This window comes from Streptomyces sp. NPDC092045 (assembly GCF_044756005.1).
GTDB lineage: Bacteria > Actinomycetota > Actinomycetes > Streptomycetales > Streptomycetaceae > Streptomyces.
On record NZ_JBIVSC010000001.1, the window covers coordinates 55,555 to 170,897 of the forward strand.

Genomic DNA, 115,343 nt, shown 5'->3' on the forward strand with positions numbered 1-115,343 from the left:
GCCAATTCATGACCATGACTGATCCGATCGCGGACATGCTGACTCGTCTGCGTAACGCGAACTCGGCATACCACGACACCGTGACGATGCCGCACAGCAAGATCAAGTCTCACATCGCGGAAATCCTCCAGCAGGAGGGCTTCATCACGGGCTGGAAGGTCGAGGACGCCGAGGTCGGCAAGAACCTCGTCCTCGAGCTCAAGTTCGGTCCGAACCGTGAGCGCTCCATCGCGGGCATCAAGCGGATCTCGAAGCCCGGTCTCCGGGTTTACGCGAAGTCCACCAACCTGCCGAAGGTCCTCGGCGGCCTGGGCGTGGCGATCATCTCCACGTCCCACGGTCTCCTGACCGGCCAGCAGGCAGGCAAGAAGGGCGTAGGTGGGGAAGTCCTCGCCTACGTCTGGTAGTCGGGAACGGAGGAATAGCTAATGTCGCGTATTGGCAAGCTGCCTATCCAGGTTCCCGCCGGCGTGGACGTCACCATCGATGGCCGCACGGTCACGGTCAAGGGTTCCAAGGGCACCCTGAGCCACACCGTCGCCGCGCCGATCGAGATCGTTAAGGGCGAGGATGGCGTGCTCAACGTCAACCGTCCGAACGACGAGCGTCAGAACAAGGCCCTCCACGGCCTGTCCCGCACGCTGGTGGCCAACATGATCACCGGTGTGACCCAGGGTTACGTCAAGGCGCTCGAGATCAGCGGTGTCGGTTACCGCGTCGCCGCGAAGGGCTCCAACCTGGAGTTCCAGCTCGGTTACAGCCACCCGATCCTGGTCGAGGCGCCCGAGGGCATCTCGTTCAAGGTCGAGTCGCCGACCAAGTTCTCGGTCGAGGGCATCGACAAGCAGAAGGTCGGCGAGGTCGCCGCCAACATCCGCAAGCTGCGCAAGCCCGACCCGTACAAGGCCAAGGGCGTCAAGTACGCGGGCGAGGTCATCCGCCGCAAGGTCGGAAAGGCTGGTAAGTAAAGCCATGGCATACGGTGTGAAGATCGCCAAGGGCGACGCTTACAAGGGCGCCGCCAAGAAGCGCCGCCACATCCGCATCCGCAAGAACGTGTCGGGTACGGCGGAGCGTCCGCGCCTCGTCGTGACGCGTTCCAACCGCGGCATCACCGCTCAGGTCATCGACGACCTCAAGGGTCACACCCTTGCGTCGGCGTCGACCCTGGACGCGTCGATCCGCGGCGGCGAGGGCGACAAGTCCGCGAAGGCCAAGCAGGTCGGTTCCCTGGTCGCCGAGCGCGCCAAGGCCGCCGGCGTCGAGGCCGTCGTGTTCGACCGTGGTGGCAACAGGTACGCCGGGCGCATTGCCGCTCTGGCTGACGCCGCCCGCGAAGCCGGGCTGAAGTTCTAAGCCCCGGTTCCGGGACTAACGGACGTAACAGAGAGAGGTAAATCCAATGGCTGGACCCCAGCGCCGCGGAAGCGGTGCCGGTGGCGGCGAGCGGCGGGACCGGAAGGGCCGCGACGGTGGCGCTGCCGCCGAGAAGACCGCGTACGTTGAGCGCGTCGTCGCGATCAACCGCGTCGCCAAGGTTGTCAAGGGTGGTCGTCGCTTCAGCTTCACCGCGCTGGTCGTGGTGGGCGACGGTGACGGCACCGTAGGTGTCGGTTACGGCAAGGCCAAGGAAGTTCCCGCGGCCATCGCCAAGGGCGTCGAGGAAGCCAAGAAGAACTTCTTCAAGGTTCCCCGCATCCAGGGCACCATCCCTCACCCGATCCAGGGCGAGAAGGCCGCGGGCGTCGTCCTGCTCAAGCCGGCTTCCCCCGGTACCGGTGTGATCGCCGGTGGCCCGGTGCGCGCCGTGCTCGAGTGCGCCGGCGTTCACGACATCCTGTCGAAGTCGCTCGGCTCCGACAACGCGATCAACATCGTGCACGCGACCGTGGAGGCCCTCAAGGGCCTGCAGCGTCCCGAGGAGATCGCGGCCCGCCGCGGTCTGCCCCTCGAGGACGTCGCTCCCGCGGCCCTGCTCCGTGCGCGTGCCGGGGCGGGTGCGTAATGGCTCGCCTCAAGGTCACGCAGACGAAGTCGTACATCGGCAGCAAGCAGAACCACCGCGACACCCTGCGCTCGCTCGGCCTCAAGAAGGTCAACGACGTGGTTGTCAAGGAGGACCGCCCCGAGTTCCGCGGCATGGTGCACACCGTCCGCCACCTCGTGACGGTCGAGGAGGTTGACTGACATGGCGGAGAACAACCCGCTGAAGGCCCACAACCTCCGTCCCGCCCCCGGCGCCAAGACCGCGAAGACCCGTGTCGGTCGTGGTGAGGCGTCGAAGGGTAAGACGGCCGGTCGTGGTACGAAGGGCACGAAGGCCCGCTACCAGGTTCCGGAGCGCTTCGAGGGTGGGCAGATGCCCCTCCACATGCGTCTCCCGAAGCTGAAGGGCTTCAAGAACCCCTTCCGCACCGAGTACCAGGTCGTGAACCTGGACAAGCTGACCGCGCTCTACCCGCAGGGTGGCGAGGTCACGGTGGCCGATCTGGTCGCCAAGGGTGCGGTTCGCAAGAACCAGCTCGTCAAGGTCCTGGGCCAGGGCGAGGTCTCCGTGGCGCTGCAGGTGACGGTCGACGCCGTCTCCGGCTCCGCCAAGGAGAAGATCGCCGCCGCCGGCGGCACGGTCACCGAGCTCGTCTGAGCTCCGGTTCGACAGCACTGAGCCCGGCCGGCTCCCTTCGGGGAGCCGGCCGGGCCTCTTTGTGCGCGCGGAGGCGGGGCGACCGCCCGGAAGGGGGCGCCCCGGGGCGGCGCGCCGACGTGCCCGGCGTTTCCGCGGGAAACGCCCGTGGAGCGGTCGCCGGCCCGTTCCGGCCTGCTCCGGTTCGTTCCGGCGCGTTCCCGTACGGGCGGTGCGGACCCGTCCGGTGGGGCCGGGAACTGCTCGAACGTTCTTCCGAGGGAGCGGGGGCCGCGTCCGCGCGGCCCCCGGCAGGGACGGACACCCCACCGAAGCCGATGCCGGACACCCGGGGCGCCGCCCGTGACCGGTACCGGGCCGACGTGTCTCGAGACGTTTCCTGCTGACTGTGGGGCCGGGTATGGTAGCCGCTGTTAGCTTCCCCGGCAGTCTGCGCTTCTCGCGTGCGGCTGCCGTGTTCTGTACTCGCTCCCACACAAACCGTCACCCTCACGCGCGTAACGCGGGGGTCGCAGGAGGCACCGTGCTCACCGCGTTCGCCCGGGCGTTCAAGACGCCCGACCTGCGCAAGAAGCTGCTCTTCACGCTCGCCATCATCGTGCTGTACCGGCTCGGGGCGCACATCCCCGTCCCCGGCGTCAGCTACGAGGCCGTCCAGCAGTGTGTCAAGCAGGCCAGCGAGGGCAACAACAGCCTCTTCGGCCTGGTCAACATGTTCAGTGGCGGGGCTCTGCTGCAGATCACCATCTTCGCGCTCGGCATCATGCCGTACATCACGGCGAGCATCATCCTGCAGCTGCTGACCGTCGTGATCCCGCGTCTTGAGGCCCTCAAGAAGGAGGGTCAGTCCGGTACCGCCAAGATCACGCAGTACACCCGGTACCTGACGATCGCCCTCGCCGTCCTCCAGGGCACCGGTCTCGTCGCGACCGCCAAGAGCGGCGCGCTCTTCAGCGGCTGCGTCGTCGCCGACCAGGTCGTGCCCGACCAGTCGATCTTCACCATCGCCACCATGGTCATCACGATGACCGCCGGCACGGCCGCCGTCATGTGGCTCGGTGAGCTGATCACCGACCGCGGCATCGGCAACGGCATGTCGATCCTGATGTTCATCTCGATCGCCGCCGGCTTCCCGGGCGCCCTCTGGGCCATCAAGGAGAGCGGCACCCTGGCCGACGGCTGGATCGAGTTCGGCGTCGTCATCCTCATCGGCTTCGTGATGGTGGGCCTGGTGGTCTTCGTCGAGCAGGCCCAGCGGCGCATCCCGGTCCAGTACGCGAAGCGCATGATCGGCCGGCGCTCCTACGGCGGTACGTCCACGTACATCCCGCTGAAGGTGAACCAGGCGGGTGTGATTCCCGTCATCTTCGCGTCGTCGCTGCTCTACATCCCGGCGCTCGTGGCGCAGTTCTCGAGTTCCACCTCCGGCTGGAAGACCTGGATCGAAGCCCACTTCGTCAAGGGTGACCACCCGTACTACATCGCCACCTACTTCCTCCTGATCGTGTTCTTCGCCTTCTTCTACGTGGCGATCTCGTTCAACCCCGAGGAAGTCGCCGACAACATGAAGAAGTATGGTGGCTTCATCCCGGGTATCCGGGCCGGTCGACCTACTGCCGAGTACCTGAGCTACGTGCTCAACAGGATCACTTGGCCGGGCTCGCTGTACTTGGGTCTGATCGCTCTCGTGCCGACGACGGCGTTGGCAGGCTTCGGCGGCGCCAATGCCAACTTCCCCTTCGGCGGGACGAGCATCCTGATCATCGTGGGTGTGGGGCTGGAGACCGTGAAGCAGATCGAGAGCCAGCTCCAGCAGCGCAATTACGAAGGGTTCCTCCGCTGATGCGAATCGTCCTCGTCGGACCGCCCGGTGCGGGCAAGGGCACGCAGGCCGCGTTCCTTGCCAAGAACCTGGACATCCCGCACATCTCCACGGGTGATCTGTTCCGCGCCAACATCTCTCAGGGCACGGAGCTGGGCCTCAAGGCCAAGGCGTTCATGGACGCCGGTGACCTGGTGCCCGACGAGGTGACCATCGGGATGGCCAAGGACCGCATGGAGCAGCCGGACGCCGTCAACGGCTTCCTGCTCGACGGGTTCCCCCGGAACGTCGCTCAGGCCGAGGCGCTGGACGCCGTCCTGAAGGCCGAGGGCATGGAGCTCGACGCGGTCCTGGACCTGGAGGTCCCCGAGGACGAGGTCGTGAAGCGGATCGCGGGCCGCCGCATCTGCCGCAAGGACAGCGCGCACGTCTTCCACCTGACGTACAACGCGCCGAAGACCGAGGGCGTCTGCGACGTCTGCGGCGGCGAGCTCTACCAGCGCGACGACGACTCCGAGGAGACCGTCCGCCGGCGCCTGGAGGTCTACCACACGCAGACCGAGCCGATCATCGACTACTACCGGGCGCAGAACCTGGTCGTGACGATCTCCGCGCTCGGCAAGGTGGACGAGGTCACCGCCAAGGCGATGGACGCGCTCAAGAAGTAACCCCGGTTCGTTCGACACGGCCGCGGTGCCCCTCGGGGGCGCCGCGGCCGTATCGTTGTTCCGTCCCCCTTTTACCCAGTGGAAAGGCCCCGGCCACGATGGTGCAGATCAAGACCCCCGAGCAGATCGCGAAGATGCGCGAGGCGGGGCTGGTCGTCGCCGCCATCCACGCGGCGACCCGCGAGGCGGCCGTGCCGGGCGCCACGACCCGGGACCTGGACGAGGTCGCGCGCAAGGTCATCGCCGACCACGGGGCGAAGTCGAACTTCCTCGGGTACGGCGGCTTCCCCGCGACGATCTGCACCTCGGTGAACGAGGTCGTCGTCCACGGCATCCCCGACGACAAGACCGTCCTCAAGGACGGCGACATCATCTCGATCGACTGCGGCGCGATCGTGGACGGCTGGCACGGGGACGCGGCCTACACGGCCTTCGTGGGCACCGGCCACGCGCCCGAGCTCGTCGAGCTCTCCCGGGTGACCGAGGAGTCGATGTGGGCCGGCATCGCGGCCATGAAGACCGGCAACCGCCTGGTCGACGTCTCCAGGGCGATCGAGACCTACATCAAGCGGCAGCCGCGGCCGGCGGTCGGCGACCACAGCCTCGGCCGGTACGGGATCATCGAGGACTACGGCGGCCACGGCATCGGCACCGAGATGCACATGGACCCGCACCTCCTGAACTACGTCTCCCGCAAGCGCGGCAAGGGCCCGAAGCTGGTCCCCGGCCTCTGCCTGGCGATCGAGCCGATGGTCTCCCTGGGCACCCCCCGCACGGATGTCCTGAAGGACGACTGGACGGTCATCACCACGGACGGCACCTGGTCCTCCCACTGGGAGCACAGCGTGGCCGTGACGGAGGAGGGCCCGCTGGTCCTGACGGCGGTCGACGGCGGCAGGGCGAAGCTGGCGGAGCTGGGCGTCACGGCGGCGCCGGACCCGCTGGCGTAGGGGAACGCCCCCACGACCGCGCCGGATCCGTCGGCGTGGTTCCGCAAGGTACGCATTTTCTACGGTGCGGCGGCTTGCGTAAGGATCATTTCGGGTGGGCAGACTTCCCGATTCGTCTTTTGCTTGCGCCTGACGTAGACTGATGCGTCGGCTCTCGTGTATCCGTGTGTCCGCACGCGGCGGCGAAAGTCGATCAAGGTAGCCGATTCGAAAGGCGAAGCGTGGCCAAGAAGCAAGGTGCCATCGAGATCGAGGGCACCGTGATCGAGTCCCTCCCGAACGCCATGTTCAAGGTGGAGCTCCAGAACGGTCACAAGGTCCTCGCGCACATCTCCGGCAAGATGCGGATGCACTACATCCGAATCCTCCCGGACGACCGGGTCGTCGTGGAGCTCTCTCCGTACGACCTGACGCGTGGCCGGATCGTCTACCGCTACAAGTAGATCTTGCCCGCACCCCGCCTCCGCGCGCGGGTGGTGGCACTGACCCGGAGAACCTCACATCCCATGAAGGTCAAGCCGAGCGTCAAGAAGATCTGCGACAAGTGCAAGGTGATCCGCCGTCACGGCCGGGTCATGGTCATCTGCGACAACCTGCGCCACAAGCAGCGCCAGGGCTGACGCACGCCGACCGACCTGCATCTCGCAGTTCTTCGCGCGACGCATAGCAACACGTACATACGCAGAGCCCGTCCGACCGTGTCCCACGGTTGACGGCACCTCCGGCGGGGGCCGGGGACCCGACCTGTACCTCATACGGCAGCCGGGAACGGCTCTGCAGCAGACCCCCGAGAACACAGGAGCCATTGAATGGCACGCGTTTCCGGTGTTGACATCCCGCGCGAAAAGCGTGTGGTGGTCGCACTCACCTACGTCTTCGGCATCGGGCGCACCCGGTCCGAGGAGATTCTCGCCGCGACCGGCGTGAACCCGTCCACCCGTGTCCGCGACCTCGCCGAGGAAGACCTCGTCAAGATCCGCGAGTACGTGGACGCCAACCTCCGTACCGAGGGTGACCTCCGCCGTGAGATCGCCGCCGACATCCGCCGCAAGGTCGAGATCGGCTGCTACCAGGGCCTCCGCCACCGTCGTGGCCTGCCCGTCCGCGGTCAGCGCACCAGCACGAACGCCCGTACCCGCAAGGGCCCGCGTCGCGCCATCGCCGGCAAGAAGAAGCCGGGCAAGAAGTAGTCCTCAGCGGACGCTTGACCAAGCGGTCTTCGCTGTAGGACCGACCACCTCCCGTAGGAGTTATAGATGCCCCCCAAGGGTCGTCAGGGCGCTGCCAAGAAGGTGCGCCGCAAGGAAAAGAAGAACGTCGCTCACGGCCACGCGCACATCAAGAGCACGTTCAACAACACGATCGTCTCGATCACGGACCCCTCGGGCAACGTGATCTCCTGGGCCTCCGCCGGCCACGTCGGCTTCAAGGGCTCGCGCAAGTCCACCCCCTTCGCCGCGCAGATGGCCGCCGAGTCGGCCGCCCGCCGCGCGCAGGAGCACGGCATGCGCAAGGTCGACGTCTTCGTCAAGGGTCCCGGCTCCGGCCGTGAGACCGCGATCCGCTCCCTCCAGGCCACCGGCCTCGAGGTCGGCTCGATCCAGGACGTCACCCCCACGCCGCACAACGGCTGCCGTCCCCCCAAGCGCCGCCGCGTCTGACGCACGGCCTGCTTGTTCAGGACCTCGGGCGGTACGGCTCTTCGGGGCCGTGCCGCCCGTACCCTTGCAGTACGAGTCGGACGTCAAATAGTGGGCGTCCACGACTGAAGGACACAACATGCTTATCGCTCAGCGTCCGTCGCTGACCGAAGAGGTCGTCGACGAGTTCCGCTCCCGGTTCGTGATCGAGCCGCTGGAGCCGGGCTTCGGCTACACCCTCGGCAACTCCCTCCGCCGTACCCTCCTCTCCTCGATCCCGGGTGCCGCCGTCACGAGCATCCGCATCGACGGGGTCCTGCACGAGTTCACCACCGTGCCGGGCGTCAAGGAGGACGTCACCGACCTCATCCTGAACATCAAGCAGCTGGTCGTCTCCTCGGAGCACGACGAGCCGGTCGTGATGTACCTGCGCAAGCAGGGCCCGGGTCTGGTCACCGCCGCCGACATCGCGCCCCCGGCCGGTGTCGAGGTGCACAACCCCGACCTCGTCCTGGCGACCCTGAACGCCAAGGGCAAGCTGGAGATGGAGCTGACCGTCGAGCGCGGTCGCGGCTACGTCTCCGCCGTGCAGAACAAGCAGGTCGGCCAGGAGATCGGCCGCATCCCGGTCGACTCCATCTACTCGCCGGTCCTCAAGGTCACGTACAAGGTCGAGGCGACCCGTGTCGAGCAGCGCACCGACTTCGACAAGCTGATCGTCGACGTCGAGACCAAGCAGGCCATGCGCCCGCGCGACGCCATGGCGTCCGCCGGCAAGACCCTGGTCGAGCTGTTCGGTCTGGCGCGCGAGCTCAACATCGACGCCGAGGGCATCGACATGGGCCCGTCCCCCACGGACGCCGCCCTGGCCGCCGACCTGGCGCTGCCGATCGAGGAGCTGGAGCTCACCGTCCGCTCCTACAACTGCCTCAAGCGCGAGGGCATCCACTCCGTGGGCGAGCTCGTGGCGCGCTCCGAGGCGGACCTGCTCGACATCCGCAACTTCGGTGCGAAGTCGATCGACGAGGTCAAGGCGAAGCTGGCCGGCATGGGCCTGGCCCTCAAGGACAGCCCGCCCGGATTCGACCCGACCGCCGCGGCGGATGCGTTCGGCGCGGACGACGACGCGGATGCGGGCTTCGTCGAGACCGAGCAGTACTGAGAACTCGGGCCTCAGGGTCCGTACCCGGGTGCGGGAGCGCTGTGCTTGATCGCGCGGTTCCCCGCGCCCCTTCCGGGTGCCCCTTCGGGGCTGCCCGGATCTCCGACGGGTGACCGCCCGCTCGGACACTGACACCGGTACCTCATACGGCCGGTGCAGATCACAAGGAGAAACACCATGCCGCGTCCCGCGAAGGGTGCCCGCCTCGGCGGTTCCGCCGCGCACGAGAAGCTGCTCCTCGCCAACCTGGCGAAGTCGCTCTTCGAGCACGGCCGCATCACCACGACCGAGGCCAAGGCCCGCCGCCTGCGTCCGGTCGCCGAGCGCCTGATCACCAAGGCGAAGAAGGGCGACATCCACAACCGTCGCCTGGTGCTGCAGACGATCACCGACAAGGGCATCGTCCACACCCTCTTCACCGAGATCGCCCCGCGTTACTCGGAGCGCCCGGGTGGCTACACCCGCATCACCAAGATCGGCAACCGTCGTGGCGACAACGCCCCGATGGCCGTGATCGAGCTGGTCGAGGGCGAGATCGCCAAGAAGGCGACCGTCGCCGAGGCCGAGGCCGCCACCAAGCGCGCCGTCAAGGAGGCCGACGAGGCCCCCAAGGCCGAGGAGACCAAGGCCGACGAGGCTCCGGCGGAGGAGTCGAAGGACGCGTAAGCGTCTTTCCGGCTGTTTCGCGTGCGGGCCCGCACCCCTCGTGGGTGCGGGCCCGCACCCCTCGTGGGTGCGGGCCCGTTCCCGTGTGTATGGAGAGGAACCCCGCGTGAGCGACGACGTGCAGGACGGTTTCGTACGGGTCCGGCTGGACCTTTCGTACGACGGCAAGGACTTCTCCGGCTGGGCCAAGCAGGCCCACGGGCGGCGGACCGTCCAGGGGGACATCGAGGACGCCCTGCGGACCGTGACCCGGTCCGAGGAGACGTACGAGCTGACCGTCGCCGGACGGACCGACGCCGGCGTGCACGCGCGCGGCCAGGTCGCCCACGTCGACCTGCCCGTGGAGCTGTGGGCGGAGCACCGCGACAAGCTGCTGAGGCGGCTCGCCGGACGCCTCGCGCACGACGTGCGGGTCTGGTCCCTGACCGAGGCCCCCAGCGGCTTCAACGCCCGCTTCTCCGCGGTCTGGCGCCGCTACGCCTACCGCGTCACCGACGACCCCGGCGGGGTCGACCCGCTGCTGCGCGGGCACGTGCTCTGGCACGACTGGGCCCTCGACGTGGACGCCATGAACGAGGCCGCCGCCGCGCTCGTCGGCGAGCACGACTTCGCCGCGTACTGCAAGCGGCGCGAGGGCGCCACCACCATCCGCACCCTCCAGGAGCTGCGCTGGGAGCGGCGGCCCGACGGCGTCCTCGAAGCGACCGTCAAGGCGGACGCCTTCTGCCACAACATGGTCCGCTCGCTCGTCGGCGCGCTGCTCTTCGTCGGCGACGGGCACCGGCCGGTGGACTGGCCGGGCGAGGTGCTCGCGGCCGGCGTCCGGGACTCGGCCGTGCACGTCGTGCGCCCGCACGGCCTCACCCTCGAAGAGGTCGGCTACCCGGCCGACGAACTGCTCGCCGCCCGCAACCGGGAGGCGCGCAACAAGCGGTCACTGCCCGGGAGCGCCGGCTGCTGCTGAGGCCTGGGACCTGCCGCGGGCGTAGATCTGGTTGAAGGCGAAGGTGCCCAGGTCGTCGCTGCTCACGAAGACGCCCTTGTCGGCCGTGGTGACCTTCTTGCCGTTGGCGAAGCCGGCCTGGGTGAAGTACGCGTACCGGCCGATCGCGTTCGACCGGCGCAGGCAGACCGTGGCGCGGCAGAAGTCGCCCACGCCCGCGCCGACCAGGGGCGCGATGCCGCCGGTGGCCCGCTCCTTCGCCCTGAGGGCCGCGGCCTCGGAGGGGAGGACGGCGACGCCGACGGTGACCGCCACGCCGTCCCGCACGTAGGTGGCGCGGAGGACCTTCTGGCAGCCGTTGTCTTTCAGGACGGCGCCGAGGCCGCCCCGGGTGACGGCCGCGCAGTTCGTCGTGGCGGAGGTCGCGCCCTTCTTGTACGGGCGGCCGCTCATGGTCAGCTTCGTGCCCGGGAAGAGGCCCTCGGCGGTGAGCGGGGCCTTGTCCTTCTTCGGGTCCGAGATGTAGTCCTTCGGGTTCGGCGGGGGCGGCGGCGCCACCGAGGAGAAGGTCGGCTCGGGGGAGGGCGCCTCGGTGGGGGAGACCGCGCCGGTGGGGGCCCCGCCGCCGTTCTTCGCGGTGTCGTCCTTCTTGCCGGTGGCCACCACGGCGGTGGCGACGATCGCGCCGACGAGCAGGGTGGCCAGGACGCCGCCAGCGGCCATCAGCCGGCGCCTGCGGCGGTTGCGGGAGGCCGAGGCGTCGGCCAGGGCGCCCCAGTCGGGGGTGGAACCGCCGCCCTGGGCACCGGGGAAGGGGTCGGGGGCCGGTGCGCCCGGGAAGGGGGCCGGAGCGCCGCCCCGGGGGTCGGAACCGGAGTACGGGCCGGGGGCGCCGCCCTGAGGGCCGGGGTATCCGTAGCCGCCCGCCCCCTGCCCGTACCCCTGCCCGCCGGGCTGCTGCCCGTACCCCCGGCCCCGGCCCTGCTCTCCCCGGCCGCCGGGCTGCCCGTACCCCTGCTGCCCCTGCTGCTGCGGCTCCTGCGGCCACTGCGGTCCCCCAAAGCTCATGCCGCGCATCCTAAACCGGTTGGGTCCGGGCGACGCGGGCGGTGACAATGCACCTCATGGGACACGTCGAGGCCGCACATCTGGAGTACTACCTTCCCGACGGGAGGGTCCTGCTCGGGGACGCCTCCTTCCGGGTCGGGGAGGGGGCCGTCGTCGCCCTCGTCGGGGCCAACGGCGCCGGAAAGACCACGCTGCTCCGGATGATCTCCGGGGAGCTCAAGCCGCACGGCGGCTCCGTCACCGTCAGCGGCGGCCTCGGCGTGATGCCGCAGTTCGTCGGCTCCGTGCGGGACGGCTCGACCGTCCGCGACCTGCTGGTCTCGGTCGCGCAGCCCCGGATCCGCGAGGCCGCGAGGGCGGTCGACGAGGCCGAGCACCTGATCATGACCGTCGACGACGAGGCCGCTCAGATGCGGTACGCGCAGGCGCTCTCCGACTGGGCCGAGGTGCAGGGGTACGAGGCGGAGACCGTCTGGGACATCTGCACCACGGCCGCGCTCGGCGTCCCGTACGAGAAGGCGCAGTTCCGGGAGGCCCGGACGCTCTCCGGCGGCGAGCAGAAGCGCCTCGTGCTGGAAGCGCTGCTGCGCGGCCCCGACGAGGTGCTGCTCCTGGACGAGCCGGACAACTACCTCGACGTGCCCGGCAAGCGGTGGCTGGAGGAGCGGCTGCGGGAGACCCGCAAGACCGTGCTCTTCATCTCCCACGACCGGGAACTGCTGTCCCGGGCCGCGCAGAAGATCGTCGCGGTCGAGCCCGGACCGGCCGGTTCGGACGTGTGGGTGCACGGCGGCGGCTTCGACACCTTCCACGAGGCGCGGCGGGAGCGGTTCGCCCGCTTCGAGGAGCTGAAGCGGCGCTGGGAGGAGAAGCACGCCCAGCTCAAGAAGCTCGTGGTGAACCTGCGGCAGGCGGCGGCGGTCAGCCACGAGATGGCCTCGCGGTACGCGGCGGCGCAGACCCGGCTGCGGAAGTTCGAGGAGGCCGGGCCGCCGCCGGAGCCGCCGCGCGAGCAGGACATCCGGATGCGGCTGCGCGGCGGACGGACCGGGGTGCGGGCCGTGACCTGCGAGAACCTCGAACTGACCGGGCTGATGAAGCCCTTCTCCCTGGAGGTCTTCTACGGGGAGCGGGTCGCCGTCCTCGGCTCGAACGGCTCCGGCAAGTCGCACTTCCTGCGGCTGCTCGCGGGGGACGGGTCGGTCGCGCACACCGGGACGTGGAAGCTGGGCGCCCGGGTCGTGCCCGGCCACTTCGCGCAGACCCACGCCCACCCGGAGCTGGCCGGGCGCCCGCTCGTCGACATCCTGTGGACCGAGCACTCCAAGGACCGGGGCGGGGCGATGTCCGTGCTGCGCCGGTACGAGCTGGAGCGCCAGGGCGACCAGCCCTTCGACAAGCTCTCGGGCGGCCAGCAGGCGCGCTTCCAGATCCTGCTGCTCGAACTGGCGGGGACGACCGCGCTGCTGCTCGACGAGCCGACGGACAACCTGGACCTGGAGTCGGCCGAGGCGCTCCAGGACGGCCTGGAGTCGTACGAGGGGACGGTGATGGCCGTCACGCACGACCGCTGGTTCGCGAAGAGCTTCGACCGGTACCTGGTCTTCGGCTCGGACGGGGTCGTGCGGGAGACGAGCGAGCCGGTGTGGGACGAGCGGCGGGTGGAGCGGGAGCGGTAGGGGAGCGCCGGGCGTGGTGGGGTCGGTGCGGCCGTGTCGGGCATGGCGGGGCCGCACTGGGCGTGGTGGGGCCGTGCCGGGCGTGGTGGAGTCGCGCCGGGCACGGCGGGGCCGCGCGTTTTGACCCGTCCGGGGTGGCGCGGGTACTGTTGCGGTTTGTTATGCGCAGTGGCTTCGTCGTTCTCACGCGAAGGGCCCCGCGCAGGTTCCCTGGAGCAGTTACCAGTGGCTCGCATACGGGCGGTGTCCCGGCAGTGCAGGCCCCAGCTGCATGATCGCTTCAGGTGTGTCTGGACTCCATCCACTGAAGAAGCGAAGGCTACGAAGTGCGTACGTACAGCCCCAAGCCCGGCGATGTCACTCGCCAGTGGCACATCATCGACGCGCAGGACATCGTCCTGGGCCGTCTGGCGACCACGGCCGCGAACCTCCTGCGAGGCAAGCACAAGCCGGTGTACGCCCCCCACATGGACATGGGCGACTTCGTCATCATCATCAACGCCGACAAGGTCCACCTGTCCGGCAACAAGAAGACCCAGAAGCTGGCGTACCGCCACTCCGGCTTCCCGGGCGGTCTGCGCTCCGTCCGCTACGACGAGCTGCTGGACAAGAACCCCGAGAAGGCCGTCGAGAAGGCCATCAAGGGCATGATCCCCAAGAACACCCTGGGCCGTCAGATGCTCTCGAAGCTGAAGGTCTACGCGGGCGAGAACCACCCGCACGCTGCTCAGCAGCCGGTCCCGTTCGAGATCACCCAGGTCGCGCAGTAGTTCCGGCCACACCCCCTAAGAACGAAAGAAATCTGAGGAGCATCGTGGCCGAGACCACCCCCGAGACCCCCGTCGACGAGTTCGAGGGCGTCGAGGAGTACACCACCGAGACCGAGCTCGTCGAGGGTGAGTACACCTCCGAGTCGCTCGCGTCCCGCTTCGGCGACCCGCAGCCGGCCGCCGGCCTGGGCCGTCGCAAGAACGCCATCGCCCGCGTCCGGATCGTTCCGGGCACCGGCAAGTGGAAGATCAACGGTCGCACCCTTGAGGACTACTTCCCCAACAAGGTGCACCAGCAGGAAGTCAACGAGCCCTTCAAGGTGCTCGAGCTCGACAACCGCTACGACGTCATCGCCCGCATCGCGGGTGGCGGTGTCTCCGGTCAGGCCGGCGCCCTGCGCCTCGGCGTGGCCCGTGCGCTGAACGAGGCGGACGTCGAGAACAACCGCCCGGCGCTGAAGAAGGCCGGCTTCCTCTCCCGCGACGACCGTGCGGTCGAGCGCAAGAAGGCCGGTCTCAAGAAGGCCCGTAAGGCCCCGCAGTACAGCAAGCGTTAATCGCCTGCTCGGTCTGCTTTCCGTACGCCCCGGCGGCACTGCCCGTGCCGTCGGGGCGTACGGTTTTTCGTACTCTCCTTTCATGAGCCTCTCTTTCATGGGCGCCCGGGCACGTATTTTCGGAGGACAGCAGTGGGACGACTCTTCGGCACGGACGGCGTACGCGGCGTCGCCAACGCGGACCTGACGGCGGAGCTGGCGCTCGGCCTGTCCGTCGCGGCGGCGCACGTGCTCGCCGAGGCGGGCACCTTCGAAGGGCATCGGCCCACCGCCGTGGTCGGGCGCGACCCGCGCGCGTCCGGAGAGTTCCTGGAGGCCGCCGTGGTGGCCGGCCTCGCCAGCGCCGGGGTCGACGTGCTGCGCGTCGGCGTCCTGCCCACCCCGGCCGTGGCCCACCTCACCGGCGTCCTCGGCGCCGACCTCGGCGTGATGCTCTCCGCGAGCCACAACGCCATGCCCGACAACGGCATCAAGTTCTTCGCGCGCGGCGGCCACAAGCTCGCCGACGAACTGGAGGACAGGATCGAAGCCGTGTACGAGGAGCACCGCACGGGCGCCCCCTGGGACCGCCCGACCGGTGCCGGCGTCGGCCGCGTCCGCGACTACGACGAGGGCTTCGACACGTACGTCGCCCACCTCATCGCGGTCCTCCCCAACCGCCTCGACGGCCTGAAGGTCGTCCTGGACGAGGCCCACGGCGCCGCCTCCCGCGTCTCGCCCGAGGCCTTCGCCCGGGCCGGCGCCGAGGTCGTCACCATCGGCGCCCGGCCGGACGGCCTCAACATCAACGAGGGCTGCGGCTCCACCCACCTCGGCCTGCTCCGGGCGGCCGTCGTCGAGCACGGCGCCGACCTGGGCATCGCGCACGACGGCGACGCCGACCGCTGCCTCGCCGTGGACGCGGCGGGCAACGAGGTCGACGGCGACCAGATCCTCGCCGTGCTCGCCCTCGCCATGCGCGAGGCCGGCACCCTGCGCGGCGACACGGTCGTCGCGACCGTCATGTCCAACCTGGGCTTCAAGCTGGCCATGGAGCGCGAGGGCCTGAGCCTGGTCCAGACGGCGGTCGGCGACCGCTACGTCCTGGAGTCCATGAAAGAGCACGGCTACGCGCTCGGCGGCGAGCAGTCGGGCCACGTCATCGTGCTCGACCACGCCACCACCGGCGACGGCACCCTCACCGGCCTCATGCTGGCCGCCCGGGTCGCCGCCACCGGCAAGACGCTCGCGGACCTCGCCGGCGTGATGGAGCGGCTGCCGCAGATCCTCATCAACGTGAAGGACGTCGACAAGTCGCGCGTGGCCACCTCCGCCGACCTGGCCGCCGCCGTCACCGAGGCGGAGCGCGAGCTCGGCTCCACCGGCCGGGTGCTCCTCCGCTCCTCGGGCACCGAGCCGCTGGTCCGCGTCATGGTCGAGGCCGCCGACATCGAGCAGGCCCGGTCGGTCGCGCAGCGCCTCGCGGACGTCGTGAAGTCCGTTCTGGGCTAGCCTTTCTGAGGCACCGTCATGCGGGAACGGCCCCGTCGCACCGGACTCCGGTACGGCGGGGCCGTCTCCGTGCGCCGAGGGGGACCCCGTACGGGAAGATCCGCACGGGCGGGCGGGCTCCCGTACGGGCGGGCCCTGTCCGGGCGGGCGGGCCCCCGTACGGCTCCCTCAGCGGCGCTTCCGCGACGGGCGGCGCCAGCGGCCGCGCTGGGTGTCCCACAGGGCCCGCTGCGCGTACAGCGTCGCCGTACCGGCCAGGACGATGCCGAAGAGGTTGAGCCCGAGCTGCTCGACCGAGCCCCACATCTGGCCCAGGTCGCCGTAGGCGAGCGCCACCGCCGCGTTCGCGCCCGCCGGGACCGTCGTCACCGAGATCGCCACGCCCACCAGGGCCCCCGACTTCGCGGAGGTCAGGGAGAGGGTGCCGGCCGCTCCCGCGAGCAGCGCCACGACGAAGGAGAACGGGTCGGGCTGCCAGACGAAGCGGGTGTTGGGGCGTTCCGCCTCCAGCTGGGCCCGGCTGAACAGGTCGAGCGCGTCCATCGCCAGGCTGAACAGCGTGGTGGCGGCGATGGCCACCGCGAAGCCCACGAAGAGCGCGATCAGCGAGCGCGCGGCCAGCCTCGGGGCGCGTCGCACGGCCGCCGTGCAGATCCCGGCGAGCGGGCCGAACTCCGGACCGACCGCCATCGCGCCCACGATCAGGATCGCGTTGTCCAGGACGACGCCGCAGGCCGCGATCATCGTGGCCAGGACCATGAACGCGCAGTACGTGACCGAGAGCGTCGACTCCTCGTGCGTCGCCTCGGTGAGCTCCTCCCAGAGCACCGCGTCGGCGGCCTCGCCGGGCGCCTCCCGCTCGGCCGCGTCGGCCCGCTCGGACAGCGACAGGTCGATGTTCTGGACGGCGATCGAACCGTCCTCGGCGATCCCGAGGCCGCGCAGCTCGCGCAGGAGCTCGTCGCCCGCCTCGCGGGCCACGTCGCACAGCACGACGTCCCCGGCCGGGTCGCGGGCCGCGCCCGGCAGGACCACCAGATGGGCGGTCCCGACGGTCGACTCGATCAGGTCGGCCGCGGCCCGGGTGCGGTCGGAGGGGACGATCATCCGCAGATGCAGCATGCGCAGAGCCTACGGATCCCGGTGGCGGTTCAGAGCTTGCGGAGGCTCAGCTTCTGCACCTTGTGGTCGGGGCCCTTGCGGACCACGAGGGTGGCCCGGCCGCGGGTGGGCGCCACGTTCTCCAGGAGGTTCACCTTGTTGATGGTCCGCCACATGGTGCGGGCGTAGTCGAAGGCCTCCTCCTCGGAGACCTGGGTGTAGCGCCGGAAGTACGAGGAGGGGTCCTGGAACGCGGTGTCGCGCAGCTTGCGGAAGCGGTTCAGGTACCAGCGCTCGATGTCCTCCGCCCGCGCGTCCACGTACACCGAGAAGTCGAAGTAGTCGGCGAGGCCGACGCGGGTCCGGCCGTCCTTGCCGGGCAGGGCCGGCTGGAGGACGTTCAGGCCCTCCACGATCAGGATGTCCGGGCGGCGCACGACGAGCCGCTCGTCGGGCACCCGGTCGTAGATCAGGTGCGAGTAGACCGGGGCGGTGACCTCGTCCTTGCCCGCCTTGATGTCCGCGACGAACCGGGTCAGGGCCCGGCGGTCGTACGACTCGGGGAAGCCCTTCCGGGACATCAGGCCGCGCGCCTTCAGCTCCTCCATCGGGTAGAGGAAGGCGTCCGTGGTCACCAGCTCCACGCGCGGGTGCTCCGGCCAGCGGGCGAGCAGGGCCTGGAGGAGGCGGGAGACGGTGGACTTGCCGACGGCGACCGAACCGGCGACCCCTATGACGAAGGGGGTGCCGCGCTGCTCGGCGCTCTCGCCGAGGAAGGTGTTCAGGGCGCCGCGCAGACCGCTGGTGGCCTGCACGTACAGGTTGAGCAGGCGGGACAGCGGCAGGTAGACGTCCCGCACCTCGTCGAGGTCGATGACGTCCCCGAACCCGCGGAGCCGCTCGACCTCCTCGGCGGTGAGGGGCAGCGGCGTCTTGTCGCGCAGGGCGCTCCACTCGGCCCGGGTGAGGTCGACGTACGGGGTCGCCTCGGACGGACGGCGGTGTCCGTTTCCGTGGCGGGGGCCCTGGGGCCCGTCCCCGGGAGCGTCCCCGTTGGCGCTTCGTGGCGGCGAAGTGATCACACCGCCATTGTCGGGGGTCGGGGGCGGGTGTGGGTGGTGGGGTCGGTCACGCGGGAAAGGGGTTGGTGGGGGCCGTCCCCCTGGGCGATCATGCGGGGGCCGCGTGGACTCCGGACCGCACGCGGGGGGAGCCGCCCCGGGGCGGCACGAAGAGAAGCAGAGAGCCACCACGCATGCGTACCTCCATTCGCACCGTCGCCGTTGCCGCGACCACCGTCTCGCTCGCCCTGCTCGGCACCGCCTGCAGCGGCGACGGGGCCGGCGACTCCGGCAGGGGCCCGGCGTCGCCGAGCGCCTCCGCGACGTCGGGGGCGCCCGCGAAGGCGCTGTCCGCCGCCGAGCTGGAGAAGCTGATCGTCGAGCAGGCCGACCTGCCCGGCCACCAGGTGCAGAAGGCCAAGGCCTCCGACCTGGTGAAGCCCGGGGACGTCTCGACCGACCAGGCCCCTTGCAAGCCGCTCGCCGATGCCATGTCGTTCCTCTCGGCCGGCGACCCGGCCGCGTCCGTCCAGCGCAGGGTCATCGAGGTGCCCTCGAAGACGGGCTCCCCGGAGGACGCCCTGGGGGCGCTCGCCGCGCCGGTGACGAACGTGACGCTCGGCTCGTACGAGGGACAGGGCGCGCAGGAGGCCTTCGTCTCCCTGAAGGCGGCCGGGACGGATTGCGCGGGCGGCTTCGGGGTCACCGGCCAGGGCGAGAAGGCGAAGGTCACCGGGGTGGCGCCGGAGACCCTCGCCGCGGGCGACGAGTCGCTGGCCTGGACGGTGACCTCGGACGTGGACGGCAAGCCGTTCGTCACCAAGCTGGTCGTGTTCCGCAAGGGCGGCACGCTGGTCTCGTTCTCCACGATCAGCCTCGGCGGCACGGTGAGGGAGCTGCCGCGGAAGGTCGTGGAGGCGCAGGCGGCCAAGTTGAGCTGATTCGAAGGCTCCGCCGCCTCGCACTCTGATCCTTTTACAAGGGTGACCTTCACCCTGTGGCTGTTCTGTCGGCATTCGGCGGCGATTAATTAACTGTAAGACCCTCCCCTCAAGTCGTGGAGAGGGAAATGCGTAGGATGCGTGCCCCCCGTCGCCGGGGGGCACGCATCCTCGTTTTATTTCATTGAGAAGAATCTGCTTCGCTTTTTTCGAATTCGCGAACTAGATTCTGTGCGGCCGATGCCACCTGGGTGTCGGAAGAGTACTTCAGGGATTCAATCATCGCTCTTCCTGAGAGTACTGCCTTTCTTGAATCTTGTTCCCACTGGATTTTGTGGTAGAAGTTCGGTCGATATTTTTTTGCGGCCCCAGAGGCCGCTTCGGACCACTGCCGAGAAGAGAATATGGAGTGGAGAAGCTCGATAATCTCTGCTCGATGCTGACAGCTTTCCCAGCCTGCTAGCTCCAAAAGGAAGGGAACTGTTCTGTGTGTCGCCTCGGATACCACGAAACCCAGCTCGCAGACTCTGTCTGCGATTTCCTCAAGGGCGGCCTGGCCATTCTCTTTATCTGACCAGGCCACCCGCGAAAGAAGGTTGGGGAGCTCAACCGCGGATCCTTTGGAGTCTGAAATTTCCCCCCAGCGTACGGTGGGAATATCTTTGAGTGGACGTCCCATCAGCTTCCCGGGTAGAGGTCTGCTATTTGAAGCCTTGCCATGACGGCTTGGCATTGGGGGCAGGCGGGAAGAAGCTCTCGGTAGCGAAGATGGCTGAATGGCTTTCTCAGCATCGCGATGCTACTGCTGCCGCGAACAATATCTCCGGCCTCCATTGCTTGTGCGATGCATCCGATTTCGGCGCATCCGCCATGATGCCCTGTCTGGTCGAGCACTCGACGGAGCGGCAGAGGAAGGCTCCTTCGAGCTTCTCCGATCCTACGGGTGCTGACGTCGAAGTAGGCGCCGCCGGAAGGAGTCAGCAGAACGCTCGCAGCGCCTTCGTTCTTCCCAGGAGACAGCCTGGCCAAGTCCGTATAGGCCCGAAGGTCGTTGACGGCGTCTCCGCTCGGACCACAGTCCGAATTGTGAACCAGGACCGGAGCCGACCCCGCCAGCACGTAGTACGTGTGGAAGTCCGCCACCGTCAGGTTGCGGACGCTCGCCGGCTGGGTCCAGGCCTGGACCGCCGTCACCTGGACGTGGGTGCCGGCGCTCGTGCGGAGCCACTGGCCCGGCTTCAGGTCCTTGGCGTCGACCCACGAGCGGAGGGACGGGACCCAGAAGGGGTGGCCGTCCGTGGCCGTGATCGGGGCCGTCGCGGTGCCCTCGGCGCCGTCCGTGTCGACCGTGACGCGGACCAGGTGCTTCTCGCCCTCGCCGACGATCGTCGCGGCGACGTCCTTCGCGGCCGTCTCACCGGTCTTCTCGTCCGTGGAGAGGACCTTGTCGCCCGGCTTCAGGTCCTTGATCGCCTTCGTGGTGCCGTCGGCGAGGAGGACCTTCGTGTCGGGGGCGAAGCTGTTCCTGATGGGGCAGGTGGCGCCTGTGTCGCCGCCGCCCCCGTCGGCTCTCTTGGCCGCGTCCGCCGCCGCCTCGTCGGCCTTCTTCGCCGCCGCCTTCGCCGCGTCCGCTTCCTTCTTCCAGTCCGCCATGTCCTCGGCGTACTTGGCCATGGCAGCGGCCTCGTCGTCCGCCCGCCTCAGGAGACCGGTGGCCCAGCGGACCTCGTCGCTCCAGCGGTCGTACATCTTCCAGGCGGTCTTGAGCGCCTTCAGGACGCGTTTCGCCTTGCTCGCGAAGGGCATGGCCGCGTCCAGCGCGAGCGCCCCGCAGGCCCAGACGTCGCCGCCGAGGCAGGCCTTGATGTCGTTGAAGCCGCTGATGTCCTTGGCGACCTCCAGCGCGATCTCCAGGATGATGTCCGCCTTGGACTTCTTCCGGATGTTCGTCGCCTTCTTGACGTCCTCCTCGCTGACGGTGGTCGTCGGCTTGGTCGGCGGCGGGGGCACGTAGCCAGGGGCGTCGTTGCCGTCACGGCCGCCGCCACTGCCGACCTGCGCGGGCTTCTTGCCTTCGGTCTGGACCTTCCTCGTGCACTTCTCGTCGATGCAGAACGCCTCGCCCGAGGGGTCCGCGAACGTGACCGGGCTGTTGTTCCCGTACGTGTACGGGTTCATCGTCTGCGACTCGGCGAAGTCCATCTTCGGGTCGACCGAGATGAAGCGGCCCAGCGTCGGGTCGTACTCGCGGGCACCCAGATGGGTGAGGCCCGTGGAGGCGTCCTTCGTGCCGCCCAGGTAGCCCTTGTCGTCCGGCCACATCGACGGGGCCGTGCCGCGCTCCTCGCCGAACGGCGTGAGCTTGCGGCGCGTCACCGCCTTCGTCGCCGCGTCGACCGAGGTCGTCGCGGTGCCGTTGCGGTCGGCGAGCAGGTACGACTTCTTGATCGTGCCGCCCTCGGCGACCTTGACCATGACCGGGCCGGCGGGGTGGGCGTAGTACCGGGTCGTCTTGGCGACGTTGCCGTCGGTGCCGAGCTGGAGCTCGGTGCCGGGCAGGTACAGGGTCGTGCCGCTCGGGTCCCGCTTGATGAGGCGGTTGCCGCCCGCGTCGTAGACGAAGGAGGTCTCCTTGGTTCCGGCGGTCGCCTTCTCCAGGTGCCCCTCCAGGTCCCACTTGAGGATCTGGGTGTCGCCCTGCACGGTCCGCGAGGTGGTGTTGCCCACCTCGTCGTAGCCGAACAGCTCGTGCCGCTCGCCCTGCGGACCCTTCGTGGTGACCTCGGTGAGCCTGCTCCTGGTGGGCAGGCCGGTCGCGTAGGAGTAGGTGCGCCTGACGTCCTTCGCGGTGTTCCCGAGCGGGTCGTGCTTCGTCTCGCTGAGACGGTTGCCGGCCGCGTCGAAGGTGTAGGAGTGCCAGTACGCGTCCGGACCGCCGACCTTCGGCGCCGATTCGGGGCCGGAAGCGCCCGGCCTGAGGGCGCACGCGTCGCTCGCCGTCCAGGCGTCCGTCATCCGGCGCAGGTGGTCGTAGGCGAAGCACTGGACGTCGGTGGTGGCCGGCGTCGGGCTGTCGCCGGTCGTCTCCGTGATCCGCTTGATGTTGCCGACGGCGTCGTAGTCGGTGACGACGTCGTTGAGCGTGACCGTGTCGACGGAGCCGGTCTCCTGGTGGTTCGTCGTACGGGTCACCCGACGGGTCTGCTCGTCGAACGTGTTGCTGGTGATCAGCGCCTTGCCCGCCGAGTCGACCCGGGTGCGCACCACGTCGCCGAGCGAGGTGTACTGGGTCTCCGCGACGAAGGTCTGACCCGCGACCGCCATCGTGTTGAGGGAGTCCAGCGTGTTGTAGCCGAGCGAGACGCGCTCCGAGGGGAGCCCGCCCACCGCCGGGTGGGTCGTGGTCTGCGGCAGGCCGGTCCGCGACGAGTACGTGCTGGAGTACGCGTACGTGCCGGCCAGCTTCCCCTCGTTCGCGGGGATCGTCACCGTGGTGCCCTTGGGGCGGTACTCGGTGTCGTACGCGGTGACGGCCTGCGTGTAGGCGTTGCCGCCGACGTAGCGGGTCGACGAGGCCGGGAGGCCCAGGGCGCCCGGGACCGTGTCGTACGTCTGCGACGTCAGCTTCGGACCGTCGAGCGAGCCCTCGTGCGTGGCCGTGGTGCGGCCCAGCGCGTCGTACGCCATCGCGATCGTGCGCGTGCGCCCGTCCGTCAGCGTGAGGACGCGGTCGCCCTTGTCGTACTCGACGCTGCTGGTGCCCTTGTCGGGGTCGGTGGTCGTCTTGACGCGGCCGCGGAGGTCGTAGGTCTGCGACCACTCGTTGCCGGCCTGGTCGACGACCTTGTCCAGCTGGCCCTTGCGGGTGTACGCGTAGGTGATCTTGTCGTAGGCGCCGGACGGGCCGTCGCCCTTGAACTGCCGCAGTTCGGTCTTCCGGCCGAAGGCGTCGAGGAGCGCCATGGTCGGCGTGTCCCCGGCCGGCGGGTCGACCGCCGTCCAGTCGCCGCCGTACGTCGTCGTCGTCCGCCAGGTCTCGACGCCCTTGGACCGGGCGATGGTGTCGGTCGGCCGTCCGACGCCGTCGTACTTGGTCACCGTGGACGACGGGACGGAGTTGTCCGTCGGCGGGAACATCGTGGCGACGGGGCCGCTGGCGCTGTTGTAGTAGCCGGCGTTCTCCTTCCAGACCCGGCCGAGGCTGTCGTAGAAGGTGTCCGTGACGACCCGGCCGCCGTTCAGCGCCGGGTTCTGGGTCTGCCGCAGGCGCAGCGCGCCGTCGTAGAAGTCGTAGCCGACCCGGTAGGTGCCGTCCTCCATGAGGCGCTTGTTGGTGATGACGACCGGGGCGTTCTGGCCGACGGTGTAGTCGAACTCCGCGTCCGGCGTCGTGGTGGACGGGTTGCGGTCGGGCGACCAGACCTTCTTCAGCCGGCCGAGGGCGTCGTACTCCATGGCGGTCCTGCGCCCGTTGGCGTCGGTCTGCGCGAGCGGCAGACCGCGGCCGGGATCGGACTCGACGGTAGCCGTGTGGCCGAGGGCGTTCGTGGTGACGACCTTGGTCACGACCGAGCCGGAGGCCGGCGTGTAGGCCGTCGTGGTGGTCTTGCCGTAGACGTCGGTCGCGGAGGTGATGCGGCCGTGGGCGTCGAAGGTGGACGTGCCCGAGAGGGTGTACTGCGGCTTGCCGCCGGCGTAGCCGGAGAGCGACTCGGACTTCTCCACGTTGCCGACCGCGTCGTAGCCGACCTTGGCGTCGGAGATGACGTCGGCGGGCCGCTCGACCGCGGCGTCGCACGCCTTGGCGACGGTCTCGACCCTGGTCTGCTGGGACTTGAACCACTTCGCGGTGTCGTCGAGGTACTCGAACCGCGTGCACTGGTCGTCGTTCGCCGTCGAGGTGTCGCCCTTGGTCCAGGTCCAGGCGGTCCGGCCCTCGCCGTCGTACCCGTGCTCGACGGAGGTGCGCCGCTCGCCGCGGTCGCCCGACAGGACCGTGCGGGAGGTGGTCGACTTCAGGCCCTGGTGCCAGGCCTCCAGGGGAGAGGCGCCGGTCGCCGACCGGTCGCGCGCGGCCACGGGGCCGTGGAGCCAGGGGGTGTTGATCGTCGCCGAGTGCAGCGCGCCGTTCACACCGTCGTAGTACTGGGTCTCCCGCACCTGGCCGGCGAGCATCCGGTGGTCGTCGACGCTGTTGCCCTCGGAGTCCGTGACCTGGACCGAACGGCGGGTGCCGTCGGCCTTGAGGTCGCCGTCGAGGCCCCGGTAGTAGAGGGTGTCCGTCCGGGTGCGCACGTCGGGGTCGACGCCGAGGAGGGTGCGGACCTTGGCGTAGCCGCGGTACACCGACCACGTGCGGGCGGGCTTGTTGGTCAGCTCGCTCGCGTCGTCGTAGGCCCAGCCGGGCGAGCCGATGTACTCGTAGTTGACCTCGCGGGTCGGCGAGGTGCCGTTCTTGTCCTCGTCCCGGACCTGGTCGACGCGGTGCTTGTGGAACCAGTCGGTGGAGTAGAGCTTCTTCAGGCCCGTCGGATCGGTCGGGTCGTTGGTCTCGTTGACGACGGGGAAGCAGCGCAGGGTGTTGCTGTCCGGTGCGGACGGCAGCTTGACGGAGCCCGGGACGCTGGAGCACTCCGTGGGCGCGTACTTCACCAGGGTGCGCGCGCCGGTCTCCGTCTGGATCTGCGTGACGCGCCAGCGCAGGTGGGGCGGATTGCCGTCGGTGTCGTTGTCGACGCGGTTGGGCAGCTGGACGCCGGTGAAGGTCACGGCGGGCAGATCGATCGCCGTGCCGTTCTTGCCGGTGCGCTTGATGCTCTTCAGCCAGAGCGGGTACTCGCCGTTGACGGCGCCGTCGCCCGTGGACTCGAAGCTGTGGTCCAGGGTCCAGGTGTCGACGGGGGTGAGCGTCCCGTTCTTGAGGACCTTGGTGGTGACGCTCTTCAGCAGCTTGCGGGTGAAGAAGGCGGGCGAGTACCGGTCCTTGCAGGTCTCGCCGGAGGCGCAGAGCTGGTCGGCGGGCACGTCCGGCCAGTTCTTCGCGATGTCGTAGGACGCCGTGGAGGTGAGCTTGGACTCCGCGCAGTCGAAGGACGACGTGACGACGCAGCGCTCGCTGGTCTCGTACGCCACCTCGGCGGGCGCGGTGGCGAACAGGTCGTCCGAGCGCAGGCCGTAGGCGGCACGGGTCAGCACGCCGGCGCGGTCGTACGCGCGGGCCGTGGAGGTGCCGGTGGTGGTGACGTTGGAGCCGTAGTGGTTGCGCTCCTTGGCGTACCAGTAGGTCAGGGCGTTGCCGCGCGGGTCGACGACGTAGTCGAGGTTCCAGCGGTAGGTCTGGTCACAGACCGAGGCCGCGTAGGTGGCCGCGTTGCAGGGCTCTCCCTTGTGGTTGCCGTAGACCGGGACGTTGAGGGCCGAGTTGGTCTCGGGCCTGCCGCTCGCCCAGCCGGGCAGACGGTTGAGGCCGAAGTGGAACTTGACGCCCTCGGAGTTGGTGACGATCCAGTACTCGCCCTCCTTGTCGCCGTTCGTGGCACCCGTCTCCAGTTCGACCTTGGAGCCGTCCTGGTTGGCGGGGTACCACTTGCCGTCGGCGTCGTTGAGGACGAGCGAGGTGGAGGAGCCGTTGAGGGAGAGGGTGACCATCGGCGGGCCGTGACAGAGGTCGCCCGTCGGGTGGGTCGTGGGGTTGTTGAACCCGCTGTCCTTCTTGCGGTCCTCGGCGCACGCCACGTAGGTGCGCTCGACGAAGCTGGAACCGGTGTCCCAGCCTTCGCCGGCCCAGGAAGGCTGCTGCGAGGTCGCGACGGTGCGGCCGTCGACACTGCCCGAGTTGTAGCCGAGGGAGAGCGAGGGGCCGGGGCCGCCGAGGGACGACGGGATCTCCATCGGATAGGTCCAGGAGAAGTCGCCCGTGGAGCTGCCGGCCGACCACGAACCCGTCGGGCTCAGGGAGGTCGCCCTGTACGTGCCCTTGGGTCCGGAGGCGGCCGCGGTCGCGGCGAGGACGACGGCCCCGGAGCCCGCCGCGGCGGGTGCGGCGACGGTGCCCGTCAGCCTGCCCGACGCGGTGTCGTTGACCGTCGGTACGGGGGTCGAGGCCTGGCACGCGGGCTTCTGCGGCGTCGTCAGGGCGCACGCGGGCAGCGCGCTGAAGCGCAGGCGCGAACCCCAGTCGCCGCCGTAGGCGTGGGCGAAGGAGCCGTAGTCCAGCTCGACGGAGACCGGACTGGCCCCCTTGCCCGTGTCGGTACGCCGGACGGAGAGCAGCAGGCCGCGCACGCCCGCCTTGTCGGCGGCTTCCCGGCCGTGGACGGAGACCCGCGCCGTGACGGCGGGCGCGTCGGCCGCCGGAGCCGCGGATCCCCTGGCGACGGCCGCGTTGCCGGCCGCGAGCCGTACCGGCAGGCCGCCCGCTCGGACCGAGGGGCCGACGGATGCGGCCCTGCCCGGACCGGCGGCGGCCCGGAGCGCGGTGTGGGCCTTCTGGTCCGCCGCGGGCCTGGGCACGGTGACCTCGGCCGTCGCCGGAGCGGGCCACGTCACGGGCGGTGCGGCCTTGAGCGCCGCCGGTGTGCTCTGGTCCCGAGGCGTGGCCGCGCGCTTGAAGACCCGCGGTGCCGCCGGGACGTCCGTGACCTGCTGGACACCCGGGAGTCCCTTCGCCTCCGCGGCCTGGGCGGCCACGGGGGAGAGAGACGCCCCCGAGGCGAGCAGGGCCAGGGAGAGCGCGGAAATCCCGTATTGCCAGGTGCGTGATGTATGTCTGGAAAGTTTTTTCGCATGCCGAAGTGGCACGTCGATCCCCACCCCTAATTTGTTGATCTCGCGACGGGGCAGGCTAAGTGCCGCCGAGGAGGGGGAACAAGGGACTATCTGTGTGCCACCTGTGCGTGTGCTGTGGGCATAGGGGGCGTAAAGGATGCAATGCCGATCATTTTGTCGACAAGTTTCCTCTGAATATGTCAGGTCCGACGTGATGTTGTCGCTTCGTCTCCAAGGCGCCTGCTACAAAGCAGCCTGAACGATTCCGTTCGATTCCTGAGAAGCGCGCAAGGGGGACTTCCCCGCCTGAAGCGGGGCAGGGCCGCGCGGTTCCGGGCGTACGGAATTCACCATCGAAATGGGGACGGAACCCACTCCATGACAGTGTTCAGGTCAAGAACGTCCGACCCCGGGGGGGTCATGAGAAGAGGGCTTTCGGCATTCGTCGTCGCGACGATGTCCGCGGGGCTCCTCTCCGTCGCACCGCCCGGGCACACCGCCCCGGAGGCGCTCCCGGGCGACGCGCCCGCCGCCACCCGGGGGGAGCGCGAGAGCAGGGCGACGGCGCAGGCGCTCCAGCAGGCCAAGCGCACCGGCGAGCCCGTCGAGATCGTCTCCCGGCGCACGGAGACCGACGAGGTGTACGTCAACCCGGACGGCACGGCCCGCGTCGACCGGTCGATCCTCCCGGTCCGCGTCCGCCAGGGCGGCCGGCTCGTCGACATCGACCCCGCGCTGGCCCCGGACTCCCGCGGCCGCATCGCCCCCAAGGCGTCGGCCATGGCCGTCTCCTTCTCGGGCGGTGGCGACGACGTCTTCGCCACCATGTTCCGCGAGGGACGGACCGTCAGCCTCACCTGGCCGCACGGCAAGCTGCCCAGGCCCACGGTGAAGGGCCGGACCGCCACGTACGCGAACGTGCTGCCCGGCGTCGACCTCACCGCCACCGCGGACGACGTGTCCTTCTCGCACGCCCTGGTCGTCAAGACGCCCGCGGCGGCGAAGAACCCGGCCGTCCGCTCCGTCGAGTTCGGCCTGAAGACCCGGGGACTCACGCTCGCCCAGGGGGCCACCGGGGAGATCCTCGCCAAGACCCCCGCGCGCACCTCCCTCTTCGTCGCCCCGCGGCCCGAGATGTGGGACTCGGCGGGCTCCGAGACCGCCACCCGCGTCGACCCGAAGACGCCCAAGGGCGCCCTTCCGGCCGCGCGGACCCTCCAGGACACCCTGGACGGCGCCACCGAGGGCAGCCGTCAGGCGAAGCTCGGCGTGAAGCTGGAGGCCGGAAAGCTCACCCTGACCCCGGACGCCGAGCTCCTCGACGACTCCAAGACCGTGTACCCGGTGGTCATCGACCCGAAGTGGGCGCCCGACGCCTGGAAGAACGCCTGGTCGATCGCCTACAAGCACACCGGTTACCCGGGCAGCGAGAACACCGTCTACTACAACGGCGGGACCATCTCGGACTTCGCGCGCGTCGGCTACGCCAACGACACGACGAGGGGCGGCACCACCCGCGCCAACACGTACTTCAACATCCCCGTCGGGACCCTCGGCGGCAAGCAGATCATCAAGTCGACGCTGCGCATCAAGCAGACGCACGCCGGTTCCTGGTCCTGCCAGTCCGGCGACATCCTGGTGCGGACGATCGGCAAGACCCTGCCGAAGAACATCACCTACAACAACCAGCCCGCGTGGGGCGCGATCGTGGACTCCTCCGGCGAGTCCTTCGGCGGGCGCAACTGCCCGGCGGACACCGCCGGTCTGGTCGAGTTCGACGTCACGAAGGCGATCACGGACGCCACCGCCGGCCGCTGGGGCAACTGGGCCTTCGTCCTCACCTCGAAGTCCAACGCCATCGACACCTCGTGGCGCAAGTTCGACCCCCACTCGGTGCGGGTCTCCACGCACTACAACACCCTTCCGACCAAGCCGAAGCTGTCGCTCGACCCGTCGCTCCCGTGCGAGGGCGGCGTCATCGGCACGACCGACGAGATCGTCCTGCGGGCGACGGGCTTCAAGGACGCCGAGGACGCCAACCTCACGGTCGAGTTCCGGTACGCGCTGAACGGGGCGAGTACCTCGACCCCCCGGATCGTCAACGCCAGTAGCGGCGGCACCGCCATGCTGCGCATTCCGGCGGGGACGACGCTCCCGACCGGCAAGTACTTCTACGACGCCATCGTCAAGGACGGCGTCGGCACCAGTGGCTGGGCGGGTCGCTGCTACTTCACCTACGACCGGACAGCGCCGAACAGGCCGCCGACGGTCGCCTCCCCCCAGTTCCCGGAGAACGTCACCGAAGCGTGCCTCAACGGGCAGGCCACCGGCAGCTGCGCGATGCCCGCGCGGACGGAAGGCAGCTTCACCTTCGGGGCGAGCGGCGTCGGGGACGTCGTCAAGTACGTCTGGTGGACCGACTTCGACACGCAGGAGAAGACGGCGAAGCCCGCCGCGACCGGCGGTTCGGTCACCATCAAGACCAAGCCGCTGAGTGCCGGTCCCCAGTACCTGTACGTGCGCAGTGAGGACGCGGCCAACAACCGTTCCCCGGTGAAGTCGTACCTGTTCGTCCCCACGCGCTCCGCCGAGCGCGACCGGCTCGGCGACCTGAACGGTGACACCTTCGTCGACCTGGTCACCGTCGACCCCGGAACGGGAGCGCTCTGGACCTATCCGGGCCGTGGCGACGGCACGTTCGGCACGGGGCAGCCCGCCGACAGGCGCTCGTTCGCGGCCGGCCCCGTGACCAACGGAGGCAGCTGGGACGACGCCGACTACTACGAGGACCTCCTGGCCCTGGAGCCCGCCAAGGACAAGAGCGGCACCTACGAGCTCTACGCCTACAAGGGCGACGGCAACGGGAAGCTCCAGGACGACGCCGACGCGCGTCGGCGGTTGAAGACCCTCGAGGAGGACGACACCGACGCCTCGGGCGCCCCGACCTCGGTCGACGCCCACTGGCGGAACGGTGCCGACATCCTCTCCGTCCCCAGCTTCAACGACGACAACTACGACGGCGTCGTCTCGGACCTGGACAACCCCGACCTCCTGGTGAAGGAGGGGTCCTCGCTCTGGCTCTACCTGGGCAGCCGGGGGTCCGAATTCCTCGACGAACTCGGCTCCCCCATCCCTCTCGGCAACGCCGACTGGCAGAACATGACCCTGATGACCCCCGGCGACCTGAACAAGGACGGCGTTCCGGAGATCTGGGCGCGTGACACCGTCGCGGGGACCGTCCACACCTACACGAGCAGTAAGCCGGAGATCCCCGACCCGAGCGGTGTCGCCACCGACCTCTCCGTGTTCGGCGACCCCGAGGTCCGGACCACCTCGATCGGCACCGGCTTCAAGGGCACCGACTATCCGCACCTGACCACCACCGGTGACTTCGAGGGCAACGGCTACGCCGACCTGTGGTCGCGCGACGGCGCGGGCCGCACGGTCGAGTTCCCGGGCCGCGCCCTCACCGGCGGCTCCGCCTTCGGTGCGGCGAGGCACCTCGCCACCACGGGCTACGACTGGGCGGACTGCAAGTCCTTCCCCGCCGCGTCGGGCTCGGGGACCTTCTCCGTCTGCGGGCCGATCCTCGGCAAGTTCGAGTCGCTCGGCGGCGTCGCCGGCTTCGGCAAGCCGACGGGCGGCGTCACCAACGTCAGTGACGGCGGCCGGTTCGTCAACTTCGCCGAAGCCGGAACGACGACGACCAACCGCACCATCTCCTGGAGCAAGGCGACCGGCGCCTGGTCCGTCGCCGACGGCGTCTTCATCAGGTGGAACGGCATCGGACGAGAGACCGGTGACCTCGGTTACCCGACCTCCGACGAACTCCCGACGCACGTTGCGGGAGGCACGGCCATCACCTTCAGCAAGGCCGGCCGAGCCGGCGCCATCTACTCGCACGTCCTCAGCGGATCCCAGGTGATCCGTGGTGCCATCTACAGCCAGTACGTGAAGCTCGGCGGTCCCGCCGTCTACGGCTATCCGGTCGGCGCCGAGACGGCGACGGCGACCAAGCCGGGCCTGGTCCAGCACTTCCGCCACAAGGTCACCAGCGGCAACAACATCTCCTTCTACTGGAGCAGCGCGACCGGCGCCTGGCCGGTGGTCGGCACCATCCGGACCCACTGGCTGAGCCTGAACGGGCACAACGGAAGCCTCGGGTTCCCCACGTCCGCCGAGTACTCGGTCTACGGCGGGCAGCGCTCGGACTTCCAGACCGGTTACGTCCGCTGGAACCGCGAGAGCAACCAGGTGGCCGCGCACGCCCCGACGGACCGGACCGCGCACCTGCGGACGGACCTGGCGGGCGACTACGACGGCGACGGCAGGACCGACGTCTACACCGTCTACAACTACGAGAAGGACAGCATCGGCCTGTACGTCGCCAAGGCCAACGCCGACGGCGGGCACAACCCGCCGCAGGAGTACTTCGCCACCGAGAACCCGGGCGACTGGAACTACAGCCACAGCAGGTGGACGTCCGGCGACTTCGACGGCAACGGCCGCGACGACCTCATGGGCTTCTACGGCTACTCGGACGGCCGGGTGACCGCCTTCTCGTTCCTGACCCAGCCCGCGGGCCCGCCGGTCATCCGCACCAGCATCAGCCTCGCCACGGGCTGGGACTGGAACCGGAGCACACAGATGGCGGCCGACCTCAACGGCGACGGCCGTGACGACCTCGCCTTCGTCTACGACTACGGCGACGGCATCATGGGCGTCTTCAAGGCCCTGGCCCGTGCCGACGGGACCTTCGAGAACCCCGTGCGGTCGTTCGTCACGGAGAAGGGCCACTGGTGGGCGACGGGCGCCCGCTACACCATCGGTGACACGAACGGCGACGGCCGGGACGACATCGTCGCCCTCTACGGCTACTCCACGGGAGAGGCCAGGCTCTTCACCATGACGGCGAAGGCCGACGGCACCCTGAACTACTACACGGGCTCGTGGTACGTGCCCGCCGGCGTCTGGGAGCGCGACCGGGGCAAGATGACCATGGCCGACTTCAACAAGGACGGCCGCGAGGACCTCGCGGTGATGTACGGGTACGACGACGGGCGGACCGAGATCCGGATCTTCCACGCCCGTGCCGACGGCGGTTTCGACGGCTTCGTCACCCCGTACGCCAGCCTTCCCGGCAACTGGTACGCGACGAGCACCGGGAACCTGGTCGCCGGCGACGTGAACGGCGACGGACGTTCCGACCTCACCGTGTCGTACAACTACGCGGTCGGGGAGACGCGCGTCTTCACCTTCTACGGCAACGAGGCGGGAACGGTCGACCGGCCCACGTCCACCTGGTACGCCCCGGCGGGCACCTGGTGACGCCGCTTCGCCTGACGTGAGCCGTCCGGGTCACCCGTCACGGTGAGCCCACCGAGGGCCGCACCCCGTCCGGGGGTGCGGCCCTTCGCGCGCTCCGCCCCACCGGGCCGACCCCGTGTCGGCTCCGTCCGGTGGGGCGGGTTCCGCCGTACTCTTCCGACATGTGCGGAATCGTGGGATACGTCGGCGGGCAGTCGGCGCTTGATGTGGTGGTCGCGGGTCTCAAGCGGCTCGAATACCGGGGCTACGACTCGGCCGGTGTCGCGGTGCTCTCCGACGGGGGGCTCGCCGCGGCGAAGCGGGCGGGGAAGCTCGTCAACCTGGAGAAGGAGCTGGCCGAACGGCCGCTGCCCGGCGGCTCCGTGGGGATCGGGCACACCCGCTGGGCCACCCACGGCGGCCCGACCGACGCCAACGCGCACCCGCACCTGGACAACGCCGGGCGGGTCGCCGTCGTCCACAACGGCATCATCGAGAACTTCGCCGCCCTGCGCGAGGAGCTGGCCGGGCGCGGCCACGACCTGACGTCGGAGACGGACACCGAGGTCGTCGCGCACCTGCTCGCCGAGGAGTTCTCCTCCACCGGGGACCTGGCCGAGTCCATGCGGCTGGTGTGCCGGCGGCTCGACGGGGCGTTCACCCTGGTCGCGGTGCACGCCGACCAGCCGGACGCCGTCGTCGGCGCCCGCCGCAACTCCCCGCTCGTCGTCGGCGTCGGCGAGGGCGAGAACTTCCTCGCCTCCGACGTCTCCGCCTTCATCGCCCACACCCGCTCCGCGATCGAGCTGGGACAGGACCAGGTCGTCGAGCTGACCCGCGAGGGCGTCACCGTCACCGACTTCGACGGGGCGTCCGCCGACGTGCGGGCCTACCACGTCGACTGGGACGCCTCCGCCGCCGAGAAGGGCGGCTACGACCACTTCATGCTCAAGGAGATCGCCGAGCAGCCCAAGGCCGTCGCCGACACCCTCCTCGGCCGGATCGACGCCTCCGGGCGCCTCACCCTCGACGAGGTGCGCATCCCCGACACCGTGCTCCGCGAGGCCGACAAGATTGTCGTCATCGCGTGCGGCACCGCCTTCCACGCCGGGCTCATCGCCAAGTACGCCATCGAGCACTGGACCCGCATCCCCTGCGAGGTCGAGCTCGCCAGCGAGTTCCGCTACCGGGACCCGATCCTCGGCCCGCGCACCCTGGTCATCGCGATCTCCCAGTCCGGCGAGACCATGGACACCCTGATGGCGCTGCGGCACGCGCGCGAGCAGGGCGCGAAGGTCCTCGCCGTCTGCAACACCAACGGCTCCACCATCCCGCGCGAGTCCGACGCCGTGCTCTACACGCACGCCGGGCCCGAGGTCGCCGTCGCCTCCACCAAGGCCTTCCTGACCCAGCTCGTCGCCTGCTACCTCCTCGCGCTCTACCTCGGCCAGGTCCGCGGCACCCAGTGGGGCGACGAGATCCACGCCGTCGTCCGCGAGCTGGCGCGGATCGGCGACGAGGTCGAGCGGGTCCTGGAGACCATGGAGCCGGTCCGGGCCCTCGCCCGCTCCCTCGCCCACAAGGACACCGTCCTCTTCCTCGGCCGCCACGTCGGCTACCCGGTGGCCCTGGAGGGCGCCCTGAAGCTCAAGGAGCTGGCGTACATGCACGCCGAGGGCTTCGCCGCCGGGGAGCTGAAGCACGGGCCGATCGCCCTCATCGAGGAGGACCTGCCGGTCGTGGTCGTGGTGCCCTCGCCGGAGGGCCGCTCCGTCCTCCACGACAAGATCGTCTCCAATATCCAGGAGATCAGGGCGCGCGGCGCCCGCACGATCGTGATCGCGGAGGAGGGGGACGAGACGGTCGTCCCGTACGCCGACCACCTCGTCCGGATCCCCGCCACGCCTACGCTGCTCCAGCCGCTGGTCTCCACGGTGCCGCTCCAGGTCTTCGCCTGCGAGCTCGCCACCGCGCGGGGCAACGAGGTCGACCAGCCGCGCAATCTGGCCAAGTCGGTGACCGTGGAGTGACGGGGGCCGCGAGACGAGTGGGACAGGGGAGTGGGCGGGACATGATCATCGGGGTGGGGATCGACGTGGCGGAGATCGACCGGTTCGCCGCGTCGATCGAGCGGACGCCGGGGCTCCTCGACCGGCTCTTCGTCGAGGACGAACTGCTGCTCCCGAGCGGCGAACGGCGCGGGGTCGCCTCGCTCGCCGTGCGCTTCGCCGCGAAGGAGGCCCTGGCGAAGGCGCTCGGCGCGCCGGCCGGACTGCTCTGGACGGACGCCGAGGTGTACGTCGAGGAGACCGGGCAGCCGCGCCTGCGGGTGCGGGGGACGGTGGAGGCCCGGGCGGTGGAGCTGGGCGTGCGGCACTGGCACGTGTCGCTGAGCCACGACGCGGGAGTGGCGTCGGCGGTGGTGATCGCGGAGGGGTGAGCGGTACGACCCGGGGCCCGGCCGTTCGGAAACGGCCGGGCCCCGGGTCGTGTGGCGCGCGCGGCTGCCAGGGCCGGCGACGGAATGTGTGTACCGCGCGCGTGCGGAGTGGTGTGACGCCATCCGACTTACTTAGGCAAGCCTAAGCTAAGTTGAATGGCGGACGATGTCAACCCTCTCGGGGCGGGCCCTCTCGGGACGGGCCCTCTCGGGATGGGCCCTCTCGGAACGGCCCCCTCCGGGCGGACCCCCTCCGGGCGGGCTTCCTCCAGGCGGGCCTTCTCCGGGCAGCCCTCTTCCGGGCGCCCCTCCGCCGCCTGCGGCAGACTGCTGGACATGCGTACCGCTTACCGCGTGGAGACCGTCCGGGCCGCCGAGGCCGCCCTCATGGCCCGCCTCCCGGAGGGCGCCCTCATGGGCAGGGCCGCCGCCGGACTCGCCGCCGCCTGCTGCTCGCTGCTCGGGAGGGGACGGGTGTACGGGGCCAGGGTCGTCCTCCTCGTCGGGACCGGCGACAACGGCGGCGACGCGCTGTACGCCGGGGCCCGGCTCGCCCGGCGCGGCGCGGGCGTGACCGCCGTGCTGCTCGGCGCGCGCGCCCACGAGGGCGGACTCGCGGCCCTCCGGGCGGCGGGCGGGCGGATCGCGGACGACCCGTTCGCGCCGCTCGCCGGGGCCGACCTCGTCCTCGACGGGATCACCGGCATCGGCGGACGCGGCGGGCTGCGGCCCGACGCCGTCCCCGTCGCCCGGGCCGCGCGCGGCTCCGACGCCGTCGTGGTCGCCGTCGACCTGCCCAGCGGCGTCGACGCCGACACCGGGGAGGTCGCCGGAGAGGCGCTGCGGGCCGACGTCACGGTCACCTTCGGTACGTACAAGCCGGGACTGCTCGTCGACCCGGCGCACGCGTACGCCGGCGCGCTGCGGCTCGTGGACATCGGGCTCGGCGCGGTCCTGCCGGGGGTGCCGGACCTGGAGGCGCTCCAGCACGAGGACGTGGCGCGGCTGCTGCCGGTGCCGGGCGCCGAGAGCGACAAGTACCGGCGCGGGGTCGTCGGCGTCGTCGCCGGCTCGACCCGCTACCCCGGCGCCGCCGTGCTCGCCGTGACCGGGGCGCTGCGGGGCGGCGCGGGGGCCGTGCGGTACGTCGGGGCCGGCGGGGACGCGGTGCTCGCCGCGCACCCCGAGACCCTGGTGCACCCCTGGCCGCCGCAGAAGGCCGGACGGGTCCAGGCGTGGGTCGTCGGGCCGGGGCTCGGGGAGGCGCCCGGGGCGCGGGAGGCGGTCGCCGACGTCCTCGCCTCGGACGTGCCGGTCCTGGTCGACGCGGACGGGCTGCGGGGACTCGACCCGGCGGCCGTACGGGGCCGGGACGCCCCCACCCTCCTCACCCCGCACGCGGGCGAGGCGGCGGCGCTGCTCTCCGTCCCCCGGGAGGAGGTCGAGGCGGGACGGCTCGCGGCGGTCCGCGAACTGGCCGGCCGCTTCGGCGCGACGGTCCTCCTCAAGGGCTCCACGACGCTGGTGTGCGGCGGCGCCGCTCCCGTACGGGTGAACCCGACCGGGACGTCCTGGCTCGCCACCGCCGGGAGCGGCGACGTCCTCTCCGGTCTGGCGGGCTCCCTGCTCGCGGCGGGCCTCCCGCCCGTCGACGCGGCCTCCTGCGCGGCCTACCTCCACGGCCTCGCCGCCCGCCGCGCCTCGTCGGGCACGGCCCCGGTCACGGCGACGGAGGTGGCGGGGGCGTTGCGGGGGGCGTGGGAGGACGTGAGGAACCCGTCGTAGGACGGCCCGGGACGAGCAGGATTCCCGGGGTGTCGCCCGTAAGGGTGATCGGCGCTACAGCCCGGGAAAGCGGCGCCGGGGAGCGCACCTGAGAGACTGGGCGCGATGACTGAGACACCGCCGCCCCGCAGAGCCCGCGCCGAGATCGACCTCGCCGCGCTGCGTGCGAACGTCCGCACGCTGCGCGCCCGCGTCGCCCCCCACGTCCGGATCATGGCCGTGGTCAAGGCCGACGCGTACGGACACGGCGCCCTGCGCTGTGCCCGCGCCGCCCTGGAGGCGGGGGCGGACTGGCTCGGCACGGCCACCCCGCACGAGGCGCTCGCGCTGCGGGCCGCCGGGATCACGGACGTTCCCGTCATGTGCTGGCTCTGGACCCCCGGCGACCCCTGGGACCGGGGCATCGAGGCCGGGCTCGACATGTCCGTCAGCGGGATGTGGGCCCTGCGGGAGGTCGTCGCGGCGGCCCGGGCCACCGGGAAGGGCGCGCGCGTGCAGCTCAAGGCCGACACCGGCCTCGGCCGCAACGGCTGCCAGCCCGCCGACTGGCCCGAGCTCGTCGGGGAGGCGCTCAGGGCCGAGGCCGAGGGACTGCTCAAGGTCACCGGGCTCTGGTCGCACCTCGCCTGCGCCGACGAGCCCCACCACCCCTCCGTCGCCGCCCAGCTCGACGTCTTCCGCTCGATGCTCGACTACGCCGAGAAGGCCGGCGTCGAGCCCGAGGTCCGGCACATCGCCAACTCGCCGGCCACCCTCACCCTCCCCGAGGCCCACTTCGACCTCGTCCGGCCCGGCATCGCCGTCTACGGCATCTCGCCCGGTCCCGAGCTCGGCACCTCCGCCGAACTCGGCCTGCGGCCCGTCATGTCGCTCAAGGCGAGCGTCGCGCTCGTCAAGCAGGTCCCGGCCGGACACGGCGTCAGCTACGGGCACCACTACGTCACCGAAGGCGAGACCACCCTCGGGCTCGTGCCCCTCGGGTACGCCGACGGCGTCCCCCGGCACGCCTCCGGTCGCGGCCCCGTCCTCGTCGGGGACACCGTCCGCACGATCGCCGGCCGCGTCGCCATGGACCAGTTCGTGCTCGACCTCGGCGGGGAGACCCCCGAGGCCGGCACCGAGGCCGTGCTCTTCGGCCCCGGCGACCGGGGCGAACCGACCGCCGAGGACTGGGCGGTGGCCGCCGGCACCATCGCGTACGAGATCGTCACCCGGATCGGGGCGCGCGTCCCGCGCGTCTACCCGGGCGAATGAGGAGGAACGGCCGTGGGGGAGTCCAGTAGTGGCGGCACCTGGCGCCGCGCCGGTTTCGCCGGCGCCGCGATAGGCGTCCTGGCGGCCGGAGCCGCCGCCGGGGTCGCCGTCGAACGGCTCACCGTCGGCCGTTCCGTGCGCCAGAAGGCGCGGCTCGCCCTGGACGCCGCCGGCCCCTACGGGGGACTCCGGGGCACCCCCGGCCGCGCCCTCGCCGACGACGGCACCGTGCTCTACTACGAGGTCGACGAGGTCGGCGACGGTGACGGCGCCGAGGCCCCCGCCCGGCTCCGGCGCCTCTTCGGGCGCCGCGAACCCGCCCCCGTCACCGTCGTCTTCAGCCACGGCTACTGCCTCAACCAGGACTCCTGGCACTTCCAGCGGGCCGCCCTGCGCGGTCTCGTGCGGACCGTCCACTGGGACCAGCGCAGCCACGGGCGATCGGGGCAGGGCGTCGCCCAGGCCGGACCCGACGCCGTCCCCGTCTCCATCGAACAGCTCGGCCGCGACCTCAAGGCCGTCGTCGACGTCGCCGCCCCCGAGGGCCCCCTCGTCCTCGTCGGGCACTCCATGGGCGGCATGACGGTGATGGCGTTCGCCGAGCGGTACCCGGAGCTGATGCGCGACCGCGTCGTCGGCGTCGCCTTCGTCGGCACCTCCGCCGGAAAGCTGAACGAGGTGACGTACGGGCTGCCCGTCATGGGCGTCAACGCCGTCCGGCGGATCCTGCCGGGCGTCCTGCGGACCCTCGGCGCCCAGGCGGAGCTGGTCGAGCGCGGCCGCCGGGCGACGGCCGACCTCTTCGCCGGGCTCGTCAAGAAGTACTCGTTCGCCTCGAAGGACGTGGACCCGGCGGTCGCCCGCTTCGCCGAGCGGATGATCGAGTCCACCCCCATCGACGTCGTCGCCGCCTTCTACCCGGCCTTCGCGGAGCACGACAAGTCCGCCGCCCTGCCCGCCCTCCGCGACCTGCCGGCGCTCGCGCTCGCCGGGGACCGCGACCTCGTCACCCCCAGCTCCCACACCGAGGCCATCGCCGCCCTCCTGCCCGGCGCCGAGCTGGTGATCGTCCCGGACGGCGGCCACCTGGTGATGCTGGAGCACCCGGAGGCCGTCACCGACCGCCTCGCCGACCTGCTCGTACGGACCGGGACCGTGCCGGAGTCGACGACGGCGGGGACGGAGCCCGGAAAAAGCTAGATTGGCGGTATGGAAGCAGCGCACCCGCCCGTACCCTCCGCACCCGCCGACGCCACGCCCGTCTCCGAGGCCACCCTCTCCGTGGACTCCCCGGAGCGGATGCAGGAGCTGGGCCGCCGGCTCGCCGCGGTGCTCCGCCCCGGCGACCTCGTCATGCTCACCGGCGAGCTCGGCGCCGGGAAGACGACCCTCACCCGCGGCCTCGGCGAGGGGCTCGGGGTGCGCGGCGCCGTCACCTCCCCGACCTTCGTCATCGCCCGTGTCCACCCGTCCCTGGTCGGCGGCCCGGCCCTGGTCCACGTCGACGCGTACCGCCTCGGCGGCGGGCTCGACGAGATGGAGGACCTCGACCTGGACGTCTCGCTGCCCGAGTCCGTCGTGGTCGTGGAGTGGGGCGACGGCAAGGTCGAGGAGCTGACCGACGACCGGCTGCACGTCCTGATCCACCGCGTCACCGGCGACACCGACGACGACCGGCGCACGGTCCTGTTGCGCGGCGTCGGGGAGCGCTGGGCGGGGGAGGAGCTGGGCGCGCTCTGACCTTCGCCGTTCCGCTCCCCACGTATGTTCCGACAACGTGTCGGCACAATGTTGCGTGGGCCGTGCGCGCCGTGTTCCCATGGACGCACGAGCTGGTTAGGTGTACCTAACCTACGGGAGGCAGGCATGGCGACGCCGGAGCGCGCGGAACCCGGTCGGGAGCACGTCACGATGAGTGAGCTGCTGGCGTCCTGCGTGGCCGCCCGCGCCCTCTCGACCCCGCCGAGACCACGGCCCGAGGACGACGCGCGGGAGCGGGACGCCGGGTACGACGCGTACGGGCGGGCCGAGGAGGACGAGGCCGCCTAGGGGGTGCCTCGCCGATCATGGCCGGAGCCGGAGCCGGAGCCGGAGCCGGAGCCGGAGCCGGAGCCGGAGCCTGGGTCGGAACCCGCGCCCGGGGCGGACCCGAAGGGAAGGGGCCCGGTGGTTCAGGGGACGACGACGACCTTCGTGCCGATCACCGCGAACGTCCACAGCGCGTTCCCGTCGGCCCGCTTCATGCGGACGCCGCCGGTCTTCTTCGTCGGGTCGGGCTCCGGCATCGAGCCGTCCACCGCCGCGCTGAAGCCGACCGCCACGTCCTGGGTCGTCGCGAACCGCACCACGTGCTCGATCTGCACCCCGTCCGAGCCGCGCACCGTGCCCGACCGCGAGGTCACCGCGTACGTGCCCGGCGGCGGGGACACCGTGCTCGGCATCACCGTGAACGTGCGGGTGGCCTTGCCGCCGCCGTTCACCAGCCACACCCGGCGGTCGGCGAGGCCGTACACGACCCGCTCCCCGGTGCCGGAGGCCGCCGGGACGGCGAGGGGGTCGCGGTCCTGCCGCTTCGGACCGCCGCTCGGGGAGGTCGAGGGAGCCGCCGTGCCCGGGGTCTTCGGCTTGGCCGACAGGTCCGCGGGGACGTTCGCCGAGGCCTGGTAGGCGAGGAAACAGACCGCGGCGACCGCCGCGGCCGTGAGCCCGGCCACGAATCCCGAGCTGCTCCGTGCCACCGTGCCCACCTCTCGTACGAATGTGTCGAAGGGTGACGGTAGCAGCCGCCGCCCCGGGGGTCGGGGCAGCGTGCCCGGGAGCCGTAGGCTGTTCGCGTGCTGTTGCTCGCCATGGATACCGCCACCCCCGCCGTCACCGTCGCCCTCCACGACGGCGAGGCCGTCGTCGCCTCGTCGAGCAGGGTCGACGCCCGCCGCCACGGGGAGCTGCTGCTGCCCGCCGTCGACCGGGTCCTCGCCGAGGCCGGACTGAAGCTCGACGCGGTCACCGGCGTGGTCGTCGGCGTCGGCCCCGGCCCGTACACCGGTCTGCGCGTCGGCCTCGTCACGGCCGCGGCCTTCTCGTCCGCGCTCGGCGTGCCCGTGCACGGCCTGTGCACCCTCGACGGCCTCGCGTACGCCTCCGGGATCGACGGGCCCTTCGCCGTCGCCACGGACGCGCGCCGCAAGGAGGTCTACTGGGCGCGGTACGACGACTCCCGCACCCGCACGACCGACGCGGCCGTCGACCGGCCCGCCGACATCGCCGGGGCCCTCGCCGGGCTCCCGGTCGTCGGCGCGGGCGCCCGCCTCTACCCCGAGGCCTTCCCCGACGCCCGCGACCCCGAGCACCAGTCGGCCGCCGCGCTCGCCGCCCTCGCGGCGGAGAGGCTGGGGGCCGGGGACGCCGAGGGCTTCCTCGACCCGCTGCCGATGTACCTGCGCCGCCCCGACGCCCAGGTGCCGAAGAACTACAAGGTGGTCACGCCCAAGTGACCGGCGGCGCGGAACTGCGCGAGATGCGCTGGTGGGACATCGAACCGGTGCTCGCCCTGGAGGACGAGCTGTTCCCCGAGGACGCCTGGTCGGCCGGGATGTTCTGGTCCGAGCTCGCGCACTCCCGGGGGCCGGGCGCCACCCGCCGGTACGTCGTCGCGGAGGACCCCGGCGGCCGGGTCGTCGGGTACGCCGGGCTCGCCGCCGCCGGCGGCCTCGGCGACGTGCAGACCATCGCCGTCTCCCGCGACCAGTGGGGCACCGGGCTCGGCGCCCGGCTCCTCACCGACCTGCTCCAGCACGCCACCGCCTTCGAGTGCGACGAGGTCCTGCTCGAAGTGCGCGTGGACAACACCCGGGCCCAGAAGCTCTACGAGCGCTTCGGCTTCGAGCCCATCGGTTTCCGGCGCGGCTACTACCAGCCCGGAAACGTCGACGCGCTCGTGATGCGACTGACCGTCCAAGGAACCGGAACCGATATCTGATGGCTGCTGACGAACCCCTGGTGCTCGGCATCGAGACCTCCTGCGACGAGACCGGCGTCGGCGTCGTCCACGGGACCACCCTCCTCGCGGACGCGATCGCCTCCAGCGTCGACACCCACGCCCGCTTCGGCGGCGTCGTGCCCGAGATCGCCTCCCGCGCGCACCTGGAGGCGATGGTCCCGACGATCGAGCGCGCCCTGAAGACCGCCGGGATCTCCGCGAAGGACCTCGACGGCATCGCCGTCACCGCCGGACCCGGCCTCGCCGGCGCGCTGCTCGTCGGCGTCTCGGCGGCCAAGGCGTACGCCTACGCCCTCGGCAAGCCGCTCTACGGCGTCAACCACCTGGCCTCGCACATCTGCGTCGACCAGCTGGAGCACGGCAGGCTGCCCGAGCCGACGATGGCCCTCCTGGTCTCCGGCGGGCACTCCTCGCTGCTGCTCTCCACCGACATCACCTCCGACGTGCGGCCGATGGGCGCCACCATCGACGACGCGGCCGGCGAGGCCTTCGACAAGATCGCCCGCGTGCTCGACCTCGGCTTCCCCGGCGGACCGGTCATCGACCGGCTCGCCAGGGAGGGCGACCCGAAGGCCATCGCCTTCCCGCGCGGCCTGAGCGGCGCCAGGGACCCGGCGTACGACTTCTCCTTCTCCGGGCTCAAGACCGCCGTGGCCCGCTGGATCGAGGCGAAGCGGGCGGCCGGCGAGGAGGTGCCGGTGCGGGACGTGGCCGCGTCCTTCCAGGAGGCGGTCGTGGACGTGCTCACCCGCAAGGCCGTCCGGGCCTGCAAGGACGAGGGCGTCGACCACCTGATGATCGGCGGCGGAGTGGCCGCGAACTCGCGGCTGCGCGCCCTCGCCGAGGAGCGCTGCGAGCGCGCCGGGATCCGGCTGCGGGTGCCCCGGCCGGGCCTGTGCACGGACAACGGCGCGATGGTCGCGGCCCTCGGCTCCGAGATGGTCTCCCGGGGCCGGGCCGCCTCCGACCTGGGGCTGTCGGCGGACTCCTCGCTGCCGGTGACGGACCCGCACGTGCCGGGCGCCCACGCGCACGACCACGACCACGTGCACGAGGTCAGCAAGGAGAACCTGTACTCGTGAGGCTCACCCTCATGTGGGAGGCGCGGGCGGCGCGGGGGCGGGGCCCCGAGCTCCTGGAGTGGGCCCGGGAGCGGGCCCGCGTCCTCGCGTACGAGCCGGAGCGCCGGGAGGTCTTCCGGGCGCCCCAGGACCGGGTCCTCGTCCTCACCTGGTGGGAGGCGGAGGCCTTCGACGCGGAGCTGCCGGAGCTGCCCGAGCCGGACGCGGAGCTGATCACCCGGCCGGTCCACCGCTGGCGGTTCGAAGCGGTCGAGTAGCCGTACGGACGGATGTCCGTTCGGTCACACGCGCGACCGCCGGGCAACCTTTCGGGGCGCGCGGGCATCTCCCGGCCCGTGAAGAAGACGATCGCGCTCTGGGCGGCGCTGACCGCCGCGGCCCTCCTGGTGACCGGCTGCACGGCGGAGCACCCCGCCGCGCCCGCCCCGGCCCCGCCGACGTCGTCCGCGCCGACGTCGTCCGCGCCCCGGCCCACCGCCGGGACCGGGGCCCCGGGCGCTCCGGCGGAGGCCGCCGCGTACCGGAAGTGGGGCCTGAAGCCCTTCGCGGCCCCGCCCGCGCCGCCGGCGGTGAAGCCGGTGGTCCGCAAGGCGGGGGAGCCGGTGCCGGTGATCAGCGAGATCCCCACCGACGAGAAGGTCGTCTTCCTCACGATCGACGACGGGGCGGAGAAGGACCCCGAGTTCGTCACGATGATGGAGGAGCTCAAGGTCCCCTTCACCATGTTCCTGACCGACTCCGCCATCCGCACCGACTACGCCTACTTCTCGCCGCTCGTCGCCCAGGGCCACGGCGTGGCCAACCACACCCTCACCCACCCCAACCTGCGCACCCTCTCCCCGGAGGCCCAGCGCCGGGAGATCTGCGGCCAGCAGGAGAGGCTGAAGCGGCGGTACGGCACGGCCCCGCGCCTCTTCCGCCCGCCGTACGGCAACTGGAACGAGGCCACGCGCACGGCGGCCGGGACCTGCGGGGTGGACGCGATCGTGCTGTGGCGCGAGTCCATGCAGATCCGGGACATGCAGTACCAGCGCGGCGACCGGAAGCTCCACCCCGGCGACATCGTCCTCGCCCACTTCCGCGGCCCGTCCGAGCTCAAGGGCCGCACGATGACCGAGATGACGGCCACGATGCTCCGCCGCGTCCAGGAGCAGGGCTTCACGGTGGCGCGGCTGGAGGACTACGTCTGAGGACACCGGATCGGACGGCGGCTTCGGGTTTCCGCTCGCCGGGCCTGCCGTACGGTTCACGATCCCGGGCATGGGAGAACACGTGACCGCACCGGCGACGCGGACCGGGTGAGGGAGGCCGCGGCCCGGCCGGGCCGCCCGCTCGACGACGCCCGGGACGCGCTGTCGGGAACCGGCGGTGAGTGAGCGCCGGCGCTGGGAGCACGACCCCGGCGCCGTGCACGTCGCGGGAGGCGTTCCGGCACCGGTGGTCGCTGAGGCCGAACGCCTGACGTCCCAGCCGGTGGACCTCGCCGGGAGGGGCGCGGACGTCGGTGATCCGGGCGAAGGGCCGAGGCCGGGCGGGCCGCGGCGCATGGACGCGGCCGGCGGGTGGTTCTACTTCCCCGCGGCACCGAGGGCCCGGCTGATCGCGGTCGTACGGATCATCCCTCCGTTCGACGGCCTCCGAGCCGTACCGGGGGAGCCCTCGCGGAGACGCGGGCTCACGCGCCCCCGGCCGCCCGGACGGGCCGCCCGATCAGCATCGTCGGAGCCCCCGCGACCCGAGTGAGCAGCACCGTCGCCGCGTTCGGGCCCTTCGGCTTCACCTTGCGCCGGATCTCCTCCGGCTCGACCGCCGAGCCCCGCTTCTTCACGGTCAGCGTGCCGACCTCCCGCTCCCGCAGCAGTGCCTTCAACTTCTTGAGGTTGAAGGGGAGTTCGTCGGTGATCTCGTACGCGGCGGCGTACGGCGTCGGGGCCAGGACGTCCGAGGTCACGTACGCGATCGTCTCGTCGATCAGGCCGCCGTCCAGCTCCTCGGCCGCCTCCGCCACCAGGTGCGCGCGGATCACCGCGCCGTCCGGCTCGTACAGGTAGCGCCCGACCGGCCGGACCGCCGGGTCGGGCAGCCCGCGTCCGGCGAGGGTCGCGCCGGAGGGCAGCAGCGTGGCCCGGCGCGCGCCCGGCTCCGTGCCGAACCACAGCACGGCCTCCTTCACGTCCCCGCCGTCCGAGATCCACTCGGCCCCGGCCTCCGCCGGAACGGCCTCGTGCGGGATGCCGGGCGCCACCTTCAGGGCCGCCCGCGGGGCCTTCCGGGCCGCCTCGACCGCCCAGGACAGCGGCGGCGAGTACGCCTCCGGATCGAAGACCCTGCCCCGGCCCCCGCGCCGCGCGGGATCGACGAAGACCGCGTCGTACGGACTCGTGTCGATCTCCGTCACGTCCGCGCACCGCACCTCGATCAGGCCGGACAGGCCGAGCGCCTCGGCGTTGGCGCGGACCGCCTCGGCGGTCAGCGGATCGCGGTCGACGGCGAGGACGGAGATCCCGGCGCGGGCCAGGGCGATCGCGTCGCCGCCGATCCCGGAGCACAGGTCCGCCACGCTGCGCACGCCCAGCGCCTTCATCCGGCCCGCCCGGTGCGCGCCGACCGAGGCCCGGGTCGACTGCTCGACGCCGTTCGGCGTGAAGTACATCCGGTACGCGTCCTCCGCGCCGAACTTCGCCACCGCCCGCTGCCGCAGCCGCGCCTGGCCGAGCGCCGCCGTGACCAGCTCGGCGGGGTGGTCGCGGCGCAGCCGGGAGGCGACCGCCAGCTCCCGGGCGGGGTCGTAGTCGCGCAGGGCGGCGAGGAGCGTCTGCCCCTCGGGGGCGAGCAGGGCGGCGAAGGAGGCGAGGTCGGTCACCCGTCCCATTCTGGCCCCTGCCCCGGCCCTCCCGGTTCCGGCCTCCCGGCTCCGGCCCCTGCCCCGGCCCTCCGGTTCCGGCCCCCGCGCAGGCCCTTCCGGTTCCGGCCTCCCGGGTCCGGCCCTCCGGGTCCGGCCCCCGCCCCGGCCCTCCGGTTCCGGCCCCCGCGCAGGCCCCCGGGGGCGCTGTGGGCCGGCCGGGGGACGGTGGGCCGGGTACGGCGGTGTCGCGGCCGGAAGGGGCCGCCGCGCTGACAGGATGCGGCGCCATGCAGCTCGTACGACAAAAGGAACAGAAGATGAGAAAAGGCGCGCCCCGCTCCCGTCGGACACTCGGAGCGGCGCTCGTCGTCGCCGCCCTCGCCTCCGTCGCCACGGCCTGCTCCGGCGCCGGACCGGACCGCGCCGCGCCGCCCTCCCCCGCCTCCGGCCGGCAGACCCCGAAGCAGGGCGCCGCCGCGCCCGAACCGCAGGTCGGGAAGGCCGAGGAGCTCCGCGCCCGGAAGGCCGCCCGCGCGCTCGCCGCCAAGAAGTGGGGCCTCGCCGAGCCCCCGCTCGAAGCGCCGGCCCCGCCCGCCGTGAAGCCGGAGATCACCACGCGCAAGGGCTTCGAGACGAGGAGCGAGGGCGTGCCGCCCGTCTTCACCACCGTGCCGACCAAGGAGAAGGTCGTCTTCCTGACGATCGACGACGGCTCGGAGAAGGACCCCGAGCTGCTGCGGATGATGGACGAGCTGAAGATCCCGTACAGCGCCTTCCTCAGCGACTACGTCGTCAGCGACGACTACGCCTACTTCTCCCGGATGCAGAAGTCGCAGAAGGGCGGGGTCGCCCTCCACAACCACACCCTGAACCACCGCTACCTGCCCGGACTCTCGTACAGCCAGCAGAAGCGCGAGATCTGCGGCATGCAGGACGTCATCGAGAAGAAGTTCGGCAAGCGGCCCGAGCTCTTCCGCCCGCCGTACGGCAACTACAACGACGACACCCTGCGCGTGGCCAAGTCCTGCGGCATCAAGGCCGTCCCGCTGTGGGCCGCCGAGGCCTTCCCCGACCGCATGGAGTGGCGCGAGTGGGACCGGGACCTGCACCCCGGCGACATCGTCCTCACCCACTTCCGGGGCGAGGAGGACTGGAAGGGCAGCATGGCCGACATGGTCCGCCGCGTGATGAACGTGATCACGGCCAAGGGGTACGCGGTCGCGAAGCTGGAGGACTACGTGTGAGGCCCGGCGGGTGCGGGCGGCGGCGGCGGACCGCCGCCCTGGTCCTGACCGGAGCGCTGCTCGCCCTCCCGGCCCTCGCCGGCTGCGCCTCCTCGGCCGACCCGGTCGACTCGATCGAACGGCTCGGCCGGAGGGCGGCGGAGGGGGTGGGACCCCGGGCGTCGGCGTCCCCGGGGGAGCGGGAGCGGACCGGACGGGCCGCGGTGGAGGGGAAACCGGTCGAACGCGCGGCCGTACGGACCGCGGACCGGGAGGGGAGGCGCTGTCCGAGGGCCCCGGAACCCCGCACAACCGCGCCCCCGGTCACGCCACGGAGCGATGAATTGGCACTCCGCTTGACCGAGTGCTAATCGCGGTCATAGTCTCGGCTCTGGCACTCCCCACCGGAGAGTGCCAACACAGCGACGGGCAGGTCCGGCACCCGCGACGACGGATCCACCTGGTTCGCCACCTCAGACAGTCAACCCCGTGATCTCCGAAGGGGGAGGTCGGATCGTGACGACCACCAGCTCCAAGGTTGCCATCAAGCCGCTCGAGGACCGCATTGTGGTCCAGCCGCTCGACGCCGAGCAGACCACCGCCTCTGGCCTGGTCATCCCGGACACCGCCAAGGAGAAGCCCCAGGAGGGCGTCGTCCTGGCCGTGGGCCCGGGCCGCTTCGAGAACGGCGAGCGCCTGCCGCTCGACGTCAAGACCGGCGACGTCGTGCTCTACAGCAAGTACGGCGGCACCGAGGTGAAGTACAACGGCGAGGAGTACCTCGTCCTCTCGGCCCGCGACGTGCTCGCGATCGTCGAGAAGTAAGTCACCCCAGGCCAGAAGGCTTTGAGCTGCGCCCCGAGGCCCCATTCCTGGGCGCCCCGGGGCGCCGTTCGTTCCACCAGAATTCCGAGAGGGCTGAACCGCTCCCATGGCGAAGATCCTGAAGTTCGACGAGGACGCCCGTCGCGCCCTTGAGCGCGGCGTCAACAAGCTTGCCGACACGGTGAAGGTGACGATCGGCCCCAAGGGCCGCAACGTCGTCATCGACAAGAAGTTCGGCGCCCCCACCATCACCAACGACGGTGTCACGATCGCCCGCGAGGTCGAGATCGAGGACCCGTACGAGAACCTCGGCGCCCAGCTGGTGAAGGAGGTGGCGACCAAGACCAACGACATCGCGGGCGACGGCACCACCACCGCCACCGTGCTCGCCCAGGCCCTGGTCCGCGAGGGTCTGCGCAACGTCGCCGCCGGCGCCTCCCCGGCCGCCCTGAAGAAGGGCATCGACGCCGCCGTCAAGGCCGTCTCCGAGGAGCTCCTCGCCACCGCGCGCCCGATCGACGACAAGTCGGACATCGCCGCCGTCGCCGCGCTCTCCGCGCAGGACCAGCAGGTCGGCGAGCTCATCGCCGAGGCGATGGACAAGGTCGGCAAGGACGGCGTCATCACCGTCGAGGAGTCCAACACCTTCGGCCTGGAGCTCGACTTCACCGAGGGCATGGCCTTCGACAAGGGCTACCTGTCCCCGTACATGGTGACCGACCAGGAGCGCATGGAGGCCGTCCTCGACGACCCGTACATCCTGATCAACCAGGGCAAGATCTCCTCGATCCAGGACCTGCTGCCCATCCTGGAGAAGGTCATCCAGGCCGGCGCCGGCAAGCCGCTCCTGATCATCGCCGAGGACGTCGAGGGCGAGGCCCTGTCGACCCTGGTCGTGAACAAGATCCGCGGCACCTTCAACGCCGTGGCCGTCAAGGCCCCCGGCTTCGGCGACCGCCGCAAGGCCATGCTCGGCGACATCGCCACCCTCACCGGTGCCACCGTCATCGCCGAGGAGGTCGGCCTCAAGCTCGACCAGGCCGGCCTGGACGTGCTCGGCACCGCCCGCCGCGTCACCATCACCAAGGACGACACCACCATCGTCGACGGTGGCGGCGACTCGTCCGAGGTGCAGGGCCGCGTCAACCAGATCAAGGCCGAGATCGAGTCCACGGACTCCGACTGGGACCGCGAGAAGCTCCAGGAGCGCCTCGCGAAGCTGGCCGGCGGCGTGTGCGTCATCAAGGTCGGCGCCGCCACCGAGGTGGAGCTGAAGGAGAAGAAGCACCGTCTGGAGGACGCCATCTCCGCGACCCGCGCCGCGGTCGAGGAGGGCATCGTCTCCGGTGGCGGCTCCGCGCTCGTCCACGCCGTCAAGGTCCTGGAGGGCAACCTCGACAAGACCGGCGACGAGGCCACGGGTGTCGCGGTCGTCCGCCGCGCCGCCGTCGAGCCGCTGCGCTGGATCGCCGAGAACGCGGGCCTGGAGGGCTACGTCATCACCTCGAAGGTGGCGGAGCTCGACAAGGGCCAGGGCTTCAACGCCGCGACCGGCGAGTACGGCGACCTGGTCAAGGCCGGCGTCATCGACCCGGTGAAGGTGACGCGCTCCGCCCTGGAGAACGCCGCCTCGATCGCCTCCCTCCTCCTCACCACCGAGACCCTCGTGGTGGAGAAGAAGGAAGAGGAGCCGGCGGACCACGGCCACGGCCACGGTCACGGCCACTCGCACTGAGGCACGTCGTAACCGAACACCGAGGCCCGGTGTCCCCGTCGCGGGGGCACCGGGCCTCGGTGCTTCTCCCCCCGGCTACTCCTCCACCGCGCCGAGCCGCTCCATCAGCCCGAGCATGTCGTACTGCCACCAGTCCTCGACGACCTTGCCGTCCTCCCGGAACCGCTGGATCAGCGTCCCGGTGATCCGGACGTCGATGCCGGTGGGCTGGAGGCCCATGAAGTCGCCGGTGTGGGTGGCGTCGCAGGTCCAGCGGGTGCAGACGCGGTCGCCCTCGGCGATCTGGTCCTCGACGGCGAAGGCGAAGTCGAACCCCTGCCGCCACATCCCGATCCCGCGGCGGACCGCGTCCATGCCGATCGGGTCCTGCACGTCGGAGGGGTCGTGGCTGTGGCACCCCTCGGCGATCACCTCGTCCAGCGGCGGAAGCTCCCCCGGCGTGCCGATCAGCTCCAGGAACCGGCGCGCGGCGGCCTTGTACAGCTGCTCGTCCCGCACGACGTCCAGGTCCGTGAAAGTCGGCATCCCGTCGCAGAGCGCGACCATCTCGTGGAAGAGCCGGTCGGTCTCCGGGAGGTGGGAGTTCCGCATCGCCACGTCGTACGAGGGGAACTCGATGATCTCCATGAAGTGGGTCCCGTCGGACCGGTCCTTCCCGAGGACGCTGTGGGTGGCCGTCCGCTTCCCCTCGGTCTGCTCGGCCCACCGGTCCATGAGCCGGTTCATCTCGTCGAAGCGGCTCGTCCTGCAGTCGATGATCTGTACGAAGCTCATGACGCCTCCCGGGGCGGCAGGGACGTCTCCATTCTAGGTTCGGGGAGTGCGGGGCGCCCTGGCGGCACGGGGCCACGGCACTGATGGACGACGGACCGTTCGAGACCGGAGCGGGGATCGGGCTCGTGGACGTCTTGCTCGTGTCGCATCGCGTCCGATCACGCCGACCGCGTCAGGTCCGACGCCCGCACCTCCTCCAAGAACCCCTCCCCCCGTACGTAGCGCTCCACCTCCCCCACCGCCTGCTCCGCCATCCGGTGCAGTTCGTTGCCCAGGGAGCCCGCCACGTGCGGGGTGAGGAGGACGTTCGGGAGGGTCCACAAGGGGGAGTCGGGGCGGGGGAGTTCCGGGTCCGTGACGTCGAGGACCGCGTGGAGGCGGCCCGTCCGGAGGTGGGGGAGGAGGGAGGACTCGTCCACCAGGGAGCCCCGGGACGTGTTGATCAGGGTCGTTCCGTCCGGCATCGCCGCCAGTTGTGCCGCGCCGATCATGTGGTGGGTGGAGGGGAGTTGCGGCGCGTGGACCGAGACGACCGTGCTGCGGGCGCAGAGTTCGTCCAGGGACACGGCCTCCACGCCCGGGACGTCGGTGTACGGGTCGTACAGCAGGACCTCGAAGTCGAAGGGGGTCAGGAGGTCGATCACCCGGCGGCCGATGCGGGAGGCGCCGACGATGCCGACCGTGCGGCGGTGGTTGCCCCAGCCGGCGGACTCCTCCAGCCAGGCGTGGTCGGTGCGCAGTTCGGCGTACCGCTGGGCCGAGCGCAGGACCCGCTTCCCGGCGAGGAGGATCGCGGCGAGCGTGTACTCGGCGACCGGCAGCGCGTTGGCGGCGGCGGCCGACGTGACCCGCAGGCCCCGTTCCCAGCAGGCGTCGGTGACGTGGTGCTTGACCGAGCCGGCCGCGTGGACGACGGCCCGCAGCCGGGGCGCCCGGTCCAGGACCCCGGCGGTGAGCGGGGTCGCGCCCCAGCAGGTCAGGAGGATCTCGGCCTCCGCGAGGGCGGCGGCCGTCCGCGCGTCCGGGGCCGTCAGGTCGTGGGCGACCAGGCGCGGATCGGTGCGGGTCAGGACCGCCAGGCGGGCGCGGTGCGCCTCGGTGAACAGGCGGTCGTCGACGCCCGGGCCCATCGCGAGGAGGAGGGAGGGGCGGTTGTCGGGGTGGTTGTCAGGGGTGGGGCGCATGGGGGAGCAGGCCTTCCTCACTTGACGCTGCCGGCCGTCAGGCCGGCCTTCCAGTGGCGCTGGAGGGAGACGAAGGCGATGACGAGGGGGACGACGGCGAGCAGGGAGCCGGTGACGACGAGGGGGTAGTGGTCGGGTTCGGCGTGGGCGTTGCTGTTCCACGCGTACAGGCCGAGGCTCAGCGGGTACAGCTTCTGGTCGGACAGCATCACCAGGGGGAGGAAGAAGTTGTTCCAGACGGCGGTGAACTGGAAGAGGAAGACGGTCACGAAGCCGGGCATGACCGTCCGCAGGCCGATCGACCAGAAGACGCGCAGCTCGCCCGCCCCGTCGATGCGGGCGGCCTCCAGGGCCTCGTCGGGGACGTAGCCGGCGCAGAAGACCCGGGAGAGGTAGACGCCGAAGGGGTTGACGAGGACGGGGAGCAGGACGGCCCCGTAGGTGTTGACGATCCCGATCTCGCTGGCCAGGAGGTACATCGGCAGGGCGAGCGCGGTGGTGGGGACGAGCACGCCGAGCAGGACGAGGCCGAAGAGCTTCTCCTTGCCCCGGAAGTCGTACACGTGGAAGGCGTATCCGGCGGCGACGCTGACGAACGAGCAGGCGAGGGCGCCGACTCCGGCGTAGAGGAGGCTGTTCAGGTACCAGTGGAAGTAGATGCCGTCGTTGTGCTCGGCGAGCCGGGAGAGGTTGCCGCCGAGGTCGAAGCCCTCGAAGGAGAAGGCGTTTCCGGCGAGCAGGCCGCCGGCGTCCTTGGTGGCGGCGGTCAGCAGCCAGACCAGCGGGAAGAGCATGTAGACGGTGGCGAGGACGAGGGCGCCGTTGACCGCGCCCTGCGAGAGCCACCGGCCGGCGGGGCGGGGCTTTCCCGCGCGGAGGGCGCTCATGCGGTGCGCTCCTTCCGTGCCGTCCGGCGGCCGGTCAGGCGCGTCACCGCGAAGGAGAGCAGCGCGGCCGTCAGGGCGAGGAGCACGGAGGCCGCCGCGGCGAGCCCGTAGTCGTTGCGGTCGAAGGCCGCGGTGTAGGCGTACATGTTGGGCGTCCAGGTGGAGGTGACGGCGGAGCCGGTGCCCTTGCTGAGGATGAGCGGTTCGGTGAAGAGCTGGAGGGAGCCGATGACCGTGAAGAGGCCGACCATCGCGAGCGAGGCCCTGACCAGCGGGACCTTGACGGAGAAGGCGATGCGCCAGGCCCCCGCCCCGTCGACGGTGGCCGCTTCCAGGACGGAGCGGTCGATGGCCTGGAGGGCCGCGTAGAAGATCACCACGTTGTAGCCGAGCCACTCCCACAGGGCGATGTTCACGACGGAGGGCAGGGCGCCCTCGGGGGAGAAGAAGTCGAAGCCGATCCCTCCCCCTTCCATGGCCTTCACGACCGGGCTGAGCTGGGGCGTGTAGAGGTAGACCCAGATCAGGGCGGCGATGATGCCGGGGACGGCGTGCGGCAGGAACAGCGCGAGCTGGAAGAAGCGGCGGGCGCGGGCGAGCGCCGAGTCGAGCAGCAGGGCGAGCCCGAGGGCCCCGACGAGCAGCAGCGGGATGTAGAGCAGGCAGTAGCCGAGCAGGACGCCGAAGCCCTCGCGGAAGGCCGGGTCACCCAGCGCCGCCGTGTAGTTGTCGAGGCCGGTGAAGACGGTCTCGGCGCCGCCGAAGCCCAGTCCGGACTGCTTCTCGGTGAAGAGGCTGAGCCAGACCGCGTAGCCGATCGGCACCACCATCACCGCGGTGAACAGCAGGAAGAAGGGGGTCAGCAGGATCGCGGCGGCGCGGGTGCGGGCCTTCACGCGGATCAGCCCTCGACCTTCAGGCCGCGCTTGGTGAGTTCGGCGACGGTGGCGTCGTGGCCGGCCTCCACGGCGTCGGCGAGGGTCGGGCCGCCCGGGGCGACCGCGCCGAAGCGGTCCTTGATCGTGGTGTTGGTGGTGCCGGTGGTGGGCCCCCAGGCCCAGTTCGGGTTGATCGAGGCGCCGGCGGTCTCGAAGAGGGCGTAGATGTCCTGGCCGCCGTAGTAGCCGGCGTCGAAGGCCTTCTTGGCGACCGGGCGCAGGGCCGCGGCGGCGGGGAAGGCGGAGGAGGTGCCGGAGGCGATGCGGGCCTTCACGCCCTCCTCGGTGGTGGACATCCACTCGGCGAAGGCGACGGCCGCGGCCTTCCGCCTGCTGTCCTTGGTCACGGCGAAGGAGGTGCCGCCGAGCATGCCGCTGGCGGGCTTGCCGTCCCAGCTGGGGACCGGGGCGACGGCCCACTTGCCGCTCTGCTCGGGCAGGGTGCCCTTGAGGACGCCCGCGCCCCAGGAGGCGCCGAGGTAGCCGAGGGTGGTGCCGTTCTTGAGGGAGCCGACCCACTCGGGGGAGAACGAGGCGTTCTTGTGGACGAGCCCGGCGTCGAGGAGCCCCTGCCAGTAGGCGGTGACCTTGGTGGTGGCCGGGTCGGTGGTGTTCACCTTCCAGGTGTCGTCCTCGGCCTTGAACCACTGGGCGCCGGCCTGCCAGGCCATGGCCTCGAAGGTGGTCGGGTCGTCCGGGAAGAAGGTGGCGATGCGGGCCTTGGCGTCGGCCTTCTTGACCTGCTCGGCCGCCTTCTTGAAGTCGTCCCAGGTGGTGGGGACTTCCACCCCGTACTTCTCGAAGAGGTCCTTGCGGTAGAAGAAGGCCTGCGGGGAGGCGTCGAAGGGGACGGCCCAGGTCCTGCCGCCGAGGGTGGTGAGCTCGACGCTCTGCGGGAGCAGTTTCGCCCGGTCGGCCTCGGTGAACTCGCCGCCGATGTCCTGGAGGGCGCCGGAGCTCACGAACTCGGGGAGCGAGGAGTACTCGACGGAGACGAGGTCGGGGGCGTTGCCCGCCTTCACGGCGTTGGAGATCTTGGCGTAGCCGCCGGCGGTGCCGGAGGGGATCTCCTCGAACTTCACCCTGACGTCGGTGTGGGAGGCGTTGAAGGCGTCCACGACGTCCTTGGTGCCCTTGGCCCAGCCCCAGAAGGTGATGGTCACGGGGCCGTTCGGCTTGTTCGCGGTGTCGTCACCGCCGCCGCCGCAGGCCGTGAGGACGGCGAGGGCGGTGGCGGTGCCGGCTATGACGCGGGTCGTTCTGCTCCGGAAGGGGGTCACGGCACGGCTCCTGGGGGCGGGACGGCGGGGAGGTTGTGGCCGTGATCCTGTGACCGTTCATGACCGAAGTCAAGAGCGAAAGATTGATTGATCGAAAAAAGAACAGATCGATCAGGGCGGTCCCTCATGGACGGGAGGCCGGTACCGGGGCCCCGCACGAGGACCGCACCCGGAGCCACGGCAGCAGGCTCAGGTGGCGCCGCGCCGCCGCCTCCGCGGGGCCCTCCCCGGGGTCCTCGGTCAGCCGCTCCACGAGGAGCTCCGTCGCGTGCCGCCCCACCTGCCGCTTGGGCGGGGCGACCGCCGTCAGCGGGATGTCGGCGAGCGCGGCGACCTCGTCGTCGTACGCGATCAGGGCCAGGTCCCGCGGCACCCTGACGCCCAGTTCGGCCAGGCGCCGCGCGATCTCGATGGCGTCCACGTCGTTGTGGACCAGGGCCGCGCTCGCCAGACCGGAGCCGACGGCCCCGTGCAGCGCCCGCACCGCCCGCTCGAACCCCTCCGGGTCCGCCTCCGCCGGTACGGAGTCGACGACCGGCCGGGGTTCCGCCAGGCCCAGCGTGCCCAGCGCCTCGGCGTACCCGGCGCGCACCGCGAGCGCCGTCGGGGAGTCCCGGCGGGCGACGAGGAGCGGTGTCGCGTGGCCCAGGGAGAGCAGGTGGCGCAGGGCGAGCAGGACGCCGTGGGCGTGGTCGGAGGCGACCCGGTCCAGGCCGTCGAGCGGACTGCCGGGCTCGGCGCGCCGCTCCAGGAGCACGGCGGGCACGGGCAGTTCGGCCAGCCAGTCGCCGTACGCGGGCCGGTCCTCGGGGCCCCGCCAGCCGGGCGCGACCAGGACGCCCTCGGCGCCCGCCGCGAGCAGCCCCTCGACGCGGGCGCGGTCCTCCTCCGGGCGGTAGTCCGAGACGCGCAGCACGAGCCGGGCCCCGGCGCGGGCCGCCGCCTCGTGCGCGCCCCGGATGACCTCGGCGAAGTAGTACGTGGCGGAGGGCACGAGCAGTCCGAGGACCAGGCCCTCGCCGGGCCGGCCGGCCCCCGGCGCGCCCTGCCGCTCCGGCCAGGACACCTGGCCGTGCACCCGGTCGAGCAGGCCCCGGCCGGCCAGGAGCTCGACGTCCCGGCGGGCGGTGACGGGGGAGACCCCGAGCCGTTCGGCGAGGTCGGAGACGCGGGCGGTGCCGCGCTCGCGCACCAGGGCCAGCAGTCGGTCGTGTCGTTCGGCAGCACTCTCGCGCACGGCGCGGTTCCCCCTCGCGGTGGTGGTGGTCCTCCGAGTCTAGTTCAGAATGATCGAACGGAGAGAGTTTCGATCATTCGCTCGTGAAGTCTTGACGTTCGATCCTGTCCTGTCCAGGATTCCCGGCGACGCAGACGTCACCACCGGGCCCCGGGGCGCCGCTGGAACCGTCCCAGGGAGCAGCACATGTCCACGCCGCCCGAGAACCGCGCGCTCAGCCCGTACACCGGCTGGACCCGGGCCCACTGGGAGGCCGCCGCCGACCGGCTCCTGTGCGACGTGCGCCCCTTCGCCTCGCCCCGGCACGGACTGATCGGCCTCCCCGGGCCCCGCCCGAGCTGGTCGGGCCCCCGCTCCGACGGCCTGGAGGGCTGGGCCCGCACCTTCCTCCTCGCCGCCCTCCGCGTCGCGGGCGCGCACGGCGAGGACCCCCACGGCCACCTCGACCGGTACGCCGAGGGCCTCGCCGCCGGGACCGAGGCGCCGGGCCGGGACGACGCCGAGTCCTGGCCCCTCATGGCGGACACCCGCCAGGCGGTCGTCGAGTCCGCCTCGGTCGCCCTCGGCCTGCGCCTCACCCGCCCCTGGCTCTGGGACCGGCTCGACGACCGCGTCCGCGCACGGGTCGTGGACTGGCTGCTGCCCGCCCTCGGCCCGTCCCCGGTCGACAACAACTGGTGGCTCTTCGGCCTCACCGTCGCCGGATTCCTCCGCGACGCCGGGACCGAGACCGACCGCGCCGCCGCCACGGTCGACCGCTCCCTCGCCCGCGTCGAGGACTGGTACCTCGGCGACGGCTGGTACAGCGACGGCGACAACCGCGCCTTCGACCACTACAACGCCTGGGCCCTGCACTTCTACCCCGTGCTCCACGCCCACCTGTCCGGCGACCGCGCCCTCCTCGACCGGTACGGACCCCGGCTGCGCGCCCACCTGGACGACCACGTCCACCTCTTCGACGCGAACGGCGCCCCCGTCCCGTACGGGCGCTCCCTGATCTACCGCTTCGCCGCGGCCGCCGCCCCCTGGCTCGGCGCCCTCACCGGCCACACCCCGCTGACCCCCGGCGCCACCCGCCGCCTCGCCTCCGGGACCCTGCGGTACTTCCTCGACCGGGGCGCCACCGACGGACGCGGGCTCCTCACCCTCGGCTGGCACGGCCCGTACCCGCCGCTCGTCCAGGAGTACTCGGGTCCGGGCTCCCCCTACTGGGCGTCCAAGGGCTTCCTCGGCCTCCTCCTGCCCGCCGGACACCCGGTCTGGACCGACCCCGAGGAGCCGCTGCCCGCCGAACGCGCCGACACCGTCCGGGCCTTCGCCCCCGCCGGGCTGCTCGTCCAGACCACCGCCGCCGACGGGCTCGTACGCCTCCACAACCACGGCAGCAACCACGTGCGCAGCCGCGAGGGCGGCGAGGACGACCCCGGCTACGCCCGCCAGGCCTATTCGACCCGTACGGGACCCGCCACCGGGTCCGCCCCGGCCGACAACCACTTCGCGCTGCTCGACGACGAGGGCCGGGCCACCACCCGGGGACCCGCCGTCCCCGCCGGAACCGGCCCCGGCTGGGCCGCCTCCCTGCACGTCCCGCGCCCCGGCGTCCGGATCCTCTCCGCGACCCTCGCCCACGGCGCGGCCGAACTCCGCGCCCACCTCGTCCTCGGCGCCCCGGAGGGGACGCCCGTACGGCAGACCGGCTGGGCCACCACGCCCGACGGGCCGCACGCCCGGCTCCACCCGGTCCACGGGCACCCGCCGGAGGACCCGGCCGCCGTACTCCCCGTGGGGGAGACCCTCCAGGGGCCGGGCGGCCGGGTCCTCGCCCTGTACGGCACCACGCGCGGCCCGGCCGCCCTCTTCGCGTCCCTCGCCTCGCTCACCGCCGCGCCGGGCCCGGCCCCCGTCGCCGACCTCGCGCGCGTGCGGGTCGACGGCCACGCCCTCCGCGTGACCTGGGAGGACGGCACCACCGCGGACCTGGACCTCGACGCCCTGCTGTGAACGGGCCCGGCGCGGCCTACTGCGGGCCGTACTTCCGTCCCGCCCGGGAGGAGACCCCGCCGAGCAGACCGCGCGGCGCCAGCTTCACCACGCCCATCAGGGCCTTGTAGCGGGGGTCCGGGACGGACAGCGTCTTCCCCCGGTCCAGGTCGGACAGGGCCGACGCCACCAGCTTGTCCGCGTCGAGCCACATCCAGCCCGGGATGTTGTCCGTGCCCATCCCGGCCCGCTCGTGGAACTCGGTCCGCACGAAGCCGGGGCAGAGCGCCATCAGCCGCACCCCGGTGCCCGCCAGGTCCCGCGCCGCGCCCTGGGTGAACTGCACGACCCACGCCTTCGACGCGCCGTACGTGCCCCGGGGCACGAAGGCCGCCACCGAGGCCACGTTCACCACCCCGCCCCGGCGCCGCTCCCTCATCGGGGCGGCGGCGGCCGAGGTCAGCCGCAGCACGGCCTCGCAGTGCACCGTGAGCATCTTCAGCTCGTCGGCCATGGAGACTTCGAGGAAGCGGCCCCTGTTGCCGAAGCCGGCGTTGTTCACCAGCAGGTCCACCGGCCGCCTCGGGTCCGAGAGCCGCGCCTCGACGGCGGCGATCCCCTTCTCCTCGGCGAGGTCCGCCGCGAGCACCTCGGCCTCCACCCCGTGCCGGTCGTGCAGCTCGGTCGCCTGCTCCCGGAGCCGCTTCACGTCCCGGGCCACGAGCACGACGTCGTGGCCGTCGGCCGCGAGCCTCCGGGCGAAGGCGGCCCCGATGCCCGCGGTGGCCCCCGTAATCAGTGCAGTCGTCATACGGGCACGGTAATGCCCCGGCCGGGCCCGGGGTCCGGCGCTATGCCCCGGCGCACTCCTGCACGTGCCCGTCCGCCCGGCCGTCCGCGGACTCCTCCGCGTGCTTCCCGGCGTACTTCTCCGCGTACTCGCGGGCCACGTCGAGCAGGCCCGACTCCATCCAGGGGGCGGCGGCCAGCGTGCCGGGCAGCAGGGCCCGCTCGACGGTCGCGGCCCGGTGCAGCAGGGCGACGGTGACCTCGTGGTCGGGCCGGTGCACGACGGTGATCGGATCGCCCGCGCGCACCTCGCCCGGCACGATCACCCGCAGCAGCGCGCCCGGCCCCGCCTCCGACCGCGTGAACCGCTTGACCCAGCCCTTCTCGCCCAGGAAGCCCGCGAACGTACGGCACGGGATGCGGCCGCCGGTCACCTCCAGGACCACCTCGTCGCCGATCCGCCACCGCTCCCCGATCAGGGCGTTGTTGACGTCGAGGCCCCGGGTGGTGAGGTTCTCGCCGAAGGAGCCGTTGGCGAGTTCGCGGCCCAGCTCCCGCTCCCACAGGTCCATGTCCTCGCGGGCGAAGGCGTACGCGGCCCGGTCGGCGCCGCCGTGGAAGCGCAGGTCGCAGACGTCGTCCCCGGCGAGCCCGCTCCGCCCGACGCCGAGCGGCCCCGGCGCCTCGATCCGCACGGCCCCCTCGACGGGGCGCTTGTCGATGGCCGTGAGGCCGGAGGAGGCCTCGGTGTAGTCCACGGCCCGGGCGCGGCCCACATTCACACTCAGCAAGGTCATGTGGGTACTTTACGGGCGCCCTCCTCAAAGCCGTTAAGCGGTATTCGAACTCTTTCCCAAGACTCGCTTATGCTGGATCCATGATCGAGGCACGCCATCTCCGCGTCCTGCGCGCCGTCGCCGCCACCGGCTCCTTCTCGGCCGCCGCGCGCGAACTCGGCTGCACCCAGCCCGCCGTCAGCCAGCAGATGAAGGCGCTCGAAGCCTCCGCCGGCACGCCGCTGCTGATCCGCACGGGCCGCGAGATGCGCCTCACCCAGGCCGGCGAGGTCCTGGTGCGCCACGCCTCCGGCATCCTCGCCGGGCTCACCGCCGCCGAGGAGGAGGTCGCCGCGATTGCCGGGCTCCGCGCCGGCCGGGTCCGCCTGGTCTCCTTCCCGAGCGGCAGCTCCACCCTCGTCCCCACCGCCCTGGCCGCCCTGCGGGCCGCGCACCCCGGCACCCGGGTCTCCCTGGTCGAGGCCGAACCGCCCCGCTCGATCGAGATGCTCCGCGAGGGCGACTGCGACATCGCCCTCGCCTTCCGGTACGGGGCGGGGCGGGCCGAGTGGGACGACCTGGTCGTCCGGCCGCTGCTCGCCGACCGGCTCGTGGGCCTGGTCCCCGAGGGGCACCGGCTCGCCGGGGCCGGCTCGGTCGGCATCGCGGAGCTGGCGGACGAGTCCTGGATCGCGGGCTGCCCGCGCTGCCGCCGCCAGCTCGTGGACGTCTGCGAGGAGGCGGGCTTCACGCCCCGCATCGACTTCGCGACCGACGACTACCCGGCCGTGGTGGGCCTGGTGGGGGCGGGCCTGGGCGTGGCCGTCCTGCCGGCCCTCGCCATCGAGTCCGTACGGCCCAAGGGGGCGCGGACCGTGGCCGTGGAGCCCGCCGTGGAGCGGGAGATCGTGGCCCTGACCCTGCCGGACCTGGCGCAGGTCCCGGCGGTCGCCGCCACGCTGGACGAGCTGACGCGCGCCGCCACGCGCGCGTAGGAGCCGGGGCCTTCGGCGCCCCGTGGTCCACCGTCGGACCCGCGCCGCCGCGCGCAGGCGCCGGGAGCGGCGACGACCCCGGCCGCGCGCCGCCACGCGCGCGTGGGCACCCGTCCGGTGTCCCCACGCGCGTGGGCGCGGTGGGCGTCGCCGTCCCCGGTTCCCGGTTCTCGTCGGACCCCGGAGCCGCTCGGGGCCGCGGGGCCCCGAAGCCGTTCGGGGTGCGGGAAACTATCCGGAGAAACGTTCCTTCACATGGACGCCGGCGCGGCCGTCGAGGCCGTGGGCGCCGTCGTGATCAGACGGTTGCGGGCGCGTCCCATGAGCTCTTCGCGTTCGTCCTCGGTGAGGCCGCCCCAGACGCCGTAGGGCTCCCGCACGGCGAGTGCGTGTGCCGCGCACTCCGCGCGCACCGGGCACCGCATGCAGACCTCTTTCGCCGAGTTCTCACGCGCACTCCGTGCCGCGCCGCGCTCTCCCTCGGGGTGGAAGAACAGGGAGCTGTCGACCCCGCGGCAGGCCGCGAGCAGTTGCCAGTCCCACAGATCGGCGTTGGGTCCGGGAAGGCGGGAGAAATCTGCCATTGCGCTTGTCCCCTTGAAACCGTGTCGAACGGATAGGTGGGCGGGTGGATGGCTGACGGCCGGGGCTCCTTCCGGTCCCCGACAGCTCGGGTCGTCGTTACACCTACTGTCTAAGTAGATGTAAATATGACTCATTGCGAATCTAGCCACAGACACCGCGAAAAGGGAAGAAATCCCGCTAAATGGGGCATACCTTTTGATCTCGGGACGCAAGGGCCGCGTCGCTCTTCTCCGCGCACGGTCCCTCACGTAGAGTGCCGAAGCCTGCCGTCCGACCCGTAACTCTTTCGGGTGACCGTCGTTGAGAGTGCGGAGGCGGTTGGAGGAACAAGCGATCGGGCAGGTGTCCGAGAGCGTCGACCGCACAGGTGACGATACGTACAGCCCTGGAGGCTCAAGGTGACGCGCAACAGCTGCGAGAGCCGCGGAGGTCAGGCATGACATCCGTTCTCGTCTGCGACGACTCCCCGCTTGCCCGAGAGGCGCTCCGCCGCGCGGTCGCGACCGTGCCCGGCGTCGAGCGCGTGACCACCGCGGCCAACGGCGAGGAAGTCCTCCGCCGCTGGGGCGCGGACCGCTCGGACCTGATTCTGATGGACGTGCGCATGCCCGGCCTGGGCGGCGTGGAAACCGTCCGCCGGCTGCTCTCGGCGGACCCCGGCGCCCGCATCATCATGCTCACGGTCGCCGAGGACCTCGACGGCGTCGCGCTCGCGGTCGCCGCGGGCGCCCGTGGCTATCTGCACAAGGACGCCTCGCGCGCCGAGCTGCGGGCCACGGTCACCCAGGCGCTCGCCGACCCGACCTGGCGGCTCGCCCCGCGCCGCCTCCGCTCGGCCGAGATGGGCGCCGCGCCCACCCTCACCGCGCGCGAGATCCAGGTCCTCGAAGGCATGAGCCACGGCCGGTCCAACGCCGAGATCGGGCGCGAGCTCTTCCTCTCCGAGGACACGGTCAAGACCCACGCCCGGCGCCTCTTCAAGAAGCTGGGCGCCTCGGACCGCGCCCACGCCGTCGCGCTCGGCTTCCGCTGGGGCCTGGTCCGCTGACGTCGCAGGTCACCCGCCGCATCCCCGTCCCCGCCCGCGTCCTTCGCGGGGTGGACGGGGTGGGCTTGTGTCACTTCTCCGCCGGATGACGCATCCTTGAGATGTGGAGTTCCTCGGGGACGAGTCGATCGAGCGGGAGGGGAGGGCGCGGGAGATGGGTTCCGGCGCACCTGCTCATAACGCTTCGGTGCACAACTACGGACGCGGTGCCACGGACGCGGAAGCGCCGGGGCACCATGGAGCGATGCGCGACGACGAGACCGCGGGGTCCCCCATGCCTTCCGGGCAGGGGGAGATCGGCGCGCTCGTCCACCGCGCGGTCGACGGCGACGCGCAGGCCACGCACGACCTCCTCGCGCGCGTGCACCCGCTCGCCCTGCGGTACTGCCGCACCCGCCTCAACCGGCTGCCCGGCGACGCCCGGCACTTCGTCGAGGACCTCGCCCAGGAGGTCTGCGTCGCCGTCCTGATGGCGCTGCCGCGCTACAAGGACACGGGCAGGCCCTTCGAGGCCTTCGTCTTCGCCATCGCCGGACACAAGGTCGCCGACCTCCAGCGGGCCGCCATGCGGCACCCCGGGTCCACGGCCGTGCCCTCCGACGAGATGCCCGAGCGGCCCGACGACTCCCTCGGACCCGAGGAGCGGGCGCTGCTCAGCGACGACGCCGAGTGGGCCAAGAAGCTGCTCGCCAACCTCCCGGAGAACCAGCGCGAGCTGCTCGTGCTGCGGGTCGCCGTCGGGCTCACCGCCGAGGAGACCGGGCAGATGCTCGGCATGTCCCCCGGCGCCGTCCGGGTCGCCCAGCACCGCGCCCTCAGCCGGCTCCGCGCGCTGGCGGAGCAGTAGCTCCCGCCGGTCGTCGCCGTTCCCGACCGCGATCCCCTTCGGCCGCCGGTCCGCGCCGGCCGCCGGCCCCCCGGCCGCCCCGCCGCCCCTGGCCGGGCGGTAAGCCCCGCCGGGCTCCGTCGTCCCTTTCGTACACGTGCGAACGTCCAAAGCTGCCCGCTGATCTTGCTCGTGGAATGAGACACCGCTCGGGCCCGTTAGCATGGACATCCCGCACCGATCAAGGCCATTTGGGAAGGTGTCATGACTGCCAACGTCGACGGAGTGCCCGGTAAATTCGCGACACTCGGGCTGACCTACGACGACGTGCTGCTGCTGCCGGGAGCCTCCGAGGTCCTCCCCAACGCGGTCGACACCTCGTCCCGCATCTCGCGCAACGTCCGCGTCAACATCCCGCTGCTCTCGGCGGCGATGGACAAGGTGACCGAGTCCCGCATGGCCATCGCGATGGCCCGCCTGGGCGGCGTCGGCGTGCTCCACCGCAACCTGTCCGTCGAGGACCAGGTCAACCAGGTCGACCTGGTCAAGCGCTCCGAGTCCGGCATGGTCACCGACCCCATCACGGTGCACCCGGAGGCGACGCTCGCCGAGGCGGACGCGCTCTGCGCCAAGTTCCGCATCAGCGGCGTCCCGGTCACCACCCCCGCCGGCAAGCTGCTCGGCATCGTGACCAACCGCGACATGGCCTTCGAGAGCGACCGCGAGCGCCAGGTCCGCGAGGTCATGACGCCGATGCCGCTGGTCACCGGCAAGGTCGGCATCTCCGGCGTCGACGCCATGGAGCTGCTGCGCCGCCACAAGATCGAGAAGCTGCCGCTGGTCGACGACGAGGGCGTCCTCAAGGGCCTCATCACCGTCAAGGACTTCGTCAAGGCGGAGAAGTACCCGAACGCCGCCAAGGACGCCGAGGGCCGCCTGCTCGTCGGCGCCGCCGTGGGCGCCAGCCCCGAGGCCCTGGAGCGCGCCCAGGCGCTCGCCGCCGCCGGCGTCGACTTCCTGGTCGTCGACACCTCGCACGGCCACAACAGCAACGCCCTGAGCTGGATGGCGAAGATCAAGTCGAGCGTGGACGTCGACGTGATCGGCGGGAACGTCGCCACCCGTGACGGCGCCCAGGCGCTGATCGACGCCGGCGTCGACGGCATCAAGGTCGGCGTGGGCCCCGGCTCCATCTGCACCACCCGCGTGGTCGCCGGCATCGGCGTCCCGCAGGTCACCGCCATCTACGAGGCCTCCCTCGCGGCCCGCGCCGCCGGCGTCCCGCTGATCGGCGACGGCGGCCTGCAGTACTCCGGCGACATCGGCAAGGCGCTCGCCGCCGGCGCCGACACCGTGATGCTCGGCAGCCTCCTCGCCGGCTGCGAGGAGTCGCCCGGCGAGCTGCTCTTCATCAACGGCAAGCAGTTCAAGTCGTACCGGGGCATGGGCTCGCTCGGCGCCATGCAGTCCCGCGGCCAGGGCCGGTCCTACTCCAAGGACCGCTACTTCCAGGCCGAGGTCTCCTCCGACGACAAGCTCGTCCCCGAGGGCGTCGAGGGCCAGGTGCCCTACCGGGGCCCGCTCTCCAACGTCCTGCACCAACTCGTCGGCGGCCTCCGCCAGACCATGGGCTACGTGGGCGCGGCCACCGTCGCGGAGATGGAGTCCAAGGGCCGCTTCGTCCGCATCACCGCGGCGGGCCTCAAGGAGAGCCACCCGCACGACATCCAGATGACGGTCGAGGCGCCGAACTACAGCAGGAAGTAACGCGCACGCGGGTGAGGGGCGGTTCCGGGATGTGGCCGGAACCGCCCCTCCCGCGCGTGTCGGGGATACTGGTAGGCGCAGACGTAGAGGGAAAGGCCACACATCGTGACTGAGATCGAGATCGGGCGCGGCAAGCGCGGCCGCAGGGCGTACGCGTTCGACGACATCGCCGTCGTGCCCAGCCGGCGCACCCGGGACCCGAAGGAGGTCTCGATCGCCTGGCAGATCGACGCCTACCGGTTCGAGCTGCCGTTCCTGGCCGCTCCCATGGACTCGGTCGTCTCGCCGCAGACCGCCATCCGGATCGGCGAGATGGGCGGCCTGGGCGTCCTGAACCTCGAAGGCCTCTGGACCCGGTACGAGGACCCGCAGCCGCTCCTGGACGAGATCGCGGAGCTGGACGAGGCCGCCGCGACCCGCCGCCTCCAGGAGATCTACTCCGCCCCCATCCAGGAGGAGCTGATCGGCAGGCGCATCAAGGAGGTGCGCGACGCGGGCGTCGTCACCGCCGCCGCGCTCTCCCCGCAGCGCACCGCGCAGTTCTCCAAGGCCGTCGTCGACGCCGGGGTGGACCTCTTCGTCATCCGCGGCACGACGGTCTCCGCCGAGCACGTCTCGGGCGCGGCCGAGCCGCTGAACCTGAAGCAGTTCATCTATGAGCTGGACGTCCCGGTCATCGTCGGCGGCTGCGCCACGTACACCGCGGCCCTGCACCTGATGCGCACCGGCGCCGCGGGCGTCCTGGTCGGCTTCGGCGGCGGCGCCGCGCACACCACCCGCAACGTCCTGGGCATCCAGGTCCCGATGGCGACCGCCGTCGCGGACGTGGCCGCGGCGCGCCGCGACTACATGGACGAGTCCGGCGGCCGGTACGTGCACGTGATCGCCGACGGCGGCGTGGGCTGGTCCGGCGACCTGCCGAAGGCGATCGCCTGCGGCGCCGACGCGGTCATGATCGGCTCCCCGCTGGCCCGTGCCACGGACGCGCCCGGCAAGGGCCACCACTGGGGCATGGAGGCCGTCCACGAGGACGTGCCGCGCGGCAAGCTGGTCGACCTGGGCATCGTCGGCACCACCGAGGAGATCCTCGCGGGCCCGTCGCACACCCCGGACGGCTCGATGAACTTCTTCGGCGCCCTGCGCCGCGCGATGGCCACCACGGGCTACAGCGAGCTCAAGGAGTTCCAGCGCGTCGAGGTCACGGTCGCGGACGCGCAGCACAAGCGCTGACCGTTCCCGCTCCGCAGGAGGGCCCCGCACCGACCGGTGCGGGGCCCTTCCGCGTGCGTCCGCTCAGAGGCGGTGGGCCGCGCCCGCCGGGGTGGCGCCGCGGGTGTCGAGGAGGAGCTGCGCCTTCACCGAGAGGCCCTGGAGGTCGTAGGTGCGGTGGTGCTGGAGGAGGACCGTCAGGTCGGCGTGGGCGGCGGCCTCGTAGAGGGAGTCCGGGCGGGGGACGGGGAGTTCGCGGACGCGCCAGTCGGGGACGTACGGGTCGTGGTAGCTGACGGCCGCGCCCAGGTCCATCAGGCGGCGGGCGATCTCGTCGGCGGGCGAGCCCTGCCGGTCGGGCAGGTCGGGCTTGTACGTGATGCCGAGCAGCAGGATCCTGGCGCCCCGCGCCGACTTCCCGTGCTCGTTGAGGAGGGCGGCGGCGCGCCGCACGACGTACGCCGGCATGCGCTCGTTGACCTGGCCCGCGAGTTCGACCAGGCGGAGCGGGCGGTGGGCGCCGACGGTGTCGACGGGGACGCCGTGGCCGCCGACGCCGGGGCCGGGGCGGAAGGCCTGGAAGCCGAAGGGCTTGGTCTCGGCGCAGCGGATGACGTCCCAGAGGTCGACGCCGAGTTCGTGGCAGAGGACCGACATCTCGTTGACGAGGGCGATGTTGACGTGCCGGAAGTTGGTCTCCAGGAGCTTGACCGTCTCCGCCTCGCGGGGTCCGCGCGCGCGTACCACCTTGTCGGTGAGGCGTCCGTAGAAGGCGGCGGCGGACTCGGTGCAGGCGGGGGTGAGGCCGCCGATGACCTTGGGGGTGCCGGCGTAGCCGTGGGTGCGGCTGCCGGGGTCGAGCCGGCCGGGGGAGTACGCGAGGTGGAAGTCGCGGCCCGCGCGCAGTCCGGAGCCCGTTTCGAGGACGTCGCGGAGCAGGCCCTCGGTGGTGCCCGGCGGGACGGGGGACTCCAGGACGACGGTGGTGTGCGGGCGCAGCCGGCCGGCGAGCGCGCGGGCGGCGTCGGTGACGGCGGTGAGGTCGAGGGTCCGGTCGGGGCCGAGGGGGGTCGGGGGGCAGAGGACGGCGGTGCGGACCCGGCCGAGCTCGGCGGGGTCGTGGGTCGGGCGGAAGCCCCCCGCGAGCATCCGGCGGACCTCCGGGACGGTGAGGGGGCCGTCGGCCGGCGAGCGGCCCGCGGCGAGTTCGGCCGCGGGCCGCGGGTCGGTGTCGTAGCCGACGGTGTCGATGCCCGCGGCGGTGGCGGCCCGGGCGAGGGGGAGTCCGTGGTGGCCGAGGCCGATGACGGCGAGATCAGCGGGCATGGGGGGTGGGCCGTCCTTCCCAGTAGCCGGAGGGGGCGCGACGCGCAAGCCCGGTGGGCGGAACGGGTCGCGCGCAATGTCAGACTAGGCGTAAATATGACCGTTATGTCGCATTGAAGGGGTTGTGGATCGCCGAGTGTTGTCCACAGGTCGGTGGTGAGGCGGTGGCTGAAGTCGCCCCGGCGGGACAGAATCGAGCTGTGAGCCGGACCGCGCGGTCCCGGCTCGCTCGCGGGAAGGGGCCGTGCCCCCCTTCGCGGGACGGGTCCGCACCCGTCCCGGACGGGCGGCGCACCCCCTCGCGGGACGGGCCGTGTACGGCGGCCGGACGCGGGAAGCCGCGTGCGGAGAAGCCCGTGCGCGGGATGGACGGGGGACGACGGGAGGCGGCAGACGTGAGGACAGCGACACTGGGACCGGCCGAGCGCGTCGAGGCGCTCGCCGCCATGGCCGAGCGCGAGCTGGACGTGCTGGTCGTCGGCGCCGGAGTGGTCGGCGCGGGAACGGCCCTCGACGCCGTCACGAGAGGGCTCTCCACCGGCATCGTCGAGGCCCGCGACTGGGCCTCGGGCACCTCCAGCCGGTCCAGCAAGCTCATCCACGGCGGCCTGCGCTACCTGGAGATGCTGGACTTCGCCCTGGTGCGGGAGGCGCTCAAGGAGCGCGGACTCCTCCTGGAGCGGCTCGCCCCCCACCTGGTGAAGCCGGTCCCCTTCCTGTACCCCCTCCAGCACAAGGGCTGGGAGCGGTTCTACGCCGGGTCGGGCGTCGCGCTCTACGACGCGATGTCGCTCTCCTCCGGGCACGGCCGGGGCCTCCCCGTCCACCGGCACCTCTCCCGGCAGGGCGCCCTGCGCGTCGCCCCCTGCCTCAGGAAGGACGCCCTCGTCGGCGCCCTCCAGTACTACGACGCCCAGATGGACGACGCCCGCTTCGTCACCACCCTCGTGCGCACGGCCGCCTCCTACGGCGCCAGGGCCGCCAGCCGCGCCCGCGTCGTCGGCTTCCTGCGCGAGGGCGAGCGGGTCGTCGGCGCGCGCGTCCAGGACGTCGAGGCCGGGGCCGAGTACGAGATCCGGGCCAAGCAGGTCGTCAACGCCACCGGGGTGTGGACCGACGACACCCAGGCCCTCATCGGGGAGCGCGGCCAGTTCCACGTCCGCGCCTCCAAGGGCATCCACCTCGTCGTGCCCAAGGACCGCATCCACTCCACCACCGGCCTGATCCTGCGCACCGAGAAGTCCGTCCTCTTCGTGATCCCCTGGGGGCGCCACTGGATCGTCGGCACCACCGACACCGACTGGGACCTCGACAAGGCCCACCCGGCCGCCTCCAGCGCCGACATCGACTACCTCCTGGAGCACGTGAACACCGTGCTCGCCACCCCGCTCACCCGCGACGACGTCGAGGGCGTCTACGCGGGCCTGCGCCCCCTGCTTGCCGGCGAGTCGGACGCCACCAGCAAGCTCTCCCGCGAGCACACCGTCGCCCACCCGGTCCCCGGCCTGGTCGTGGTGGCCGGCGGCAAGTACACGACGTACCGCGTGATGGCGAAGGACGCCGTCGACGAGGCGGTCCACGGCCTCGACCAGCGCGTCGCCCCCTGCGTCACCGAGGACACCCCGCTCCTCGGCGCCGAGGGCTACCGGGCCCTGTGGAACGCGCGGGCCGGGATCGCCGCCCGGCACGGACTGCACGTCGTGCGGGTCGAGCACCTCCTCAACCGCTACGGCTCCCTGACGCAGCAGCTCCTCGACCTGATCGCCGAGGACCCCCGGCTCGGCGAACCCCTCCCGGCGGCCGACGACTACCTGCGCGCCGAGATCGTCTACGCCGCCTCGCACGAGGGCGCGCGCCACCTCGACGACGTCCTCACCCGGCGGACCCGGATCTCCATCGAGACCTTCGACCGGGGCACGCGCAGCGCCCGCGAGTGCGCGGAGCTGATGGCCCCGGTCCTCGGCTGGGACGCCCACCAGATCGACAAGGAGGTCGAGCACTACGAGAAGCGGGTGGAGGCCGAGCGCGAGTCGCAGCGCCAGCCGGACGACCTGACGGCGGACGCGGCGCGGCTCGGGGCGCCGGACATCGTGCCCCTCTGACCGCGCCCGCGCGCCGGTCCCCGTACGGGCGTGGACAACTGACGGAACGTCCGGTCCGGCGGGGTGTCCGGGTCGTCCTCGTACCGGTGGGAACCTCGGAGGGGTGCGGCGGCGTCGTCATCCCGGAGTACGGACCCGGGGGCGCCGCCGGTCCCGAGGTGAGGGACAATGGGCTCTCTTCCAGGGCGGGTTAACGCATCACGCGGGAAGCGGCAGACGCGGCGAAGACCAGGGATCGCAGAGGGGACGCATGTCGGAGGCGGAGCAGTCGCGGGACACGGCGAAGGACCCCGGGCGGGACGCCGCCGCGGGGGCCGCGACCGACGGCGACCGAGGAACGGTCCCGGCCGCGCGCGAGCCGGAGCGGGACGCGAAGGACGCGCAGGTCGGACGGGGTGCGCAGGCCCCGGAGGGCGACGCGGAGCCGGTGCCGGGCGGCGGGTCCGCCCCGGACGCCGGTGCCGGTGACGGGCCGGTCTCGGAGGGCGCTCCGGCTTCGGACGCCGGGTCGGCCGCGGGCGCGGAGTCCGGTTCGGGCGACGCGTCCGGTTCGGGCGACGCATCCGGTTCGAGTGGTGCGGGTGGTTCGAGTGGTGCGGGCGGGAAGTCCGCTTCGGGTGACTCCGGCAGTTCGGCCGGTTCGGGCGTTTCGGTCGTGAAGGGCCAGGGTGATCCGCGGTCTGACGGCGCGACGGGTGCCGGAGCGGCCGACGCCGGTGCCGGGCGGCTGCGGGGGACCGAGCCGTCGACCGGACGGGCCGGGTTCGGCGCCGGGGACGGCGACGGCGGAAGCGGTCGCGGGACGGCCGCCACCGGTGCGGCGCGCGGCGGCGACAGGCTCCGCAAGGCCCCCGCCGGCGAAGGACGGCTGCTCGCCGGGCGCTACCGGCTCGGCGCGGTCCTCGGCCGGGGCGGCATGGGCACCGTGTGGCGCGCCGTCGACGAGACCCTCGGCCGCACCGTCGCCGTCAAGGAACTCCGCTTCCCCACCAGCATCGACGAGGACGAGAAGCGCCGCCTCATCACCCGGACCCTGCGCGAGGCGAAGGCCATCGCCCGGATCCGCAACAACGGCGCCGTCACCGTCTACGACGTCGTCGACGAGGACGACCGCCCGTGGATCGTCATGGAGCTCATCGAGGGCAAGTCCCTCGCGGACGCCGTGCGCGAGGACGGCACGCTCACGCCCCGGCGCGCCGCCGAGGTCGGCCTCGCCATCCTCGACGTGCTGCGCTCGGCCCACCGCGAGGGCATCCTGCACCGCGACGTGAAGCCGTCCAACGTGCTGATCGCCGAGGACGGCCGCGTCGTCCTCACCGACTTCGGCATCGCGCAGGTGGAGGGCGACCCCTCGATCACCTCCACCGGCATGCTCGTCGGCGCCCCCTCGTACATCTCGCCGGAGCGCGCCCGCGGCCACAAGCCCGGCCCGGCCGCCGACATGTGGTCGCTCGGCGGCCTCATCTACGCCGCGGTCGAGGGCAGCCCGCCGTACGACAAGGGCTCCGCCATCGCCACCCTCACGGCGGTGATGACCGAGCCCGTCGACCCGCCGAAGAACGCGGGCCCCGACCTGGAGAAGGTCATCTACGGCCTCCTCGCCAAGGATCCGGCGCAGCGCCTCGACGACGCCGGCGCCCGGGTCCTGCTCCGGGCCGTGCTCGACGCCCCGGAGGCGGCGCCCGCGCCCTCCCCCGAGGTCACCAGGGTCGTCCCGCTGCCGCCGGACCCCGACCGGGCGCCGGCGGCTCCGGCGTCCGCCCGGGGCGGGGCCCCCGACGCGGCCGCGGACCGGGTGCGCGGCGCCCTGAAGTCCGTGCGCAACGCGGCGGCCTCCGCGAAGGCCGAGCCGAGGCCGAGGACCGCGCCGGTCCAGGGCGGCGGCAGGCAGACCCCGGCCCGCGCGCCGCTGACCGACGTCGTGCCGCGCCGCACCCTCGTCATCATCGCCGCGGTCGTGGTCGTCGCCCTGCTCGGGACGATCCTGGCGGTCTCCCTCGGCGGCGGAGGGAACGAGGGCGACCGGGGCAAGGGCAAGGAGGGCACCACCGCCTCGGCCGGCGCCTCCGCGGGCGGCGAGGGCTCCGACGGCTCGGGCGGTTCGGGCGGCTCCGACGGCGGCAAGGGCCAGGGCCCGTCCGACCCCGGCCAGCAGGGCGGCGCGCAGCCCGGCGACAACGGCTCGGCGGGCACGGACGGCGCGACGGGCGCGCCCGGTTCGACGGGCACGACCGACGGCGGGAACGGCGCCACGCCGTCCGGCAAGCCCGACGGAGGCACCGGAACCCGACTGCCCGCCGGGTACGCCCTCGTCACCGACGACCGGTTCCACTTCTCCATGGCGATGCCCTCGAACTTCCGGCTGAGCACCATCCCGGGGTACTCCCTCGGCGGGATCTTCAGCGCGAACGGCGGCTTCCCGCGCGTCCAGGTCGACTACAACGACAGCCCCAAGGACAACGCCGCGAGCGCCTGGGAGCTGGCCAAGGTCGGCGTGGCCGCCACCAGCAAGGACTACAGGCACCTCGGCATACGGCCCGTCTCCTACAAGGGCTACCCGACCGTCGCCGACTGGGAGTTCGAACGCACCCAGAAGGGCGTGCGCGTCCACGTGCTCAACCGCGGCTTCAAGGTGGACTCCGCGCGGGGCTACTCCATCATGGTCAGCTGCGCGGCGGACGAGTGGAACGGCGAGGAGTGCCGGACCCTGCGGGAGACGGCGTTCGCGACGTTCAGCCCCAAGGACTGACCGGTGCCCCGTATCGTGGGGAACCGGGTGTCGTACGCAATCGAACAGAGCCGTTGACCGCACGGCCCCCGACCGGACCGACCGGACCCGACGGACTCGCGTGATCCCGCACGTTCCGGGGTACCCGCGGGTCCACGGGGGACAGCGCGGGCGTGGGGAGGCGTCGTGGACGACTACGCGGGAAGGGTGCTCGCGGACCGCTACCGCCTGCCGCTGCCGCCGGAGGACGGGCCCGGGGACGGACACGACCTGACGGAGACGCGGGCCTTCGACACGTACAGCGGCCAGGAGGTGCTGGTCCGTCAGGTCCCGCTGCCGGAGTTCGTCGACGCCGAGGTGCTCGACGGCGCCGGTCCCGGCGGCTCCGGAGGCCACCGCGGCGGCGCCGGGCGGGCCACCCGCCGGCCCGCCGAACCGGTCGTGCGCCGGGCGATCGAGGCGGCCCAGGCCGCCGCGCAGATCCCCGACCACCCCTTACTGGACCAGGTCTTCGACGTCTTCGCCGAGGCGGGGTCGCTGTGGATAGTCAGCGAACGCGTGCCGGCCCGTCCGCTGGCCGCGCTCCTCGCCGAACGGCCGCTCAACCCTTACCGGGCGGCCGAGATCGGCGCCGACGTCCTCACCGCCCTGCGCGCGCTCCACGCCCACGGCTGGGTGCACCGGAACATCACCTCCCGGACCGTCCTCGTCTGCGACGACGGCCGGGTGGTCCTCTCGGGCCTCGCGGTGGGCGCCGCCGAGGAGGCCCTGTGCGGCTACGCGCCGGTACCGGAACAGGACCTGCTCGACGAGTTCGCGCACCCGGGACCGTCCTCGTCGCACGAGACGGAGGAGACCGCTCCGGAGACGTACGAACCGGGGGTGTACGAGGCCGAGACGTACGAGCCGGAGGCGTACGGGGCCGGGGGGTACGGCCCGGAGGCGTACGGATCCGAGGCGTACGGGGCCGGGCCCCAGGGGCCGGAGACGGACGAAGCCGAGGCGTACGAGGACGAGGCGTACGAAGCCGAGGCGTACGAGGACGAGACGCGCGGGACCGGTGCGTACGCCCTTGAGCCGTACACGCCGAGAACCTACGAGCCGGAGACGTACGAACCGGAGGTGTACGCGCCCGAGCTGTACGCGCCGGAGGCCCACAGGCCCGAAGGGCCCGCGCCCGCCGGGGAGTACGGCTCCGCCCCGTACGGGACCGGAGCGTACGGATCGGGGGCTCGCGCGTCGGAGGAGTACGACCCGGAGACGTACGGCCCCGAGACGTACGGACACGACCCGTACGCACACGACCCGTACGGCCCCGAGGAGCACCGTCCCGAGGAGCACCGGCCCGAGGAGCACCGTCCCGAGCCGCACGCGCTGGAGGCTCCCGAAGGGGCCGGGCGGGGCGGTGGCGAGTCGGATGACGGACCGGGCCACGGACCGGACGGCGCGTCGCCGGACGGGAGGCACGGACCCGGCCCCGACGCCTACGGCGCCGACCCCTACGGGAAGTCGACGCCGGCCCCCGCCGGGCCCCGGCCCCCGGCCACGCCGCCGACCGCCGACGTGCGGGCCGCGCGGGCCGGCGCCATCGCCGCCTACCGGGCCGGTGCGCGGGCCGCCGCCCGGCTCGGCGAGACGGGGGCGCTGCCCGTGCAGCGCCCCGCGCCCCCGGAGTCGCAGGGCCCGCCCCCGCCCCCGCCGACGGCACCCGCGGCCGGTGCGCCCGAGCCGCAGTGGTGGGCGCGGGTGGCGGACGACGAGGACGACGAGGACGACGGCGACGAACCGTACGGCGGCGGTTCCCGGAACGGTCCGCCGCCGCGCGCGATGCTGACCGGAAGCTGGAGCGACGGCCCGCACGCCGCGCGGGACGGCTCCGGGCCGATACCGGCCGGGGGCGGTTCGGTGCTGCCCGGTTCGGGGCGCCCGGCGCTGCCCGCCGGATACCGGGCGGCGAACCCGGACCCCGAGCGCCTCCCGGTCCCCGCCGGCGTCCCGGAGCCCCGGCGGGAGGACGCGGCGGTCCCGGCCGAGTCGTACCGGGGCCCGACCACGCGCCTCGCCGCGGAACGGGCCCGCCAGACCCGGATCGCGGTCGTCGGCGCCGTCACCGAGCGCTGGGCGCCCGAGCAGGCCGGTCCCGTCCACGAGAACTGGCGCCTCGCGGCGCCCATCGGCCCGGCCACCGACCTGTGGGCGCTCGGCGCGCTCCTCTACCGGGCCGTCCAGGGCCACGCCCCCTACCCGGAGGACAGCGCGGTCGAGCTGGTCCAGCTCGTCTGCGCCGAGCCGCCCGCCTTCGCCGAGGAGAGCGGGCCCCTGCGGCCGGTCGTGGAGTCGCTGCTCCGTCAGGACCCGACCGAGCGGCCCGACTTCGAGGAGCTGCGCGGCTGGCTGCGCTCCCTCGTCCGCTCGGCGCCGGAGCCGGACGCCGGGATCGGCGTCGTACCGCTGCCGTCCTTCGACGAGACCCGGCTGCCGATCGTGCGCCGGCGCGGCGAGCTGGTGCGCCGGCGGCGCAAGGGGGAGGGCGCGGGCCGCCGCCGCCACAAGCGCGGCAAGGACCCGCGCGCGGCGGCCGGTTACGGGGCCGGGCGCGAGCACGCGCGCGTACGGGACGATTTCCGGGAGGAGGCCGACGCCGGGTACCACGAGGAGCTTCCGCAGCGCGCCCCGCGCGCGCCCCGGAGCCCGCGCGCCCCTTCCGGCTCCTCGGGCTCCCCGCGCGCCCTGGGGCGCACGCTCCTGCTCCTGGTCTTCCTGCTGCTCGCGGGGGCCGTCGCGTACGCCGTCCTCTTCATGCCCCGCGAGGGGGAGGAGCCCGCCGGGCAGGGCGGGCCCACGGCCGGTCCGACCCCCGGCACCAACGCGCCGGGCACCGGCAGCACCCCGGAGCCGACCGGCGGCGGCCCTTCCACGGCCGGCCCCTCCACGACCGCCCCGCCGGCCACGACCCGGCCTCCGGCGGACCCGTCGGCCCCCGCGCTCGCCGCCGGGTACGTCCTGCGCCAGGACCCGGAGGGGTTCCGGATCGGGGTGCCGGACGGCTGGCGGCGCAGCCCGATCAACGACTCCGGGCAAGTGCGGTACACGGGGGGCGACTTCACGATGATCGTGGTCCCCGGCCGGGACGGCGTGAAGGAGAACGGCTCCGACCCGCTGGTGTACCAGAACGCCAGGGAGCGCGAGCTGGAGCCGTGGCGGGCGTCCAGCTGGTCGGGCGCGGAGCGGACGCTCCGGGTCGACATCGGCAGCACCGTGACGGCCACCGGAAGTTACTGGTGGCTCGACGGCACGGGACGCGAGGTGTTCGTCCGCAACCTCGCCCTGATCGACGGCGGCCGGTACCACGTCGTGCAGGTCATCGGCCCGTACACCGAGCGGGACAAGGTCTCCGAGATCTACGACGAGGCCACGAAGGCGTTCCGCCCCGGCCGCTGAACCCGGGCCGGTCCACCGGCCCCCGGTCACAGTGCTGTTCCTATGACCGCCCCGAGGTTTCGCGGTCCGTGCCCCCCTCCGTAACCTGGCGTCAGAAGGAACGGGCGGGGGCAAGTGGAACATTCACAGGGCACAGGGGCGGGGCTGCTGCTCGCCGGACGCTACCGGCTGGGCGAGTCCATCGGCCGCGGCGGCATGGGCAAGGTCTGGCGCGCGCACGACGAGGTGCTGCACCGCGTGGTGGCGGTGAAGGAGCTGACGGCGGGCCGGTTCGTGGCCGAGGCCGACCGGCTCGTGCTGCACGCCCGTACGCAGAAGGAGGCCCGGGCGGCGGCGCGGATCACCCATCCGGGCGTGGTGACCGTCCACGACGTCCTGGAGCACGACGCCCGTCCGTGGATCGTCATGCAGTACGTCGACGGGCCCTCGCTCGCCGACGCCGCCAAGGAGGCGGGCAGCATCGAGCCGCGCGAGGCGGCCAGGATCGGGCTGCACGTCCTCGGCGCGCTGCGCGCCGCGCACGCGGCCGGGGTGCTGCACCGGGACGTCAAGCCGGGCAACATCCTGCTCGCGCGCGACGGGCGCGTCCTCATCACCGACTTCGGGATCGCGGCGATCGAGGGGGACTCGACGATCACCCGGACCGGTGAGATCGTCGGCTCCATCGACTATCTGGCGCCGGAGCGGGTGAAGGGCGCCGACCCGGGCCCCGCCTCCGACCTCTGGTCGCTCGGGGCCACGCTCTACACGGCGGTGGAGGGCACCTCGCCGTTCCGCCGCACCTCCCCGATCAGCACCATGCAGGCCGTGGTGACCGAGGAGCCGCCGCACCCGGAGAAGGCCGGGGCGCTGGCCCCCGTCATCGTGGCCCTGCTGCGCAAGGACCCGGAGCAGCGGCCGCGCGCGGACGAGATCGGGCGGATGCTCCTGGAGGCGATGGAGGGGCGCGCGTCGGCGTCGGCGCAGGCGTACGTGCCGACCCAGCAGGTGACCAGGGAGGACCTGGACCCGGCGGAGGGCGCGGGCGACCGGACCGCGCGACCCGACGAGGCGGGCGCGGCGGGCGCGGCGGGCGCGACGGCCCGGCCGGACCGGGCGCATCAGGCACCCCCGGCGCATCAGCCGCCCCCGGCCGACCGGCCGGACCAGGCGGGGCACCGGCCCGAGCCGGGGCCCGCCGGGGCCGCCCCGCGCGGCTCCACCGCCCAGTGGCCCCAGCCGCCCCGAAGCCTCCCGCAGTCCCCGCAGTCCGCGCAGTTCCCGCCGCCCCCCACTCCGGTGTCCGGCCCCGCCCGTCCGCCGTCCGGCCGGGGCCGCCGGCGCACCGTCGTCCTCGCGGCCCTGCTCGCCGGACTCGTCGCGGGCGGCGCCGTCTTCGCCGCCATGAACTACGCGGGCGGCGACCGCGGCGCCGAGGGCACGAGGGGAACGGCCACCGCCACGGTCCCGGCCTCCCCGGCCGGGGGCGACGGGAAGGCCGGGAAGGCCGGGATCCCGGACGGCTGGCACCGCGTCGACGACCCGGAGGGCTTCAGCCTCCTCGTCCCGGACGGCTGGAAGCGCCAGACGGAGGGCGACCAGATCGACTACACCCCGGACAACGGCAACCACCGCATCCGGATCAGCATCGACCGCAGCCCCGACTTCGAGAACCCGTACATGCACGCGCTCGACCTGGAGCGCGTGCTGGCGAAGCGGATGGACTACGCCCGGGTCAAGCTCCTCCCGACCACCTACCGCGACCAGACCCTCTCCTGCCTGTGGGAGTTCACCTGGACGGAGAAGAAGACCTTCCCGGGGCCCCGGCGCGCGATCGACCAGATGTACTACGGCGACGACGGCACCGAGTACGCCCTCTACATGTCCTCGCCGGAGTCGAGCTGGGAGACCACCCGGGAGCAGTTCGACATCGTCCTCCGGCACTGGCGGGAAGCAGGGGAGCAGGGCGGGGAGCAGGCGGGCGGGTGAAGGGCGGAAAAATCTCCGTGACCGGCCCCCGGCAGCCGTGAGCCGCTGATCAGGGCTTATGTGCCAGTGATCGCTGGCGCGATGTGCGCCCCTGGTGAAAACGCGTTACCGACGGGTACCCAAAGGGCGGACGGCGGCTTACGCTCGCCCTCATGACGGACTCGCAGGCCCCCGCCGCCCCTTCGGCTCCCGACGCCGCCGCCCGCACCGCGCCCGCCGGGGCGACCAACCCGGTCGCGCCCGCGCCCGCCGGCGTCCGGACCGCCGCCGACGTCGTGACGCCCGACCTGGTCGCCCGGTTCTCCCGCGGCGTGGTCGGCTCCGGCCGGACCGCCAACCACACCCCCTTCACCGGGGAGAAGCTGGCGGACCTGCCCGAGTCCACCCCCGAGGACGTCGCCGAGGCCTTCGCCCGGGCCCGCGCCGCCCAGCCGGTCTGGGCCGCGACGCCGGTGCGGGCCCGCGCCGCCGTGCTCCTCCGCTTCCACGACCTGGTCCTCGAACGGCAGGCCGAGGTCCTCGACCTCATCCAGCTGGAGACGGGCAAGGCGCGCCTGCACGCCCACGAGGAGGTCCTGGCGGTCGCCGTCGCCGCCCGCCACTACGGCCGCAAGGCCCCCTCCTACCTGCGCCCCCGTCACCACACCGGCGTCGTGCCGACCCTCACCAAGGTCACCGAACTGCGCCAGCCGCGCGGGGTCGTCGGCCAGATCGCCCCCTGGAACTACCCGCTCGAACTCTCCGTCGGCGACGCGCTGCCCGCCTTCGTCTCGGGCAACGCCGTCGTCATGAAGCCCGACACCGAGACCGCGCTCACCGCCCTGTGGGCCCGTGACCTGCTCATCGAGGCCGGTCTCCCCGCCGAGGTCTTCCAGGTCGTCCTCGGCGAGGGCCCGGTCGTCGGCCCCGAGGTCGTCCGGCACGCCGACTACGTCTCCTTCACCGGCTCCACCCGCACCGGCCGCGAGGTCGCGCAGGGCGCCGCCGCCCGCCTCGTCGGCGTCTCCCTCGAACTCGGCGGCAAGAACGCCATGCTCGTCCTGGAGGACGCCGACGTCGAGAAGGCCGCCGCCGGCGCCGTCCGCGCCTGCTTCTCCTCCGCCGGCCAGCTCTGCATCTCCATCGAGCGCCTGTACGTGCACGAGTCCGTCGCCGACGACTTCGTCGCCCGGTTCGCCGCCCGCACCAAGGCGATGCGGCTCGGCACCTCCCTCGCCTACGGGGCCGACATGGGCTCCCTCGTCGGCGAGCGGCAGCTGGAGACCGTCAAGCAGCACGTCGAGGAGGCCGTCGCCAAGGGCGCCAAGCTGGTCGCGGGCGGCGTCGCCCGCCCCGACGTCGGCCCCCTCTTCTACGAGCCGACCATCCTCGACGGCGTCGAGGCCCCGATGGCCGTCTGCAACGAGGAGACCTTCGGCCCGGTCGTCTCCCTCTACCGCTTCACGGACGAGGACGAGGTCGTCGAGCTCGCCAACGCCACCCCGTACGGCCTCAACTCCTCGGTCTGGACGAAGGACTCGCGGCGCGGCCACGCCGTCGCGGCCCGGCTGCGCACCGGCACCGTCAACATCAACGAGGGGTACGCGCCCGCGTACGGCAGCGTGCAGTCCCCGATGGGCGGCATGAAGGACTCCGGGCTCGGCCGCCGCCACGGCTCCGAGGGCATCCTCAAGTACACCGAGGCCCAGACCGTCGCCCAGCAGCGGCTGATCCCGCTCGCGCCCTCCTTCGGGATGGACGACGAGAAGTACGCGGCCTTCATGAGCCTGTCGCTGAAGGCGATGAAGGCCCTGCGCCTGCGCTGAGGCCGCCGGGCCCCCGCTCGCGGCGGGGGCCCGCGCCCCTCCCCCTTCCACCCCTTCCACCCTTTCCGTACTCCGTACGAGGAGAGCCATGACCGCGGTACCCCCTACCCAAAATCAGGAGCAGGCGGAGGACGGCGCGTACGACTACGACGTCCTCGTCGTCGGCTCCGGCTTCGGCGGTTCGGTCACGGCCCTCCGCCTCACCGAGAAGGGCTACCGGGTCGGCGTCCTGGAGGCCGGGCGCCGCTTCACCCGCGAGACCCTGCCGAAGAACTCCTGGGACCTGAAGAACTTCCTGTGGGCCCCCGCCCTCGGCCTCTACGGACTCCAGCGCATCCACCTGCTCGGCAACGTCATGGTGCTCGCGGGCGCCGGCGTGGGCGGCGGCTCCCTCAACTACGCCAACACCCTCTACGTACCGCTCAAGGCGTTCTTCGACGACCCGCAGTGGAAGGACATCACGGACTGGGAGGACGAGCTGCGGCCGTACTACGACCAGGCCAAGCGGATGCTGGGCGTCCGGCTCAACCCGACGATGACCCCCTCCGACGTGCACCTGAAGTCGGCCGCCGAGGCGATGGGCATCGGCGACACCTTCCACATGGCGCCGGTCGGCGTCTTCTTCGGGGACGGCGAGGACGCCGACGGCAAGGCGCGGACCGAGCCGGGCGGCGAGGTCCCCGACCCGTACTTCGGCGGCGCGGGACCCTCCCGGCGCGCCTGCGCCGAGTGCGGCGAGTGCATGACCGGCTGCCGCCACGGCGCCAAGAACACCCTCAACGAGAACTACCTCCACCTCGCCGAGAAGGCGGGCGCGACCGTCCACCCCATGACGACCGTCGTCACCGTCACCGAGGACTCGCGCGGCGGCTTCGCCGTGAGGACCCTGCCCACCGACAACCGGAGGAAGGGCAAGGGCCGCACGTTCACCGCCCGCCGGGTCGTGATCGCCGCCGGCACGTACGGCACGCAGACCCTGCTCCACCGGATGAGGGACACCGGCCTGCTGCCCCGGATCTCCGACCGGCTCGGCGAGCTGACCCGCACCAACTCCGAGGGACTGGTCGGCGCGCAGACCACCGACCGCCGCTACCGGAGGAAGCACGGCGGGGAGAGGGCCGACTTCACCCGGGGCGTCGCCATCACCTCCTCCGTCCACCCCGACGAGAACACCCACATCGAGCCGGTCCGGTACGGCAGGGGCTCCAACTCGATGGGCAGCCTGACCGTCCTCCAGGTGCCCTACGGCGCCCACCGGGTGCGCAACTGGGTCCTCAACATGCTCCGGCACCCCGCGCTCGCCGCCCGCTCGCTCTCCAACCGGAAGTGGTCGGAGCGGACCATCATCGGCCTGGTCATGCAGTCCCTCGACAACTCCCTGACGACCTACCGCAAGCCCGGCGGCCTCGGAAAGGGCCTGCTCACGGCCCGCCAGGGCCACGGCGCCCCGAACCCGGTCCAGATCCCGGCGGCCACCCGGGCCGCCTCCCTCCTCGCCGAGGAGATCAACGGCTTCGCCGGCTCCAACGTCGGCGAGCTGATGGGCACCCCGCTCACCGCCCACTTCCTGGGCGGCTGCCCGATCGGCGAGGACTCCGCGTCCGGCGTCATCGACCCGTACCACCGGCTCTTCGGCCACCCGGGGATCTCCGTCGTCGACGGGGCGGCCGTCTCCGCCAACCTCGGCGTGAACCCGTCCCTGACGATCACCGCCCAGGCGGAGCGGGCCATGTCCTTCTGGCCGAACAAGGGCGAGGAGGACCCGCGCCCGCGGCAGGGCGAGGGGTACGTGCGGCTCGCGGCGATCGAGCCGAAGTCCCCCGCGGTCCCGGCCGAGGCCTTCGGCGCGCTGCGCCTGCCGTTCCTGGGGATGCCGAAGGTCCCGCCGAGGACCACGCCGGAGGTACCGCTGGAGGTCCCGTCGAAGCAGGAGTGACGCGGGGCCGGGCGCGGGCCGGGCGCGACGCCGGGCCGGGCGCGGGCCGGACAGGGATCGGGTCCGGCCCGCACAAGGGCCGGGACGACAGAAAGGGCGCTGCATCCCCCTCCGAATGCAGCGCCCTTCCGGCTTTTCGTGGTGCTGCATGGTTGACCCGCGATCCCCGCGATGGGTTGTAGCGGTTGCGCGGAATCTTCGTGTGACGCGCGTCACATCGCGGGGATGGGTGCACGCACGAGGGCCCCGTGCCGCGATTCCGGTCGCGGTACGGGGCCCTCGGGGGTCGGCACCGGCGCCGGGGAAGCCGCGGTGTCGAACGGAGCGGCGCCGGGGGGTTGCGCCGCTGTGGGGAGGGGGAACGGAGTGGGGGAACCGGGGGACGGGGTCTTCACGGGTCTTCGCGACGGTGCCGGGGCCGCGGGGGCGCGGCCGGATGAGCCGGTTGCGGTCGGCCCCGGGCGTCCCCGGGACCGACCGCCCTTTCTGGGTGACCGGACGGCTGTCCCCTGCTGCCCGGTCACGTGCGCTGGTGCGAGGTCCCACGACGTACCGGAGAGGTACGCCACACGCCCCAGCGAAGCCACGCGTGGTTTTCTTCGGGCCCGCCCCTGGCTGGCACGGACAACCGGACCAACGAAGCCGGCGCGGGGCCGGTCACGCGCCGTACGGGTGAGAGCGGTTCCGAACTCGGGTGCGGGCGCCCACTCGGACGCGTCCCCGGCCCGGCCCGGACGCGTCCCTGCGGACGCGTCTCCGGTGCGGTTCGGACGCGCCCCCTCAGATGCGTCCCCGGCACAGCTCCAGCATCGTCATCGCGAGTGCCGTGCCCGGCTTGCCGAGCGCGTCCCTGTAGTGGCCGAGCACCTCCATCTCGCGGGCCAGGTTCACCCGCCGGCCACCGGAGGAGATCCGCGCCTCCTGGATGACGGCCGAGACGGCCATCCGTTCCTGGATGAGGCCGATGATCCGGTCGTCGAGCGCGTCGATGCGCTCGCGCGAGTCGCCGATCAGCGCCGCCGCCTCGTCGGTGCGGGCGCCGGTCTTCTCGGTGGTGGCGGTGTGCGTCGTCATGGCAGGGCTCCTGTGTCGGGTCGGACGCCCTGGAGCGACATGGCCCGGAGCCAAGCAGAACGCCCCGGGCCTTGTCGGCCCGGGGCGCCTGGGAAGTCGCTTGTCAGTTGCTCAAGCAGCACGACCATGGCAGCCGGTGGGCCGGTTGCCATAGGTAAAGACGAAGGTCGTGTGCGTGCGCATGGCGACAGTATGGACCCCGGCCCGGTCCCGGGGCCACACCGGGTTCGGATGGTGAGACGAAAAGTCCGACCGGCGCGCCGGTAGAATCGACAAATAGCACCCCTTTCGAGGGACCCCCTCCTACCGCCGGAAGGCCGCCGTAGTGTCATCAGCGACCCCCGCTGCCGCGCCCGACGTCACCAACCCGGACGTAGTCCTCGTTGTCGACTTCGGCGCCCAGTACGCCCAGCTCATCGCCCGTCGTGTCCGTGAGGCCCGGGTCTACAGCGAGATCGTCCCGTCCACCATGCCGGTGGCCGAGATGCTGGCCAGGAACCCGAAGGCGATCATCCTCTCCGGTGGCCCGTCCTCCGTGTACGCGGAGAACGCCCCCCGCCTCGACCGCGCGCTCTTCGAGGCGGGCGTCCCCGTCTTCGGCATGTGCTACGGCTTCCAGCTCATGGCGACGACCCTCGGCGGCACCGTCGACAACACCGGCGCCCGCGAGTACGGCCGCACCCCGCTGCACGTCTCCAAGGCCGGCTCCACCCTCTTCGAGGGCACCCCGGTCGAGCAGTCGGTGTGGATGTCGCACGGCGACGCCTGCTCCGCCGCCCCCGAGGGCTTCACCGTCACCGCCTCCACGGACGTCGTGCCGGTCGCCGCCTTCGAGAACGACGAGAAGAAGCTGTACGGCGTCCAGTACCACCCCGAGGTGCTGCACTCCACGCACGGCCAGCAGATCCTGGAGCACTTCCTCTACCGGGGCGCCGGCATCGAGCCGAGCTGGACCACCGGCAACGTGATCGAGGAGCAGGTCGCGGCCATCCGCGCCCAGGTCGGCGACAAGCGCGCCGTCTGCGGCCTCTCCGGCGGCGTCGACTCCGCCGTGGCCGCCGCGCTCGTGCAGAGGGCCATCGGCTCGCAGCTCACCTGCGTGTACGTCGACCACGGCCTCATGCGCAAGGGCGAGACCGAGCAGGTCGAGAAGGACTTCGTCGCCTCCACCGGCGTCAACCTCAAGGTCGTCGACGCGAAGGAGCGGTTCCTCACCGCCCTCGCCGGCGTCTCCGACCCGGAGACCAAGCGGAAGATCATCGGCCGCGAGTTCATCCGCGTCTTCGAGCAGGCGCAGCTGGAGATCCTCCAGGAGGAGGGCCCCGAGGTCGCGTTCCTCGTCCAGGGCACGCTCTACCCGGACATCGTCGAGTCCGGCGGCGGCACCGGCACCGCCAACATCAAGTCCCACCACAACGTCGGCGGCCTGCCCGACGACATCGAGTTCGAGCTCGTCGAGCCGCTGCGCCAGCTCTTCAAGGACGAGGTCCGCATGGTCGGACAGGAGCTCGGCCTGCCCGAGGAGATCGTCCAGCGCCAGCCCTTCCCCGGCCCCGGCCTCGGCATCCGCATCGTCGGCGAGGTCACCGAGGAGCGCCTGGACCTGCTGCGCGAGGCCGACGCCATCGCCCGCGAGGAGCTGACCGCCGCCGGTCTCGACCGCGACATCTGGCAGTGCCCGGTCGTCCTGCTCGCCGACGTGCGCTCCGTGGGCGTCCAGGGCGACGGCCGCACCTACGGCCACCCGATCGTGCTGCGTCCCGTCTCCTCCGAGGACGCCATGACGGCCGACTGGTCGCGCCTGCCCTACGAGGTGCTCGCCAAGATCTCGACCCGCATCACCAACGAGGTCGCCGACGTCAACCGCGTCGTCCTCGACGTCACCAGCAAGCCGCCGGGCACCATCGAGTGGGAGTGACCGCTCCCCCGTGCGCGTGAGGAGGCCGCCGCCCCGGACGACCGGGCCGGCGGCTTCGTCGTTCCCGCCGCCGCCGCCGCCGCCGCCACCGCCACCGCCGTCTGCGGGTGCCCCGACGTCCGACCGCGCCGTCGCGTGATCGGCCGGGCAGGACCCGAACTCCTGTCGTCACACCATCGCTTCACCCTTCTGTACGTCAATCCGACGACGCGACAATCACCCCTGAGCGTGATGCGCACGGCACTCCCGGGCCCCTCCGGTACGGCACAATTCCGTGGAACCAGCGGCAAGTTGGCCCTCCCCGCCACACCGGAACGCGCCGGAACGCGTCGGTACGTGCCGTGGAGCGAAGGCGGAAGTGAGCACCGTGGCGGTTCAAGAGGCGAGACAGCACGGCGAGCACGCGACGGCCTGCGCCGGCTGCGCCCACTGCGGGCGGGCCGGCCACCGGCTCGCGGTCGCCGCCTTCCTCGCCCGGCGCGACGAGCTCGCCGCCGGACACGGCGTCCCCGCCGCCGTCGCCCACTCCCCGGTCGCCGCCCGCCAGTGGGTCTCCGACGAACTCGCCCAGTCCGCCCGCGCGGTCACCGCGCACGGCCGGGCGGCTGGGCCCGCCCGGCTCGACCTGGTCCGGCGCGGCGGCCTCCGCGCCGTCTGGGGCGCCGTCCTCGTCCTCCTCCTCGGCCAGGCCCTCACCGCCGTCGGGACCGGCTGGACCGCCGCCCGCACGGCCGGCCTCTGCACCGCCCTGGCCCTCGCCGCCCTCCTCAGCGCCGTCGCCCACGCCCACCGGGCACGCGGCGGCCTCCTCGCACCCCTGATCGGCGAGGACAACCGGCTCTCCACCACCCGCGCCGTCGCCGCCGCCTGGCTCCTGCTCCTCTCCTTCTCCCTCCTCTTCCTGACCGCCCGATTCCTGCTCCTCGGACCACCGGCGGACACCGGGACCGAACTCGGGACCGGGACCGGGATCGGGACCGGGGCCAGGGCTGGAGCCGAGTCCGGGGCTGCGGTCACGGTCCCGACCGCCTTCGGTCTGCCCGGGGCCGCCGGCCTGCTCACCGCCCTGGCCCTGGTGGCGGCCGTCACCGTCACCGCCCGCCTCGTCGTCACCGCCGGGATCGCGGCGGGCCGCCTCCAGAAGGTGCGCGCCGACCGCCCGCGCGCCGCCGACCTGCTCTGCGACGACAGCGGCCGGGCCTGCCTCGCCGACGTCCAGTACCTCCTGGTCTCCGGCGCCGTCCTCCTTCTCGCGGCCGTCGGCCTCACCCACGACCCCGCCCGCCTCCCCGAGGTCCCCTGGACCCTCGTGCTCCTCCTCGGTCTCTCGGCCGCCTGGCACCTCGCCGCGAAGCGCGCCGAGGGCGTCCGCCCCACGATCCACTCCGTGGTCCGGTCCCGGGATGCGGGCGACCTCGACGCCCCGATCCGCACGGGCGACGACATCGAGATCCGCGGCCGCGGCTTCGTCCCGCCGGGCGCGGACGCCCCCGACCCGCTGACCCGCCTCGTCGTCCGCATCGGCCCCGTCCACGCCCACGTCCCCCTGGTCCCGGTCCCGGGCGGCTTCGCCAACCCCACCGACACCTCCCTGACCGTTCCCCTCCCGGCGGACGTGGAGCCGGGCCGGGCGGAGGTCTCGGTCGTGACGGCGGCGGGCGTGGAGACCAACCGGGTCACGATCGACGTCGTGGACTGACCGTCCGGCCCCTTTCCCGTGTCCCCGGGCCGTCGCTCGGAGGAGAATCGTTCCGCGAGCAGCCGCACGGGGCGTGAGAGGTGACCGACGATGACGGGACAGACGGACCGGACGGATCAGGGGGACGACAGGACGCCGGGCAGGCCCGGCGGCGACGGCGCCCCCGGCGGCGGTGGCGGTGGCTTCGGCGACGGTGGTTTCGGCCGTGGTGACGGTGGTCCCGGCCGTGACGACGGCTTCGACCGTGGTGACGCTGGTCCCGGCAGCGGTGGCAGCCCCGGCCATGGCTTCGGTCGTGGTGATGACGGCCCCGGCCATGGTCGTGGTGACGGCTTCGGTCGTGGGCACGGTGGTTCCGGCGGCGAGGCCGACGGAACCGGTGCCTGGAAGGCCCTCGCCTCCCGCTACGCCCTCCTTCCCCTGCGGATCTTCCTCGGGATCACGTTCGTCTACGCCGGGCTCGACAAGCTCACCGACTCCGCCTTCTTCGCCGACACCGGCAGCGGGTCCATCGGGGAGACGATGCGCGGCGTCCGGGACGTCTCCGCCATCCCCGCCCTCGTCGACCTCGCCCTCAAGAATCCCGCCGGCTTCGGGTACGCCATCGCCTTCGGAGAACTCGCCGTCGGACTCGGGACCCTCTTCGGCCTCTTCGCCCGGGTGGCGGCGCTCGGGGGAGCGCTGATCTCGCTGAGCCTCTGGCTGACCGTGAGCTGGCAGGTGTCGCCGTACTACCTCGGCAACGACCTCGTCTATCTGATGTCCTGGCTGCCGCTGCTGCTCGCCGGGGCCTCGGTGCTCTCGCTGGACCGGCTCCTCGCCGAACGGCGCCGTATTCGATAGGAGACCCAGGTCGCGACGGCGGCCGTGCCCAGGCCGCCGCAGAGGACGGGGACCACCGCGTACCAGGCGGTCGTCCAGGCCCCGGCCGCGTCGCCCGCGTACAGGGCCGCCACGGCGAGGGCGGTGAGGCCGACGACCAGCCGGCCGGGGCGGAACTCATGAAGCAGCACGGATGACCTCCACCTGTCCGAGCGCGACCTCCAGGGAGAGGTCCAGGGTGCCCGCCGGGACGGTACCGGCCGGCGGTGCGAGCGTATGGGTCTCCCTGCGGTCCGGCGCGATGTCGATGTCGCCGGGTGGCTGCCCCGGCAGCCGCAGGTCGCCCAGCGACACCTTGGCGTCCAGCTTCACGACCGCGTCCTTCGGGACGATCACTTCGAGCTGTCCGGCGCCCACCTCGGCACGGGTGGTGACGGTCGTGCCGGCGGGGAGCGGGAGGCGCGACAGATCGAGCGTGCCGACCCCGCTGCCCAGCTCGTAGTGCGGCTGCACGGCGGCGACCGACGCGGGCGCCCAGGTCTCGCGGACCCAGTCCGTGGTGATCCGGTCGGGCAGTGCCGTGGTCAGGGCGAGCACGCCCGCCGTGAGCACGGTCATGAAGACCGTGCCGAACCCGGTCCGCCCGAGAAAACTGCTGACGACCAGTCCCAGGCCGAACACCGCGAGGGCGGCGGTCAGACCGATCTGCAGACTGGTGCCGAGCGGCTCGGTCTCCCAGGTCAGGCTCGTGCCGAGGCCGGCCGCCACCATCGCGAACAGGGAGACGAGGCCGCTGATGGAGAGTGGGCTCTTCCGGACGGAGGGCGTCGGACGGCCGGGCGCCGGGGCCGGGGAGCCCCACTGGCTGCCGGGCTTCGGCACCTCGCCGTTGACCTTGCCCTCCTCGTCCAGCACGCCGTGCGGACCCCACAGGTAGCCGACGGCCACCCTGCCCGTCGAGCCGTCCTTGACGATCGGGTCCTTCCACCAGGAGGTGTACACGATCAGCGGCGGGGCCTTCGTCTCGGGCGGGGCCTCGGCGACCGCGAGCGCCGCCGCCGTGTCCGTCCTCCCCTCGGTCTCGACCGCGCCCGTCTGTCTCCGCCGCGACCAGACCGCCGCCCCGCACGCCAAGAACGCCACCAGCAGCGAGGAGCCCAGCATCGATCCGCTGCGCAGCATCGACAGGAAGACCCCGCAACCGATCAGCGCCATCAGCAGGGCCGCGAGGGAGGAGCCGGAGACACGGCCGGTCAGCAGCCTGCGCCCTTCGTTGTCCTCCTCGCCCGCGAGCGGGATCAACAGCCACGCGAAGCCGTAGAAGATCAGCCCGAAGCCGCCCGTCACCGCCAGCACGCCGATCACGACGCGGAAGACCACCGGGTCGAGGTCGAAGTACCGGCCGAGACCGCCGCAGACACCGCCCACGACCTTGCTTCCGCGCGAGCGCCGCAGGGGCGCGGCGGAAGCGGCCTCCGCCGGCGGCGGGGCCTCGTGCTGCGAAGGCATCGAACTCGTCATGCCTCCATGGTGACGGCCCGTGACGCCGTACGGCACCGGGGGCGACCCTGGCCCGACCCTGATATTCGGAAGGCCCTCCTCCCCGAGTCCGTACCGGGGAAGATCTCAGGGCCGACCCTGATGCCCCGGGCAGGTCGGACGTGTGACGATCGGTCCATGTCCGCATCCGCTCGTGTCACCGAGACCGACGAACCGCCCCTGCGCAGGCTCTATCGAAGCGCCGACGGGCGGTGGCTCGGCGGTGTCGCACGCGGTCTCGCGGGACACCTCGGGCTGCCGGTCGTCTGGGTGCGCACGGCGTTCGCGGTCCTCGCCATGGCGGACGGCCTCGGCGCCGTGCTCTACGCGGCCTTCTGGATCGTCGTCCCGCTCGGCGTCGGCGGGCGGACCGCCCCGCGCCCGGTCTTCGAGACCACTCCGGACGGGCGCCGCAAGCTGCGCAAGCCCGAGCGCGGCCAGGTCTTCGCCCTCGCCGCGCTCGCCGTGAGCCTCGCGGTCGTCGCGGGGAACGCCAGCTTCGACGGCGAGACGGGACGCTACGTCTGGCCCGTCATCCTCACCGGCATCGGCGTCGCCGTCTTCTGGCGCCAGGCGGACAACGCCCGCCGGGCCAGCTGGACCGAACCCGGCCGGCACCGGCGCGCGTTCCAGCTCGCCCGGGGCCTCGTCGGCGTCGCCCTGGTCGGCACGGGACTCGCGGTCTTCGTGGTGGTCCGCGGCTCCGTCGCCCAGCTCGGCACGGCCCTCACCGCCGCCGTCGCCGTCCTCACCGGCATAGCCCTGCTCGCCGGCCCCTGGCTGGTCCGCATGTCGCAGGACCTCACGGAGGAGCGGACCATGCGCATCCGCGCCCAGGAGCGCGCCGAGGTCGCGGCCCACGTCCACGACTCGGTGCTGCACACCCTCACCCTGATCCAGCGCAACGCCGACGACCCGGGCGAGGTGCGCCGGCTCGCCCGAGCCCAGGAGCGGGAGCTGCGGAACTGGCTCTACAAGCCGGAGGGCACCGGCAGGGACGAGGAGCCCGAGACCCTCGCGGAGGCGGTCAAGAGGGCGGCGGCCGAGGTCGAGGACAAGCACGGCGTCCCGCTGGAGGTCGTCGTCGTCGGCGACTGCCCCCTCGACGAGGGACTGGTCGCACAGATACAGGCCGCGCGCGAGGCGATGGTCAACGCCGCCAAGTACGGTGGCGAGGGAGGGGCGGTGCAGGTGTTCGCGGAGGTGGACGGCCGCACGGTCTTCGTCTCGGTGCGGGACCGGGGGCCGGGCTTCGACCTGGACGACGTGCCGGAGGACCGGATGGGCGTACGAGAATCGATCATCGGCCGGATGCAGCGCAACGGCGGTACGGCCCGGCTGCGGTCACCGCAGGGCGGCGGCACCGAAGTGGAGCTCGAGATGGAGAGGGCGGACGGATGAGCGACGAGACCGGGGCAGCGACCGGGAGCGGGGCGGACGTGGACGCGGGGGCGGCGCCGGGCGCCGGGCGCCGGGTGCGGGTGGTGCTCGTCGACGACCACCGCATGTTCCGCACCGGGGTACAGGCCGAGATCGGCCGGACCGAGGTCACCGGCGTCGAGGTGGTCGGCGAGGCCGCCGACGTCGACCAGGCGGTCACGGTCATCACCGCGACCCGCCCCGAGGTCGTCCTGCTCGACGTGCACCTTCCGGGCGGCGGCGGGGTCGAGGTGCTGCGGCGCTGCGCGAGCCTGCTCGGCGCGCCCGAGGACCCGGTCCGCTTCCTGGCCCTTTCGGTGTCGGACGCGGCCGAGGACGTGATCGGGGTGATCCGGGGCGGCGCCCGCGGTTACGTCACCAAGACGATCACCGGCACCGACCTGGTCGACTCGATCTTCCGGGTCCAGGAGGGGGACGCCGTCTTCTCCCCCCGGCTCGCCGGCTTCGTCCTGGACGCCTTCGCCTCGACGGACGCGCCCCCGGTGGACGAGGACCTGGACCGGCTCACCCAGCGGGAGCGGGAGGTGCTGCGGCTGATCGCCCGAGGCTACGCGTACAAGGAGATCGCCAAGCAGCTCTACATCTCGGTGAAGACGGTCGAGTCGCACGTCTCGGCGGTCCTGCGGAAGCTCCAGCTCTCCAACCGCCACGAGCTGACCCGCTGGGCCACCGCCCGCCGCCTGGTCTGACCCCCGGCCCGGCCCGGGCTGCGGTCCATGCCGACGCGCCCGCCCCCGGTCCCCGGCCCCGGCTCACGACCCGTGGCCCGTGGCCCCGTCCCCGATCCCCGGCTCACGGCCCGTGGCCCCCGTGTCGCAACAGGGCTCCGCGTCGGAGCCGGGCCCCACACAGGAGCCGGACCTCGCACAGGGGCCGGACCTCGCACAGGCACCGGACCTCGCACAGAGATCGGACCTCGTCCAGGGACCCGACCTCGCCCAGGGACCGGGCTCCGCGCAGAGGCCGGGTCCCGTCAGCTCACGCGGGTGGCTCCGGCGAAGGGCATCTCGTCGATCGGTGCGACCCGGATCGGGGCGCCCGGGCGGGGGGCGTGGATCATCCGGTCGTCGCCGATGTAGAGCCCGACGTGGCTGATCCCGGAGTAGAAGAAGACCAGGTCGCCGGGGGCGAGCTGGGAGCGGGGGACCCGCTTGCCGGCGTTGATCTGGGTGTACGTGGTGCGGGGCAGGGAGACGCCGGCCGCGCGCCAGGCCGCCTGGGTGAGGCCCGAGCAGTCGTACCCGGACGGGCCCGTCGCCCCCCACACGTACGGCTTGCCGAGCTGGGCGCGGGCGAAGGAGATGGCCTGTGCGGCCCGGGAGTTGGGGGCGCCCACCGGTCCGCGCGCGCTGCCGGAGGAGCGGTCGGCCCGTGCGGGGGCCGAGGTGCCGGCCGGGTCGGTTCCGGCCGCCCGCGCCGAGGGGGCGGGGGCGTTCCGGGCGGCGGTGGCGGCCTCGTACCGGGCCCGTTCCTCGGCGGTCAGCCGGGCGAGCAGGGTCCTGGCCGCCTCCAGCTTGCCGAGGACGGCCGTCTTCTGGCGCCGCAGTTCGGCCTCGTGCCCGCGCAGGACGGCCAGCCGGTCGGCCGATTCGCCGCGCAGCTGCCCGATCGCGCCGAGTTCGCGCCGTACGGTCCGGATCGCGGCGGCCTGCCGGTCGCCGGCCTTCTCGGCGAACGCGGCCCGTGCCAGGTACTGGTCCGGGTCGGAGGTGAGGGCGAGCCGCAGCGCCGGGTCGAGTCCTCCGGAGCGGTACTGGGCGGCGGCCACGGCCCCGAGGGCGTCCCGCGCGTCGTTGAGGCGCTGGGTCCTGCGGGCGGCCTCGTCGCGCAGCCGGTCGAAGGCGGTGCGCGCCGCGTCCGCCTTCTCCTTCGCCCCGTTGTACCGCTCGGTCGCGACCCCGGCCTCCTCGTACAGCCGGTCGACCTGCGCCCTGACCTGGGCGGTGGTGGGCCGGGGGTCCGCGTGTCCGGATCCTTCGAAGAGCGTCGCCGTCGCCGCCGAGGCGAGGGCGAGGGTGGCGGCGGTGCGGACCGCCTGGCCGCCGAGGAGGGACGGGGTGGACTTTCGGTGCGATGCCACGAGGGCGGTTCACATCCTCTTCCCTGGGGGACGGTGTGCGCCGGGCCGGCGGCGGTCCGCACAGGGGGACGGGCCGCCGCCGGTTTTCTCGGCGGGGGTGACCGACGACCGCCGACCTGCCGGCGGTGGTGGGGAGCCGGTCACCTGGTGGAGGACGCTAGGCCCGGGGTCACGCCCGGACGACGGAATGACCGCTATTGGCGTCAGTTGACGGTTGAGGCACCGAACTCTTTCGCCGGGTGACGGGGTGCGGCCCTTCCGGCAGGCGTACGAACGTATCGGTGTGCCGGTGTGCCGATGTGCCGACGTACGGAGGGAGGGGCCGCGCGGGTGTGTCGCTGTATCGCGGTATCGCGGTACCGCCGTACCGAGGCATCGGCGCACGGGCATGTCGACGTACGGAAGCGCGGGTGGTCGAAGGGGCGGGACCCGCCCGGAAGGAGGGCGCGGAGGCCCGGTTAGGCTCCGCCCCATGGACGTACTCATCAATGTCTTCGTCGCCCTGCACGTCATCGGCATCGCCTCCCTCCTCGGCGGCTTCCTCACCCAGATGAAGGCGATGGGCGCCGGTACGGCCCGCTTCAGCCCCGCGATGCTGCACGGCGCGCTGACCATGCTGGTCACGGGCGTCGCGCTCGTCGGCCTGAACCAGGCCGACGACCAGACCGTGAACAACCTCAAGATCGGCATCAAGCTGGCGATCCTCGTCGTGATCCTCGGCCTCGTCTACGTCAAGCGGGACGACGAGAAGGTCGACAAGGGCCTCTTCGCCGCCGTCGGCGGCCTGACCACGGCGAACATCTTCATCGCGACCCTCTGGAACTGAGTCCCCGGACCGGTGCGCGGCCCCGGGTGTGACCCGTTCCGCAGTCCGGGGCACAGGTCGGCTCCCGAAGGCGGACCCGGATGTCGGCGGGGCGTCCTAGACTCGTGAGGCGATGAGCAGCCTCTTTGACGACAGCTTCCTGGCCGGTCTCCAGAACCACTCCTCGGAGGAGCCCCCGCCCCAGCCCGAGGACGACGAGCACGGCTCCCCGGTGCCGGAGGAGGTCCCGCACGACCTCTTCGGGGAGCACTTCGACGCGCCCCCGCCCCGGGACGCGTACTACCGCGACGGCGCCCCGCGCCCCGTCGTGGACCCCGCCGCGCTCCTGGACGGGCTGAACGAGCAGCAGCGCGCCGCCGTCGTGCACACCGGCACCCCGCTGCTCATCGTCGCCGGCGCCGGCTCCGGCAAGACCCGGGTGCTCACCCACCGCATCGCCCACCTCCTGGGCACGCGGCACGTCCACCCCGGCCAGATACTGGCGATCACCTTCACCAACAAGGCCGCCGGCGAGATGAAGGAGCGCGTCGAGCAGCTCGTCGGCCCGCGCGCCAACGCCATGTGGGTCATGACCTTCCACAGCGCGTGCGTCCGGATCCTGCGCCGCGAGTCGAAAAGGCTCGGCTTCACCTCCTCCTTCTCGATCTACGACGCCGCCGACTCCAAGCGCCTGATGGCCCTGGTCTGCCGCGACCTGGACCTCGACCCGAAGAAGTTCCCGCCGAAGTCGTTCAGCGCCAAGATCTCGAACCTCAAGAACGAGCTGATCGACGAGGAGAGCTTCGCCGACCAGGCGCAGGACGGATTCGAGAAGACGCTCGCCGAGGCGTACCGGATGTACCAGGCCCGGCTGCGCGAGGCCAACGCCCTGGACTTCGACGACATCATCATGACGACGGTCCACCTGCTCCAGGCGTTCCCCGACGTCGCCGAGCACTACCGCCGCCGCTTCCGCCACGTCCTCGTCGACGAGTACCAGGACACCAACCACGCCCAGTACACCCTGGTGCGCGAGCTGGTCGGCACCGGCTACGAGGACCTCGGCCCGGCCGAGCTGTGCGTGGTGGGCGACGCCGACCAGTCGATCTACGCCTTCCGGGGCGCCACCATCCGCAACATCCTCCAGTTCGAGGAGGACTACCCGGACGCGACCACGATCCTCCTGGAGCAGAACTACCGCTCCACGCAGACGATCCTCTCGGCCGCCAACGCCGTCATCGAGCGCAACGAGTCCCGCCGCCCCAAGAACCTGTGGACCAACGCGGGCGAGGGCGCGCGGATCACCGGCTACGTCGCGGACACCGAGCACGACGAGGCGCAGTTCGTCGCCGACGAGATCGACCGGCTCACGGACGCGGGCGAGGCCAAGGCAGGGGACGTCGCCGTCTTCTACCGGACCAACGCCCAGTCCCGCGTCTTCGAGGAGATCTTCATCCGCGTCGGCCTGCCGTACAAGGTCGTCGGCGGCGTGCGCTTCTACGAGCGCAAGGAGGTCCGGGACGTCCTCGCGTACCTGCGCGTCCTCGCCAATCCCGAGGACAACGTCCCGCTGCGCCGCATCCTCAACGTCCCCAAGCGGGGCATCGGCGAGCGCGCCGAGGCGATGATCGACGCCCTCTCGCTCCGCGAGCGGATCACCTTCCCGCAGGCCCTCAAGCGGGTCGACGAGGCGTACGGCATGGCCGCGCGCTCCGCGAACGCCGTCAAGCGCTTCAACGCGCTCATGGACGAGCTGCGCACCGTCGTCGAGTCCGGCGCCGGACCCGCCGTCGTCCTGGAGGCCGTCCTGGAGCGGACCGGCTACCTGGCCGAGCTCCAGGCCTCGACCGATCCGCAGGACGAGACCCGGATCGAGAACCTCCAGGAACTCGCCGCCGTCGCCCTGGAGTTCGAGCAGGAGCGGGGCGAGGAGCCCGCGACCCTCGCCGAGTTCCTGGAGCAGGTCGCCCTGGTCGCCGACTCGGACCAGATCCCCGACGAGGACGAGGAGGGCCGGGGCGTCATCACCCTCATGACGCTGCACACCGCCAAGGGCCTCGAATTCCCGGTGGTGTTCCTGACGGGCATGGAGGACGGCGTCTTCCCGCACATGCGCGCCCTCGGCCAGACGAAGGAGCTGGAGGAGGAGCGGCGCCTCGCGTACGTGGGCATCACGCGCGCGCGTGAGCGGCTCTACCTCACCCGCTCGGCGATGCGCAGCGCCTGGGGCCAGCCCTCGTACAACCCGGCCTCGCGCTTCCTGGAGGAGATCCCGCCCACGCACCTGGAGTGGAAGCGGACCGGTCCGATGGCGAAGCCCGCCGGGCCGACCTCGGGCATCACCTCCTCGCTCTCCTCCTCCCGCGCGCGCTCCGGCCCCTCGGGCTTCGCCACGCGGCGGGCCGGCGAGAAGCCGGTGATCTCGCTCCAGGTGGGCGACCGGGTCACGCACGACCAGTTCGGCCTCGGCACGGTCACGGCGGTGACCGGCACGGGCGCCGACGCCCAGGCGACGATCGACTTCGGCGACGACAAGCCGAAGCGGCTGCTGCTGCGGTACGCGCCGGTCGAGAAGCTGTAGCGGGCGCGCGGGTACGTACGCGGGCACGCGGGCACGCGGGCACGGAAGAGGGCCCCGACTCCGGTCGGGGCCCTCTTCCACGTGCCGGTGGAGCGATCAGCCCGTCGGGTCCAGGCCGTGGCTGCGCAGCCACGCCAGCGGGTCGATCGCGTAGCCGCCGCCCGGCCGGACCTCGAAGTGGAGGTGCGGGCCGGTGGAGTTGCCGGAGTCGCCCGAGTACGCGATGACCTCGCCGGCCTTCACGGAACCGGAGCGGATCTTGGCGCTGCTGAGGTGGCAGTACCAGGTCTCGGTGCCGTCCGGGGCGGTCACGATCACCATGTTGCCGTAGGCGCTGTTGAGCTGGGTGCGGACGGTGCCGTCCGTCGCGGCCATCACGGGCGTGCCGCTGAACACGGGGAAGTCGATGCCGGTGTGCACGGACATCCAGTTGACGCCCGACTGGCCGAAGCGCGCGCTGAGCCGGTGGAGCTTCACCGGCAGCGCGAACTTGGGGCGCATCGCCTCCTTGCGGATCGCCTCCTCCTCGCGCTTCTTCTTCTCGGCCTCCTGGCGGACCTTGAGGTCGATGCGCTCCTGGGCGCGGCTGGCGCGGCTGCCGAAGTCGCGGGCGTCGGTGGCGAGGGCGTCGAGCTGGGTGTTGAAGGCGTTGTTCGCGGCGACCGGCTTCACGGCGTCCGGGGCGGCGGCGAGCGCGGTCGTGTCGCCCTTCTTCTCGACCCCGGCGCCGGGGAGCCCGCCGACGGACGCGGCGGCGATGCCGGCGACCCCCATGACGCAGGCGGAGGGGACGGCGACGGTCAGCAGCGCGGACCGCTTGGCGGGAGTGCGGCGCCGGCCGCGACCGCCGCCGGAGGAACGGCGTGCGGGGCGGCCGGCGGAGGGAGCGTCGGTGCGGACCTCGACGGCGGGCTCGTCGCGGGGGCCGTCGTCGTACGGTTCCTCGTCGGCGCCGTGTTCAGCGGCCTCGTAGGAGGTCGCGGCGGACTCGAAGTCCTCGGCGTCTCCGGGCGTTTCGGCGCCCTCGGAGTCCTCGGCGCCGACGGTCGCCGCCTCGGGGGCGTAGTCGAAGGAGAACTCGGCGGTGTGTTCGGGGAGTTGCTCGGACTGCGGGGTGTACTGGTGGGGGACGACCGGCTCGGACTCCGGAGCGGCCTGGTTCCACGCGGTCGCGTCGTAGGCGCCGGTCTCGGTCGCGAAGGCCGGGGCGGCCCACTGGCCGGTGGTGTCGTAGGCCTCGTAGCCGTACGTGCCCTGGGCGGCGTACGCGCCGGAGTGGGCGGTCTCGTACGGGTCGGCGTGCCGGGCCTCGGTCCAGGCGGAGGCGTCCCACTGACCGGTCGTGTCGTAGGGGTCGCCCGCCCCGTACGGGACCGTCGTGTCGTACGGGACCGTCGTGTCGTACTGCGCCGCGCCGGTCTCGTAGGAGTCGGTCGTCGGGTAGGAGCCGGTCGCCCCGTAGGAAGCGGCTGTCCCGTAGGAGCCGCCGTCCTCGTGGACGGGCGTCCCGTGGGCGGGGGTTCCGACGTTCCACTGCCCCGTGGTGTCCCACTGGCCGGTCGCGTCGTACTGCCCGGTGGCGCCGGGGGTTCCGGCGGTGCCGTACTGACCGAGGTCCCACTGGCCGCTCTGGTCGGCCTGGCCGCCGGGGTACGTGCCGAACAGCGGGTCTGCGGCGAAACTGCCAGTGGTGTGGGCGTCGTCTCCGACGTACCCGGCGTGGGGGTGCTGGTCGTTCACCAACGTCTCTCTCGCCTCGGCAGCAGGACCAGTCCGGGGCGGGCCCGACGAGGGGTGTCCCGGGGGTAAGCAGTGGCGCGACTGTACCCGGCGGTATGCGCGGCGGACAATCTTCGTCGGGGTTTGCAGCCGTAGGAAACGGGCAATCGGTTGCGTTTCACCAGCTCGCGGAGACACCTTTGGCCTTGTGTTCGAGAGGCGTTCGAACAGGGGTGTCGCGTGGTCGGACGGCCCGCGTGTTGACGGCGGTGATGTCGTGTGACCGGACGATCGCGGGGCGTCGACGAAGCCGGCGGGCGTCCGTCAGGCGACGGAGGAAGCGCCCGGTTCCTCTGCCCGTCCGCCCGGGATCCCGGGCGCGTCGGCGTCGAGCGCCTCGCGGACCCCGGTGGCCACCGTCGGGTGCACGGGCAGCGCGAGATGGCCGATCCCGCTGACCCGCACGTTGTGCACCACCAGGTCCGGGTGGTCGAGGCGGGCGGTCTCCACCGGCACCATCACCTGGTCGAGGTCGCTCCAGAAGCTCACGAACCTGGTCCGGCAGCCGGGCGCGGGTCCGGCCAGCTCCCGCAGCACCTCGGAACCGGGCCGCATCTGCCGTACCAGCGGATGCGCGGCGGCGAGCCGGGCCATGGTCGTGCCCGCGTGCGGGGTGCCGAGCGTGACCAGGGTCCGCACCCGCGCGTCACCCCCGAGGCACTGCACGTAATAACGCGCGATCAGCCCGCCGAGGCTGTGCCCGACGACGTCGACCTCGGCGTGTCCCGTACGGGCGCGGATCTCGTCCACCCGGCGGCCGAGCAGCTCGGCGGCGGCCCGCAGGTCGCACGTGAGCGGGGAGTAGTTGAGCGACTCGATCCCGTCACGGCCGTGCCGGGCGAGGGAGCGGCGCAGCAGGACGAAGACGGAGCGGTTGTCCACGAAGCCGTGCAGGAGCAGGACGGGGCGCCTGCCCCGGGCGGGTCCCTCCGGCGGGGCGTCGGGCGGCGCGGGAGAGAGGCGCTCGGCCACGATCCCGGTGGGGTAGAGGACGAGATGGCCGGTGAGGATCGCCAGCTCGAGCGCGGTGGCCTTCATCAGGGCGGTGACCTTGCCGAACTCCATGGCCGGCCTCCCGAACGGCATGCGGGGCCGGACGGCCTGGCCGGTGCGCCGTGCCCCGCGCCGCACGGACGGCGGCACGGAGGCGCGGCGACCTCGTCGCGGCTCCCTTCGCGCCGGTCCCGCTGCGGCTGGCGGGCCCAGGAGGAGGGCCCCGAAGCGGGGACGGCGCGGAGCGAATGTCCCACGTGTGATTTCCCCCTCGCTCGCTGCCGCGAAACGGCCGCTTGCGGGATGCTGGGGATAACGTTCGTTCACCTCCCCGGCAAAGAAGCGCGGGGGTCGCATGTGGAGGCAGTGATGGGTGTGACCGGTCCGATCCGCGTGGTGGTCGCCAAGCCGGGTCTCGACGGCCACGATCGCGGGGCCAAGGTGATCGCGCGAGCGCTCCGGGACGCCGGCATGGAGGTCATCTACACCGGACTCCACCAGACGCCCGAGCAGATCGTCGACACGGCGATCCAGGAGGACGCCGACGCGATCGGCCTCTCGATCCTCTCGGGCGCGCACAACACGCTCTTCGTGAAGGTCCTGGAGCTCCTCAAGGACCGCGACGCGGAGGACATCAAGGTCTTCGGCGGCGGCATCATTCCGGAGGCGGACATCGCGCCGCTGAAGGAGAAGGGCGTGGCGGAGATCTTCACGCCGGGCGCGACGACGGCGTCCATCGTCGACTGGGTGAACGCGAACGTCCGCGTGGCCGCGTAGCGCGGGCCGCGCGGCGCTTCACCCCCCACCGTCCGGGGCCCTCCTCCGGGAGGGCCCTTCGCCGTCCGCGCGCCCTCGGGAGGGCGGTACGAGCTCGGCGCGGATCGACGCGCGCAGGCGGAGCGTGGAGACCAGGCGCTGGAAGGCCTCCGACCAGTAGCCGCCCGCGCCGGGGACGACGTCCCCCGCCTCGTCCGGACGGGCCGTCAGGGGTTCGAGGCGCCGGGCCGCCTCCGGGGCGAGGCAGCGCTCCGCGAGCCCCATCACCCCGCTGAAGCTCCACGGGTAGCCGCCCGCCTCCCGCGCGATGTCCAGGGCGTCGATCACCGCTTCGCCGAGCGGCTCCGCCCACGGCACGGCGCAGACCCCGAGCAGCTGGAACGCCTCCGACAGGCCGTGGGCCGCGACGAACCGGGCGACCCAGAGCGCCCGTTCCTCCGGGGACAGCATCGACAGGAGCCGGGCCCGCTCGGCGAGCGACGGGGTGCCGGGCCCCGTCGCGGGCGGGACCGCGGGCGAACCGAGCAGCGCCCGCGACCAGGCCGCGTCCCGCTGCCGCACGGCCGCCCGGCACCAGGCGGCGTGCAGCTCGTCCCGCCACCCGTCGGCGACCGGCAGGGCCACGATCTCCTCCGGACCGCGCCCCCCGAACCCGGCCGGCCAGCGGGAGAGCGGCGCGGACTCCACGATCCGGGCCAGCCACCAGGAGCGCTCGCCCCGGCCCGCCGGAGGGACCGCCACGACGCCGTCCCGCCGCATCGCCGCGTCGCACTCGTGCGGCGCCTCGACGCCGACCGTCGGCACGTCGGCCGTCCGGTCGAGGCCGACGCAGGTCAGGGCCCGGACCGCCATCCGGCCCGCGAGGGCGGAGGACGGCAGGGCGGAGAGGAGTTCGGCGGCGGTGGCGCGGACGTTCCGGCTGCGGTCGCCCAGGGCCTCCTCCAGGAACTCCTCGTCCGCGTCGGAGAGTCCGTCCCGAAGCGAGTCGAGGAACATCAGCCGGTCCTCGGCCCGCTCGGCGGCCCAGGTGGAGGCGAGGAGGGCGAGACCGGCGGCCGGATCGTCGTTCCGTACGGCGGTGAGCAGGGCGACCCGTTCGGCGAACAGGCCCTCCTCCCACAGGGTCCGCACCCCCTCCGCGTCCCGGAGCGACGGGAGGGAGCCGGCCGCGCCCGTGCCGCGGAGGGCGAACCGCCACTCCGGGTTGAGCCGGGCCAGCCACAGCCCGCGCGGTCCCGCGAACCGCAGGGCCGGGGGGCGCAGATCGGTGCGGGCCCGGGCCGCGTCGAGGAGCGCGGGCAGGGCGGCGGACGGCGCCTTGTAGCCGTGCTCCTCGGCGAGGGCCAGCCACTGGGGGAGCAACTCGGCGAGGTCGGGCGCGGTTCCGCGCCGCCCGGCGGGCGCGGGCGCGGTCCGGCCGGCGAGCAGCTGGTCGAGACGCCGCCGGGCGGCCTCGGGCAGCGGCGCGCGCGGGTCCTCGGGCGCGGGCTCCGGCGGGGGCGCCGCGGGCCCGGGGCGCAGCCCGGCCCTGCGCCGCACGGTGTGCAGCGCGGCGGCGTCGAGCAGCGCGCCCGCCGCCCCGCCGCCCGACACGCCACCGCCCTTCGCGTCGCCGTCTGCCGCGTCACCGCCCGTCACGGCGTCGCCCGCCGTGTGCGCGAGCCCGGCGGGTGTCCGTCGGTCCGTCCCGAGCAGCGCCGCGGTGACGAGCTCCTCCCAGAGCCGGTCGGAGGCGGGATCCGGAGCGGGCGTGGTCGTGGCGGTGTCCATCGGGCTCCTCCGGGCGGTCGGTGGCTGGTGGCCGGTGGCTGGTGACCGGCGGTCGATGGGTGTCGGTCGTCGGACGGTGGTGCGGTGGCTGATGGCCGGGGGCGGCTGTGGCGGGGCGGGCGCGTCCGGAGACACCGGGTCACGGGGGCATGAGGTCGCAGGGCCACGGGGTCATACGAGCGGGACCGTCTCGGCCGGGGCCTCCGGCGACCAGGCGGCGAGCGGGGTGAACCCCCGGTGTCCGCACTCGCCGAAGACGGTCACCGGAGCCCCGCCGGACAGGGCGACGAGCCGCCACAGTCCCGGCCGGGACTGGGCGTCGGGCGTCAGGGGCAGCGCCTCGCGCCCGTCCGCGTCGGCGAGCTGCCAGCCGTACTCCGCCCGCGCCGGTACGACCCCGCGCAGCGTCACGGGCCACGCGTCCAGCCACGGGTCCTCGCGCAGCGCGCTCCCGTACGCGTCGAGGGCCGCGCCGACCGGGCCGCCGGGCGGCGGGGTCACCGGGCCGGCGACCGGGGTGAAGCGCTCGCCCGGCTCCGCCCGCAGCTGCCCGGAACCGGCGTGCGGGGTCAGCTCGCCGTCGAGCACCGCGCCCACGGGAAGGGACAGCAGGGGCGCCCGGCCCGCCGCCCCGTACGAGAGCACGAGCGCCGTGCGCCCGCCGGCCGTTCCGTACAGCCAGACGCGCCGGGTGGTCAGCCGCCCGTCGCCCGTGTCGTACTGCGCGAGGACGAGCCAGTGGTCGCGAACCGGGAGCCCGGCGACCGGGGACGGGAGGCCGACCCGGGTCCGTACGGTCGTCGCGAAGGGCGCGGGCAGCCGGTCGGCGGCCAGCCAGGCCCGGTCGAGAAGGTGGATCAGCGCGCACTCCTCCAGGAGCCGCACCGGCCAGCCGGGCCCCGATCCCGGTATCGCCCCCAACTCCCGCACCCGGCCCGCGAGGCCGGGCGCCTGGGCGTCGACCATGCGGGCCGCCGTCTCCTCCCACAGGCCGTGTCCGGACTGCCCGGCCGCCGCCAGGCCGCCGCGCAGCAGGTCGGCGAGCCGCTGCTCCAACTCCCGCGCGCCCGAGGTGATCCGGGCCGCCCTCCGCTCGGCCCGGCGCCGGGCCGCCTCGGGATCGGCCACGCCCCCGGCCGCGCCTGGATCGGCCACGCGCCCGGCCGCTCCGGGACCGGCCGTGCCCCCGACCGCGTCGCCGTGCCCGCTCCCGCCCCCGTCCTTCGTGCTGCGCGAAACCCCGTCGGGAGCCGGTGCCGGCACCGGCTCGATCGTCGAACGCACCCCCATGCCCTTCATGCCCACGACGGTAGAGGGCGCCACTGACAACGCCCTTGACCAGCGATTTCGTTGTGGGGTGAGGGAATTGAGGCGAGGTCAGGAGGAGGGCGAGGGGGCGCCCGTGCGGGGTTCCCGGGGCGAACCCGGAGGATTTGACTTTACTCTCCCTTTACGATTCTCTGCGCGGGATCCACGATCGACTCCACACCCCAGGGGGACCCTCATGAAGCGCACCGCCCGTACCGTCCGCACCGCCGTCTCGGTCCTCGCCGTCACCGGTCTCGCCCTCGGCCTCGGCGCCTGTTCGGAGGCCGCCGAGAAGGCCGTCGAGCAGGCCGACAAGTCCGTGAACGAGACCTACGAGGTCACGTACGAGGTCACCGGAAGCGCGATCGAGTCCGTCGACTACCACGCCGGCGGCGGCACCGCCCTGGAGCCGAAGATCGAGTCGGAGAAGAAGCCCGCCGCCCCGTGGAAGAAGACGGTGACGCTGAAGGGGATCATGCCGCCGGCCGTCATGCCGGTCTCGCTCAGCCCCTCCGACCTCACCTGCAAGATCACCTACAACGGCAAGGTCATCAAGGAGGCCAAGGCCGAGCAGGCGATGGCCGGCGGCTGCGTCGCGGTCTCCCCGGTCGTCGGCTGATCCCCGGCGGGGGCGGGCCCCTCCACCGGCGGAGCGGACCCCTCCCACCGCCCCCGACCGGCGCCGACATCGGATTGTCAGTGCCATGGTGCACGGTGGATCGCACAGCAGGTCGAACGATCTGGAGGGGGATCCATGCCCGTGCCCGAAACCATCGCGAAGCCCGGTGACGGTGCCGAGACGGACACCGCACCGGGCCTCCCGCAGACCTCCGCCGAGGTCCTGCGGCCACACGCCGAGCACGCCTTCGCCGCCGAACTCGCGGCGCTCGCCGCGGCCGACGACCGCCCCCGGCCCGCCCGCTGGCGCCTCTCGCCCCGGGCCGTCGCCACCTACCTCCTCGGCGGCACGCTCCCCGACGGGACCGTGATCACGCCCAAGTACGTCGGCCCGCGCCGCATCGTGGAAGTCGCCGTCACCACCCTCGCCACCGACCGGGCACTGCTCCTCCTCGGCGTCCCCGGCACCGCCAAGACCTGGGTCTCCGAGCACCTGGCCGCCGCCGTCAGCGGCGACTCCACCCTCCTCGTCCAGGGCACCGCCGGCACCCCGGAGGAGGCGATCCGGTACGGCTGGAACTACGCCCGGCTCCTCGCCCACGGCCCCGACCGGGACGCCCTCGTGCCGAGCCCCGTCATGCGGGCCATGTCCCGGGGCGCGACGGCCCGCGTCGAGGAGCTCACCCGCATCCCCGCCGACGTGCAGGACACCCTCATCACGATCCTGTCCGAGAAGACCCTGCCCGTCCCCGAACTGGGCGAGGAGGTGCAGGCCGTCCCCGGCTTCAACCTCATCGCCACGGCCAACGACCGCGACCGGGGCGTCAACGAGCTCTCCGGCGCGCTGCGCCGCCGCTTCAACACGGTCGTGCTGCCGCTGCCCGCGACCCCCGAGGACGAGGTCGACATCGTCGCCCGGCGCGTCGAGCAGCTCGGACGCTCCCTGGAGCTGCCGGCCCCGCCGGACGGGGCGGCCGAGATCCGCCGGGTCGTCACCGTCTTCCGCGAACTGCGCGACGGCGTCACCACCGACGGGCGCACGAAGGTCAAGTCCCCCTCGGGGACGCTCTCCACGGCCGAGGCCATCTCCGTCGTCACGGGCGGCCTCGCCCTCGCCGCCCACTTCGGCGACGGCGTCCTGCGCCCCGCGGACGTCGCCGCCGGCCTCCTCGGCGCCGTCGTCCGCGACCCGGCCGCCGACCGGGTCGTCTGGCAGGAGTACCTGGAGACGGTCGTCCGCGAGCGGGACGGCTGGAAGGACTTCTACCGCGCCTGCCGCGAGGTGAGCGCATGAGGACGCCCGCCGCCGGGACTCCGTCGGTCTCCACGCCTCCGTCCGCCGCGTTGACGACGCCCACCGCCGCGACGTCCACCGCCGTGATGCCGCCGCCCACTGCCCTGACGACGTCCGCCCCCGGGACGTCGTCCACCACCGCCGCGACGACGTCCGCCGCCGCGACGCCCGCCGCCGCGACACCGTCCGCTCCCGCCCCTTCGTCCGCCGTCGCGGCCCCGCGTCGGGCCCTCGTCCCGGGCGCGTCCCCGGGCGGGCCCTTACTGCTCGGAGTGCGGCACCACGGGCCCGGCTCCGCGCGGGGGGTGCGGGCCGTGCTCGACGCGGAGCGGCCCGCCGCGGTGCTGATCGAGGGGCCCGCCGAGGCCGACGCGCTGGTGGAGCTCGCGGGGGACCCGGGCATGCGGCCGCCCGTCGCCCTGCTCGCCCACGCCGTGGACGACCCCGGCCGGGCCGCGTTCTGGCCGATGGCCGAGTTCTCGCCCGAGTGGGTCGCGCTCCGCTGGGCCCTGGACCGGGGCGCCGCCGTCCGGTTCGTCGACCTGCCCGCCGCCCACACCCTCGCCGCCGACCCCACCTGGGACGAGAGCGAGGAGGTCGCCGGGGACGGGGTGCGGATCGACCCCGTCGCCGAACTGGCCGCGGCCGCCGGGTACGAGGACGCCGAGCGCTGGTGGGAGGACGTCGTCGAGCTGCGCGGCGACGGCGATCCCGCCGCCCCGTTCCGGGCCCTCGCCGAGGCCATGGTCGCCCTGCGCGAGGCGTACGGGCACGGCGGCCACCCCCGCGACCTCGTCCGCGAGGCGCACATGCGGCTCCGGCTCCGCGAGGCGAGGAAGGAGTTCGGGGACTCCGTCGCCGTCGTCTGCGGCGCCTGGCACGTCCCCGCCCTCGCCCTGCGCACCACCGTCGCCGCCGACCGGGCCCTCCTCAAGGGCCTGCCCAAGGTGCGGACCGGGACGACCTGGGTCCCCTGGACCCACCGCAGGCTCGCCCGCCGCTCCGGCTACGGCGCCGGCATCGAGGCCCCCGGCTGGTACGGGCACCTCTTCACCGCCCCCGACCGGCCCGTCGAACGCTGGATGACCCGGGTCGCCGGGCTCCTCAGGGCCGAGGACCACCCCGTCTCCTCCGCCCACGTCATCGAGGCCGTCCGGCTCGCCGGGGCCCTCGCCGCCCTGCGCGGACGCCCGGCCCCCGGCCTCGACGAGACGACCGACGCCGTCCGCGCCGTCCTCTGCGAGGGCTCCGACGTGCCGCTCGCCCTCGTCCGGGACCGCCTCGTCGTCGGGGACGTCCTCGGCGAGGTGCCCGACGGCGCCCCCGCCGTCCCCCTCCAGCGCGACCTGACCCGGCGGCAGCGCTCCCTCCGCCTCAAGCCCGAGGCGGAGGAGCGCGAGCTCGCGCTCGACCTGCGCAAGGAGACGGACGGGGAGCGCAGCCGCCTGCTGCACCGGCTGCGGGTCCTCGGCGTCCCCTGGGGCGAGCCGGCCGCCGGCCGGACCGGCACCGGCACCTTCCGCGAGACCTGGCGGCTGCGCTGGGAGCCCGAGCTGCACGTCAGGGTCGCCGAGGCCGGCGTCTGGGGCACCACCGTCGGGGCCGCCGCCACCGCCCGGGCCGAGGACCGGGCCCGTACCGCCACGGCCCTCGCCGACGTCACCGCCCTCGCCGAGGACTGCCTCCTCGCCGGGCTCGCCGACGCGCTCCCCGCCGTCATGCGGGCCCTCGCGGACCGGGCCGCGCTCGACACCGACGTCGTCCACCTCGCCCGGGCCCTCCCGGCCCTCGCCCGCGCCCTGCGCTACGGCGACGTCCGGGGCACCGACACCGCCGCCCTCGGCGAGGTGGCCACCGGGCTCGCCGAGCGGATCTGCGTCGGCCTGCCGCCCGCCTGCGCCGGACTCGCCCCCGACGCCGCCGGGCCCCTGCGCGAGCGGATCGACGAGGTCCACCGGGCCCTCGGCCTGCTGCCCGACGCGGCGGGGACGCGCGAGCGCTGGACCGGCGTCCTGCACCGGCTCGCCGCGCACGACCGGGTGCCCGGCCTCCTCCGGGGCCGGGCCGCCCGGCTCCTCCTCGACGAGGGGCGCACCACCGACGCCGGAGCCGCCCTCCTCATGGGCCGCGCCCTCTCGCCCGGCGCGCCGCCGCCCGACGCCGCCGCCTGGATCGAGGGCTTCGCCGGCGCCGCCTCCGGCGGCGGACTGCTCCTCGTCCACGACGAGCGCCTCCGCGGCCTCGTCGACGCCTGGCTCGCCTCCGTACCGGCCGAGGCGTTCACCGACGTCCTGCCCCTGCTGCGCCGCACCTTCTCGGCGTACGAGCCGGGCGTGCGCCGCACCCTGGGCGAGCTGGCCGCCCGGGGCCCCGGGACCGGCGGCCCCGGCGCCTCCGCGCCCGGCGCGCCCGGCTTCGCCCCCGCCCCCGACCGGGAGCGCGCGGACGCCGTCCTGCCCCTCCTCCACCTCGTCCTCGGCACGGAGGCACCCGCATGACCCCCCTCACTCCCGCGACACCCGCGGCCCGTACGAGCGACGACCCGAGCGCGTCCGCCCCCGCGCCACCCGACGCCAACCCCTCCGCCCCCACACCCCCCACACCCCCGGCCCCCACGCCCCCCGTCTCCTCCGAGGACGAGCGGCTGCGTCGCTGGCGGCTCGTGCTCGGCGGGGGCGACGCCGACGGCACCGGGCGGGTGCTCTCCGGGACCGACGCCGCCGTGGACGGAGCCCTCACCGCCCTCTACGGCCGGAACCCGGACGACCGGGACGGCGCCGGCCGGGGCCGTACGGCCGGACTCGGCGCCTCCGCGCCCTCCGTCGCCCGCTGGCTCGGCGACATCCGCACGTACTTCCCGGCCCCCGTCGTCCAGGTCGTGCAGCGCGACGCGATCGACCGGCTCGGCCTCGCCGCCCTCCTCCTGGAGCCGGAGACGCTGGCGGCCGTCGAGCCCGACGTGCACCTCGTCGGCACGCTCCTCTCCCTCCGCGAGGCCATGCCCGAGACCACCAGGGAGACCGCCCGCGCCGTCGTGCGCAAGGTCGTCGCCGACCTGGAGGGGCGCCTCGCCGCCCGCACCCGCGCCACCCTCACCGGCGCGCTCGACCGCTCCGCCCGGACCCGCAGGCCCCGCCACGGGGACATCGACTGGGACCGCACGATCCGCGCCAACCTCAAGAACTACCTGCCCGAGCACCGCACGGTCGTCCCCGAGCGGCTCGTCGGCCACGGGCGCGCCTCCCGGGCGGCGCGCAAGGAGGTCGTGCTCTGCGTCGACCAGTCCGGCTCCATGGCGGCCTCCGTCGTCCACGCCGCCGTCTTCGCCGCGGTGCTCGCCTCCCTGCGGACGGTCGCCACCCGGCTGCTGGTCTTCGACACCGCCGTCGTCGACCTGACCGACCGGCTCGGCGACCCCGTCGACGTCCTCTTCGGCACCCGGCTCGGCGGCGGCACCGACATCAACCGCGCCCTCGCCCACTGCCAGGCGGGCATCACCCGCCCCGCCGACACCGTCGTCGTCCTGATCAGCGACCTGTACGAGGGCGGCGTCCGCGGCGAGGCGGCGAAGCGGGTCGCGGCGATGCGGGCCGCCGGCACCCGGGTCGTGGCCCTGCTCGCGCTCTCCGACGAGGGCACCCCCGCCTACGACCGCGACCACGCGGCGGCCCTCGCCGCGCTCGGCGTCCCGGCCTTCGCCTGCACCCCCGACCTGTTCCCGGAGATCATGGCCGCCGCCCTGGAGGAGCGGCCCCTGCCGATACCCGCCGACTGACCTCCGGCGCGCGCCCCGGGGCACGGAATCCGTCGTCGCGGACCACTCGCACGGGTGGACGGAGAGCGACTGAGTTCCATATCACAGCGGCCCCCGGACGCCCCTCACTCCGCCGCTCCGCGCGCCGTGAGCCACCGGGATCCCGGGCCCCGCCTGCCACGAACGCCGCGGGCGGTCCTCCCGCGACCTCCGCGGACCGTCCCGCCGCCCTCACGCGCTGTGACCCGTATCACCGCTCTCCTGCGATCTGCGATTTAGGGACCCACGGCACACGGCGATAACCTGCGAGACGGACATGCCGCGTCCACGGACACCGTGTACGCCTCCCTTGTGACAGAGCAGTCACGTTGCCCTCCGCGGCACGCCCACGCAGACAACGAACCGCGATCATCAGAAAAGGGACGGACGCGCGTGGACCTGTTCGAGTACCAGGCGAGGGACCTCTTCGCCAAGCACGGTGTACCGGTGCTGGCCGGTGAAGTCATCGACACGCCTGAGGCGGCGCGCGAGGCCACCGAGCGTCTTGGCGGCAAGTCGGTCGTCAAGGCGCAGGTGAAGGTCGGCGGCCGCGGCAAGGCCGGCGGCGTGAAGCTGGCGGCGAACCCGGACGAGGCCGTCGCCCGCGCGACGGACATCCTCGGGATGGACATCAAGGGCCACACGGTCCACAAGGTGATGATCGCCGAGCTGTCCCCGGAGATCGAGGCGGAGTACTACGTCTCGTACCTCCTCGACCGCACCAACCGCACCTTCCTCGCGATGGCGTCGGTGCAGGGCGGCATGGACATCGAGGAGGTCGCGGAGAAGACCCCCGAGGCCCTCGCGAAGGTCCCGGTCAACGCCGTCGACGGCGTGAGCATCGAGAAGGCCCGCGAGATCGTGGCCCTGGCGAAGTTCCCGGCCGACGTGGCCGAGGGCGTCGCCGAGGCCCTGGTGACCCTGTGGAAGACCTTCGTCGCCGAGGACGCGCTCCTCGTCGAGGTCAACCCGCTGGTGAAGACCAAGGACGGCCGCATCCTGGCCCTCGACGGCAAGGTCTCGCTCGACGAGAACGCCGACTTCCGCCAGCCCGACCACGAGGCCCTGGAGGACAAGGCCGCAGCCAACCCGCTCGAGGCTGCCGCCAAGGCCAAGAACCTCAACTACGTCAAGCTCGACGGCGAGGTCGGCATCATCGGCAACGGTGCCGGTCTGGTCATGTCGACCCTGGACGTCGTCGCGTACGCCGGTGAGAACCACGGCGGCGTGAAGCCGGCCAACTTCCTCGACATCGGTGGCGGCGCCTCCGCCGAGGTCATGGCGAACGGCCTGGAGATCATCCTGGGCGACCCGGACGTCAAGTCCGTGTTCGTCAACGTCTTCGGCGGCATCACCGCCTGCGACGAGGTCGCCAACGGCATCGTCCAGGCCCTGGAGCTCCTCGCCTCCAAGGGCGAAGAGGTCACCAAGCCGCTGGTCGTGCGCCTCGACGGCAACAACGCGGAGCTGGGTCGCAAGATCCTGTCGGACGCGAACCACCCGCTCGTGCAGCGCGTGGACACCATGGACGGCGCGGCCGACAAGGCCGCCGAGCTCGCGGCTGCGAAGTAAGGGACGAGGTCAGAACACCATGGCTATCTTCCTGACCAAGGACAGCAAGGTCATCGTCCAGGGCATGACCGGTGCCACGGGCATGAAGCACACCCGGCTCATGCTGGGCGACGGCACCAACATCGTCGGCGGCGTGAACCCGCGCAAGGCCGGCACGACCGTCGACTTCGACGGCACCGAGGTCCCGGTCTTCGGCTCCGTCGCCGAGGCGATGAAGGAGACCGGCGCCGACGTCTCGGTCCTCTTCGTCCCGCCGGCGTTCGCGAAGGCCGCCGTGGTCGAGGCGATCGACGCCGAGATCCCGCTGGCCGTCGTCATCACCGAGGGCATCGCCGTCCACGACTCCGCCGCCTTCTGGGCGTACGCGCAGGCGAAGGGCAACAAGACCCGCATCATCGGCCCGAACTGCCCCGGTCTCATCACCCCGGGCCAGTCCAACGCCGGCATCATCCCGGGCGACATCACGAAGCCGGGCCGCATCGGCCTGGTCTCGAAGTCCGGCACGCTGACGTACCAGATGATGTACGAGCTCCGTGACATCGGCTTCTCGTCCGCCGTCGGCATCGGTGGCGACCCGGTCATCGGCACCACGCACATCGACGCCCTGGCGGCCTTCGAGGCCGACCCGGAGACCGACCTGATCGTCATGATCGGCGAGATCGGCGGCGACGCCGAGGAGCGTGCGGCCGACTTCATCAAGGCCAACGTCACCAAGCCGGTCGTCGGCTACGTCGCGGGCTTCACCGCGCCCGAGGGCAAGACCATGGGCCACGCCGGCGCCATCGTCTCCGGCTCCTCCGGCACCGCCCAGGCGAAGAAGGAGGCCCTGGAGGCCGCGGGCGTCAAGGTCGGCAAGACCCCGACCGAGACGGCCAAGCTGGCGCGCGCGATCCTCGCGGGCTGACGCCGCCACCGCACAGCGAGTGGGCCCCGCCCCCTCCCGGGAGACCGGGCGGGGGCGGGGCCCACTCGCGTACGGATCCACTCGCGTACGGATCCACTCGCGTACGGGCCCGCTCGCGTACGGATCCCTCCCGCACCACGGGGCGGGACGGGGCGGCTATCCGGCCAGCGGGACCAGCCGTTCGGGGCCCGGGTTCGGTTCGGAGCGCAGCCGGTCGCGGAGCTCCACGTCCTCGGGCCTGAGCTTCTCCGGGCCGCCGCGCACCGGCACGCCGTTGACGGTCTCGCCGGGCGCGTTCACCGGGACGTACCGGGTCGGCGCGGTCACCGCCGTGAAGCCGGTCATCGCGATGAGGACCGCCGTCACGCCGACCACCGCCCGCGTCCAGGTCCGGGTCCGGTGCTCGCTGCCGGTCCGGACCGCGCGGGCCGCCGGGAGCTCCGTCACGGGCTCCTCCGCGACCAGCGCCTTCAGCCGCCGGTGCAGCTCCCCGGGCTCGGCCAGGTCGGGGTCCTTCCCGCCGAGGACCGTGCGCGCGTGCAGCAGCCGGTTGGCGGCGGCGGGGGTGCTCGCCTCCGTCTCGGCCGCCGTGTCCGGCAGGTCGAGGCCGAGACCGTCGTAGAGCAGCACGGTCCGGCGGTGCGGCGGCGGCAGTTCGAGCAGCGCGGAGAGCAGCTCCTGCCCCCGCCGGCCCGCCTCGGCCGGTGCGGCGTCGGGGTGCTTGTGGGCGCGGCGCAGCCGGTGCCAGGGGGAGAGGGCGTACTCGTACGCCGTCGCCCGCACCCAGCCCACCGGGTCCGCGTCGACCGCGACCTCGGGCCAGCGCTGCCACGCCTGCTGGAAGGCGCGCTCCACGGCCTCCCGGGAGAGCGCCCGGCGCCCGGTGAGCAGGTACGTCTGGTGGACGAGGCCGGGCGCGGCGTGCGCGTAGAGCGCGTCGAACGCCTCCTCGGGGGTGAGCCCGCCGGGCGCGGCGGGACCCGCGGCCGGCGCGACCGGTTCCGTCGCCCCGGGCTTCCGCACCGCCCCGGGCCCCTCCACCGTCTCCACCGCCCCGGGCTCCGCCGCCCCGGCCTTCTCCGGCGCTTCCGGCGCTTCCCGCGGCGGCGATGTCTCCGGCTCGGGCGCCTCCGGTTTCAGGCGTTCCGCCGGCATGGAGACCCCGTCGCCGGCCGGAGTGGCGGGCGGCCGGGAGGAAACCGGGGAGGAGGGGGCCGAAGGAGTGAGGGCGGGCCCGGAAACCGCTTCCGCCCGCCCGGTGGGGTCCGGGGGCGGCGGCGGGCCCTCGGGCCCGTCCGCGCCGAGCAGCCGCGCGTACGCCTCGCGCTTGCGGCCCCGGGGCGCCGAGCGCCCCGTCTCCCACGCCTTGACCGTGGCTCTCGTGACGCCCATGGCCTCGGCGACCTGCTCCTCGCTCAGGGCGAGGGCCTCGCGCAACCTGCGCCGCTCCTTGGGGGTCGGCAGGGTGGCGGAGGGGGTGGAATCCGCGGTGCTCCGGCTCATGGGCGTCGACCTCCCGCAGAGCTTCTCTGGGCGGAAAAGTACATAAACGTATCTTGGGCGACACAGCGGATGTTTGCCTGTTACGCGGCGAAAGCGCGTGTCGTTGGGAGCATGGCCCCGTGACCCACGTGACCGAGCACCCCCTGGTCCAGGGCGGCCGTTCCGCCGCGCTCGCCGCCGCCTGCGTCCGGGGCGGGGTCGCCGCCGGACTCGGCCTCGGCGCCCTCGCGGTCCTGGTGATCGCGGCCTGGATCAGCTCGCCGTTCCCCGACGGCGGCCCCAACGACGTCCTCCACGCCGCCGCCGGGCTCTGGCTGCTGGCCCACGGCGTGGACCTGGTCCGCACGGACACCCTCTCCGGCGTGCCCGCGCCCCTCGGCGTCGTCCCGCTCCTCCTGACCGCCCTGCCCGTCTGGCTCGTCCACCGGGCCGCCCGCGACACCCTCGACCCGGGCCCCGGCGGCCGGGACCGGCCGCGCCCCTCCCCGAGCGGCGCGATCGCCTCGGTGACCGGCGGATACCTCCTGGTCGCCGCGGCGGTCGTGCTCTACAGCGAGAGCGGCCCGTTCCCCGCCGAACTGGTCACGGCCGGGCTCTGGCCGCCCGCCGTCGTCACCGGCGCGGCGGCCGCGGGGGTCTGGACGGCGCTCGGCCGCCCGTTCCCCGGGCAGCGGTGGGCGGTCCTGCCGCGCGCGGCGGGACTCGGGCTCGTGACGCTGCTCGTCGGCGGCGCGACGGCCGCCGCGGCCTCGCTGACCTGGCGCGCGGGCCGGGCGGAGACCGTCTTCCTGGGCCTCGCGGGGGAGTGGTCGGGACGGGCCGTGGTCCTGCTCCTCGTCCTGGCGCTGCTGCCGAACGCGGCCGTGTGGGGCGCCTCGTACGGCCTCGGGCCCGGCTTCGCCCTCGGCACGGGGGCCCTCGCGACCCCGCTGGGCCTCGCCGGGGACCCGGCGGTGCCGCCCTTCCCGCTCCTGGCCGCGGTGCCCGCCGAGGGGCGCGGCGGCTGGCTCCACTGGTCGGTCGCGGCGGTCCCGCTGGTCGCGGCCGTGCTCCTGGGGCACCGGGTGGGCCGCTCGGCGCGGACCTGGACGGCCCGTGACACGGTGCTGACGGCGCTGGGCGCGGCCGGGACGTGCGCGGCGGCCGTCGCCGCCCTCGCCGGAGCGGCGGGCGGACCGCTGGGCTCCGGCCGGCTGTCCGCGTTCGGCCCGGTGGGGTGGCAGGCGGGCGCGGCGGCGATGCTGTGGGGGACCTGCGTGGGCGTTCCGGCGGCCCTGGGGGTACGGGCCTGGGGCCGCCGTGCCCCGCGCCCGAAGCGCGCACCGGCCCCGGTGCCGACCCCGATCCCGGCCCCGGCCCCGCCCCCGGCTTCCGCGAGGACGACGGACGGGGCGGACGCCGCCGACCGGACGCCCTCCCGGACGTGGACGTGGGCGCGGCGCCCGGTCCCGGTCTTCGGCCGGATCCGGGGCCCCCTCCGGCGGACCGGGGCGGCTCCCGGGGCACCGGGCCCGGGCGGCGCCGCGTACACCGGCCCGCACGGCGATCCGTACGGACGCTCCTGCGCCGACCCGTACGGCGACCCCCTCGGGGACACCGGCTACGAGCCGTACGACTTCCTCCCGGCGGCCTGGGAACCCTCCCCGGACCCGAGGCCGGACCCGGACCCGGAGCCCCGGGCGGTCCCGGAACCGAAACCGGAACCGGAACCGGATCCGGACCCCGGCGCCGAGGGCTCCGGGAAGTCCGAGGCCCCCGCCCCCGGCGCGTAGCCCCCGCCTACTCCCGCACTCCGAACGTCGCCCGCAGCGGCTTCGGCAGGAGGTCGTTGCAGGAGAGGCGGCCCGCCTGGGTGAGGGCGTCGTCGCGGCACTCGTAGAAGTCGCGGTAGACGATCTGCATGGTGAAGCCGCCCGCCACGAGCGCCAGGGCCATGCCCGACGCGACCAGACCGCTGATCGCGGCCGTCCGCATCGCCCGCACCGGGGCGGCCACCGGGGAGGCGCCCTGCGCCGGGGCCCGTCCCGAGGGCTGGGACGCCGGCTGTGACGTCGGCGACACCCCGCCGGTCCCGCCGGCCCCGTCCGCCGTCCGCTCCTCGCCCCGCTTCGGCCCGGTCCGCAGCGAGCTGATCGCCCAGTAGAGGCCGAGGGCGCCGAGCAGCAGCGCCAGTTCCGGGATCTCGAAGAGGGCGAAGAAGAGGCCCCACATGCCGGCGAGGATCGCGTACCGCGCCCGCCGCTGCGCCGGGTCCGTCGGGTCCCAGCGGAGCCCCGGGCCGCGCCCGGAGCCGCCCTGCCCGGGACCGCCCTGGCTCCCCTGACCGCCCTGGCGCTCGGGTCCGCGCCCGAAGCCGTCCTGGGAGGGGCCCGGCTGGCGCGGGCTCCAGCGGCCGTCGGACGGGGCCGGCGGGTCCGGGGTCCCGGACCCGCCGTCGTCCGGGCCCTCCGGCCGCCGCGGCTGCCACGGCTGATCCGGCCGCCCCTCGGGCGGCGGCGCGAACGGGTTGTTGTCGTCCGTGGACTGGCGTTCCGGCATCTGCTGAACGTCTTCCCTCTGTCGTCTCGACCACGACCGCACCCGTGGTCTCCGCTGCTGGCTCGTGCTGTCCGTCCGCGGCCCGGTCCCCCTGCCGGGCCCGGCGTCGGACCCTGACGCTACCGCCCTGCTCCGCCCCCGTCCCGTGGGGGCCGCCCGGTGTGCCGGTATCGTTGCTGACGGTCGAGCCATTCGTAGGGTTCCCCGTATCGAGCGGCACGATTCGTTCGTACGACCGCACAAACACCACGGAAAGAGTGACCCAGTGGCTGCCGCCCGCCTCGTCGTCCTGGTCTCCGGTTCCGGTACCAACCTTCAGGCCCTCCTCGACGGCATCGCCGCCGACCCCGAGGGGTACGGCGCGGAGGTCGTCGCGGTCGGCGCCGACCGCGACGGGATCGCCGGCCTGGAGCGCGCCGAGCGCGCCGGGCTGCCGACCTTCGTGTGCCGGGTGGGGGACCACGCGAGCCGCGAGGAGTGGGACCGCGCCCTGACGGAGGCGACGGCCGCGCACGAGCCCGACCTCGTCGTCTCGGCCGGCTTCATGAAGATCGTCGGCAAGGAGTTCCTCGCCCGCTTCGACGGCCGGGTCGTCAACACCCACCCGGCCCTGCTCCCCAGTTTTCCCGGTGCCCACGGGGTGCGCGACGCCCTCGCCTACGGCGCGAAGGTCACCGGGTGCACCGTCCACTTCGTCGACGACGGCGTCGACACCGGCCCGATCATCGCCCAGGGCGTGGTCGAGGTGCGGGAGACGGACGATGAAGCCGCTCTGCACGAGCGCATCAAGGAAGTCGAGCGCTCGCTGCTCGTCGACGTCGTGGGGCGTCTCGCCCGGCACGGCTACCGCATTGAGGGACGAAAGGTTCATGTCGGTGAACACGGACACCGTTAAGCCCATCCGCCGCGCGCTGGTCAGCGTCTACGACAAGACGGGGCTCGAAGACCTGGCCCGCGGCCTGCACGAGGCCGGTGTCGAGCTCGTCTCCACCGGCTCCACGGCCGGGAAGATCGCCGCGGCGGGCGTTCCCGTCACCAGGGTCGAGGAGCTGACCGGCTTCCCCGAGTGCCTGGACGGGCGCGTCAAGACCCTCCACCCGCGCGTGCACGCCGGCATCCTCGCCGACCTGCGCCTGGAGTCGCACCGCGAACAGCTCGCCGAGCTCGGCGTGGAGCCGTTCGACCTGGTCGTCGTGAACCTCTACCCGTTCCGCGAGACGGTCGCCTCCGGCGCCACCCCGGACGAGTGCGTCGAGCAGATCGACATCGGCGGCCCCTCCATGGTCCGCGCCGCCGCGAAGAACCACCCGTCCGTGGCGATCGTCACCAGCCCCGAGCGGTACGGCGACGTGCTCGCCGCCGTCCGGTCCGGCGGCTTCGACCTGACCGCCCGCAAGCGGCTCGCGGGCGAGGCCTTCCGGCACACGGCCGCGTACGACGTGGCCGTGGCCTCCTGGTTCGCCGCCGACTACGCCGCCGCCGACGACTCGGGCTTCCCGGACTTCCTGGGCGCCACGTACGAGCGGAAG

At 72.9% G+C, this 115,343-nt stretch carries 92 protein-coding genes and 1 pseudogene (1 of these 93 running past the window's edge); 66 read left to right on the top strand and 27 right to left on the bottom strand.

The genetic code is table 11. The features are described from left to right. The first annotated feature begins 8 nt into the window (after positions 1-8). The 16 genes from rpsH (at position 9) to truA (ending at position 10,516) form a co-directional block, all read left to right on the top strand. Positions 9-407 carry a 30S ribosomal protein S8 gene (gene rpsH, locus ACIQKA_RS00320; RefSeq protein WP_030209003.1) on the top strand — a complete coding sequence of 133 codons (399 nt, stop codon included), beginning with the start codon at positions 9-11 and terminating at the stop codon, positions 405-407. A 21-nt stretch (positions 408-428) separates the two neighbouring features. Beyond that, positions 429-968, top strand: coding sequence for a 50S ribosomal protein L6 (gene rplF, locus ACIQKA_RS00325; protein WP_024755414.1), 540 nt, complete (start codon positions 429-431; stop codon positions 966-968). Positions 969-972: 4 nt separating this feature from the next. Further along, complete coding sequence (gene rplR / locus ACIQKA_RS00330; RefSeq protein ID WP_030209008.1) at positions 973-1,356, top strand: 50S ribosomal protein L18; 384 nt, start codon at positions 973-975, stop codon at positions 1,354-1,356. A gap of 46 nt (positions 1,357-1,402) precedes the next feature. Continuing rightward, positions 1,403-2,005 (top strand): 30S ribosomal protein S5, encoded by a 603-nt coding sequence (rpsE, locus tag ACIQKA_RS00335; RefSeq protein WP_015035588.1) that lies wholly within the window; start codon positions 1,403-1,405, stop codon positions 2,003-2,005. Continuing rightward, the gene (gene rpmD / locus ACIQKA_RS00340) at positions 2,005-2,187 is read left to right on the top strand and encodes a 50S ribosomal protein L30 (RefSeq protein WP_015035589.1); all 183 of its coding nucleotides are present in this window, start codon (positions 2,005-2,007) and stop codon (positions 2,185-2,187) included. Before rpsE ends, rpmD begins: the two co-directional genes overlap by 1 nt. Position 2,188: 1 nt before the next feature. Then, entirely contained in the window at positions 2,189-2,644 is a 456-nt protein-coding gene (gene rplO / locus ACIQKA_RS00345; protein WP_030687807.1) for a 50S ribosomal protein L15, read from the top strand. Positions 2,645-3,167: 523 nt separating this feature from the next. Then, a complete protein-coding gene (gene secY / locus ACIQKA_RS00350) occupies positions 3,168-4,487 on the top strand; it encodes a preprotein translocase subunit SecY (RefSeq protein ID WP_366371030.1) in 1,320 nt (439 codons plus the stop codon). Further along, positions 4,487-5,134, top strand: a complete 648-nt coding sequence (locus ACIQKA_RS00355; RefSeq protein ID WP_383152612.1) for an adenylate kinase — start codon at positions 4,487-4,489, stop codon at positions 5,132-5,134. Before secY ends, ACIQKA_RS00355 begins: the two co-directional genes overlap by 1 nt. Positions 5,135-5,232: 98 nt before the next feature. Continuing rightward, a complete protein-coding gene (map, locus tag ACIQKA_RS00360) occupies positions 5,233-6,084 on the top strand; it encodes a type I methionyl aminopeptidase (RefSeq protein ID WP_402539539.1) in 852 nt (283 codons plus the stop codon). Positions 6,085-6,305: 221 nt separating this feature from the next. Further along, positions 6,306-6,527 carry a translation initiation factor IF-1 gene (gene infA / locus ACIQKA_RS00365; protein WP_003956442.1) on the top strand — a complete coding sequence of 74 codons (222 nt, stop codon included), beginning with the start codon at positions 6,306-6,308 and terminating at the stop codon, positions 6,525-6,527. Between the two features lie 63 nt (positions 6,528-6,590). Continuing rightward, positions 6,591-6,704, top strand: coding sequence for a 50S ribosomal protein L36 (gene rpmJ, locus ACIQKA_RS00370; RefSeq protein WP_003956441.1), 114 nt, complete (start codon positions 6,591-6,593; stop codon positions 6,702-6,704). A gap of 189 nt (positions 6,705-6,893) precedes the next feature. Next, a complete protein-coding gene (gene rpsM / locus ACIQKA_RS00375; protein ID WP_030209021.1) occupies positions 6,894-7,274 on the top strand; it encodes a 30S ribosomal protein S13 in 381 nt (126 codons plus the stop codon). Positions 7,275-7,340: 66 nt separating this feature from the next. Beyond that, complete coding sequence (gene rpsK, locus ACIQKA_RS00380) at positions 7,341-7,745, top strand: 30S ribosomal protein S11 (protein WP_003956432.1); 405 nt, start codon at positions 7,341-7,343, stop codon at positions 7,743-7,745. A gap of 118 nt (positions 7,746-7,863) precedes the next feature. After that, on the top strand, positions 7,864-8,886 hold the full coding sequence (locus ACIQKA_RS00385) for a DNA-directed RNA polymerase subunit alpha (RefSeq protein WP_004946635.1): 1,023 nt from the start codon (positions 7,864-7,866) through the stop codon (positions 8,884-8,886). Positions 8,887-9,063: 177 nt separating this feature from the next. Further along, complete coding sequence (gene rplQ / locus ACIQKA_RS00390) at positions 9,064-9,552, top strand: 50S ribosomal protein L17 (RefSeq protein ID WP_030209025.1); 489 nt, start codon at positions 9,064-9,066, stop codon at positions 9,550-9,552. Positions 9,553-9,658: 106 nt separating this feature from the next. Further along, positions 9,659-10,516, top strand: coding sequence for a tRNA pseudouridine(38-40) synthase TruA (truA, locus tag ACIQKA_RS00395; RefSeq protein WP_402539541.1), 858 nt, complete (start codon positions 9,659-9,661; stop codon positions 10,514-10,516). On the opposite strand, the gene ACIQKA_RS00400 is transcribed toward truA, so the two are convergent. Beyond that, positions 10,487-11,563 carry a hypothetical protein gene (locus ACIQKA_RS00400; RefSeq protein WP_402539542.1) on the bottom strand — a complete coding sequence of 359 codons (1,077 nt, stop codon included), beginning with the start codon at positions 11,561-11,563 and terminating at the stop codon, positions 10,487-10,489. The genes truA and ACIQKA_RS00400 overlap by 30 nt on opposite strands. 56 nt (positions 11,564-11,619) lie before the next feature. On the opposite strand from ACIQKA_RS00400, the gene ACIQKA_RS00405 reads away from it, so the two are divergent. The 4 genes from ACIQKA_RS00405 (at position 11,620) to glmM (ending at position 16,060) form a co-directional block, all read left to right on the top strand. Further along, positions 11,620-13,242, top strand: coding sequence for an ABC-F family ATP-binding cassette domain-containing protein (locus ACIQKA_RS00405; RefSeq protein ID WP_383152608.1), 1,623 nt, complete (start codon positions 11,620-11,622; stop codon positions 13,240-13,242). A 326-nt stretch (positions 13,243-13,568) separates the two neighbouring features. Further along, positions 13,569-14,012 (top strand): 50S ribosomal protein L13, encoded by a 444-nt coding sequence (rplM, locus tag ACIQKA_RS00410; RefSeq protein WP_055641831.1) that lies wholly within the window; start codon positions 13,569-13,571, stop codon positions 14,010-14,012. 44 nt (positions 14,013-14,056) lie between these two features. Continuing rightward, complete coding sequence (gene rpsI, locus ACIQKA_RS00415) at positions 14,057-14,569, top strand: 30S ribosomal protein S9 (RefSeq protein WP_015035601.1); 513 nt, start codon at positions 14,057-14,059, stop codon at positions 14,567-14,569. A 132-nt stretch (positions 14,570-14,701) separates the two neighbouring features. Then, positions 14,702-16,060 carry a phosphoglucosamine mutase gene (gene glmM / locus ACIQKA_RS00420; protein WP_402539543.1) on the top strand — a complete coding sequence of 453 codons (1,359 nt, stop codon included), beginning with the start codon at positions 14,702-14,704 and terminating at the stop codon, positions 16,058-16,060. A 168-nt stretch (positions 16,061-16,228) separates the two neighbouring features. On the opposite strand, the gene ACIQKA_RS00425 is transcribed toward glmM, so the two are convergent. Both ACIQKA_RS00425 and coaA read right to left on the bottom strand, forming a co-directional pair. Further along, a complete protein-coding gene (locus ACIQKA_RS00425) occupies positions 16,229-17,182 on the bottom strand; it encodes a DUF389 domain-containing protein (RefSeq protein WP_383152606.1) in 954 nt (317 codons plus the stop codon). Positions 17,183-17,211: 29 nt separating this feature from the next. Beyond that, a complete protein-coding gene (gene coaA / locus ACIQKA_RS00430; protein ID WP_383152605.1) occupies positions 17,212-18,243 on the bottom strand; it encodes a type I pantothenate kinase in 1,032 nt (343 codons plus the stop codon). A 173-nt stretch (positions 18,244-18,416) separates the two neighbouring features. On the opposite strand from coaA, the gene ACIQKA_RS00435 reads away from it, so the two are divergent. Continuing rightward, positions 18,417-19,163, top strand: coding sequence for a hypothetical protein (locus ACIQKA_RS00435; RefSeq protein ID WP_402539544.1), 747 nt, complete (start codon positions 18,417-18,419; stop codon positions 19,161-19,163). A gap of 181 nt (positions 19,164-19,344) precedes the next feature. On the opposite strand, the gene ACIQKA_RS00440 is transcribed toward ACIQKA_RS00435, so the two are convergent. Then, positions 19,345-19,842 (bottom strand): hypothetical protein, encoded by a 498-nt coding sequence (locus tag ACIQKA_RS00440; protein WP_402539546.1) that lies wholly within the window; start codon positions 19,840-19,842, stop codon positions 19,345-19,347. Continuing rightward, positions 19,842-26,852: a polymorphic toxin-type HINT domain-containing protein gene (locus ACIQKA_RS00445; protein ID WP_402539547.1), complete on the bottom strand. Its 7,011-nt coding sequence runs from the start codon at positions 26,850-26,852 to the stop codon at positions 19,842-19,844. Before ACIQKA_RS00445 ends, ACIQKA_RS00440 begins: the two co-directional genes overlap by 1 nt. 534 nt (positions 26,853-27,386) lie before the next feature. On the opposite strand from ACIQKA_RS00445, the gene ACIQKA_RS00450 reads away from it, so the two are divergent. The 8 genes from ACIQKA_RS00450 (at position 27,387) to ACIQKA_RS00485 (ending at position 39,765) form a co-directional block, all read left to right on the top strand. Further along, the gene (locus ACIQKA_RS00450; RefSeq protein WP_402539549.1) at positions 27,387-32,258 is read left to right on the top strand and encodes an FG-GAP-like repeat-containing protein; all 4,872 of its coding nucleotides are present in this window, start codon (positions 27,387-27,389) and stop codon (positions 32,256-32,258) included. 161 nt (positions 32,259-32,419) lie between these two features. Next, the gene (glmS, locus tag ACIQKA_RS00455; protein ID WP_383152603.1) at positions 32,420-34,267 is read left to right on the top strand and encodes a glutamine--fructose-6-phosphate transaminase (isomerizing); all 1,848 of its coding nucleotides are present in this window, start codon (positions 32,420-32,422) and stop codon (positions 34,265-34,267) included. Positions 34,268-34,308: 41 nt separating this feature from the next. Beyond that, on the top strand, positions 34,309-34,677 hold the full coding sequence (locus ACIQKA_RS00460) for a holo-ACP synthase (RefSeq protein WP_381435361.1): 369 nt from the start codon (positions 34,309-34,311) through the stop codon (positions 34,675-34,677). A 336-nt stretch (positions 34,678-35,013) separates the two neighbouring features. After that, positions 35,014-36,462, top strand: a complete 1,449-nt coding sequence (locus ACIQKA_RS00465) for an NAD(P)H-hydrate dehydratase (protein ID WP_383158130.1) — start codon at positions 35,014-35,016, stop codon at positions 36,460-36,462. A gap of 105 nt (positions 36,463-36,567) precedes the next feature. Beyond that, entirely contained in the window at positions 36,568-37,716 is a 1,149-nt protein-coding gene (gene alr, locus ACIQKA_RS00470) for an alanine racemase (protein WP_383158132.1), read from the top strand. A gap of 12 nt (positions 37,717-37,728) precedes the next feature. Beyond that, the gene (locus ACIQKA_RS00475) at positions 37,729-38,916 is read left to right on the top strand and encodes an alpha/beta fold hydrolase (protein WP_383441740.1); all 1,188 of its coding nucleotides are present in this window, start codon (positions 37,729-37,731) and stop codon (positions 38,914-38,916) included. Between the two features lie 9 nt (positions 38,917-38,925). Then, positions 38,926-39,456 (top strand): tRNA (adenosine(37)-N6)-threonylcarbamoyltransferase complex ATPase subunit type 1 TsaE, encoded by a 531-nt coding sequence (gene tsaE, locus ACIQKA_RS00480; RefSeq protein WP_383158137.1) that lies wholly within the window; start codon positions 38,926-38,928, stop codon positions 39,454-39,456. Positions 39,457-39,627: 171 nt separating this feature from the next. Beyond that, a complete protein-coding gene (locus ACIQKA_RS00485) occupies positions 39,628-39,765 on the top strand; it encodes a hypothetical protein (RefSeq protein ID WP_383158140.1) in 138 nt (45 codons plus the stop codon). 122 nt (positions 39,766-39,887) lie between these two features. On the opposite strand, the gene ACIQKA_RS00490 is transcribed toward ACIQKA_RS00485, so the two are convergent. After that, a complete protein-coding gene (locus ACIQKA_RS00490) occupies positions 39,888-40,454 on the bottom strand; it encodes a hypothetical protein (RefSeq protein WP_390111105.1) in 567 nt (188 codons plus the stop codon). A 96-nt stretch (positions 40,455-40,550) separates the two neighbouring features. On the opposite strand from ACIQKA_RS00490, the gene tsaB reads away from it, so the two are divergent. The 5 genes from tsaB (at position 40,551) to ACIQKA_RS00515 (ending at position 43,988) form a co-directional block, all read left to right on the top strand. Then, entirely contained in the window at positions 40,551-41,210 is a 660-nt protein-coding gene (gene tsaB, locus ACIQKA_RS00495) for a tRNA (adenosine(37)-N6)-threonylcarbamoyltransferase complex dimerization subunit type 1 TsaB (protein ID WP_383158145.1), read from the top strand. Positions 41,211-41,233: 23 nt separating this feature from the next. Continuing rightward, a complete protein-coding gene (gene rimI, locus ACIQKA_RS00500; RefSeq protein ID WP_383158184.1) occupies positions 41,234-41,695 on the top strand; it encodes a ribosomal protein S18-alanine N-acetyltransferase in 462 nt (153 codons plus the stop codon). Then, complete coding sequence (gene tsaD, locus ACIQKA_RS00505; protein WP_383158148.1) at positions 41,695-42,798, top strand: tRNA (adenosine(37)-N6)-threonylcarbamoyltransferase complex transferase subunit TsaD; 1,104 nt, start codon at positions 41,695-41,697, stop codon at positions 42,796-42,798. Before rimI ends, tsaD begins: the two co-directional genes overlap by 1 nt. Positions 42,799-42,809: 11 nt before the next feature. Then, complete coding sequence (locus ACIQKA_RS00510; RefSeq protein WP_383158186.1) at positions 42,810-43,055, top strand: hypothetical protein; 246 nt, start codon at positions 42,810-42,812, stop codon at positions 43,053-43,055. A gap of 78 nt (positions 43,056-43,133) precedes the next feature. Next, a complete protein-coding gene (locus ACIQKA_RS00515; RefSeq protein WP_386364994.1) occupies positions 43,134-43,988 on the top strand; it encodes a polysaccharide deacetylase family protein in 855 nt (284 codons plus the stop codon). Positions 43,989-44,473: 485 nt separating this feature from the next. Here the strand turns inward: ACIQKA_RS00515 and ACIQKA_RS00520 are convergent, their stop codons facing one another. Continuing rightward, positions 44,474-45,670, bottom strand: a complete 1,197-nt coding sequence (locus ACIQKA_RS00520) for a THUMP-like domain-containing protein (protein ID WP_383429350.1) — start codon at positions 45,668-45,670, stop codon at positions 44,474-44,476. Between the two features lie 290 nt (positions 45,671-45,960). On the opposite strand from ACIQKA_RS00520, the gene ACIQKA_RS00525 reads away from it, so the two are divergent. The 3 genes from ACIQKA_RS00525 (at position 45,961) to groL (ending at position 49,426) form a co-directional block, all read left to right on the top strand. Beyond that, the gene (locus ACIQKA_RS00525) at positions 45,961-46,887 is read left to right on the top strand and encodes a polysaccharide deacetylase family protein (protein WP_402539551.1); all 927 of its coding nucleotides are present in this window, start codon (positions 45,961-45,963) and stop codon (positions 46,885-46,887) included. A 495-nt stretch (positions 46,888-47,382) separates the two neighbouring features. Next, complete coding sequence (gene groES / locus ACIQKA_RS00530) at positions 47,383-47,691, top strand: co-chaperone GroES (RefSeq protein ID WP_015035628.1); 309 nt, start codon at positions 47,383-47,385, stop codon at positions 47,689-47,691. Positions 47,692-47,797: 106 nt separating this feature from the next. Next, positions 47,798-49,426 (top strand): chaperonin GroEL, encoded by a 1,629-nt coding sequence (gene groL, locus ACIQKA_RS00535; protein ID WP_356541324.1) that lies wholly within the window; start codon positions 47,798-47,800, stop codon positions 49,424-49,426. 75 nt (positions 49,427-49,501) lie between these two features. On the opposite strand, the gene ACIQKA_RS00540 is transcribed toward groL, so the two are convergent. The 6 genes from ACIQKA_RS00540 to ACIQKA_RS00565 form a co-directional block, all read right to left on the bottom strand. Next, entirely contained in the window at positions 49,502-50,200 is a 699-nt protein-coding gene (locus tag ACIQKA_RS00540) for an ester cyclase (protein WP_383429353.1), read from the bottom strand. Between the two features lie 158 nt (positions 50,201-50,358). Beyond that, a complete protein-coding gene (locus ACIQKA_RS00545; RefSeq protein WP_402539553.1) occupies positions 50,359-51,384 on the bottom strand; it encodes a hydroxyacid dehydrogenase in 1,026 nt (341 codons plus the stop codon). Between the two features lie 17 nt (positions 51,385-51,401). Further along, the gene (locus tag ACIQKA_RS00550) at positions 51,402-52,271 is read right to left on the bottom strand and encodes a carbohydrate ABC transporter permease (protein WP_383158163.1); all 870 of its coding nucleotides are present in this window, start codon (positions 52,269-52,271) and stop codon (positions 51,402-51,404) included. Further along, positions 52,268-53,167 (bottom strand): ABC transporter permease subunit, encoded by a 900-nt coding sequence (locus ACIQKA_RS00555; RefSeq protein ID WP_391093474.1) that lies wholly within the window; start codon positions 53,165-53,167, stop codon positions 52,268-52,270. Before ACIQKA_RS00555 ends, ACIQKA_RS00550 begins: the two co-directional genes overlap by 4 nt. Before the next feature lie 5 nt (positions 53,168-53,172). Next, the gene (locus ACIQKA_RS00560; protein WP_402539554.1) at positions 53,173-54,489 is read right to left on the bottom strand and encodes an ABC transporter substrate-binding protein; all 1,317 of its coding nucleotides are present in this window, start codon (positions 54,487-54,489) and stop codon (positions 53,173-53,175) included. A 124-nt stretch (positions 54,490-54,613) separates the two neighbouring features. Further along, positions 54,614-55,726 (bottom strand): substrate-binding domain-containing protein, encoded by a 1,113-nt coding sequence (locus tag ACIQKA_RS00565; protein ID WP_383429362.1) that lies wholly within the window; start codon positions 55,724-55,726, stop codon positions 54,614-54,616. Positions 55,727-55,912: 186 nt separating this feature from the next. Between ACIQKA_RS00565 and ACIQKA_RS00570 the strand changes: the two genes are divergently transcribed. Beyond that, positions 55,913-57,727 carry a DUF2264 domain-containing protein gene (locus tag ACIQKA_RS00570; RefSeq protein ID WP_391093471.1) on the top strand — a complete coding sequence of 605 codons (1,815 nt, stop codon included), beginning with the start codon at positions 55,913-55,915 and terminating at the stop codon, positions 57,725-57,727. Between the two features lie 16 nt (positions 57,728-57,743). Here ACIQKA_RS00570 and ACIQKA_RS00575 read toward each other — a convergent pair whose 3' ends face one another. Continuing rightward, positions 57,744-58,517, bottom strand: a complete 774-nt coding sequence (locus tag ACIQKA_RS00575) for an SDR family NAD(P)-dependent oxidoreductase (RefSeq protein ID WP_383158176.1) — start codon at positions 58,515-58,517, stop codon at positions 57,744-57,746. Between the two features lie 40 nt (positions 58,518-58,557). Beyond that, positions 58,558-59,292, bottom strand: coding sequence for an MOSC domain-containing protein (locus ACIQKA_RS00580; RefSeq protein ID WP_383429367.1), 735 nt, complete (start codon positions 59,290-59,292; stop codon positions 58,558-58,560). Positions 59,293-59,372: 80 nt separating this feature from the next. On the opposite strand from ACIQKA_RS00580, the gene ACIQKA_RS00585 reads away from it, so the two are divergent. Next, positions 59,373-60,266 carry a LysR family transcriptional regulator gene (locus ACIQKA_RS00585; RefSeq protein WP_383158181.1) on the top strand — a complete coding sequence of 298 codons (894 nt, stop codon included), beginning with the start codon at positions 59,373-59,375 and terminating at the stop codon, positions 60,264-60,266. A 251-nt stretch (positions 60,267-60,517) separates the two neighbouring features. On the opposite strand, the gene ACIQKA_RS00590 is transcribed toward ACIQKA_RS00585, so the two are convergent. Beyond that, complete coding sequence (locus ACIQKA_RS00590; RefSeq protein ID WP_366371089.1) at positions 60,518-60,850, bottom strand: WhiB family transcriptional regulator; 333 nt, start codon at positions 60,848-60,850, stop codon at positions 60,518-60,520. Between the two features lie 437 nt (positions 60,851-61,287). Here ACIQKA_RS00590 and ACIQKA_RS00595 point away from each other — a divergent pair, with 437 nt between their 5' ends. From ACIQKA_RS00595 to ACIQKA_RS00610, 4 genes are all read left to right on the top strand, one after another. Then, positions 61,288-61,899 (top strand): response regulator transcription factor, encoded by a 612-nt coding sequence (locus ACIQKA_RS00595; protein ID WP_003948568.1) that lies wholly within the window; start codon positions 61,288-61,290, stop codon positions 61,897-61,899. A gap of 244 nt (positions 61,900-62,143) precedes the next feature. Further along, positions 62,144-62,746 carry a sigma-70 family RNA polymerase sigma factor gene (locus ACIQKA_RS00600; protein WP_383151255.1) on the top strand — a complete coding sequence of 201 codons (603 nt, stop codon included), beginning with the start codon at positions 62,144-62,146 and terminating at the stop codon, positions 62,744-62,746. A gap of 243 nt (positions 62,747-62,989) precedes the next feature. Then, on the top strand, positions 62,990-64,492 hold the full coding sequence (gene guaB / locus ACIQKA_RS00605; protein ID WP_376232345.1) for an IMP dehydrogenase: 1,503 nt from the start codon (positions 62,990-62,992) through the stop codon (positions 64,490-64,492). Between the two features lie 105 nt (positions 64,493-64,597). Then, the gene (locus tag ACIQKA_RS00610; protein ID WP_383151254.1) at positions 64,598-65,722 is read left to right on the top strand and encodes a GuaB3 family IMP dehydrogenase-related protein; all 1,125 of its coding nucleotides are present in this window, start codon (positions 64,598-64,600) and stop codon (positions 65,720-65,722) included. Positions 65,723-65,785: 63 nt separating this feature from the next. Here ACIQKA_RS00610 and ACIQKA_RS00615 read toward each other — a convergent pair whose 3' ends face one another. Beyond that, positions 65,786-67,027, bottom strand: coding sequence for a nucleotide sugar dehydrogenase (locus tag ACIQKA_RS00615; RefSeq protein WP_383429369.1), 1,242 nt, complete (start codon positions 67,025-67,027; stop codon positions 65,786-65,788). 395 nt (positions 67,028-67,422) lie between these two features. Between ACIQKA_RS00615 and ACIQKA_RS00620 the strand changes: the two genes are divergently transcribed. The 6 genes from ACIQKA_RS00620 to ACIQKA_RS00645 all read left to right on the top strand — a co-directional run bounded on the left by ACIQKA_RS00620 (position 67,423) and on the right by ACIQKA_RS00645 (position 81,007). Then, positions 67,423-69,129 (top strand): glycerol-3-phosphate dehydrogenase/oxidase, encoded by a 1,707-nt coding sequence (locus ACIQKA_RS00620; protein WP_383151252.1) that lies wholly within the window; start codon positions 67,423-67,425, stop codon positions 69,127-69,129. A gap of 250 nt (positions 69,130-69,379) precedes the next feature. After that, positions 69,380-71,878 carry a protein kinase gene (locus ACIQKA_RS00625; RefSeq protein ID WP_402539558.1) on the top strand — a complete coding sequence of 833 codons (2,499 nt, stop codon included), beginning with the start codon at positions 69,380-69,382 and terminating at the stop codon, positions 71,876-71,878. A gap of 165 nt (positions 71,879-72,043) precedes the next feature. Continuing rightward, the gene (locus tag ACIQKA_RS00630; protein ID WP_402539559.1) at positions 72,044-75,298 is read left to right on the top strand and encodes a protein kinase; all 3,255 of its coding nucleotides are present in this window, start codon (positions 72,044-72,046) and stop codon (positions 75,296-75,298) included. Between the two features lie 114 nt (positions 75,299-75,412). Further along, positions 75,413-77,266, top strand: coding sequence for a serine/threonine-protein kinase (locus ACIQKA_RS00635; RefSeq protein ID WP_402539561.1), 1,854 nt, complete (start codon positions 75,413-75,415; stop codon positions 77,264-77,266). 152 nt (positions 77,267-77,418) lie between these two features. After that, positions 77,419-79,071: a succinic semialdehyde dehydrogenase gene (locus ACIQKA_RS00640; protein WP_383151248.1), complete on the top strand. Its 1,653-nt coding sequence runs from the start codon at positions 77,419-77,421 to the stop codon at positions 79,069-79,071. Between the two features lie 88 nt (positions 79,072-79,159). Beyond that, positions 79,160-81,007, top strand: coding sequence for a GMC family oxidoreductase N-terminal domain-containing protein (locus tag ACIQKA_RS00645; protein WP_391093464.1), 1,848 nt, complete (start codon positions 79,160-79,162; stop codon positions 81,005-81,007). A 780-nt stretch (positions 81,008-81,787) separates the two neighbouring features. On the opposite strand, the gene ACIQKA_RS00650 is transcribed toward ACIQKA_RS00645, so the two are convergent. Continuing rightward, entirely contained in the window at positions 81,788-82,081 is a 294-nt protein-coding gene (locus tag ACIQKA_RS00650; RefSeq protein WP_383151244.1) for a chorismate mutase, read from the bottom strand. Positions 82,082-82,406: 325 nt separating this feature from the next. Here ACIQKA_RS00650 and guaA point away from each other — a divergent pair, with 325 nt between their 5' ends. From guaA to ACIQKA_RS00665, 3 genes and pseudogenes are all read left to right on the top strand, one after another. After that, complete coding sequence (guaA, locus tag ACIQKA_RS00655) at positions 82,407-83,999, top strand: glutamine-hydrolyzing GMP synthase (RefSeq protein WP_383151243.1); 1,593 nt, start codon at positions 82,407-82,409, stop codon at positions 83,997-83,999. A gap of 367 nt (positions 84,000-84,366) precedes the next feature. Next, positions 84,367-85,698: a hypothetical protein gene (locus ACIQKA_RS00660; RefSeq protein WP_402540233.1), complete on the top strand. Its 1,332-nt coding sequence runs from the start codon at positions 84,367-84,369 to the stop codon at positions 85,696-85,698. A 369-nt stretch (positions 85,699-86,067) separates the two neighbouring features. Next, positions 86,068-86,541 (top strand): annotated as a pseudogene (locus tag ACIQKA_RS00665) (DoxX family protein); the annotation flags it as partial. Here the strand turns inward: ACIQKA_RS00665 and ACIQKA_RS00670 are convergent. Together ACIQKA_RS00670 and ACIQKA_RS00675 are read right to left on the bottom strand one after the other, a co-directional pair. Beyond that, positions 86,451-86,711, bottom strand: a complete 261-nt coding sequence (locus ACIQKA_RS00670; RefSeq protein WP_391093461.1) for a hypothetical protein — start codon at positions 86,709-86,711, stop codon at positions 86,451-86,453. The pseudogene ACIQKA_RS00665 and the gene ACIQKA_RS00670 sit on opposite strands and share 91 nt — an antisense overlap. Continuing rightward, a complete protein-coding gene (locus ACIQKA_RS00675; protein WP_383429380.1) occupies positions 86,698-88,041 on the bottom strand; it encodes a PspC domain-containing protein in 1,344 nt (447 codons plus the stop codon). Before ACIQKA_RS00675 ends, ACIQKA_RS00670 begins: the two co-directional genes overlap by 14 nt. A gap of 156 nt (positions 88,042-88,197) precedes the next feature. On the opposite strand from ACIQKA_RS00675, the gene ACIQKA_RS00680 reads away from it, so the two are divergent. Together ACIQKA_RS00680 and ACIQKA_RS00685 are read left to right on the top strand one after the other, a co-directional pair. Further along, a complete protein-coding gene (locus tag ACIQKA_RS00680; RefSeq protein ID WP_383429382.1) occupies positions 88,198-89,460 on the top strand; it encodes a PspC domain-containing protein in 1,263 nt (420 codons plus the stop codon). Then, positions 89,457-90,188 carry a LuxR C-terminal-related transcriptional regulator gene (locus tag ACIQKA_RS00685; protein WP_383151239.1) on the top strand — a complete coding sequence of 244 codons (732 nt, stop codon included), beginning with the start codon at positions 89,457-89,459 and terminating at the stop codon, positions 90,186-90,188. Before ACIQKA_RS00680 ends, ACIQKA_RS00685 begins: the two co-directional genes overlap by 4 nt. 284 nt (positions 90,189-90,472) lie before the next feature. Here the strand turns inward: ACIQKA_RS00685 and ACIQKA_RS00690 are convergent, their stop codons facing one another. Next, a complete protein-coding gene (locus ACIQKA_RS00690) occupies positions 90,473-91,579 on the bottom strand; it encodes an NlpC/P60 family protein (protein WP_402539563.1) in 1,107 nt (368 codons plus the stop codon). Between the two features lie 472 nt (positions 91,580-92,051). Between ACIQKA_RS00690 and ACIQKA_RS00695 the strand changes: the two genes are divergently transcribed. Both ACIQKA_RS00695 and pcrA read left to right on the top strand, forming a co-directional pair. Next, a complete protein-coding gene (locus ACIQKA_RS00695) occupies positions 92,052-92,405 on the top strand; it encodes a hypothetical protein (RefSeq protein ID WP_383151237.1) in 354 nt (117 codons plus the stop codon). Positions 92,406-92,517: 112 nt separating this feature from the next. Then, the gene (gene pcrA / locus ACIQKA_RS00700; RefSeq protein WP_383429389.1) at positions 92,518-94,965 is read left to right on the top strand and encodes a DNA helicase PcrA; all 2,448 of its coding nucleotides are present in this window, start codon (positions 92,518-92,520) and stop codon (positions 94,963-94,965) included. 96 nt (positions 94,966-95,061) lie between these two features. On the opposite strand, the gene ACIQKA_RS00705 is transcribed toward pcrA, so the two are convergent. Both ACIQKA_RS00705 and ACIQKA_RS00710 read right to left on the bottom strand, forming a co-directional pair. Then, entirely contained in the window at positions 95,062-96,705 is a 1,644-nt protein-coding gene (locus ACIQKA_RS00705) for a M23 family metallopeptidase (protein WP_402539565.1), read from the bottom strand. Positions 96,706-97,008: 303 nt separating this feature from the next. Next, on the bottom strand, positions 97,009-97,809 hold the full coding sequence (locus ACIQKA_RS00710) for an esterase/lipase family protein (RefSeq protein WP_383441702.1): 801 nt from the start codon (positions 97,807-97,809) through the stop codon (positions 97,009-97,011). Between the two features lie 297 nt (positions 97,810-98,106). On the opposite strand from ACIQKA_RS00710, the gene ACIQKA_RS00715 reads away from it, so the two are divergent. After that, on the top strand, positions 98,107-98,514 hold the full coding sequence (locus ACIQKA_RS00715; protein ID WP_030209190.1) for a cobalamin B12-binding domain-containing protein: 408 nt from the start codon (positions 98,107-98,109) through the stop codon (positions 98,512-98,514). A gap of 18 nt (positions 98,515-98,532) precedes the next feature. Here ACIQKA_RS00715 and ACIQKA_RS00720 read toward each other — a convergent pair whose 3' ends face one another. Further along, the gene (locus ACIQKA_RS00720; protein WP_383429393.1) at positions 98,533-100,284 is read right to left on the bottom strand and encodes a DUF5691 domain-containing protein; all 1,752 of its coding nucleotides are present in this window, start codon (positions 100,282-100,284) and stop codon (positions 98,533-98,535) included. A gap of 171 nt (positions 100,285-100,455) precedes the next feature. Further along, positions 100,456-101,574, bottom strand: a complete 1,119-nt coding sequence (locus ACIQKA_RS00725) for an SWIM zinc finger family protein (protein WP_402540235.1) — start codon at positions 101,572-101,574, stop codon at positions 100,456-100,458. A 214-nt stretch (positions 101,575-101,788) separates the two neighbouring features. Here ACIQKA_RS00725 and ACIQKA_RS00730 point away from each other — a divergent pair, with 214 nt between their 5' ends. The 6 genes from ACIQKA_RS00730 to sucD all read left to right on the top strand — a co-directional run bounded on the left by ACIQKA_RS00730 (position 101,789) and on the right by sucD (position 109,773). Then, the gene (locus tag ACIQKA_RS00730; RefSeq protein ID WP_383151231.1) at positions 101,789-102,211 is read left to right on the top strand and encodes a hypothetical protein; all 423 of its coding nucleotides are present in this window, start codon (positions 101,789-101,791) and stop codon (positions 102,209-102,211) included. Between the two features lie 135 nt (positions 102,212-102,346). Then, the gene (locus ACIQKA_RS00735) at positions 102,347-103,504 is read left to right on the top strand and encodes an AAA family ATPase (protein ID WP_383151230.1); all 1,158 of its coding nucleotides are present in this window, start codon (positions 102,347-102,349) and stop codon (positions 103,502-103,504) included. After that, positions 103,501-106,002, top strand: coding sequence for a DUF5682 family protein (locus tag ACIQKA_RS00740; protein WP_402539566.1), 2,502 nt, complete (start codon positions 103,501-103,503; stop codon positions 106,000-106,002). Before ACIQKA_RS00735 ends, ACIQKA_RS00740 begins: the two co-directional genes overlap by 4 nt. Then, on the top strand, positions 105,999-107,279 hold the full coding sequence (locus ACIQKA_RS00745; protein WP_402539568.1) for a VWA domain-containing protein: 1,281 nt from the start codon (positions 105,999-106,001) through the stop codon (positions 107,277-107,279). Before ACIQKA_RS00740 ends, ACIQKA_RS00745 begins: the two co-directional genes overlap by 4 nt. 411 nt (positions 107,280-107,690) lie before the next feature. Continuing rightward, a complete protein-coding gene (sucC, locus tag ACIQKA_RS00750) occupies positions 107,691-108,869 on the top strand; it encodes an ADP-forming succinate--CoA ligase subunit beta (RefSeq protein WP_383151228.1) in 1,179 nt (392 codons plus the stop codon). Between the two features lie 19 nt (positions 108,870-108,888). Beyond that, positions 108,889-109,773, top strand: a complete 885-nt coding sequence (gene sucD / locus ACIQKA_RS00755) for a succinate--CoA ligase subunit alpha (RefSeq protein WP_053641201.1) — start codon at positions 108,889-108,891, stop codon at positions 109,771-109,773. A 156-nt stretch (positions 109,774-109,929) separates the two neighbouring features. Here the strand turns inward: sucD and ACIQKA_RS00760 are convergent, their stop codons facing one another. After that, positions 109,930-111,276: a helix-turn-helix domain-containing protein gene (locus ACIQKA_RS00760; protein ID WP_402539570.1), complete on the bottom strand. Its 1,347-nt coding sequence runs from the start codon at positions 111,274-111,276 to the stop codon at positions 109,930-109,932. A 119-nt stretch (positions 111,277-111,395) separates the two neighbouring features. Between ACIQKA_RS00760 and ACIQKA_RS00765 the strand changes: the two genes are divergently transcribed. Further along, on the top strand, positions 111,396-113,048 hold the full coding sequence (locus tag ACIQKA_RS00765; RefSeq protein WP_402539571.1) for a DUF6350 family protein: 1,653 nt from the start codon (positions 111,396-111,398) through the stop codon (positions 113,046-113,048). Between the two features lie 7 nt (positions 113,049-113,055). Here ACIQKA_RS00765 and ACIQKA_RS00770 read toward each other — a convergent pair whose 3' ends face one another. Beyond that, on the bottom strand, positions 113,056-113,814 hold the full coding sequence (locus ACIQKA_RS00770) for a hypothetical protein (protein ID WP_383151225.1): 759 nt from the start codon (positions 113,812-113,814) through the stop codon (positions 113,056-113,058). A 265-nt stretch (positions 113,815-114,079) separates the two neighbouring features. On the opposite strand from ACIQKA_RS00770, the gene purN reads away from it, so the two are divergent. Beyond that, a complete protein-coding gene (gene purN, locus ACIQKA_RS00775; RefSeq protein ID WP_383151224.1) occupies positions 114,080-114,709 on the top strand; it encodes a phosphoribosylglycinamide formyltransferase in 630 nt (209 codons plus the stop codon). Next, positions 114,684-115,343, top strand: partial view of a bifunctional phosphoribosylaminoimidazolecarboxamide formyltransferase/IMP cyclohydrolase gene (purH, locus tag ACIQKA_RS00780; RefSeq protein ID WP_383151223.1) — the start only. The gene runs 906 nt beyond the window's last position; only the first 660 of its 1,566 coding nucleotides appear in the window; its start codon is at positions 114,684-114,686; its stop codon lies beyond the right edge, outside the window. The genes purN and purH overlap by 26 nt, the downstream gene beginning before the upstream one ends.

Excerpts from the sequence above, each read along its gene's own strand:
- rpsH (WP_030209003.1), top strand. The coding sequence starts at position 9 with ATGACCATGACTGATCCGATCGCGGACATGCTGACTCGTCTGCGTAAC.
- rplF (WP_024755414.1), top strand. The coding sequence starts at position 429 with ATGTCGCGTATTGGCAAGCTGCCTATCCAGGTTCCCGCCGGCGTGGAC.
- rplR (WP_030209008.1), top strand. The coding sequence starts at position 973 with ATGGCATACGGTGTGAAGATCGCCAAGGGCGACGCTTACAAGGGCGCC.
- rpsE (WP_015035588.1), top strand. The coding sequence starts at position 1,403 with ATGGCTGGACCCCAGCGCCGCGGAAGCGGTGCCGGTGGCGGCGAGCGG.
- rpmD (WP_015035589.1), top strand. The coding sequence starts at position 2,005 with ATGGCTCGCCTCAAGGTCACGCAGACGAAGTCGTACATCGGCAGCAAG.
- rplO (WP_030687807.1), top strand. The coding sequence starts at position 2,189 with ATGGCGGAGAACAACCCGCTGAAGGCCCACAACCTCCGTCCCGCCCCC.
- ACIQKA_RS00355 (WP_383152612.1), top strand. The coding sequence starts at position 4,487 with ATGCGAATCGTCCTCGTCGGACCGCCCGGTGCGGGCAAGGGCACGCAG.
- map (WP_402539539.1), top strand. The coding sequence starts at position 5,233 with ATGGTGCAGATCAAGACCCCCGAGCAGATCGCGAAGATGCGCGAGGCG.
- rpmJ (WP_003956441.1), top strand. The coding sequence starts at position 6,591 with ATGAAGGTCAAGCCGAGCGTCAAGAAGATCTGCGACAAGTGCAAGGTG.
- rpsM (WP_030209021.1), top strand. The coding sequence starts at position 6,894 with ATGGCACGCGTTTCCGGTGTTGACATCCCGCGCGAAAAGCGTGTGGTG.
- rpsK (WP_003956432.1), top strand. The coding sequence starts at position 7,341 with ATGCCCCCCAAGGGTCGTCAGGGCGCTGCCAAGAAGGTGCGCCGCAAG.
- ACIQKA_RS00385 (WP_004946635.1), top strand. The coding sequence starts at position 7,864 with ATGCTTATCGCTCAGCGTCCGTCGCTGACCGAAGAGGTCGTCGACGAG.
- rplQ (WP_030209025.1), top strand. The coding sequence starts at position 9,064 with ATGCCGCGTCCCGCGAAGGGTGCCCGCCTCGGCGGTTCCGCCGCGCAC.
- ACIQKA_RS00400 (WP_402539542.1), bottom strand. The coding sequence starts at position 11,563 with ATGAGCTTTGGGGGACCGCAGTGGCCGCAGGAGCCGCAGCAGCAGGGG.
- ACIQKA_RS00405 (WP_383152608.1), top strand. The coding sequence starts at position 11,620 with ATGGGACACGTCGAGGCCGCACATCTGGAGTACTACCTTCCCGACGGG.
- ACIQKA_RS00425 (WP_383152606.1), bottom strand. The coding sequence starts at position 17,182 with ATGCTGCATCTGCGGATGATCGTCCCCTCCGACCGCACCCGGGCCGCG.
- ACIQKA_RS00435 (WP_402539544.1), top strand. The coding sequence starts at position 18,417 with ATGCGTACCTCCATTCGCACCGTCGCCGTTGCCGCGACCACCGTCTCG.
- ACIQKA_RS00440 (WP_402539546.1), bottom strand. The coding sequence starts at position 19,842 with ATGGGACGTCCACTCAAAGATATTCCCACCGTACGCTGGGGGGAAATT.
- ACIQKA_RS00450 (WP_402539549.1), top strand. The coding sequence starts at position 27,387 with ATGTCCGCGGGGCTCCTCTCCGTCGCACCGCCCGGGCACACCGCCCCG.
- glmS (WP_383152603.1), top strand. The coding sequence starts at position 32,420 with ATGTGCGGAATCGTGGGATACGTCGGCGGGCAGTCGGCGCTTGATGTG.
- ACIQKA_RS00460 (WP_381435361.1), top strand. The coding sequence starts at position 34,309 with ATGATCATCGGGGTGGGGATCGACGTGGCGGAGATCGACCGGTTCGCC.
- ACIQKA_RS00465 (WP_383158130.1), top strand. The coding sequence starts at position 35,014 with ATGCGTACCGCTTACCGCGTGGAGACCGTCCGGGCCGCCGAGGCCGCC.
- alr (WP_383158132.1), top strand. The coding sequence starts at position 36,568 with ATGACTGAGACACCGCCGCCCCGCAGAGCCCGCGCCGAGATCGACCTC.
- tsaE (WP_383158137.1), top strand. The coding sequence starts at position 38,926 with ATGGAAGCAGCGCACCCGCCCGTACCCTCCGCACCCGCCGACGCCACG.
- ACIQKA_RS00485 (WP_383158140.1), top strand. The coding sequence starts at position 39,628 with ATGAGTGAGCTGCTGGCGTCCTGCGTGGCCGCCCGCGCCCTCTCGACC.
- rimI (WP_383158184.1), top strand. The coding sequence starts at position 41,234 with ATGCGCTGGTGGGACATCGAACCGGTGCTCGCCCTGGAGGACGAGCTG.
- tsaD (WP_383158148.1), top strand. The coding sequence starts at position 41,695 with ATGGCTGCTGACGAACCCCTGGTGCTCGGCATCGAGACCTCCTGCGAC.
- ACIQKA_RS00510 (WP_383158186.1), top strand. The coding sequence starts at position 42,810 with ATGTGGGAGGCGCGGGCGGCGCGGGGGCGGGGCCCCGAGCTCCTGGAG.
- ACIQKA_RS00520 (WP_383429350.1), bottom strand. The coding sequence starts at position 45,670 with ATGGGACGGGTGACCGACCTCGCCTCCTTCGCCGCCCTGCTCGCCCCC.
- ACIQKA_RS00525 (WP_402539551.1), top strand. The coding sequence starts at position 45,961 with ATGAGAAAAGGCGCGCCCCGCTCCCGTCGGACACTCGGAGCGGCGCTC.
- groL (WP_356541324.1), top strand. The coding sequence starts at position 47,798 with ATGGCGAAGATCCTGAAGTTCGACGAGGACGCCCGTCGCGCCCTTGAG.
- ACIQKA_RS00540 (WP_383429353.1), bottom strand. The coding sequence starts at position 50,200 with ATGAGCTTCGTACAGATCATCGACTGCAGGACGAGCCGCTTCGACGAG.
- ACIQKA_RS00545 (WP_402539553.1), bottom strand. The coding sequence starts at position 51,384 with ATGCGCCCCACCCCTGACAACCACCCCGACAACCGCCCCTCCCTCCTC.
- ACIQKA_RS00550 (WP_383158163.1), bottom strand. The coding sequence starts at position 52,271 with ATGAGCGCCCTCCGCGCGGGAAAGCCCCGCCCCGCCGGCCGGTGGCTC.
- ACIQKA_RS00570 (WP_391093471.1), top strand. The coding sequence starts at position 55,913 with ATGTCCACGCCGCCCGAGAACCGCGCGCTCAGCCCGTACACCGGCTGG.
- ACIQKA_RS00575 (WP_383158176.1), bottom strand. The coding sequence starts at position 58,517 with ATGACGACTGCACTGATTACGGGGGCCACCGCGGGCATCGGGGCCGCC.
- ACIQKA_RS00580 (WP_383429367.1), bottom strand. The coding sequence starts at position 59,292 with ATGACCTTGCTGAGTGTGAATGTGGGCCGCGCCCGGGCCGTGGACTAC.
- ACIQKA_RS00585 (WP_383158181.1), top strand. The coding sequence starts at position 59,373 with ATGATCGAGGCACGCCATCTCCGCGTCCTGCGCGCCGTCGCCGCCACC.
- ACIQKA_RS00590 (WP_366371089.1), bottom strand. The coding sequence starts at position 60,850 with ATGGCAGATTTCTCCCGCCTTCCCGGACCCAACGCCGATCTGTGGGAC.
- ACIQKA_RS00595 (WP_003948568.1), top strand. The coding sequence starts at position 61,288 with ATGACATCCGTTCTCGTCTGCGACGACTCCCCGCTTGCCCGAGAGGCG.
- ACIQKA_RS00600 (WP_383151255.1), top strand. The coding sequence starts at position 62,144 with ATGCGCGACGACGAGACCGCGGGGTCCCCCATGCCTTCCGGGCAGGGG.
- guaB (WP_376232345.1), top strand. The coding sequence starts at position 62,990 with ATGACTGCCAACGTCGACGGAGTGCCCGGTAAATTCGCGACACTCGGG.
- ACIQKA_RS00615 (WP_383429369.1), bottom strand. The coding sequence starts at position 67,027 with ATGCCCGCTGATCTCGCCGTCATCGGCCTCGGCCACCACGGACTCCCC.
- ACIQKA_RS00625 (WP_402539558.1), top strand. The coding sequence starts at position 69,380 with ATGTCGGAGGCGGAGCAGTCGCGGGACACGGCGAAGGACCCCGGGCGG.
- ACIQKA_RS00640 (WP_383151248.1), top strand. The coding sequence starts at position 77,419 with ATGACGGACTCGCAGGCCCCCGCCGCCCCTTCGGCTCCCGACGCCGCC.
- ACIQKA_RS00645 (WP_391093464.1), top strand. The coding sequence starts at position 79,160 with ATGACCGCGGTACCCCCTACCCAAAATCAGGAGCAGGCGGAGGACGGC.
- ACIQKA_RS00650 (WP_383151244.1), bottom strand. The coding sequence starts at position 82,081 with ATGACGACGCACACCGCCACCACCGAGAAGACCGGCGCCCGCACCGAC.
- ACIQKA_RS00675 (WP_383429380.1), bottom strand. The coding sequence starts at position 88,041 with ATGACGAGTTCGATGCCTTCGCAGCACGAGGCCCCGCCGCCGGCGGAG.
- ACIQKA_RS00680 (WP_383429382.1), top strand. The coding sequence starts at position 88,198 with ATGTCCGCATCCGCTCGTGTCACCGAGACCGACGAACCGCCCCTGCGC.
- ACIQKA_RS00685 (WP_383151239.1), top strand. The coding sequence starts at position 89,457 with ATGAGCGACGAGACCGGGGCAGCGACCGGGAGCGGGGCGGACGTGGAC.
- ACIQKA_RS00695 (WP_383151237.1), top strand. The coding sequence starts at position 92,052 with ATGGACGTACTCATCAATGTCTTCGTCGCCCTGCACGTCATCGGCATC.
- pcrA (WP_383429389.1), top strand. The coding sequence starts at position 92,518 with ATGAGCAGCCTCTTTGACGACAGCTTCCTGGCCGGTCTCCAGAACCAC.
- ACIQKA_RS00710 (WP_383441702.1), bottom strand. The coding sequence starts at position 97,809 with ATGGAGTTCGGCAAGGTCACCGCCCTGATGAAGGCCACCGCGCTCGAG.
- ACIQKA_RS00715 (WP_030209190.1), top strand. The coding sequence starts at position 98,107 with ATGGGTGTGACCGGTCCGATCCGCGTGGTGGTCGCCAAGCCGGGTCTC.
- ACIQKA_RS00720 (WP_383429393.1), bottom strand. The coding sequence starts at position 100,284 with ATGGACACCGCCACGACCACGCCCGCTCCGGATCCCGCCTCCGACCGG.
- ACIQKA_RS00725 (WP_402540235.1), bottom strand. The coding sequence starts at position 101,574 with ATGGGGGTGCGTTCGACGATCGAGCCGGTGCCGGCACCGGCTCCCGAC.
- ACIQKA_RS00730 (WP_383151231.1), top strand. The coding sequence starts at position 101,789 with ATGAAGCGCACCGCCCGTACCGTCCGCACCGCCGTCTCGGTCCTCGCC.
- ACIQKA_RS00735 (WP_383151230.1), top strand. The coding sequence starts at position 102,347 with ATGCCCGTGCCCGAAACCATCGCGAAGCCCGGTGACGGTGCCGAGACG.
- ACIQKA_RS00740 (WP_402539566.1), top strand. The coding sequence starts at position 103,501 with ATGAGGACGCCCGCCGCCGGGACTCCGTCGGTCTCCACGCCTCCGTCC.
- ACIQKA_RS00745 (WP_402539568.1), top strand. The coding sequence starts at position 105,999 with ATGACCCCCCTCACTCCCGCGACACCCGCGGCCCGTACGAGCGACGAC.
- sucD (WP_053641201.1), top strand. The coding sequence starts at position 108,889 with ATGGCTATCTTCCTGACCAAGGACAGCAAGGTCATCGTCCAGGGCATG.
- ACIQKA_RS00760 (WP_402539570.1), bottom strand. The coding sequence starts at position 111,276 with ATGAGCCGGAGCACCGCGGATTCCACCCCCTCCGCCACCCTGCCGACC.
- ACIQKA_RS00770 (WP_383151225.1), bottom strand. The coding sequence starts at position 113,814 with ATGCCGGAACGCCAGTCCACGGACGACAACAACCCGTTCGCGCCGCCG.